The sequence below is a fragment of the Kaistia sp. UC242_56 genome (assembly GCF_044452255.1).
Classification (GTDB): Bacteria; Pseudomonadota; Alphaproteobacteria; order Rhizobiales; family Kaistiaceae; genus Kaistia; species Kaistia defluvii_A.
In genome coordinates this window covers 982682-1093542 of sequence record NZ_JBIOAN010000002.1, presented here as the reverse complement: position 1 = coordinate 1093542, position 110861 = coordinate 982682, and the positions used below count along the sequence as shown (strand labels likewise).

General features: G+C 64.4%; 121 protein-coding genes and 2 tRNA genes (2 of these 123 running past the window's edge). 45 read left to right on the top strand and 78 right to left on the bottom strand.

The annotated features are described in order from the left end of the window. Positions 1-1249: the 5' end (the start) of a hypothetical protein gene (locus tag ACHMWQ_RS07925; RefSeq protein ID WP_396307032.1), read on the bottom strand. Its footprint begins 8726 nt before the window's first position; only the first 1249 of its 9975 coding nucleotides appear in the window; it begins with the start codon at positions 1247-1249; the stop codon falls past the left edge of the window. A 356-nt stretch (positions 1250-1605) separates the two neighbouring features. On the opposite strand from ACHMWQ_RS07925, the gene ACHMWQ_RS07920 reads away from it, so the two are divergent. Then, positions 1606-1953: a RidA family protein gene (locus tag ACHMWQ_RS07920; RefSeq protein ID WP_354552177.1), complete on the top strand. Its 348-nt coding sequence runs from the start codon at positions 1606-1608 to the stop codon at positions 1951-1953. A gap of 117 nt (positions 1954-2070) precedes the next feature. Next, the gene (locus ACHMWQ_RS07915; RefSeq protein ID WP_396307031.1) at positions 2071-2457 is read left to right on the top strand and encodes a hypothetical protein; all 387 of its coding nucleotides are present in this window, start codon (positions 2071-2073) and stop codon (positions 2455-2457) included. Between the two features lie 214 nt (positions 2458-2671). On the opposite strand, the gene ACHMWQ_RS07910 is transcribed toward ACHMWQ_RS07915, so the two are convergent. After that, positions 2672-3577: a tetratricopeptide repeat protein gene (locus ACHMWQ_RS07910; RefSeq protein ID WP_396307030.1), complete on the bottom strand. Its 906-nt coding sequence runs from the start codon at positions 3575-3577 to the stop codon at positions 2672-2674. Positions 3578-4276: 699 nt separating this feature from the next. Here ACHMWQ_RS07910 and ACHMWQ_RS07905 point away from each other — a divergent pair. Further along, positions 4277-6631 (top strand): glycosyltransferase family 2 protein, encoded by a 2355-nt coding sequence (locus tag ACHMWQ_RS07905; protein WP_396307029.1) that lies wholly within the window; start codon positions 4277-4279, stop codon positions 6629-6631. Between the two features lie 179 nt (positions 6632-6810). Beyond that, positions 6811-11628 carry an autotransporter domain-containing protein gene (locus tag ACHMWQ_RS07900; RefSeq protein WP_396307028.1) on the top strand — a complete coding sequence of 1606 codons (4818 nt, stop codon included), beginning with the start codon at positions 6811-6813 and terminating at the stop codon, positions 11626-11628. Positions 11629-11748: 120 nt separating this feature from the next. Here the strand turns inward: ACHMWQ_RS07900 and ACHMWQ_RS07895 are convergent, their stop codons facing one another. Beyond that, a complete protein-coding gene (locus tag ACHMWQ_RS07895) occupies positions 11749-12894 on the bottom strand; it encodes an alpha/beta hydrolase family esterase (RefSeq protein ID WP_396307027.1) in 1146 nt (381 codons plus the stop codon). A gap of 226 nt (positions 12895-13120) precedes the next feature. Between ACHMWQ_RS07895 and ACHMWQ_RS07890 the strand changes: the two genes are divergently transcribed. From ACHMWQ_RS07890 to ACHMWQ_RS07880, 3 genes are all read left to right on the top strand, one after another. Continuing rightward, a complete protein-coding gene (locus ACHMWQ_RS07890) occupies positions 13121-13633 on the top strand; it encodes a ferritin-like domain-containing protein (protein ID WP_396307026.1) in 513 nt (170 codons plus the stop codon). 57 nt (positions 13634-13690) lie between these two features. Next, on the top strand, positions 13691-13948 hold the full coding sequence (locus tag ACHMWQ_RS07885) for a hypothetical protein (protein WP_396307025.1): 258 nt from the start codon (positions 13691-13693) through the stop codon (positions 13946-13948). Between the two features lie 248 nt (positions 13949-14196). Next, positions 14197-15051: a sensor histidine kinase gene (locus tag ACHMWQ_RS07880; RefSeq protein WP_396307024.1), complete on the top strand. Its 855-nt coding sequence runs from the start codon at positions 14197-14199 to the stop codon at positions 15049-15051. Between the two features lie 98 nt (positions 15052-15149). Here ACHMWQ_RS07880 and ACHMWQ_RS07875 read toward each other — a convergent pair whose 3' ends face one another. Further along, a complete protein-coding gene (locus ACHMWQ_RS07875; protein ID WP_396307023.1) occupies positions 15150-15935 on the bottom strand; it encodes a hypothetical protein in 786 nt (261 codons plus the stop codon). 553 nt (positions 15936-16488) lie between these two features. Between ACHMWQ_RS07875 and ACHMWQ_RS07870 the strand changes: the two genes are divergently transcribed. Next, on the top strand, positions 16489-16704 hold the full coding sequence (locus tag ACHMWQ_RS07870) for a hypothetical protein (RefSeq protein ID WP_396307022.1): 216 nt from the start codon (positions 16489-16491) through the stop codon (positions 16702-16704). Between the two features lie 46 nt (positions 16705-16750). Here ACHMWQ_RS07870 and ACHMWQ_RS07865 read toward each other — a convergent pair whose 3' ends face one another. Then, the gene (locus ACHMWQ_RS07865; protein ID WP_396307021.1) at positions 16751-16924 is read right to left on the bottom strand and encodes a hypothetical protein; all 174 of its coding nucleotides are present in this window, start codon (positions 16922-16924) and stop codon (positions 16751-16753) included. Between the two features lie 745 nt (positions 16925-17669). Here ACHMWQ_RS07865 and ACHMWQ_RS07860 point away from each other — a divergent pair. Further along, positions 17670-17921 carry a helix-turn-helix domain-containing protein gene (locus tag ACHMWQ_RS07860; RefSeq protein WP_396307020.1) on the top strand — a complete coding sequence of 84 codons (252 nt, stop codon included), beginning with the start codon at positions 17670-17672 and terminating at the stop codon, positions 17919-17921. Here the strand turns inward: ACHMWQ_RS07860 and ACHMWQ_RS07855 are convergent. Continuing rightward, on the bottom strand, positions 17872-18174 hold the full coding sequence (locus ACHMWQ_RS07855) for a DUF982 domain-containing protein (RefSeq protein WP_396307019.1): 303 nt from the start codon (positions 18172-18174) through the stop codon (positions 17872-17874). The genes ACHMWQ_RS07860 and ACHMWQ_RS07855 overlap by 50 nt on opposite strands. Before the next feature lie 261 nt (positions 18175-18435). Here ACHMWQ_RS07855 and ACHMWQ_RS07850 point away from each other — a divergent pair, with 261 nt between their 5' ends. Next, positions 18436-18627, top strand: a complete 192-nt coding sequence (locus ACHMWQ_RS07850) for a hypothetical protein (protein ID WP_396307018.1) — start codon at positions 18436-18438, stop codon at positions 18625-18627. Positions 18628-18695: 68 nt separating this feature from the next. Further along, a complete protein-coding gene (locus ACHMWQ_RS07845) occupies positions 18696-19121 on the top strand; it encodes a type II toxin-antitoxin system PemK/MazF family toxin (RefSeq protein WP_396307017.1) in 426 nt (141 codons plus the stop codon). A gap of 190 nt (positions 19122-19311) precedes the next feature. Here the strand turns inward: ACHMWQ_RS07845 and ACHMWQ_RS07840 are convergent, their stop codons facing one another. The 20 genes from ACHMWQ_RS07840 to ACHMWQ_RS07745 all read right to left on the bottom strand — a co-directional run bounded on the left by ACHMWQ_RS07840 (position 19312) and on the right by ACHMWQ_RS07745 (position 36725). After that, on the bottom strand, positions 19312-19749 hold the full coding sequence (locus tag ACHMWQ_RS07840; protein ID WP_396307016.1) for a hypothetical protein: 438 nt from the start codon (positions 19747-19749) through the stop codon (positions 19312-19314). After that, complete coding sequence (locus ACHMWQ_RS07835) at positions 19746-20072, bottom strand: hypothetical protein (protein WP_396307015.1); 327 nt, start codon at positions 20070-20072, stop codon at positions 19746-19748. The genes ACHMWQ_RS07840 and ACHMWQ_RS07835 overlap by 4 nt, the downstream gene beginning before the upstream one ends. 123 nt (positions 20073-20195) lie before the next feature. Next, complete coding sequence (locus ACHMWQ_RS07830; protein ID WP_396307014.1) at positions 20196-20456, bottom strand: hypothetical protein; 261 nt, start codon at positions 20454-20456, stop codon at positions 20196-20198. A 67-nt stretch (positions 20457-20523) separates the two neighbouring features. After that, a complete protein-coding gene (locus ACHMWQ_RS07825; protein ID WP_396307013.1) occupies positions 20524-21336 on the bottom strand; it encodes a glycoside hydrolase family 108 protein in 813 nt (270 codons plus the stop codon). A 70-nt stretch (positions 21337-21406) separates the two neighbouring features. Next, entirely contained in the window at positions 21407-21880 is a 474-nt protein-coding gene (locus ACHMWQ_RS07820; protein ID WP_396307012.1) for a hypothetical protein, read from the bottom strand. 2 nt (positions 21881-21882) lie between these two features. Next, the gene (locus ACHMWQ_RS07815) at positions 21883-22386 is read right to left on the bottom strand and encodes a hypothetical protein (RefSeq protein ID WP_396307011.1); all 504 of its coding nucleotides are present in this window, start codon (positions 22384-22386) and stop codon (positions 21883-21885) included. Further along, entirely contained in the window at positions 22383-26003 is a 3621-nt protein-coding gene (locus ACHMWQ_RS07810) for a beta strand repeat-containing protein (protein ID WP_396307010.1), read from the bottom strand. Before ACHMWQ_RS07810 ends, ACHMWQ_RS07815 begins: the two co-directional genes overlap by 4 nt. Beyond that, positions 26000-26380: a hypothetical protein gene (locus tag ACHMWQ_RS07805; protein WP_396307009.1), complete on the bottom strand. Its 381-nt coding sequence runs from the start codon at positions 26378-26380 to the stop codon at positions 26000-26002. Before ACHMWQ_RS07805 ends, ACHMWQ_RS07810 begins: the two co-directional genes overlap by 4 nt. Positions 26381-26395: 15 nt before the next feature. Beyond that, the gene (locus tag ACHMWQ_RS07800) at positions 26396-26791 is read right to left on the bottom strand and encodes a hypothetical protein (RefSeq protein ID WP_396307008.1); all 396 of its coding nucleotides are present in this window, start codon (positions 26789-26791) and stop codon (positions 26396-26398) included. Further along, entirely contained in the window at positions 26791-27162 is a 372-nt protein-coding gene (locus ACHMWQ_RS07795; RefSeq protein ID WP_396307007.1) for a hypothetical protein, read from the bottom strand. Before ACHMWQ_RS07795 ends, ACHMWQ_RS07800 begins: the two co-directional genes overlap by 1 nt. A gap of 3 nt (positions 27163-27165) precedes the next feature. After that, complete coding sequence (locus tag ACHMWQ_RS07790) at positions 27166-28101, bottom strand: hypothetical protein (protein ID WP_396307006.1); 936 nt, start codon at positions 28099-28101, stop codon at positions 27166-27168. Continuing rightward, positions 28101-30716, bottom strand: coding sequence for a phage tail protein (locus tag ACHMWQ_RS07785; RefSeq protein WP_396307005.1), 2616 nt, complete (start codon positions 30714-30716; stop codon positions 28101-28103). Before ACHMWQ_RS07785 ends, ACHMWQ_RS07790 begins: the two co-directional genes overlap by 1 nt. Position 30717: 1 nt before the next feature. Next, positions 30718-31134, bottom strand: a complete 417-nt coding sequence (locus ACHMWQ_RS07780; RefSeq protein ID WP_396307004.1) for a DUF6950 family protein — start codon at positions 31132-31134, stop codon at positions 30718-30720. Beyond that, on the bottom strand, positions 31131-31763 hold the full coding sequence (locus tag ACHMWQ_RS07775; RefSeq protein ID WP_396307003.1) for a hypothetical protein: 633 nt from the start codon (positions 31761-31763) through the stop codon (positions 31131-31133). The genes ACHMWQ_RS07780 and ACHMWQ_RS07775 overlap by 4 nt, the downstream gene beginning before the upstream one ends. Then, positions 31763-32389, bottom strand: a complete 627-nt coding sequence (locus ACHMWQ_RS07770; RefSeq protein ID WP_396307002.1) for a hypothetical protein — start codon at positions 32387-32389, stop codon at positions 31763-31765. Before ACHMWQ_RS07770 ends, ACHMWQ_RS07775 begins: the two co-directional genes overlap by 1 nt. Beyond that, a complete protein-coding gene (locus ACHMWQ_RS07765; RefSeq protein ID WP_396307001.1) occupies positions 32389-34752 on the bottom strand; it encodes a phage tail tape-measure protein in 2364 nt (787 codons plus the stop codon). Before ACHMWQ_RS07765 ends, ACHMWQ_RS07770 begins: the two co-directional genes overlap by 1 nt. Position 34753: 1 nt before the next feature. Further along, a complete protein-coding gene (locus tag ACHMWQ_RS07760) occupies positions 34754-35011 on the bottom strand; it encodes a hypothetical protein (RefSeq protein WP_396307000.1) in 258 nt (85 codons plus the stop codon). Positions 35012-35112: 101 nt separating this feature from the next. Further along, positions 35113-35487: a hypothetical protein gene (locus ACHMWQ_RS07755; protein ID WP_396306999.1), complete on the bottom strand. Its 375-nt coding sequence runs from the start codon at positions 35485-35487 to the stop codon at positions 35113-35115. A 27-nt stretch (positions 35488-35514) separates the two neighbouring features. Continuing rightward, positions 35515-36252, bottom strand: coding sequence for a hypothetical protein (locus ACHMWQ_RS07750; RefSeq protein ID WP_396306998.1), 738 nt, complete (start codon positions 36250-36252; stop codon positions 35515-35517). 53 nt (positions 36253-36305) lie between these two features. After that, a complete protein-coding gene (locus tag ACHMWQ_RS07745) occupies positions 36306-36725 on the bottom strand; it encodes a DUF4128 domain-containing protein (RefSeq protein WP_396306997.1) in 420 nt (139 codons plus the stop codon). 17 nt (positions 36726-36742) lie between these two features. Here ACHMWQ_RS07745 and ACHMWQ_RS07740 point away from each other — a divergent pair, with 17 nt between their 5' ends. Further along, positions 36743-36949, top strand: coding sequence for a hypothetical protein (locus ACHMWQ_RS07740; protein WP_396306996.1), 207 nt, complete (start codon positions 36743-36745; stop codon positions 36947-36949). On the opposite strand, the gene ACHMWQ_RS07735 is transcribed toward ACHMWQ_RS07740, so the two are convergent. Genes ACHMWQ_RS07735 through ACHMWQ_RS07685 form a run of 11 tightly spaced genes read right to left on the bottom strand, consistent with a single transcriptional unit; the run spans position 36927 to position 45598 of the window. Beyond that, a complete protein-coding gene (locus ACHMWQ_RS07735) occupies positions 36927-37373 on the bottom strand; it encodes an HK97 gp10 family phage protein (RefSeq protein WP_396306995.1) in 447 nt (148 codons plus the stop codon). The two genes, ACHMWQ_RS07740 and ACHMWQ_RS07735, sit on opposite strands and share 23 nt — an antisense overlap. Beyond that, positions 37373-38431 (bottom strand): phage minor head protein, encoded by a 1059-nt coding sequence (locus tag ACHMWQ_RS07730; protein ID WP_396306994.1) that lies wholly within the window; start codon positions 38429-38431, stop codon positions 37373-37375. The genes ACHMWQ_RS07735 and ACHMWQ_RS07730 overlap by 1 nt, the downstream gene beginning before the upstream one ends. Before the next feature lie 3 nt (positions 38432-38434). Beyond that, positions 38435-38803: a hypothetical protein gene (locus ACHMWQ_RS07725; protein WP_396306993.1), complete on the bottom strand. Its 369-nt coding sequence runs from the start codon at positions 38801-38803 to the stop codon at positions 38435-38437. Continuing rightward, a complete protein-coding gene (locus tag ACHMWQ_RS07720; RefSeq protein WP_396306992.1) occupies positions 38800-39282 on the bottom strand; it encodes a DnaT-like ssDNA-binding protein in 483 nt (160 codons plus the stop codon). Before ACHMWQ_RS07720 ends, ACHMWQ_RS07725 begins: the two co-directional genes overlap by 4 nt. A gap of 2 nt (positions 39283-39284) precedes the next feature. Further along, complete coding sequence (locus ACHMWQ_RS07715; protein WP_396306991.1) at positions 39285-39608, bottom strand: hypothetical protein; 324 nt, start codon at positions 39606-39608, stop codon at positions 39285-39287. 57 nt (positions 39609-39665) lie between these two features. Further along, complete coding sequence (locus ACHMWQ_RS07710) at positions 39666-40712, bottom strand: major capsid protein (RefSeq protein WP_396306990.1); 1047 nt, start codon at positions 40710-40712, stop codon at positions 39666-39668. A gap of 11 nt (positions 40713-40723) precedes the next feature. Next, positions 40724-41176, bottom strand: coding sequence for a hypothetical protein (locus ACHMWQ_RS07705; protein WP_396306989.1), 453 nt, complete (start codon positions 41174-41176; stop codon positions 40724-40726). Between the two features lie 4 nt (positions 41177-41180). After that, the gene (locus tag ACHMWQ_RS07700) at positions 41181-42314 is read right to left on the bottom strand and encodes a hypothetical protein (RefSeq protein WP_396306988.1); all 1134 of its coding nucleotides are present in this window, start codon (positions 42312-42314) and stop codon (positions 41181-41183) included. Between the two features lie 14 nt (positions 42315-42328). Then, positions 42329-43699, bottom strand: coding sequence for an anti-CBASS protein Acb1 family protein (locus ACHMWQ_RS07695; RefSeq protein WP_396306987.1), 1371 nt, complete (start codon positions 43697-43699; stop codon positions 42329-42331). Beyond that, a complete protein-coding gene (gene terL / locus ACHMWQ_RS07690; RefSeq protein ID WP_396306986.1) occupies positions 43696-45231 on the bottom strand; it encodes a phage terminase large subunit in 1536 nt (511 codons plus the stop codon). The genes ACHMWQ_RS07695 and terL overlap by 4 nt, the downstream gene beginning before the upstream one ends. Continuing rightward, positions 45152-45598 (bottom strand): terminase, encoded by a 447-nt coding sequence (locus ACHMWQ_RS07685; protein ID WP_396306985.1) that lies wholly within the window; start codon positions 45596-45598, stop codon positions 45152-45154. The genes terL and ACHMWQ_RS07685 overlap by 80 nt, the downstream gene beginning before the upstream one ends. Between ACHMWQ_RS07685 and ACHMWQ_RS07680 the strand changes: the two genes are divergently transcribed. Together ACHMWQ_RS07680 and ACHMWQ_RS07675 are read left to right on the top strand one after the other, a co-directional pair. Beyond that, positions 45597-46031, top strand: a complete 435-nt coding sequence (locus tag ACHMWQ_RS07680; RefSeq protein ID WP_396306984.1) for a hypothetical protein — start codon at positions 45597-45599, stop codon at positions 46029-46031. The two genes, ACHMWQ_RS07685 and ACHMWQ_RS07680, sit on opposite strands and share 2 nt — an antisense overlap. Positions 46032-46098: 67 nt before the next feature. Beyond that, the gene (locus tag ACHMWQ_RS07675; protein ID WP_396306983.1) at positions 46099-46326 is read left to right on the top strand and encodes a hypothetical protein; all 228 of its coding nucleotides are present in this window, start codon (positions 46099-46101) and stop codon (positions 46324-46326) included. A gap of 467 nt (positions 46327-46793) precedes the next feature. Here the strand turns inward: ACHMWQ_RS07675 and ACHMWQ_RS07670 are convergent, their stop codons facing one another. Genes ACHMWQ_RS07670 through ACHMWQ_RS07625 form a run of 10 tightly spaced genes read right to left on the bottom strand, consistent with a single transcriptional unit; the run spans position 46794 to position 53136 of the window. After that, positions 46794-47408 (bottom strand): DUF6362 family protein, encoded by a 615-nt coding sequence (locus tag ACHMWQ_RS07670; protein ID WP_396306982.1) that lies wholly within the window; start codon positions 47406-47408, stop codon positions 46794-46796. After that, the gene (locus ACHMWQ_RS07665) at positions 47405-47818 is read right to left on the bottom strand and encodes a hypothetical protein (RefSeq protein WP_396306981.1); all 414 of its coding nucleotides are present in this window, start codon (positions 47816-47818) and stop codon (positions 47405-47407) included. Before ACHMWQ_RS07665 ends, ACHMWQ_RS07670 begins: the two co-directional genes overlap by 4 nt. Then, positions 47819-48019: a hypothetical protein gene (locus ACHMWQ_RS07660; protein WP_396306980.1), complete on the bottom strand. Its 201-nt coding sequence runs from the start codon at positions 48017-48019 to the stop codon at positions 47819-47821. After that, positions 48016-49404 carry a replicative DNA helicase gene (locus ACHMWQ_RS07655; RefSeq protein WP_396306979.1) on the bottom strand — a complete coding sequence of 463 codons (1389 nt, stop codon included), beginning with the start codon at positions 49402-49404 and terminating at the stop codon, positions 48016-48018. The genes ACHMWQ_RS07660 and ACHMWQ_RS07655 overlap by 4 nt, the downstream gene beginning before the upstream one ends. Next, on the bottom strand, positions 49401-50039 hold the full coding sequence (locus tag ACHMWQ_RS07650; protein WP_396306978.1) for a hypothetical protein: 639 nt from the start codon (positions 50037-50039) through the stop codon (positions 49401-49403). The genes ACHMWQ_RS07655 and ACHMWQ_RS07650 overlap by 4 nt, the downstream gene beginning before the upstream one ends. Then, on the bottom strand, positions 50036-50839 hold the full coding sequence (locus tag ACHMWQ_RS07645; RefSeq protein ID WP_396306977.1) for a Rha family transcriptional regulator: 804 nt from the start codon (positions 50837-50839) through the stop codon (positions 50036-50038). Before ACHMWQ_RS07645 ends, ACHMWQ_RS07650 begins: the two co-directional genes overlap by 4 nt. A gap of 2 nt (positions 50840-50841) precedes the next feature. Beyond that, a complete protein-coding gene (locus ACHMWQ_RS07640; RefSeq protein WP_396306976.1) occupies positions 50842-51543 on the bottom strand; it encodes a hypothetical protein in 702 nt (233 codons plus the stop codon). Beyond that, positions 51540-52112 carry an MT-A70 family methyltransferase gene (locus ACHMWQ_RS07635; protein ID WP_396306975.1) on the bottom strand — a complete coding sequence of 191 codons (573 nt, stop codon included), beginning with the start codon at positions 52110-52112 and terminating at the stop codon, positions 51540-51542. The genes ACHMWQ_RS07640 and ACHMWQ_RS07635 overlap by 4 nt, the downstream gene beginning before the upstream one ends. Continuing rightward, entirely contained in the window at positions 52109-52663 is a 555-nt protein-coding gene (locus ACHMWQ_RS07630) for a hypothetical protein (RefSeq protein ID WP_396306974.1), read from the bottom strand. The genes ACHMWQ_RS07635 and ACHMWQ_RS07630 overlap by 4 nt, the downstream gene beginning before the upstream one ends. Continuing rightward, complete coding sequence (locus tag ACHMWQ_RS07625; RefSeq protein ID WP_396306973.1) at positions 52660-53136, bottom strand: hypothetical protein; 477 nt, start codon at positions 53134-53136, stop codon at positions 52660-52662. The genes ACHMWQ_RS07630 and ACHMWQ_RS07625 overlap by 4 nt, the downstream gene beginning before the upstream one ends. 81 nt (positions 53137-53217) lie before the next feature. Here ACHMWQ_RS07625 and ACHMWQ_RS07620 point away from each other — a divergent pair, with 81 nt between their 5' ends. Beyond that, positions 53218-53472 carry a hypothetical protein gene (locus ACHMWQ_RS07620; protein WP_396306972.1) on the top strand — a complete coding sequence of 85 codons (255 nt, stop codon included), beginning with the start codon at positions 53218-53220 and terminating at the stop codon, positions 53470-53472. 7 nt (positions 53473-53479) lie between these two features. Here the strand turns inward: ACHMWQ_RS07620 and ACHMWQ_RS07615 are convergent, their stop codons facing one another. After that, positions 53480-53704, bottom strand: a complete 225-nt coding sequence (locus tag ACHMWQ_RS07615) for a hypothetical protein (RefSeq protein WP_396306971.1) — start codon at positions 53702-53704, stop codon at positions 53480-53482. 66 nt (positions 53705-53770) lie between these two features. On the opposite strand from ACHMWQ_RS07615, the gene ACHMWQ_RS07610 reads away from it, so the two are divergent. Further along, entirely contained in the window at positions 53771-54541 is a 771-nt protein-coding gene (locus tag ACHMWQ_RS07610) for a S24 family peptidase (RefSeq protein WP_396306970.1), read from the top strand. A gap of 10 nt (positions 54542-54551) precedes the next feature. Then, the gene (locus tag ACHMWQ_RS07605; RefSeq protein WP_396306969.1) at positions 54552-54812 is read left to right on the top strand and encodes a hypothetical protein; all 261 of its coding nucleotides are present in this window, start codon (positions 54552-54554) and stop codon (positions 54810-54812) included. 11 nt (positions 54813-54823) lie between these two features. On the opposite strand, the gene ACHMWQ_RS07600 is transcribed toward ACHMWQ_RS07605, so the two are convergent. From ACHMWQ_RS07600 to ACHMWQ_RS07590, 3 genes are all read right to left on the bottom strand, one after another. Continuing rightward, on the bottom strand, positions 54824-55870 hold the full coding sequence (locus ACHMWQ_RS07600; RefSeq protein WP_396306968.1) for a hypothetical protein: 1047 nt from the start codon (positions 55868-55870) through the stop codon (positions 54824-54826). A gap of 69 nt (positions 55871-55939) precedes the next feature. Next, positions 55940-57238 carry a porin gene (locus ACHMWQ_RS07595; protein ID WP_396306967.1) on the bottom strand — a complete coding sequence of 433 codons (1299 nt, stop codon included), beginning with the start codon at positions 57236-57238 and terminating at the stop codon, positions 55940-55942. Between the two features lie 678 nt (positions 57239-57916). Further along, positions 57917-58684: a DNA-methyltransferase gene (locus ACHMWQ_RS07590; RefSeq protein ID WP_396306966.1), complete on the bottom strand. Its 768-nt coding sequence runs from the start codon at positions 58682-58684 to the stop codon at positions 57917-57919. A gap of 450 nt (positions 58685-59134) precedes the next feature. On the opposite strand from ACHMWQ_RS07590, the gene ACHMWQ_RS07585 reads away from it, so the two are divergent. The 16 genes from ACHMWQ_RS07585 (at position 59135) to ACHMWQ_RS07510 (ending at position 66975) form a co-directional block, all read left to right on the top strand. Further along, on the top strand, positions 59135-59536 hold the full coding sequence (locus ACHMWQ_RS07585) for a hypothetical protein (RefSeq protein ID WP_396306965.1): 402 nt from the start codon (positions 59135-59137) through the stop codon (positions 59534-59536). After that, the gene (locus tag ACHMWQ_RS07580) at positions 59536-59754 is read left to right on the top strand and encodes a hypothetical protein (protein ID WP_396306964.1); all 219 of its coding nucleotides are present in this window, start codon (positions 59536-59538) and stop codon (positions 59752-59754) included. The genes ACHMWQ_RS07585 and ACHMWQ_RS07580 overlap by 1 nt, the downstream gene beginning before the upstream one ends. Next, positions 59754-60098, top strand: coding sequence for a hypothetical protein (locus ACHMWQ_RS07575; protein WP_396306963.1), 345 nt, complete (start codon positions 59754-59756; stop codon positions 60096-60098). Before ACHMWQ_RS07580 ends, ACHMWQ_RS07575 begins: the two co-directional genes overlap by 1 nt. Beyond that, the gene (locus ACHMWQ_RS07570; protein ID WP_396306962.1) at positions 60098-60244 is read left to right on the top strand and encodes a hypothetical protein; all 147 of its coding nucleotides are present in this window, start codon (positions 60098-60100) and stop codon (positions 60242-60244) included. Before ACHMWQ_RS07575 ends, ACHMWQ_RS07570 begins: the two co-directional genes overlap by 1 nt. Then, complete coding sequence (locus ACHMWQ_RS07565; RefSeq protein ID WP_396306961.1) at positions 60244-60645, top strand: hypothetical protein; 402 nt, start codon at positions 60244-60246, stop codon at positions 60643-60645. Before ACHMWQ_RS07570 ends, ACHMWQ_RS07565 begins: the two co-directional genes overlap by 1 nt. Further along, complete coding sequence (locus ACHMWQ_RS07560; protein ID WP_396306960.1) at positions 60642-60791, top strand: hypothetical protein; 150 nt, start codon at positions 60642-60644, stop codon at positions 60789-60791. The genes ACHMWQ_RS07565 and ACHMWQ_RS07560 overlap by 4 nt, the downstream gene beginning before the upstream one ends. A gap of 16 nt (positions 60792-60807) precedes the next feature. Continuing rightward, the gene (locus ACHMWQ_RS07555; protein WP_396306959.1) at positions 60808-61749 is read left to right on the top strand and encodes a PD-(D/E)XK nuclease-like domain-containing protein; all 942 of its coding nucleotides are present in this window, start codon (positions 60808-60810) and stop codon (positions 61747-61749) included. After that, a complete protein-coding gene (locus ACHMWQ_RS07550) occupies positions 61746-62798 on the top strand; it encodes a recombinase RecT (RefSeq protein WP_396306958.1) in 1053 nt (350 codons plus the stop codon). The genes ACHMWQ_RS07555 and ACHMWQ_RS07550 overlap by 4 nt, the downstream gene beginning before the upstream one ends. Beyond that, on the top strand, positions 62795-63259 hold the full coding sequence (locus ACHMWQ_RS07545) for a hypothetical protein (RefSeq protein WP_396306957.1): 465 nt from the start codon (positions 62795-62797) through the stop codon (positions 63257-63259). The genes ACHMWQ_RS07550 and ACHMWQ_RS07545 overlap by 4 nt, the downstream gene beginning before the upstream one ends. Further along, complete coding sequence (locus tag ACHMWQ_RS07540) at positions 63256-63507, top strand: hypothetical protein (protein WP_396306956.1); 252 nt, start codon at positions 63256-63258, stop codon at positions 63505-63507. Before ACHMWQ_RS07545 ends, ACHMWQ_RS07540 begins: the two co-directional genes overlap by 4 nt. Continuing rightward, positions 63504-63836 (top strand): hypothetical protein, encoded by a 333-nt coding sequence (locus tag ACHMWQ_RS07535; RefSeq protein ID WP_396306955.1) that lies wholly within the window; start codon positions 63504-63506, stop codon positions 63834-63836. The genes ACHMWQ_RS07540 and ACHMWQ_RS07535 overlap by 4 nt, the downstream gene beginning before the upstream one ends. After that, positions 63833-64327: a hypothetical protein gene (locus tag ACHMWQ_RS07530; RefSeq protein WP_396306954.1), complete on the top strand. Its 495-nt coding sequence runs from the start codon at positions 63833-63835 to the stop codon at positions 64325-64327. The genes ACHMWQ_RS07535 and ACHMWQ_RS07530 overlap by 4 nt, the downstream gene beginning before the upstream one ends. After that, entirely contained in the window at positions 64324-64632 is a 309-nt protein-coding gene (locus ACHMWQ_RS07525) for a hypothetical protein (RefSeq protein WP_396306953.1), read from the top strand. The genes ACHMWQ_RS07530 and ACHMWQ_RS07525 overlap by 4 nt, the downstream gene beginning before the upstream one ends. Positions 64633-64866: 234 nt before the next feature. After that, positions 64867-65169, top strand: a complete 303-nt coding sequence (locus ACHMWQ_RS07520; RefSeq protein ID WP_396306952.1) for a hypothetical protein — start codon at positions 64867-64869, stop codon at positions 65167-65169. Positions 65170-65421: 252 nt separating this feature from the next. After that, on the top strand, positions 65422-65652 hold the full coding sequence (locus ACHMWQ_RS07515; protein WP_396306951.1) for a hypothetical protein: 231 nt from the start codon (positions 65422-65424) through the stop codon (positions 65650-65652). Positions 65653-65898: 246 nt separating this feature from the next. Further along, positions 65899-66975 (top strand): tyrosine-type recombinase/integrase, encoded by a 1077-nt coding sequence (locus ACHMWQ_RS07510; protein WP_396306950.1) that lies wholly within the window; start codon positions 65899-65901, stop codon positions 66973-66975. Between the two features lie 65 nt (positions 66976-67040). Here ACHMWQ_RS07510 and ACHMWQ_RS07505 read toward each other — a convergent pair. From ACHMWQ_RS07505 to ACHMWQ_RS07465, 9 genes are all read right to left on the bottom strand, one after another. Continuing rightward, a tRNA-Phe gene (locus ACHMWQ_RS07505) sits at positions 67041-67116 on the bottom strand. A gap of 173 nt (positions 67117-67289) precedes the next feature. Continuing rightward, positions 67290-67505, bottom strand: a complete 216-nt coding sequence (gene yacG, locus ACHMWQ_RS07500; RefSeq protein WP_396306949.1) for a DNA gyrase inhibitor YacG — start codon at positions 67503-67505, stop codon at positions 67290-67292. Positions 67506-67520: 15 nt separating this feature from the next. Beyond that, entirely contained in the window at positions 67521-68144 is a 624-nt protein-coding gene (locus ACHMWQ_RS07495; RefSeq protein ID WP_354552043.1) for a Maf-like protein, read from the bottom strand. A gap of 114 nt (positions 68145-68258) precedes the next feature. Then, on the bottom strand, positions 68259-68738 hold the full coding sequence (locus ACHMWQ_RS07490) for a low molecular weight phosphatase family protein (RefSeq protein ID WP_396306948.1): 480 nt from the start codon (positions 68736-68738) through the stop codon (positions 68259-68261). A gap of 3 nt (positions 68739-68741) precedes the next feature. Continuing rightward, the gene (locus tag ACHMWQ_RS07485) at positions 68742-69233 is read right to left on the bottom strand and encodes a UPF0262 family protein (RefSeq protein WP_354552042.1); all 492 of its coding nucleotides are present in this window, start codon (positions 69231-69233) and stop codon (positions 68742-68744) included. A 38-nt stretch (positions 69234-69271) separates the two neighbouring features. After that, a complete protein-coding gene (gene hisD / locus ACHMWQ_RS07480; protein ID WP_354552041.1) occupies positions 69272-70564 on the bottom strand; it encodes a histidinol dehydrogenase in 1293 nt (430 codons plus the stop codon). Positions 70565-70673: 109 nt separating this feature from the next. After that, complete coding sequence (locus tag ACHMWQ_RS07475; protein WP_354552039.1) at positions 70674-71129, bottom strand: DUF2948 family protein; 456 nt, start codon at positions 71127-71129, stop codon at positions 70674-70676. A gap of 109 nt (positions 71130-71238) precedes the next feature. Further along, the gene (gene murA / locus ACHMWQ_RS07470) at positions 71239-72528 is read right to left on the bottom strand and encodes a UDP-N-acetylglucosamine 1-carboxyvinyltransferase (RefSeq protein WP_354552037.1); all 1290 of its coding nucleotides are present in this window, start codon (positions 72526-72528) and stop codon (positions 71239-71241) included. 150 nt (positions 72529-72678) lie between these two features. Continuing rightward, on the bottom strand, positions 72679-72921 hold the full coding sequence (locus ACHMWQ_RS07465) for a hypothetical protein (protein ID WP_354552036.1): 243 nt from the start codon (positions 72919-72921) through the stop codon (positions 72679-72681). Between the two features lie 689 nt (positions 72922-73610). Between ACHMWQ_RS07465 and ACHMWQ_RS07460 the strand changes: the two genes are divergently transcribed. Continuing rightward, positions 73611-73685: transfer RNA gene (locus ACHMWQ_RS07460), tRNA-Thr, on the top strand. An 80-nt stretch (positions 73686-73765) separates the two neighbouring features. Next, a complete protein-coding gene (locus tag ACHMWQ_RS07455; RefSeq protein ID WP_396306947.1) occupies positions 73766-75391 on the top strand; it encodes a hypothetical protein in 1626 nt (541 codons plus the stop codon). Between the two features lie 367 nt (positions 75392-75758). Here the strand turns inward: ACHMWQ_RS07455 and ACHMWQ_RS07450 are convergent, their stop codons facing one another. The 4 genes from ACHMWQ_RS07450 to ACHMWQ_RS07435 all read right to left on the bottom strand — a co-directional run bounded on the left by ACHMWQ_RS07450 (position 75759) and on the right by ACHMWQ_RS07435 (position 79430). Beyond that, positions 75759-77057: a hypothetical protein gene (locus ACHMWQ_RS07450; RefSeq protein WP_396306946.1), complete on the bottom strand. Its 1299-nt coding sequence runs from the start codon at positions 77055-77057 to the stop codon at positions 75759-75761. 899 nt (positions 77058-77956) lie between these two features. Beyond that, complete coding sequence (locus ACHMWQ_RS07445) at positions 77957-78154, bottom strand: hypothetical protein (RefSeq protein ID WP_396306945.1); 198 nt, start codon at positions 78152-78154, stop codon at positions 77957-77959. A gap of 166 nt (positions 78155-78320) precedes the next feature. Next, the gene (locus tag ACHMWQ_RS07440) at positions 78321-78635 is read right to left on the bottom strand and encodes a Rha family transcriptional regulator (protein WP_396306944.1); all 315 of its coding nucleotides are present in this window, start codon (positions 78633-78635) and stop codon (positions 78321-78323) included. Positions 78636-78755: 120 nt separating this feature from the next. Then, positions 78756-79430: a recombinase family protein gene (locus ACHMWQ_RS07435; RefSeq protein WP_396306943.1), complete on the bottom strand. Its 675-nt coding sequence runs from the start codon at positions 79428-79430 to the stop codon at positions 78756-78758. Between the two features lie 1062 nt (positions 79431-80492). On the opposite strand from ACHMWQ_RS07435, the gene ACHMWQ_RS07430 reads away from it, so the two are divergent. Then, the gene (locus ACHMWQ_RS07430; protein WP_396306942.1) at positions 80493-83207 is read left to right on the top strand and encodes an ATP-binding protein; all 2715 of its coding nucleotides are present in this window, start codon (positions 80493-80495) and stop codon (positions 83205-83207) included. Then, positions 83204-83647: a hypothetical protein gene (locus ACHMWQ_RS07425; RefSeq protein ID WP_396306941.1), complete on the top strand. Its 444-nt coding sequence runs from the start codon at positions 83204-83206 to the stop codon at positions 83645-83647. The genes ACHMWQ_RS07430 and ACHMWQ_RS07425 overlap by 4 nt, the downstream gene beginning before the upstream one ends. 449 nt (positions 83648-84096) lie before the next feature. On the opposite strand, the gene ACHMWQ_RS07420 is transcribed toward ACHMWQ_RS07425, so the two are convergent. Then, positions 84097-84537: a hypothetical protein gene (locus ACHMWQ_RS07420; RefSeq protein ID WP_354551981.1), complete on the bottom strand. Its 441-nt coding sequence runs from the start codon at positions 84535-84537 to the stop codon at positions 84097-84099. A gap of 130 nt (positions 84538-84667) precedes the next feature. On the opposite strand from ACHMWQ_RS07420, the gene ACHMWQ_RS07415 reads away from it, so the two are divergent. Then, positions 84668-84943, top strand: a complete 276-nt coding sequence (locus tag ACHMWQ_RS07415) for a hypothetical protein (protein ID WP_396306940.1) — start codon at positions 84668-84670, stop codon at positions 84941-84943. A gap of 98 nt (positions 84944-85041) precedes the next feature. After that, entirely contained in the window at positions 85042-86637 is a 1596-nt protein-coding gene (locus ACHMWQ_RS07410) for an arylsulfatase (RefSeq protein WP_396309412.1), read from the top strand. Positions 86638-86709: 72 nt separating this feature from the next. Here the strand turns inward: ACHMWQ_RS07410 and ACHMWQ_RS07405 are convergent, their stop codons facing one another. The 7 genes from ACHMWQ_RS07405 to ACHMWQ_RS07375 all read right to left on the bottom strand — a co-directional run bounded on the left by ACHMWQ_RS07405 (position 86710) and on the right by ACHMWQ_RS07375 (position 94631). Next, positions 86710-87663, bottom strand: coding sequence for a nucleoside hydrolase (locus ACHMWQ_RS07405; protein ID WP_354551978.1), 954 nt, complete (start codon positions 87661-87663; stop codon positions 86710-86712). 10 nt (positions 87664-87673) lie between these two features. After that, entirely contained in the window at positions 87674-88687 is a 1014-nt protein-coding gene (locus ACHMWQ_RS07400; protein ID WP_396306939.1) for a nucleoside hydrolase, read from the bottom strand. Positions 88688-88698: 11 nt separating this feature from the next. Further along, positions 88699-89694 (bottom strand): ABC transporter permease, encoded by a 996-nt coding sequence (locus ACHMWQ_RS07395; RefSeq protein ID WP_396306938.1) that lies wholly within the window; start codon positions 89692-89694, stop codon positions 88699-88701. Next, on the bottom strand, positions 89682-90725 hold the full coding sequence (locus tag ACHMWQ_RS07390) for an ABC transporter permease (protein WP_354551973.1): 1044 nt from the start codon (positions 90723-90725) through the stop codon (positions 89682-89684). Before ACHMWQ_RS07390 ends, ACHMWQ_RS07395 begins: the two co-directional genes overlap by 13 nt. Then, positions 90725-92263 carry an ABC transporter ATP-binding protein gene (locus tag ACHMWQ_RS07385; RefSeq protein ID WP_354551971.1) on the bottom strand — a complete coding sequence of 513 codons (1539 nt, stop codon included), beginning with the start codon at positions 92261-92263 and terminating at the stop codon, positions 90725-90727. The genes ACHMWQ_RS07390 and ACHMWQ_RS07385 overlap by 1 nt, the downstream gene beginning before the upstream one ends. A gap of 219 nt (positions 92264-92482) precedes the next feature. Then, positions 92483-93496: a BMP family protein gene (locus tag ACHMWQ_RS07380; protein ID WP_396306937.1), complete on the bottom strand. Its 1014-nt coding sequence runs from the start codon at positions 93494-93496 to the stop codon at positions 92483-92485. A 379-nt stretch (positions 93497-93875) separates the two neighbouring features. Continuing rightward, positions 93876-94631: a hypothetical protein gene (locus tag ACHMWQ_RS07375; protein WP_396306936.1), complete on the bottom strand. Its 756-nt coding sequence runs from the start codon at positions 94629-94631 to the stop codon at positions 93876-93878. Positions 94632-95011: 380 nt separating this feature from the next. Here ACHMWQ_RS07375 and ACHMWQ_RS07370 point away from each other — a divergent pair, with 380 nt between their 5' ends. The 3 genes from ACHMWQ_RS07370 (at position 95012) to ACHMWQ_RS07360 (ending at position 97773) form a co-directional block, all read left to right on the top strand. Next, on the top strand, positions 95012-95794 hold the full coding sequence (locus ACHMWQ_RS07370) for an outer membrane protein (RefSeq protein ID WP_396306935.1): 783 nt from the start codon (positions 95012-95014) through the stop codon (positions 95792-95794). A 42-nt stretch (positions 95795-95836) separates the two neighbouring features. Beyond that, positions 95837-96361 (top strand): DUF992 domain-containing protein, encoded by a 525-nt coding sequence (locus tag ACHMWQ_RS07365; protein ID WP_396306934.1) that lies wholly within the window; start codon positions 95837-95839, stop codon positions 96359-96361. Between the two features lie 329 nt (positions 96362-96690). Beyond that, positions 96691-97773 carry an alpha/beta hydrolase gene (locus ACHMWQ_RS07360; RefSeq protein ID WP_396306933.1) on the top strand — a complete coding sequence of 361 codons (1083 nt, stop codon included), beginning with the start codon at positions 96691-96693 and terminating at the stop codon, positions 97771-97773. Between the two features lie 390 nt (positions 97774-98163). On the opposite strand, the gene ACHMWQ_RS07355 is transcribed toward ACHMWQ_RS07360, so the two are convergent. The 3 genes from ACHMWQ_RS07355 to ACHMWQ_RS07345 form a co-directional block, all read right to left on the bottom strand. After that, a complete protein-coding gene (locus tag ACHMWQ_RS07355) occupies positions 98164-101253 on the bottom strand; it encodes an efflux RND transporter permease subunit (protein WP_396306932.1) in 3090 nt (1029 codons plus the stop codon). Beyond that, the gene (locus ACHMWQ_RS07350; RefSeq protein ID WP_396306931.1) at positions 101250-102332 is read right to left on the bottom strand and encodes an efflux RND transporter periplasmic adaptor subunit; all 1083 of its coding nucleotides are present in this window, start codon (positions 102330-102332) and stop codon (positions 101250-101252) included. Before ACHMWQ_RS07350 ends, ACHMWQ_RS07355 begins: the two co-directional genes overlap by 4 nt. A 359-nt stretch (positions 102333-102691) precedes the next feature. After that, positions 102692-103768, bottom strand: a complete 1077-nt coding sequence (locus ACHMWQ_RS07345; RefSeq protein ID WP_396306930.1) for a helix-turn-helix domain-containing protein — start codon at positions 103766-103768, stop codon at positions 102692-102694. Between the two features lie 174 nt (positions 103769-103942). On the opposite strand from ACHMWQ_RS07345, the gene ACHMWQ_RS07340 reads away from it, so the two are divergent. From ACHMWQ_RS07340 to gltS, 3 genes are read left to right on the top strand one after another with little or no spacing between them, the layout of a single operon-like run. Further along, a complete protein-coding gene (locus tag ACHMWQ_RS07340; RefSeq protein ID WP_396306929.1) occupies positions 103943-104992 on the top strand; it encodes a patatin-like phospholipase family protein in 1050 nt (349 codons plus the stop codon). A gap of 3 nt (positions 104993-104995) precedes the next feature. Next, positions 104996-106438 (top strand): GntP family permease, encoded by a 1443-nt coding sequence (locus ACHMWQ_RS07335; protein ID WP_396306928.1) that lies wholly within the window; start codon positions 104996-104998, stop codon positions 106436-106438. Positions 106439-106498: 60 nt separating this feature from the next. Beyond that, positions 106499-107704, top strand: coding sequence for a sodium/glutamate symporter (gene gltS, locus ACHMWQ_RS07330; RefSeq protein ID WP_396306927.1), 1206 nt, complete (start codon positions 106499-106501; stop codon positions 107702-107704). Positions 107705-107758: 54 nt separating this feature from the next. Here gltS and ACHMWQ_RS07325 read toward each other — a convergent pair whose 3' ends face one another. The 3 genes from ACHMWQ_RS07325 to ACHMWQ_RS07315 all read right to left on the bottom strand — a co-directional run. Further along, positions 107759-109240: an alpha/beta hydrolase gene (locus tag ACHMWQ_RS07325; RefSeq protein WP_396306926.1), complete on the bottom strand. Its 1482-nt coding sequence runs from the start codon at positions 109238-109240 to the stop codon at positions 107759-107761. Positions 109241-109406: 166 nt separating this feature from the next. Beyond that, the gene (gene arcA / locus ACHMWQ_RS07320; RefSeq protein ID WP_396306925.1) at positions 109407-110651 is read right to left on the bottom strand and encodes an arginine deiminase; all 1245 of its coding nucleotides are present in this window, start codon (positions 110649-110651) and stop codon (positions 109407-109409) included. Positions 110652-110670: 19 nt separating this feature from the next. Further along, on the bottom strand, positions 110671-110861 hold the end of the coding sequence (locus tag ACHMWQ_RS07315; protein ID WP_354551946.1) for a basic amino acid/polyamine antiporter. The gene runs 1243 nt beyond the window's last position; the window shows 191 of its 1434 coding nt (coding positions 1244-1434); its start codon lies off the right edge, out of view; it ends in the stop codon at positions 110671-110673.

Below are 110861 nucleotides of genomic sequence, written 5' to 3'. Positions count from 1 at the left end.
CATCGGCAAGGCCCGTGGCATAGCCATAGCCACCGAGGCTGCCGCTGCCGCCGGACGCGAACAGGCCGAAATTGGAACCGCCATCGCCGCCGCCGCCGCCGATCGACTGAGCGAGGATGCCCTGGGAATTGTTGCCCGTCGTGGTGATCGAGCCGCCATTCACGACGAACACGACACCGCCATTTCCGCCATTGCCGCCATCGCCACCCGACGACGCAAACAGGCCGAAGCCGCCGGCGCTGCCGCCACCGCCGCCGCCGATCGACTGCGCGACGATGCCGTGGGAATAGATTCCGGACGTGGTGATCGAGGTGCCGGCGCTGGTCGTGACATTGGCGTTGCCGCCGCTGCCGGCCGCGCTGCCGCCGCCGGGATTGAAGACGAGACCGCCGCCGCCGCCGCCGTTGCCACCACCGCCGCCTTGGCTGACCGCCGCGATGCCGACCGAATAATCGCCGGTGGTGATAACGCTGCCGCCCGTGAAATTGACCGTCGCGACGCCGCCGCTGCCGCCGAGGCCGCCATCGCCGGCGTCACCGGAAATGCCGTAAGCGCCGCCACCATTGCCACCGCTGCCCGCCATGCTGGTCGCGACGATGCCGGCCGCGTGCTCCGCGCTGGTCGAGACTTTGCCGCTCGCATTGACCGTGGCGTTGCCGCCATCCGCGCCGTCGCCGCCATCGCCACCGTCGGAGAAGACATAGCCATTGCTGCCATTGCCGCCGCGGCTGCCATTCGACTGGGCGACGACGCCCGGCTGGCCGCTCGTATTGCCGCCGACCACGCCGTTAGAAGCATTCGCACCCGGCTGATAGTTGACGACGAGGGTCGGGCCGGAGTTTCCGGTCGGGCCGCTCGCCGCCTTCACCGGCGGGGCGATGCAGTTGGCGCCGGCGCAGGTCTCGGCCTTGGCGGGATCTTCGCCGCTGGCGGGCACGGCCGGCGTAATCGTGCAATCGGCCTCCGCGCCCTCGGCCGGAGCGGCGCAGGTGTAGTGTTCGACGGCAGCCGGATCACTGGGGGTGGATCCGGTGCCGGTGAGCGAGACCTGCGAAAGGTTCGACGTCAGGGAATTGACGTTCAGCGTCAGGACGCTCGGCGCCGTATAGACGGCCGAGCCGCTATTGGCGTCGCCGGTGCAGTTCATCACATTGCCGGTCGCGCCGACACAGGCGGCATCGGCCGGATCGCTGCCCGTTGCGATCGCAAACAGCGCCAGGATTCCTGAAACCAGGAGGGCGGCGAGCATCGGCTGAATGGGCCTGATCCGACGGCGGCCTCCGACAACACGTGCCTGCGCCGTTGCTACCCGCGAGCAAATTCCGAACATGTATCGGCTCCCCAGCCTTCGCACCGAAGAGCACGAATTGCTCCGCATACATCTATAGGGTTACCGAAACGTAATGTTCCTAAAGGTAAGCTCTGAAAGCGTTTTCGAAATAGTGTTGCGAAAGCGCAGCATTTTGCGGCAAGAAATCTCACCCTGGGTTGCGCGCCTAGTCACCCCACCCATTGCGAGTGGTGCCGAAGGCCATCTCGGACTAACAAGGAGCACCGCCCCGTTGGACGCGAGGGGGGCAAGCCGAGACAAAAGGAGAGCTGCTCGTGGAGATTTTCAGACTGGAGCCGGCGGCGCGCTGGTGCGAGGCGGCGACGCATGACGGCGTGGTGCATGTTGCCGGACAGGTCGGGCCGGCCGGCGCCGACATCGTCACCCAGACACGCGGCGCGCTGGCCGAGATGGACCGCGTGCTGGCGCTTTGCGGAACCGACAAGTCGCGCCTGCTTTCGGTCACCATCTGGCTTGCCGACATCGCCGACTTCGCCGCCATGAATTCCGTCTGGGATACCTGGGTCGACCCGGACAACACGCCGGCGCGCGCGACAGGCGGCATTCCGCTCGCCGATCCCGACTATCTCATCGAGATCACGGCGGTCGCCGCGCTGCCCTGAGGCAAGCGAAATCGCCTTCAGCTTCCGGGTTGCGGCGATCACCATTACGTTACGGAACAAAGTATCGACTCTCGGCAAAAGCTGAGCGATGCTGCCGGAAACGGGAGGCTGATCATCATGCGCATTGCAATCCTGGCGCTGCTCGGGCTGCTCGCGGGCTGCACGAGCACGCCCACGTCCACCGCGCCGTCCATGGCCACGGCGTCCGCCCCGGCGGGCCCCAGCGCCAGGCTCAACCGGGCATATGCCGCCTGCCAGGCGGCATATGAGAGGAGCGCCACGCCGACGCGGACGAGCCGGGCCCAGTGCCTGAACGCCGCCGAGAACCGCTATGCCGGGGAGTTCCCGGATCGCGAGGCTCTGAGCCAGCAGCAAGGCCTGCGCCTAGCCCTGGCCAAGCGGGTCGATAGCGGCCAAATGACCCAGGACGCCGCAAACGCTGCCTACACCCGAGAGCTGACCAAGATCCAGGCCGCTTCCGACGCGCGCCGTGCCGCGGGCTGAGCCGGCTGGCATCCCCATCCGTGCATCTCTTGGTCAGAAGGCGGTTCGGGCTCGGCACCCTGCCCTCTCTCGCGGCAAGGCCATCGAGGGGGTAGAGCGGCGACGTCCATCGCGCTCGCTCGCGAAAATGGGTGAGCGAACGGGCTGCATCCGCTGATAGAACGACGCAGAAAGGCCGGCGAAGCTGCTTCGCAGTGCTGTTCCGGAAGCGGTTTCAGTTCGCGGCCGTGGCCGGCTTCGGCTGCGCGCCGTCCAGGGCCGTCAGGCGCTGCATCACCCATTCCGGCGCGCCGGGATTGGCAACGGCCAGCTTGTAGTAGCGGACCGCCTCCTTCTTGTTCCAGCGCTTGAGGCCCTTGCCGGTCTCGAGCGCCAGGCCGTAGCTCGCCTGGGCGAGATGATTGCCCTGGTCTGCCGACGCCTTGTAATATTTGGCGGCGGTCGCGTCGTTCTGGATGACGCCGGTGCCCTTCTCATAGAGCTGGCCGAGCTTGAACTGGCTCCAGGCATTGCCCTGATCGGCCGCCTTCTTGTACCAGGCGACCGCAGTCGGATAGCTCGGCGGCACGCCTGCGCCGGTCGCGTACTTGTCGCCCAGCGTGTATTGCGCCCATGAATTGCCGAGTTCGGCGGCCCTGCGGTAGTTCTTCAGCGCGTCGGCCGGGCTGGCCGCCATGCCGATGCCCTCCGCCTGGAAACGCGCCAGATTGTACAGGGCCCAGTTGTTGCCCTTGGCGGCCGATTTCTTGTAGAGCGCCAGCGCCTTGGCAACATCCTTCGGCACACCGGTGCCGTTTTCGTAAAGGGAGCCCAGGCTGTTCTGCGCCCAGTCATTGCCCTGGCCGGCGGCCTTGGCATACCAGATCGCGGCCTGCTTCGGGTTCGGGGCGACGCCCTGGCCGTTCTCGTACATCTTGCCGACATTGACCTGACCCCAGGGGTCATTGGCGTCCGCCGCCTTGCGATAGAGCGCCATGGCGCGCTCGTAATTCAGCGCGGCGAGCGCCTTGTCGCCCTCGTCGTTCGGCCCGGCATGGGCGCAAGCGAGGGATCCGGCCAGCCAAAGACCGCCGACCAGAGCTCGTAGCGCCGATCGGCCGCGCAATAAATGATAGCCCATGCTTTGAACCCAACCCCTTTGCGCAGATCGGGTCCCCGGCCATCGGGCCGAACCACGATCTCGTCATGCCGCCCCATTCGGAGACCACAACGAATGCTGGAGCCCCCGGATCGCGACATTGGTAGCCGCTGCGTCGCCGGGCGACAAGACGGGCCATGTAGAACCAATCAACGAAAACCGTGACATTCCCGCCACAGATTCCCGTCACGTAAACCGCAGCCGTTGCGCCGCTGCGTCGCCCCGTGTAACGGAGGGAAAGGGTCTGACGAATCCAGTTATGTCGTTGATTTTTTGTTCTTTAATACGAAACTTACTTCGGTTGACGTAACGACAACGCCTTGAGCTAGCCGGGGGGCTGCCAAAAATGCAGGATGGATTAGGTGGGCAGCCCGCATCATGGGCTGAGGGATTTCTGCGTGGCTCGGGGCCTCGGCAGACCATCGAAGCAAAACCCTCCTCTTCGCCCCTCTCCCCCTGTATTGTATTACAGAACAACTTTTCGACCGATCCTTCTAATCTTGGAGTTGCGCCCGTCGGCCGTCGCAACCTGCCGCTGGGCATGATCGGCCATCCGCCTCCATTCGAATCCGGCAACACCGCGTCTCGCTAAACCACGCGAGATGCCACGCGGCGCCTTCAGGCGTCCCGGACGAGCCCCGGCTCATCCCTCGTTGCAAATCCGGATCGAACCAAGCCTGCATGCCTGTTCTGCGCCTCCCCTTCTCGAGATCCTCGACCCGCGCCGCCTCGCGCGAGCCCTTTCTCGTGCTGTTCTTCCTGTTCTGCTCGCTCGCCTCGGTCGGTGCGCTGGCCGTGTTCCTCTATGTCCTGGACGACATGCATCTCGGCGACCGGCTGCTCTATTGCGGGCTGCTGCTCGGCCTCATCTATTGCTGCCTTTCCTACCAGCTGAGCCGCTATGGCGCGGCCCGGCGCGCGCAGCAGCACCGCGCCTTCGCCGAGGCCGAGGTTGCCTATCTGCTGGAGAATCGCGCACCGCGTGTCGCCGTGCTGATCCCGACCTATCGGGAAGAGCGGCGCGTCATCATCATGACGATGCTTTCGGCAGCGCTCGCCCGCTATTCCAATCGGCGCATCGTCCTGCTCGTCGATGATCCGCCGGGCGATCCCGACTCGGTCGAGCTGACGCTTTCGGCGGTCGACGAAGTCTGGGACATGCTCGACAAGCCGATGCAGGCGCTGCGGATGGAAGCCGCCGCGTGGGAGCGTCGCGCCAAGGCCGGGCCGACCGACTTTGCCGCCGAGGCTGGCCGGCTGAAGCGATGCTACGACCACGCCGCCTACTGGCTGGAAAATCTGGCTCGCACGCTGCAGGCCGGGATCTCGCCGGCCTTCGGCCATGTCGACCGCTTCTTCATCGACCGGATCGTGCTTGATCTCGCCCGGCATTATCGCGCGGAGGCCGGCCGCGTGGCGGAAGGCGGCCTGAGCAAGGCTGGGATCGCGCGCGAATATCGCGTCCTCGCCGATCTGTTCTGCACCGAGATCAGCAGCTTCCAGCGCAAGACCTTCGAGAACCTGTCGCACGCGCCGAACAAGGCGATGAACCTCAACGCCTATATCGGGCTGATGGGCGGCAGCTACGTCGCCCGGCCGACGCAGCGCGGCGCCCTGATCGAGGCGATCGATGCGAGCGCCGCCGATGCGATCGCCATTCCCGGCGCCGACTATGTGCTGACGCTCGACGCCGACAGCGTCATCCTCAACGACTACATGCTGCAGCTCGTCCATCTGCTGAACGGCAATCCGACGCTTGGCGTCGCCCAGACCCCGTACCTCACCTTTCCCAAGGGAACTTCGCCGGTCGAGCGGATCGCGGGTGCCACGACGGACATCCAGTACCTGATCCATCAGGGCGCAACCTTCTTCAACGCCTCCTACTGGGTCGGCGCCAACGCCCTCATCCGTTTCACCGCGCTGGAGCAGATTGCTCGCCAGCAGGTCGAGGGCGGCAAGAGCTGCAAGGTCTTCATCCAGGACGAAACGGTCATCGAGGATACCGGCTCGACCATCGACCTGCTGCAGGCCGGCTGGTCGGTGCACAATCACTTCTCGCCCATGGCCTATAGCGCCACGCCGGCCGATTTCGGCGCGCTGGCGATCCAGCGCAAGCGCTGGAGCAATGGCGGGCTGATCATCTTCCCGATGCTGCTCCGCCAATATCTCGGCAATCCCGGGCGGCTTCGGCGCCTGCCGGAACTGATGCTGCGGACCAATTATCTGCTGTCGCCGCTGATCGGCAATGTCGCGGTCTTCATCCTGATGATCTGGGCGGGATCCGACGGCCGCGCGCTGGTCTGGACGCCGCTGGTGATGATCCCCTATTTCCTGCTCTATGGCAGCGACCTGAGGCGGCTCGGCTATCGCTTCCGCGACCTGTTCGCGGTCTGTGCGCTTAACCTGATGCTGCTGCCGGTGAGCTTCGCCGGCATCGCCGCCTCCATCCGTCAGATCATCACGGGCAAGAAGGGCAGCTTCTCGCGCACCCCGAAGGTCGCCGACCGCACGTTCATCCCGCCCTACTGCTTCCTGTTCAACGGCTTCATGCTGCTGCTGATGCTGCGCTATGTCGCCGAGGGCCTGCTGGCCGGCCAGTATCTCGGCGCCATCGTTCCAGCGCTCAATGTCTCGCTTTACGGCTACGGGCTGCATCGCTTCATCGGCTTCGGCAATGGCTTTGCGGATCTGGCCCTCGCGGCGCGGTCCTGGGTCGCGGCCGCGCTCAAGCCGGTCTTCGCCACCCGCGACATGGCCGGCAATGGGCTTCGCCTGCTGAACCAGAGGCCGGCGCGCGCCATGGGAGCCGCCGGGCTGTTCGGACTCATCCTGCTCGCGCCGATGAACCTGACGCCGACGCTTTCGCCGGAAGATTTCATCGGCGGCGCCATCGCCAGCCAGCCGAGCAGCGCGGCGACCGCCGCCGCACCGATGAAGCCGAGCCTTCATCCAGTCGCCCGCGCATCCGTCGCCGAGTTGGACGCGGCGCGCGCCGCGCTTTCGAGCCTATTGCGAGGGACCGCCAATGGCCCTTGAGCAACTGGACGCTCGTACGCTGCGACGTTCGCCTGGCCGGACCGCGATCCAAGATTCCAGCCGGGCGCCACGCGCTTCCGGCCCAGACAGAAGAATTCATCCGGACTGGAGCGCCGCGAAGTCGCGGGGCGAGTTCGGAAGCAGCCGATCAAACAAAGCATTCAGAGCCGGGGGACAAAGTGTCTAAATCAGAAAGCGTAGGGGGCCTCGGCCACCGCCAGCAGAACCGCCCTGTTGTTTCGCCGGGAGAGACGGGCGACGCTCGGCCTTCAGCCTGGCGCAGCGCCCTGTTCGGCAGCGCGGCCACGGGCGCGATGATCCTGGCCATGGGCGCTCCGGCCTGGGGTGCCTGCGTCAACAACGGCACCACGCTCAATTGCAGCGGCAATCTGTCCAGCGGCATCGACATCGCCGAGACGGACAGCATCGACACGCTCAATGTCTCGAGCGTCACCGGCGATATCGCACCGGCCGAAGGCACGTCCGGCATCCGCTTTCTTTCGAACGGTGCGGTCACCATCGAAAGCAACATCGGCGCACACGCCATTCATGCAACGGGCGACGGTGCCGACGGCATCAAGGCGCAGAGCTATGAGGATGGCGACGAGAATATCGGCGACATCGCGATCCACCATACCGGCGCTGTGAAGTCCGACGACGGCTTTGGCGTCTGGGCTGAGACCGATGGTGCCATTACGCTGACCACCAACGGCGCGATCGAGGCCGGCAAGGATGCCATCAACCTGCATGGCACCATGGGCGGCGCGATCACCATCGACGTCACCAGCGACCTGACTTCGACCGGCGGCGCCGGCATCGCGGCTTCGACCAATGGCGGCATCAGCGAAGTCAGCGTCGGTGACATCAACGCCGCGACGGACGGCATCGCGCTGCAGAGCTTCGAGACCGGCACTGTCTCGGTCGACCATACCGGCGACATCGATGCGCTGGGCGGCCATGGCATCTACGCTTCGGGCAACAGCACCGTTTTGTCGACGAGCGAAGGTGAGATCCGCGCTTTTTCGGACGGCATCCATCTGGAAGGCCATGGTTATGGCGACCCGATGATCCTGACGCATGCGGGTTCGATAACCACCGACGAAGGCTATGGCGTCTATACGGATGCCATCGTGACCGTCAATGTCGACGTCGACGGCGCGATCGACGCCGGCGGCACGGGCATCTATGCCCGGTCTAGCCAAGGCACGACCACCGTCAACCATGAAGGCGGTTCGCTGATCGCCCGCGAGGGTGACGGCATCGTCGCCAAGTCGCCGAACTCAACCGTTCTGGTCACCAACAGCGGTACCCTGCAAGCCAAGGGCTTCGGCATCTATGCGGAAAGCGGCTCCGGCTCGGTTACCGTCAGCCAGACTGGCTCGCTCGAGTCCTACGAAGGCCAGGGCATCTATGCGACCTCTGGCGCTGGCAATGTCGAGGTCAGTGCGACAGGCACTGTGACCGCTAAGCTTGGCGGTGTAACCGCCACGTCGGGAGGCGGCTCCGCCAAGGTCACCCAGACCGGCGCGATCACCTCCTATGAAGGCAAGGGCGTCGTGGTGACGTCCGGCTCCAGTTCGGCGACGCTGGAAGGATCGGGCGCGATCACCAGCAAGGGCGACGCGATCACCGTTTCGAGCAGCACCCTTGCGACGGTCAATCATACGTCCGGCGCGATCGAATCCACCAACGGCTCCGGCATCAAGGTCAGCGGGAGCGGTGGCACCGCCTCGGTCACCAATAGCGGCAAGATCACGGCTTACCAGGACGGCATCCGCTCGGAAGCGACCTACAGCAACACGATCAACCAGACCGGCGCCATCACGGCTTCGAACGGCGCCGGCATCTGGGCAACCTCCAGCGGCGGCAGCGTTTCCGTTACCTCGTCGGGCAATATCGAGAGCAAGACCACCGGCATCCACGCCAAGAGCGACAGCAGCGACGTCATCGTTGCGCAGACCGGCACGGTCACCTCGAATGCCGGCAAGGGCATCGACACCTATACGCCGAACGGCTCGATCACCATCGGCACCGGCGCCGTTGTCTCCAAGCTTGATGGCATCACGGCGACCAATCTGAGCGGCCAGGCGATCGGCATCACCAGCGCCGGCGTCACCTCGTATGATGGGGCCGGCATCCTGGCTTCGTCGGCGACGGGTTCGATTACCATCACCAATAGCGGCGCCGTGACGGCGCAGCTGGAAGGCATCAAGGCCACCAACCTCGGCAACGGCACTGTCTCGATCACCCAGAACGGCGGCCTGACCTCCTATTCCAAGACCGGCATCACCGCCTGGTCGTCGACCGGCGCGATCAATGTCACCGGCGAAGGCGACATCACCGCGGAACTCGACGGCATCAAGGTCGGTAATGAGGGCTACGGCACGATCACGATCGACCGGTCCGGCGTCATCACGGCCTACAAGGGCAGCGCGATCCTCGCCTCGTCGACCGATGCCGAAATCTCAGTCAAGAACACCGGCGTGATCACGGCCGAACTCGACGGTATCGTCGCGACCAATATCGGCGCCAACACGGTCAGCGTCACCCAGAACGGCAACCTGACGGCCTATAAGGGCACCGGCATCGTCGCTTCCTCGGCATCGGGCGAAGTCGCGGTTTCCAACACCGGCACGCTGGTCGCGGATCTCGACGGCATCGTCGCCACCAACAAGGGCGACACCGCCGTCAGCGTCTATCAGGACGGGGACCTCACCGCCAACAAGGGCACGGGCATCGTCGCCACCTCGACGACCGGTAAAGTCTCGGTCACCAGCATCGGCCAGTTGATCGCCGATCTCGATGGCATCGTCGCCTCCAATGTCGGCATGCAGGGCGTCACGGTCGATGCCGGCGGCGTTACCGCCAACAAGGGGACCGGCATCATCGCCGAATCCTCGCTGGGTTCCGTGACCGTGCGCGGCACCGGCAACATCCTGGCCGATCTCGACGGCATCCTCGCCAAGAACGAGGGCGCAGCCGCCATCAACGTCACGCGGAACGGTAACATCACCGCCAGCAATGGCAGCGGCATCGTCGCCGTGTCGGCGCTGGGCGCCATCACCGTCATCAGCGACGGCACCATCCTGGCCAAGACGGACGGCATCTATGCCGGCAATCTCAGCGACCAGGGCACCATCTCGGTCGACCACACCGGCGACATCACCACCACGAATGGCAGCGGCATTCGCGTCGAAACCGCCAATGCCGACATCGACATCACCACCAACGGCGATATCGATGCGGCCCAGGACGGTATTCGCCTGACCAGCTATGGCGACCAGGACGTCACGATCGATGGGGGCTCGGTGAAGGGCGGCGAAGGCTTCGCCGGCGTCAACTTCGACGGCGGACATCTGAACTCGCTGACCAACAACCTGGGCGGCGAGATCCTCAGCGCCGACGGCATCAACGGCCTCGCCATCTCGGCGCGGGACAGCGACACCACGATCGTCAACAACGGCACGATCACCGGCAATGTCGTCCTCAGCGACTGGGCGAACAGCTTCCTCAATGGCGAGGACGGCACGTTCAACATGGGCGACACCATCCATCTCGGCGCCGGCAACACGCTGACCAACAACGGCATCGCCACGATCGGCGGCGACGCCATCGCAACGACCGCGCTCACCGGCTCGTTCGTCAACGGTTCGACCGGCACACTTCGGATCGACATCGATCTGGAGAACTCGACGGCCGACCAGCTTCAGGTCAGCGAGAGCGCCCAGATGGCCGGTTCGCTCGGCCTGCATCTGACATCGATGGGAGAATTCGGCCAGACCTTCACGGTCGTCACGGCCGAAAGCATCACCACCAATGGCCTGTCGGTCTCCAATCCGCTGGTCAACTACACGATCCAGTCTTCTGGCAGCGACCATCTCGACCTGACGGTCGCCGGTTACGATTACCTGACCCAGGGCCTGAGCCCGAACGGCACGGCGATCGGCGGCTATCTCAACAGCGCGATCGGCAACTCGCCATCGCTCGATCCGATCGGCCTGGCGCTGCTGAACCTCGCCTCGCTGGACGAAGTCAACGATGCCTACAACCAGCTCTCGCCGGATACCTATCTGAACGAGCAGATGACGGCGATCTATGACTCGCTCGGCTTCGCCACCAGCATGCTGAGCTGCAAGGTCCGCGACGGCGCCTATGCCTTCAACGCCGAGGGCGAATGCGCCTGGGGCCGGATCGGCTACAGCACGTTCGACCGCGAGACGACGGCGGAAAATGCCGGCTTCGACCGAAATACGTGGGAACTGGCTGGCGGCGCGCAATATGCGCTCAAGGATGACTACCGCATCGGCTTCGCCGTCGCGGCAGGCACCTCGAAGGCGACCGGCGTCGATGGCGCGACCAGCGACGGCAAGCGGATCGAGGGCGGTCTCGTCGTGAAGTACGTCCCCGGCCCGCTCACGCTGGCAGCCGGCGTTTCGGGCAGCTATGGCTGGTACGATACCGAGCGTTCGGTCAATTTCGGCGACTTCAACAACGACCTGACCGGCAAGCCGGAGGCCGGCTCGCTCAACGCCCGCCTGCGCGCCTCCTATGACTTCGGCAACGAGTCGATCTACATCCGTCCGCAGATCGAAGGCAACGCCACCTATCTCTACCAGGCGGCCTTCACCGAAGAAGGCGGCATCGCCGCCGTCTCCGTCGACAGCGGCTCGCGCACCGTGTTCAGCGTCGCGCCGGAAGTGGAAGTGGGCGGCCAGGTCATCACGGCCGGCGGCACGATGATCCGGCCCTACGTCAAGGGCGGCGTCACCGTCTTCTCGAACGACAGCTTCGACCTCAACGCCCGCTTCGCCGCGGACACGTCGGGGACGAACGACTTCACCGTCACCAGCAGCACCGACCGGCTGCTGTGGAACACCTCGGTGGGCGTCGACATGCTGTTCGAGAACGGCAACACCGTGCGCGCCTTCTATGACGGCAATTTCGGCCAGACCTCGACCGAAAACGCCTTCGGCCTGAAGGCCAGCCACAACTTCTGATCCCGACCCGGCCAAGCCCGGATCCGCGAAACGAAAAGGCCCCGCAGCAGACGCTGCGGGGCCCTTTTTTTATCCAAAACACTACTACCGGCTCGGCAGCGGTGCCGACGTCCGTGCGCGTTACTTCATGAGGCCGGCGGATCTCAGCGCGGCTTCGATGATCTCGCCGACCTTTCCCGGGGCCGCGTCCACGCCCGCCGAAGCGCGCTCGCCGACGTGGGCGGGCTCCGGCATGGCGTCGCTGCGAACATATTCGTCGCCCGATACGGCGCCGGTCGGCTGTTCCGCCGGCCGTGCCCGGACGCCGCCCGTCAGGCCCCAACCTTCCGCGATCTCATGCGTCGAGCCGATGCCGACATCCAGCATATAGGGACCGGGATTGCCGTAGGCGGCCGGGCCGGTCGAGGCGAGCGGCGTGCCGTGGCCCATCCCTTCGATCCGGTGCAGCGTGATCTTCACTTCCCCGTCGCGGCCCGACCATTCGCTCGTTGTGCGGCTGCCGAGCGTCCGCCTGGCCGAGGGGCTGCGCTCGAGCGCATGCACCTCGAGCCACTGATCGACGATGGCGTCCGCATTGGTGGCATGAACCGTATTGTCCGCCGTGCCCTGCCAGATCGAAATCTTCGGCCAGGGCCCGCCATGCGAGGAGGCGCTTCGAAGGCCGCCCTGAAGTTGGCCCTGGGACGGCAGGGCATGGCCCCGCATCCTGTCAAAGGCTTCGGGAACACTTTGGGCAACGCCGTGCGCGAGCCCCGCGATGATGGCGCCGCCGGCAAAGACTTCGGGATAGGTGGCGAGCATCGTCGCAGCCATGGCGCCGCCCGCCGACAGCCCGGTGACGAAGACGCGGCGCGGGTCGATCGCATGCGCGCGGCTCATCGCCTCGATCATCCCGCGAATGGAGGCAGCCTCGCCCCGGCCCCGCTGCGTGTGTTCCGGCAGAAACCAGTTGAAGCAGAGATTGGGATTGTTGGCGCGCTGCTGCTCCGGGAAGAGCAGAAAGAACCCCTGTTCCTCGGCGAGCGTGGACCAGCCGGATCCGTGGTCATAGCCATCGGCCGTCTGCGTGCAGCCATGCAGTACGACGACGAGCGCCGCGTCGCGAGCCGGCCGCGACGGGATGAAGGCCTTGGCGTCGAGATGGCCGGGATTGGAACCGCTGAGGCGGAACGGCACGAGACGCGACGGGCCGCTGCGGGACTGCGGGGCCGCGGCGCGGGCTTTCATCGCGGCGAGCCGCGCGAGGGTATCGGAGAGGGGCCGCATCAGGTTTCCATCCGCGCTGGAACATTGGGACCAGATAATGGGAACTCATGTTGCGCTGCACAACGGCCGAAATCGAGGCGAACGGAACGGATTCGCCTCTGAGAGGGTTGTAAGGGCAAGTCACCGCACAATGCCGCAATTGCGACCAAGGACCGTCCCGCACGGGTCTGATGGGTCCCAGAGCTATGGGTGACGACCCAATCATCCCCTTTCCCAGGAGGCCATCATGGGCATTTTTTCCAAAGACATCGAAACGCTTGACGACCTGTTCGTTCACCAGCTCCAGGACATCTATTACGCCGAAAAGCAGATTCTGAAGGCGCTGCCGAAGATGATCGAAAAGGCGACGGCGCCCGAGCTGAAGAGCGGCCTCACCGCCCACCTTGCCGAGACACAGGGCCATATCGAGCGCGTCGAGCAGGTCTTCGAAATGCACGGCGCCACCGCCAAGGCGGTCGATTGCCCGGCGATCGACGGCATCCTCAAGGAAGCCGACGAGGTTGCCGGCGACGTCGCCGACAAGCAGGTGCTCGACGCTGCCATCATCGCCTCCGGCCAGGCGGTCGAGCATTACGAGATGACCCGCTACGGCACGCTGATCGCCTGGGCTCGCCAGCTGGGCCGCGATGATTGCGCAGCCGTGCTGCAGGAAAATCTCGACGAGGAGAAGGCTGCCGACAAGAAGCTTACCAAGCTCGCCGAGGGCGCGATCAACGCCCACGCCGCCGCTGCCGAGTAATCCTCCGCGAAGGCCGATGGCGACGCCATCGGCCTTCCAGCCCCTGGAGTCCACGACATGACAGACCTGCGCCGCCTGGGTGAATTCTCAGGCATGGATACAGCTCCCGGGGATGGCCAGCTGGTGATCGGACGAAGCGGGAATGGCGAGGAATATCTGATGCGCTGGCGAAGCCCGACGCGCATCCTGAAAGAGGACGGGCCGGACGATCAGAAGCCGGCCTATTGGGCGCGCTGGCACGGCGATGACAAGGTCGAGCCCAAGGAGTGGGCACTGACCGAGCTCACCATGGAGGACGTGCTGGACTGGGCCTAGCGCTTGCGGCGCCATCTCCGGCGAGATGCTTAGCGGGCCCAGCCCGACCCGCGAGACGCTGCGGCGCCGGCGGCCTTGCGCATTCCATGAGATGGGCGCTTCATCCCGACCATGAAATCCTTCCGGAATACCGCGGACGCACAATTGCTGGCCCAGGCGATCGTCAACACGATTCCTGAACCGTTTCTCGTTCTCGACGCGGATTTTTCCGTGCTCCGGCCAGTCGATCTTTCTATCAGACCTTCGGGGTGAGCCCCGATAGCACGCTGGGTTCGATCCTTTTCGATCTCGGCAGCGGCCAGTGGGATATTCCTGCACTCCGCGAGCTTCTTGGGACGATGGCCCCCTCCAAGACAACGCTTGATGGGTTCGAGGTCCGGCATGATTTCCCGGGCCTTGGCGAACGGGTCATGATCCTGAACGCCAGGACGATCGTCTATGATGACGGGGCGACCTCGACGATCCTGCTGACCTGCCGCTACGTAACCAACAGCCGGCTTATCGAGGCGCAGAGGGCGGAGCTGCTGGACAAGGCCGAGGACCTGCTCCGCCAGAAGGACATCCTGCTGCACGAGATGGAGCATCGGGTCGCCAACAGCCTGCAGATCATCGCCAGCATCCTGATGCTGAAGGCCCGGGCCGTCACTTCGGAGGAAACCCGGCATCACCTGCAAGATGCGCGTCAGCGCGTCCTGTCCTTGGCCGCCGTGCAGTCGCTGCATGCCTCAGAGGGCATCGACCGCATCGAGTTCAGCACCTATCTGGAAAAGCTCTGCTCCAGCCTGGGCGCCTCGATGTTCGGCGAAGGCCAATCGATCGAGATCCGGGTGATCGCCCAGGCGGGCTCGGTGGAGTCGGCCCGCGCCGTCAGCCTGGGCCTGATCGTGACCGAACCGGTGATCAACGCCATCAAATACGCCTTCCCAGCCGATAGCGAAGGCTCCGTCGTCCTGGTCACCTATGAAATCAACGGACCGGACCGGAAGCTGGTCGTTTCCGACAATGGCGTCGGCAAGCCGTCAGGCGGCCCGCCGAAGAAGGTGGACTCGGGACCATCATCGTCAAGGCTCTGGTGGACCAGCTCGGCGTGCAGACGGAACTGACCAGTAGCCATTACGGCGTGACCGTCTCGATCACGCGGGCCACCTTCGCATCCCACGTGCCGATCGCCGTCTGACGCAGACATTGCGGCACCTGCAATTTAGGCGAGCGGAACGCTCCGGCCTTCCTGAATCAGTCTGGCGATCGGCGACCCGGGAGGGGCGCGATCGATGAGCCGCTTCGAATACTCGTTCCACAGATGGACCACACGGGTCCGCGGTGTCGCGAAGTTCTCGATCGTCAGGTCGGGTTCGATCAGGAGGTCGGCATAGATCTTGGGCAGGCCGTAGAAGATGTCGGGAGCCGAAGCCCGATCGGCCACCCCGTGCCTCTGTGCAAAGTGGGTCAGCGCGAGCGGGCCGCTCGTCCCCCAAGGCATGTCGGCCAGGGCGACAGCCGCGCCCAGACGGGCGCGAAGTTTGTACCATCGGCGCTGCCGCCGCCCCAGCCAGGGCGGTACAAAGGCCTTTTGCGCGCCGATCTTCCGCATGTCGGCCAACAAGGGTGAATCGCTGGGCAAGCGAAGAACCGCGTTGCAGATGTAGTTTTGGTCCTCGAAGCCCATGATGTATTCGGCCTCTTCAATTGGCCGGATGCAATAGCAATCGCAGTCAACATAGATGCCCTGCTCGGCAGCCTGGATTTCATATCGGAATAGATTGGCCGTCATGGAGTAACTGCCGGACGGCCGGTGCACCGCGACGCGAGACGGAGGCAGCAGATTGGCAGCGTCGACCAGTTCTATGCCTGCAGGAGCATCGGATGGCGCCGTGTAGACATGAAGCTTCACCCGGTGTCCGGCCTTAACAAAGGAATGAAGGCAGGCGATGGCGATCGGACCCAGCCGTGGCCCGATCCAGAAGGCGTTGATGACAGGCAGTTGCATGACGTGCGACTCGACTTAGCGGCGTGCCGCCACATGGTTGAAGCAGTCACATCGTGCCCCTCCAAATTGCAAACGTCGAGCCTCAATCGGCGGGGTTCGTGCGCTTCTCTGGCGCACGGCGTGGCTTCTCCGTCAGCCCGCGCCGAAGCTGGAACGCAACACTGGAACGATGGCCAAAAGCCAATAAGATCAAAGATTTTGAAAAGTAATGGTGCCCGGAGGCGGATTCGAACCACCGACACGCGGATTTTCAATCGCCTGCTATCGCAACGAATTCAATGCCTTGGTCTTCCGTTGCGCGTCTACAGGCGATAAAATATCAATGACTTAGCTGCGATTTGTCTACAGCATACTGCCCCGGCTCATGTCCTACCGTCGCCTGCGCATACCCCTCGCTGCCTGGATCTTCGTATCGGCTCTATGGGCTGTGCTGCTCTGGAACATAGGCGGGAACGTCTTGGCGCTAGTCAGGTGGATGGCGGGGTGGTGAGGCGATCCATAGACCCCACAGCGCAAATCTGTCAGATTCAACTGGAGCGATAGGAGCGCAACGATGCTGCAGCCATTTCGACCTGACGGGACGCCGAAGCCGAAGCTGGATATCACCATGGACCGAGACCTGCGCCCCGGCATCGGCTATTGCACGATGGCCGATGGCTCCGAGGTCAAGATCCTCGTGCCGGACCAGACACCACCGCGTGGCGCGGTGAGCGTCAGGCTCTCAATTCATGATTACGGTAGCCTTATGGGTGCTGCTGCTAGGCAATAGCCCGGCCCCGTCCGAAGACAGGGCCGGGCTGATGATGGCGGTGGGTTTAACGCTCCGTGCTTCTCAGGCTCGCCTCAGTCAGGCGCCGTGCCCGATCAAGCTGAGAGCGGTCCCAAGCCATAAAGACAGGGCCACTCATCTTGATGTCGTACTGGGCCGCCTCGCGATAGGCTTCCAACTCGTCACGCTCTGACTGCGACAGCGCATCCATGCGGGCCATTTCAAATGCTCCTTCGTGGCTCACACCGAAGCGTGAGCGATAGGATCGACGCGGGACCGGTCTGGCGGCCTTTCATTCGAAGACACTTGCCAGTCCCCCGTGGCATAGCCGGCGGGGACCAGACCTGACTTTCGACGGCCACCATCCGGAGGCGCCGCCGCGTCGCCCGCATTCTACCCCATGCCGAATCGCGTGTGAATCCCTGCTTGACGGGATAGCGATGGCAGCGCGAGAACGTCCGGATGGGCGGAGTCATTCGAATTGGAACAGTCGGGGAATTTCTGGACGACGGCACGGGTCTCAGCATCCACTGCCTGGATTGCCCCCGGCACGTTGAGATCGACCTTAAGCCGATCGCCGAGAGGTTCGGCCGTGACTACCGTATTGTCGGGCCAGACACGCCATTCCGCCGTTCCCTGCGATGCTCCGTCTGCGGAAGCCGCAACATGCAGATGACGGTTATCGCCCCGGGCACGCGTGGGCCAGGGATCTCTCGGGACTAGAGCCCGGCGCTGACCTCGGCCGCAAGCTGGATCATTGCCCACCACATCACGCATGACACCGCTAGGGCGCCAACCCACCCGATTGCACGCATGGCTCAATCCCCCGTCATATGACGTAACGTAATATTGCTGACGTGAGAGAGTCAAACGCGGCCGCCGCTCGGAACGAACGAGGGGCGGGAATGGTTGGGAATATACAACGGCCCATCGCAGTCCCGTGCAGAGCCGGCCGAGGAAATATCATGAACATCGAATATGGTCCGGATGCCGATGAGGATCTTCCGGAGGAAGTGTTGGCCGTGATTGAAAGCGGCGCCATGCCGCTAGCCGCTGTGCGCCATTGGAAGCAGTTGAGCGTCGAGCAGCTGGCGGGCCGGTCAGGCGTCAGCGTGGCGGCCATCAAGGGCGCTGAGGCAGGCCGCCCACTCTCACCGGAAGCTCAGGTCAACCTCGCCTGGGTCCTCGGCGTCGGCGCGGATCTGTTCCACGACTAGGACGGACCTCCTCCGGGGCGAGGATGCCGGCCTCCTGAGCTGCGGCGTGAAATGAGTTTCGCGCCACGGAGACCTCGCCATCATCCTGCCAAGCCTCGAGGCAAGCCAACCGCGCCGCGCTGTGCAGGTCGGTATTGGCGAATTCGTCCGGCCAATGCTTCAGCAGAATTTCTGCCGCGCGCACGACATCTCCCACAACTTGTGTTGTGCCTGCGGTTATCCAGACGTGAACCGGTTTGAATTCGTCGCCCATGTGACCCAACATAGAGCGACGGCGATGACTCGGTAGCTTAAGGACGCTCCAGCGCCTGGGATTTGGGGGATGGACATGCCACACAGGGTCACAAAATTGGAAACGATGGCGAAGGCGCTAGCGGAGTTTGCGCGGGAGGCGACCGAGATGAACGAGCACCAGCTCGCCAGTCTTCTAATAGAAGCCATGGCGGAAGCCGAGCGGAGGGCCCGCGGCATTGCGGCAACTCTTCCTACAGCGGACACTCCGTAGGGGACACAAATGCCGGCAGGCCGCCAAGACGACATCACAATCCGATTGGCGGTCGCCGGGCTTGATCCGGAAAGCGTCGAGCCAGCAGAGATGGAAGCCCTGCTGCATGAGGCCATCACAGTCATAGAAACGCTGCGCACCCTGGTGGGCATCAAGATGGAAGTGTTGCTTGAGGATATCGAGCCTGAGGGGAATGCGTAGACTGCCTGTACGGCAGCTCCAGTCTGGTTGTATAGATTTGATTCTCTACCATCGAATCAGGGTCTCAATTGCCGCTCCAGTACCATCCTGGCCAAGGCCACGTCGTCATCTGTGACTTCAACGTTGGCTTCATAGAGCCCGAGATGGTCAAGAGGCGCCCCGCTATTATCATGTGTCCCGCGATGAAGACGAGGCCGGGTCTATGCACTGTAGTAGCGCTGTCCACCACACCCCCGACCTACCCTATGCCCTACCACAGCGAGATAACGCTGCCCTTTGCTCTGCCGCCTCCATATGATGCCGGCTCGCATTGGGTGAAGGCAGATATGATAAATACAGTCGGATTCCGCCGGTTGAATTTGTTCAGTCTTGGCAAGGACATGAACGGCAAACGCCGTTATATGAACACCTATATTGGCGACGACCTGCTCAGGGAAGTGCAGCGCTGCATGCTGCGCGCTGTCGGTCTCGCATCCTTGACAAAGTCACTCTGATACCTATTCTAATTGCGTCAGCCGCTCTCCGAAAGGATCGGCATTAAGTCCCTGCCAAGGGCCACCATACAGCCGAGCGAAGGCAAGCTCTTGTATGGTGCTGAAGTCGGCCCCGCTTCGGCGGGGCCTTGCCATTTCTAGGGCATCAACACCGACCCCGATCTCTCCCTCACCGGCGCTTTTTTGTGCCTCATCGTCTCCCCGGTGCGACAATCCTGAACGGCACGTCAATCACCTTCTTAAGCGGCCAGATGCGATGCAGCGGGTTGCAGTAGTCGAGGATGATCACCCGATAGCGCGCCGGGCCTGGCGAGGCCGTCTCTGGCACCCGGATTGGCTGGACATAGGCATCCTTGCCGACAGGGCCTGAGAGCGGTCGGGACTGCGTACCGAGGTCGAAGCGAACCGTCTTGCCGTCGAAGATGATGCGCTGCGTGTCGCGCGGGCATAGGCGGTATCTACGGAATTCATAGGCGATGTTCAGGATGCCGCCGGGCTCGACATCGGGCGGCCGCGCCTCGGCAAGCAGGCTGTCCGTGGCCGGGTTTCGATCGCCGACCCACAGAGCCAGCAGCGCAGACCCCACGCCCACGAGCACCAGAACCGACATGCGCAACGTCGTCATCATCGCGGCGGGCTCCCACTATGGCCGAACCAGGCGATCACCTGCATGATCTTCTCCGCAAACAGCAGCGTTCCGAAGAACACGCCGAGCATGGTGATGATCACCCAGCGGACAAACTTGCCGACGGTCATCACGGATTGAGAGAGCTTGATCGCCTGGATCAGCTGCTGGCTGCCTTCAGGCCCAAGGCGGGCGATCTGGCGAATGACGTCCACTTCCTCGGGCCGGAGCTCGTCCAGGAAATCCCGGGTCTCTTTCGGGAGGTCTGCGTATTTCTCGGATGGCAGCTGCTGGAAGTGGTCATTGGGGTTGAATGCATCGGTCACTGCTTGCCCTTCCAGCCACAAGCCATCGCTCCATAGCGATTGTGCTTCAGGATCTGCTCCGCAGTGCCATCGCTCAGGCTGTCGGAAACAGAGGGGCGGATCGGGGATGCGACGTCGCAGAACTCACCCTTTGGGGTCGTCCCGCATCCAGCCATCAAGCTCGCGCCGACGAACACCGGCACCCATACGATCAACTTCGTCATCGCTGGCCTTCCTCTTCGATATGGCTTTGAGGCGGCCGGCGGTCTGTGTGGCGCGTTCCTGCGCCCTGCCCATGGCCATGAGTTTGAGAACGACGGCGCCGATGGCGACGGCGATTGCCAGCGCGGCGGCGCAATAGCGGCCGACGCGAGAGGCGAGGAACCATGCCCATATCGCGGTCATGTCACCTCACCATTGCCTGGAGGGTGTGGAGACGGGAGATGGACGGGCTCGAACGGTTGGGGCTTGTTCATACCGGCGCTCCACTGCGGAGGGCGCGGAGTTGGCTGCGAGCGACGAGCGCGATGCCGGCGACCGAGAGCAGAACGCCAACGACCGTCAGGCCAGTGAAGGCGTAGTCGATCAGCTTGTTGCCGGCGCCGGCCAGGGGAGCGAGTTTGTCGGTCGTAGCCGAGACGGTCGTAGTGGCCACACCGATGGTCGCCATGATCGAGCCCTTGCCGCCGCTCGTGGCCGTGGCCTTCGTGTCCGCCGGCAAGGCCTTTGCGGTGCCGGTTGCCGTCACGGGCGTGAGAACTGAGGAGCCACGCGACATCTTGATCGCGCCCGCCCTCACCTCGGCCACGCGCCGCGCCCAGCCCTTGCCGAAGGTCGACCAAGTCTTGAGCTTTTTCAGGAAGGCCAGCCGCTCATCGCAGTAGAGGTTGATCAGCGTTGGCTGCTGGCGGTTCATGATCGCTTCGATCGTGCGCTCGCCGATCACGCCATCCGGGTTGACGCCAAGCGCTCGCTGCAAAGTCTTCGCCGCCTGGGCCGGGCCGGAGTTCACCGCAAAGTCCAAGACGGCATAGTCGATGCCGGCCGGCAGGTCGTCGAACCGGATCGAGCGCGCGTACTGCGCTTCAAGGATGCGCGTTGCCTCGGCCAGCGACAGTGCCTTCACCTCGTTCGGCGTCGCCGGCCGCCCGAGCCCCCGATGCGCGCCGAGCGTCGCCGCGGTAATCCCGTACTTGGTCGCGCCACCCGGATCCTTCGGATGGTTCACATAGCCGCCCTCGCTGCCGAAGATGAGCGTCAGGCATTCGTCGAGGTTATCGCGCATGGGTTCGCGCCCGCGCTGAGATGCACGTCATGTCTTGTCTCCGGTGATGTGAGGAGGTTAGGAGCTGGCGCTACGGCGCCATGATCACTTCAGGGTCGGCGCCGATCACGTCGAGGAGTGCCAGAGCATCGGGATCGTCGAAGAAGACGGAATCGGAGATCCGGCTGTACCACCGGGCGAACAGCACGCCACTGGAGGAAAGCGCAGCGAAGGCCGCATCCATCAAGCCCGCCTCGATCAAGCGCTGCTCGACGACGGCTTTCAGCACCTGGCGGCGAGGCGCTGGCGGCTCGTCCTCCAGGATCCACGTGGGCACGCCCGCAATCAGTTCCACGCCGTCGGCCCCTGTCGAAATCGGCCTCTTCCCAGAGGGGATTTCCGCCGGGCCGATGGCGGCGATACGGTAGCCGTCGCCTTGCCAGCCCGCTTGCGGCGGTGAAAGCTGGCCGACCCCTGGCAGCTCAATCCGCCCAGCGGTGACTGGGAAAACCGAGACGACAGCCTCGATATCGCCCGTGCAAATCAGCGCAAGTTCCGGTGTCATAGCTATTCCCATGCGTAAAGCTGGAGTTCAGCGAAGACCATCTGCGCAGTGCCCGAGGGCAACCCGGCAGCCCATACGTGGGCCCACGCCGTGGTCAGATCGCTGCTGTCGATCGTCTTAGGGTTGGCGGCGTATGTATTGGCGAAGAAGCTGGTCGTGCCGAGCAGTGTGCCGTCCGTCGCGGACGTCGGCGAAGCGCCATTCTTTGCGTAAAGGGATAGGGTGATGTTGGAGCCGGCAGCGCCGGAGCGGTAGCCCAGATTATTGGACCCATAGGTCACAACTCTGCCGATAACGCGGGGTGCGGCCAGCGTCTTGCCAACATACCCGGACGCGGCGGCTGACGGCGAGACTGCCGATACGGACGACGCCTGGTTGGTGTTACCGTCGAAGGCCGAAGCCAGCCCCCCGCCGGCGGTCATAGTGCCGATGTTGGTCCCGCTGGTGCGGTCAATGAGGACCAGCTGCTTGGAATGCCCCATGAAGGGCGGGGGGCAAAAGATCATTGGAGCGCCTGCACAATCAGGAGGGACCCACCATTAGCCACGGAACAGTGGCACCGAAACTTGTGCCCGCTGGTCGTCGTGAAGGCGTCGCCCGAGACCTTGGTCCACCCTGACGTGGTGATTGCGCCAGCCGACGCGCCGTTGGTTATGTCGAGCAGATAAGCGCCAGTCACCGAACCTGGAGCGAGCGTGTGAGCGCCGTTGTTCTGGTAGTGCTGCAGCATTCGGTCGCCGGGATCCGGCGTTACGGTACCAGACGAAACCACTCCAGCCGTTCCAAGCGCCTTGGAGGCCACATTCGCTCCGCCCGTAATTGTCTGGTCCTCGACGCTCAGTTGCGCAGCGTCGAGGGCCGAGACCATCTGGGCTTTCGTCAGATCCGCAGGTGCAGCACTGGAGCCGGTGTTGTTGCCCTTGAAGGTGTTGGCCGGCATCGCCGCAAGATTGAGCGTCACATCGCCAGAGAGCGCCCCGCCGCCCGAAAGACCCGTGCCGGCGATGACCTGCCGGCTGGAGCTGACATAGACGCCGGAGCCGAAATACAGCACCCAATTGATCGCCGTAGTGCCCAGCGTGCCGCCGGCGTCCGCCGTGCAGTAATAGGCGAAGTCGCCCTGCGTTGTCCCGGTCTGGACCCAGACATTGGCGCTTGGAACCTCCGACCAGTTGTCCATGTCGGCCGCGCGCGCCCATGCGCCCGAGGCGACGACATAGATACCGTTCTGTGCCGCCGTAGTCTGGTTCTTGACCAAGACGCGGTCGCCCGCAACGCAAGAGACCCCGTCGATGGTCTGTGCGCCGGACAGCGTGATGTTGGCGGTGGTAGCCGCCTTGACCGGAGCCTTCGGCGACAAGCCGGCAGCCATGCTGTCGACATACTGCTTGCTGGCCGCGTGCATCGCACTGGTGGGATCTGCGTGCAGCGTCAGGAAGTTTGTCAGTGTGCCACCGCCCAGCGACAGCGCACCGAGCGTGACCAGCATCGCAGCGGTGTTGGCGTCATCGAGGAGTGTCAGCGCGGCCGCGGAGACCGTGATGGTGGACAGCGACTGCAGCGAGGCGTGGTAGGCCTGCACGTTCGTGCCGATGACCAGCCCCAGCGTAGTCTGGCCCGCCGCCTGGTTGGCGTCGTCGATCAGCGACAGGCCAAACGTCGACGGGACTGTGCTCGCCTTGAGCAGCTTGCCGGACGTTCCATTGAACAGGACAAGCGCCCCATCCGTCGCCGAAGCAGGTCCGACGACGTCGCCGGCGCCGAGGCCGTCCGAACCCTTGTTGCCCGTTCGGGTGAAGCTGAGAACGAGCGGCGCGCCATTGGTGAAAGCGCCGGCGCCGCCGACTGGCGTGACGGGGACCTTTCGATATCCGGTGCCATCGATGACGGAACCCGTGACAATGAACTCGGCAAAGGACGCAATGTCCGTGCCGTGCTGGACGAAGATCGAGCCGCGATTGGCGGTGTTGGTGCTGTCGTCGAAGCTGTCGAGCCATGCGGTGACGTCAGAACCGGTGGCACCCTCATTGTCGATGAACAGAGTGGTGACCGAGCCGAGCGTCGCATTGTTGAAGGCGACGACACCAGGGCCGGGATCGGCGTCCGTCGTTGTTGTCGAGAAGGCAAAGCGCCGGCCCGGCAGGAAGCCGTCGAGGCCAGCCGGGATTTCGAAATTGAGCACGGCCGCCGCTGGTGTGCCGGAATTTGTGACGGTGGCGGGCTCATCGGCCGCCACCGACACAACGGTTCCGACAGCGACGGTCGCCGCGGTGCCCGGGTCCCCCTGGTCTCCCTTGTCGCCAATGCGCTCGGCACAGAACATGACTGCATCGCCATTGGCGAACGGATTGGCAGACGAGCTGCCGAGCACACTGATCGACAGGTTGCGATAGCCAGTTGGCGAAGCAAGAGCGCTCACAGATGCCAGCAGCCACTTGGTCGGGTCCGACGTCTTGAAGATCCGGACCAGCGCCTTGGTCGGGTTCGTCGATGCCCCGAGCGTGCCAAGCACACTGGTCCAATCGGTGCCGTCAGATGCCGTGAGATCAAGACGCAGCGTAGCGGCGATGTTCTGGGTGGCATTGCTGAGGCGCATGAACCCGTTGCCCGGGTCCGCATCCGTCGTTGTCGTCGAGAACACATAGGGGATCGAGATTGCGCCACCGGCCGAGCCGATATTGCCCGAAAGAGCGGCGCCGAGGCCGAAGCTGGCGCCATTGGCCCAGGTGCCGCCGGAGGCGACATGCACCAGACTCAGCTTGCGATAGCCCGTGCCGTCAACAACCGATCCCGTGACGATGAACGAGGCCCATGCCGTCGGCGTCGTGATGCCGCGAAACGTCAGGATGCTCCGGCTGGTTGAGGAGGTGTCGTCCAGCGCATCCAGCCAGGCCGCGATCGACGCCCCGCCCGCTTCGAGATTGTCGACATAGGCGGCGGTGACGGAACTGATCGTCGCATTGTTGAACCGGAAAGTCCCCGCGCCCGGGTCTGCGTCGGCGGTCGTCGTCGAATAGGCCATGGCGAGGCCGACGATGGAGCCGTTGGCACCGACGTCGCCCTTGTCACCCTTGGCCGTGAAGCCCAGCACGCAGGCGGCGTTGTTGGCCAGAGTGCCGCCGGACGCGACGAACGCGACGGGAACCGTCACCCATGCGCCGTTGTCGGTGATCGAGCCGGCCACATCGTACTCGACGAAGTTCGCCTGGTTCGAGCTGTCGGCCACCTTGATCCTGCCCTTCAGGGCAGAGGTGCTGTCGTCCCAGCTCGCAATCTCGGCCGCGATGTTCGAGGCGTTGCCGTCTGTCTCCGAGATGAAGAGAAGGGTCGCGCTCGCAGGCGTGGCGTTGTTGACCTTGACCTTGCCCGCAGAGGGATCGCTCGAGGTCGTTGCCGTCGACCAGGCATAGGGGAAGCCCGTCGCCGCACCGGCGGAGCCCTTGTCGCCCGAGACCGTCGCGACCATCGAGATAGCATCGCCATCCACGAAGGGCGAAGCCGAGGATGCGCCGATTACGCTGACCGAAATATTGCGGTAGCCTGCCGGCGTCGCCTGCGAGGTCGCCTGGAAGGTCAGCCACTTCGACGGGTCGGCGGTCTTGAATACCCTGATCAGGCTCTTTACCGACGACGACGACAGCGTGAGCTGATCAAGCAGCGTCGCCACGCTGACACCGCTGGCGTCGGCCAGATCGGCACGGATGATGGTCGCGGCGTTCTGCGTTGCATTATCGAGCCGCAGCTGGCCGGTGCCAGGGTCGGAATCGCTCGTGGTGGCGGAGAACACATAGCCGACCGTCAGTGCGCCGGAGACCTGCAAGCCAGCCTCGATCGCTGCGATGATGGCAGCAAGCTGCGCATTGGCGACAACGGTCGTCGACCAGGCGGCGCCCGTCCGGAGAATGAGATAGTCGGCCGATGCCGAAACCGTCGCGCCCGGCCAGCCATCGGCAAGCACAAGGTTGAGGTTGTCCGTGACGCCGTCGATCACCGCCACGGTGCCGTTAATGACGAGCGTGTCGCCTGCCTTCACCTGCGACAGCGCCGCGGCTCCAACCAGCGCGACGGCAGTTGAGCCGGCCGTGACAGAGAGCGTGCCGGCGCGGTAGTAGCTGTCGATCATCGGGAAGGCTCCAATTCGAGCAGGGCGGCATCAATGGCGGCGGGGGTCGGAGCGATGCGGATCGCGGCCTGGGCGCGCTGGCGCTTCACCTCGATCTCGATCCGGTCGGAATTGGCCTCGGCCACCTTGGCGAGGACTTCCTTGGCGAGATCCAGCAGGGAGACGCCAAGCGAGGCGCTCTCTGCCTCCAGCAGCGGCGTCAGGTCGGCATCACCCCCTGAGACCAGGAGCAGCATGGCCTCCTGCGCCTTGGCCGATCGCAGCGCGGCAATAGCCGGCGGCGTCTCATCGGCGATCTTCTCGGCGACAAGCGCATCCAGGCGCGCTAGGGCGCTCGCCCGGAGCGGCTCCAGGTTCTTCGTCAGGCGGATTTTCAAGGCGGATGGCTCCGGCTAGGTGGCCGTGATCTCGGCCGACCAGGGCATGTACGGGAACTGGTCGAAGACGATCCAATAGGTCGCCGGCATCTCGGCGGTCAGATCGAGCAGGCCGTCCTCGACCGTCACGGACTGGTCATCGATCTGCACGACGCATGGCACCGGCAGACCCGTGATCTTGACCTTGCTGCGCTTGTCGGCGGGGATCTCGGTGCGGTTGATGGCGATCGGCGCGACGGGTTGAGCGACCAACTGACCATCCAAGGCGTAGTGCCCCACAAAGGGTGCGTTGTCCGGAACCTCGACGAACAGGATGCTGCGGGAGCGGAGATCTTCTAGCTCTTCCGGTGTCGCAGCACTCAGCAGCTGGCCGATCAGCCTGCCATCCTCATCATGATAAAAGAGCTTCATCAGGTGATCTCATTGTCGAAGACGCTGTAGGAGAACGACGCGCCGGCGGTGCTGTTGTTGATCGTGAAGTAGTTCCGCCCTCGGTAATACGTCACCTCGAACCCCCGCCCCGGGCCCCGGACGCCATCCGTGCCGTAGAACATGTCGACGAAGATCAGCGGCAGGCCAAGGAACGTCTTTGGCAAAGGGATGTTGGTGGCGCCGGTGGGCCGGTTCATAGCGAGGCCAGAAAGCAGCGGCCGGAGCCGCTTGGTCGTGCTGTCAAACACGAGACCTTCGGGAGGCGCGGTGTCGACATCAAAGCCGGGCTTGGAAAACTGGATGACGAAGCTTGAGCCGCGCTTGCCCAGGTGTCCGCGTTTGGTTGGCATGGATCAATCCGACGGAGCAGGGACATCAAGGACGATGATAGAGACGTTGCCCCAGGCTTCGTTGCCCCATCGGCGGATCCAGACCTCTCCCGCTCCCGGCGACGGTGAGGTGATGAAGCCCGACATCGGATAGGCACCGCCATATGTGTTCACCTCCTTGTCGGACGGAAGCGTGTACAGCTGATCATTCGCTGCAGCGTTGAACGTCCCGAAAAAGAAGATGATCGGATAGTAGCCCTTCCAGGTGTACGTAAAATTGAGCACCGTATAGACGTTGGCGGTTGGGCTGTCCGCCACCCCCTTGCGGCTGGATGCCGGCGCATAGGTTGCGTTCACGACAGCGTAGGTGTCATCCGAACTAAAGGCCATCTGTGCCTTGGAGCAGGTTCGAACATCGAACCCAGGACGCGAAACGTAGAGCCCGTAGTCGGAGCCGCGCTTGCCCATCATCATCCGCGCCAGCGGGTGCGGGTCATTGCCGATGATGCCGAGATCCCGCGCCGGGATCTTGAAGACGACGGCAGTGATGTAGTAGCCGCCGCGGAACTGCCCGGACTGGGCATAGACAACGACCCGGTTGTTGAACGCCTCATAGGTGAGCGACCCGGCGCCAGGTGCATTCGGGCCTACGTCGATGCGCCAGTTTATGACCTGGCCGTTCGTTCCGGAAATGAAGATTTTGACGCACGGCACAAAGGGCAGCGCCGGGAAATTGATGGTGACGGGATGCGGCGTCGTCGGGTTCTGGTTTGCGGCCACCTGCTGCGACCGGTAGCTGGCAACGGCGTGTATGTTGCCAGCAAACGGCCAAGCCGTATCGAGATCGATGTTCTCCCTGCCTAGGTTCGGGTCGGAGGCATCGAAGCCCGGCTTCGAAATGCGGGCGCGGTAGTCGCCAGGCGTCAGAGCGCCTGCGAAGAGGCGGCGTGTGGCGACCATCAGGGCTCCGTGAAGATGAGGCTGTCATTGCTGAGGTCGAGCTGCACGACGCTATTGGACGACTGCAGCTTCATCTTCTGCGCGACCAGCCCGCCTCCCTGGACCGAGAACGGGATGACACCGGTCGTAGCGTCGCCGATGACGAACTGGTCCGCCTTGATGAAGCAGCGCGCCACCCCGTCGACGATCTCCAGTATGAAGCCGGCGTCGCGCCAGCTGGGCGTCCCGACGGTTCCAACGTTGAGGTAGATCTGGAATCGGGCGGTGACCCCGACCGGCGCAGAGACCGCCTCAAACTTGACGAAGCCACTGGCGGTCCCCTGCTCTGCGATCGCCTGCACGGCCGTGACGGTTTCCGCCAGAGCACTGTCGCCATCGGCGCGGGCCGTTGCTTCGCTCAAGATCGCGGCCTGGTTTGCGTCGCTCGACGCCGCAAGCGCGAGGATGTCCGAGGCCAGCGCTGCGTCGCCCTCGATATAGGCTTCCGTGATCCGCATCACCGCGGCGGAGATGTTGCCGCTGAAGGCCGCCACGCTCTGCCGTATCGATTGCCGCTGGAGAAAGCCCTGCCCAGCCTCTTCCGCTGCCGTCAGCGCCGCCTGCTCAACCAGATCCCGCAGTCGGTCTTGTAGGGCCTGCAGCGAGCCCTGCGCGTCATTGGTGATCAGCGCCAGTTCGTACTTCTGCTGCGCCGTCAGCCCTTCGTCGATGTCCGGCGTCAGGACATTGAGCCATCCCGACCAGGAGGTGTCGCGCGGCGAGCCGGGTCTATAGCGACCGCGGGCCTGATACTGGGTCCGGCCGAGGATGTTCTGCGAGATCAGGATCGAGCCCGCATCGTATCGGTCGGTCTCGCTCTGCAGGATGACCGTGCCGTCGACAGCCAGCCGGATCTCGAACTGCACGCCGTCGACGTCGTCGACATTCGGGTCCCATGCCAGCCGGATGCCGGCGCGCTGGCCGCCCGCGTCACCGGCAATGGTCACCGGCGTCGCCGACCAGTCGATGATGATCTGCGAGGCAGGCGGCAGGTTGAGCGTCGGCGCGATGACGATCGGCGTCAGGGCGCCAGGGTTGTAGTCGCTCGGATCGACTTCGGTCAGCGTCCAGCCGCTGTTCAGGGTCGGGAGATCCTGCACGGCATCAATCCGCCAGAGCTTGTTCGTATAGCGGTTCCGGTCGCTCGACCAGGACACGAAGTCGTTCGGCTCGAAGATCGAGCAGTAGGACGGCATGGGCAGGTTGTGACGGCGGAACCGGCGCGATTCATCCCGCGCCGACTTCATCAGCCGCTGCACCTGCGTCCCCGAGAAGACGAGCGCATAGTCGACATCAACTGCCTGCCGGCGCCCGCCATCGTCCGCCTCGAGCGTCAGCGAGTAGAGCGGTGGCGCATCCTTCTGCACCCAGCCCTCGCCGGGCTCGATATACTTCGCCGTGACAGCGTTGACGGCCTGGTCGAGCGACGGGAACGGCTCCAGCGACTGCTTGTCCGAGGTCAGGATATCGGCATCGGTGAAGGCGAAGACCGCGGAGCCGGCAGCGCCGACATGGGGCTTGTAGACCCCGCCGACCTCAGCGAGACGACCGTTGCAGGCCTTCATCAGTTCCGACAGAACGTCGGACGGGAATGCGTCGAGCGTGATCTCGCCGGCGGCGCGAAACTGCTTCTCCGTTCCCGAGCCGATGGCGGCAACCAGCTGGTCGCACTCATTCGCCGCCGCGGTCCAGACCGACAGCGGAAGCTGAGCGGCCGAGACCGTCTGGGCGCCGAAGAACCATTTGCCATCGAAGCGCAGGCCACGAACGATGTTGTAGGCATGGACGATCGGATTGTCGGAAGAGCCCGTCCAGGTCGCCGGATCGGTCCAGCGCTGGGCACCATCGCCGCCGGCCGAACTGTCCGCGCGCCAGTCATAGAGCGGGATGCCGTCCACGACGAACTTGTACTGCGGCAGGCCCGACCAGAGCTTGTCGTTGAGCCGCGCCGTCATGACGACATAGGCGACGCCTTTGCCGACCCGCGTGTTGAGATAAGGGTGCGCCGAGCCTGCGAACTTCTCGACCATCAGGCTGTCGGCAGCGGTCTGGCGACCATCGTAGAAGCGCACCATCAGGTGGTTCTTGTTGTCATTGCGATATTCAGGGATCGCGATGCCGATGCCGCCAGGCGTGGCGTTCGGGTCCCAGGTCACCTTTTCGCCGCCAACCCAGATCTCGGCCAGGCCCTGCACCGGCAGGTCCGAAAGCGCGATGACCATCGACAGATAGGCGTTCGGCGTATTGTCGATCTCGCCCCAGGTGCCGGCATAGACCAGCTTCCCACCGGTCATGGCGCGGCCGAGGATGAAACTGCGCGGCACGGCGCCGCCGCTCTGCAGCTTGCCGGACATGCCCCCGACGCCCTGCTGCGGCTTTTTGCCGAACAGGGTCTGCGACAGGTAGGACAAGCCCAGCCCGACAGCGAGATTGATGCCGGCAGCGACGACGGTCGCGAGCGTGCCGGTCAGGCCAATGAAGCCGGCAATCGCGGCGCCGATCGGCAGGGCCTGGGCAGGCTCAATCGCGCCGGCGAGAAGCGCCAGCGCGACAAGAATCGCAGCGATGAATTGCATGTCAGGGAACCCGGAACGCTTTGGTCACCATGGACCGATCGACACTGCCCAAGCCATCCGGCCGCAGCACGGTGACGCGCGGGCCGCCATAGATGCCGAGCGACCAGCCCTCGGCCGTCTCGATCGCTGCGATGTCGCCGACGGCGGCGCGCACCGGGTGGATCTCTTCGAAGAAGCTCGCGGCCACAGCGGGCAGGTCCTGGAAGCCGGCGCGTCGGATCGCCTTCATGGCGCCGACTGCATCGTCATAGCCACCGCGGAAGCCGAAGCCGAGATCGAGCCCGGTCATCGCCTTGACGCAGTCGGCAACGAACAGGGCGCAATCGCGCTCGCCCCATTGGAACGGCTCGCGCCGGCTCGTCTCGATCGCCTCATGCAGGGCGGGCCGCCAATCATCGCGACGCTGGATCGGGTTCATCGTTGACCAGCCTTTTCCTGCTTCTTGCCCCAGAACAGCGTCCACTCACCGGCAACGCCGGTATCGCGATAGAAGTCGTCATCCGCCTTGCGCAGGATCTGGCTCTCATGCGAGGCGACGTCGGGGTTCTTGCGGCGCAGTTCCTGCGTGGTCGACGTGCAGGAGAACGTCACGGTGGAAGCGCCGCCCTCGGCCGCCGTCTCGATCGGCGCCGTGTCCACCTGGCCGAGGAAGCGGCAGCGCGCCGGCGCCACCTGCGCCATCGTCACCGGGTCGAGATAGACGCGGTGGATCTCGATCGGCGCATTGCGCGCGTCATAGGTCCGGACGGCCTCCTGGACGCTGTCGTCGATAGCCGCCAGCACCACCTCGACCTCGCGCACCGAGATGTCGGAGATCAGCGGGATCTCGCCAACGCTGATCAGCGCATCGCCGAGAAACGACCGCGCCTCTGTCGCGCCGGTGCGCGGGTTGACGACATTGAAGGCGCCGGGTCCGGCGTCCATCCAGAAGCCCAGCGAGACCGGGTTGCCGGTCAGCCGGTTCTTGACCGTCAGGGACACCAGCGTGCGAGCAACGACAGTGCCTGCCTGGATCACGGCCAGTTCGGCAGAATCGACGTCACGCATCAGACCACCTGCACGGCTTGCAGGGAGATTGAACCAATGACGCCATCGCCATTGCCATCAAAGGACCCGGGAACCAGCCGCATCTCAGCCGCCGGCCGTTTCAGGGCGACATCAGCATTCGTCGCTGCACCCGCGCGTAGGTTCGGCACGACCTCGAATTCCGGGGTCACGCCGCTCCCGTTCGCCACAGCCGAAGCAGCTGCGATCCGGTGCAGAGCCCGACGGGCGGAACCGAAGTCGAACGACAGATAGTCGCCACGCGACAGCACATAGCCGGCAGGAAGCCCCTTCAGCGACAGGCTGCGGCCATCGGCGCCGAGGCTGTGAATCTTGACCGCGCTGGCACCGAGCAGCACGCCGTCAGGATCGAGCTTCGGATAGGGGCGCATCCGGTCCCAGGCATAGAAGCTGCCACGAGACCCGCCCACCTGGTCGATCAGGGTTTCGATGTCGAGCAACTGGTCGAGCGTGAGCGTCGAGCACTGCGCCTCCATCGTCCAGAGCGGTGAGCGCAGGTCAGCGACCCGGATCGTGCCGTCGGCCTGGCCGGATGTCTCCTGTCCATAGCTCAGCGCGAACTTGCCGCTTGTGATGACGAGTGCGGCCATCAGGTCCGTATTCGCCATCAGCCGCGCCCCTGGAACTGCCCGCGGACCTGCGCCTTGGTGACCAGGCCGGGGATCTGCTCCTTCAGCGCGCGGTCCCGGCGGTCGAGTTCGGCCTTGAGCTGTGAAATGGTGTCTTTGTCGGCATTGCCCTGGACCGTGATGGTCGTTACTGGCGCGAAGCTGATGACGTTCGAACCGCCGCCCCGTCCGGTGCTCTCGACACCGAGGCGGCCGCCCGGCAGGCGCCGGAGCGGCATCACAGCTTCGGGGCCAGCCTCGCCCATCAGGCCCATCCCCTTTGCCATCGGGAACACGGTCGGCGTGTTGACCACCCCACCATTGGCGAAGGCCGTGACCCGACCGCCGGCGAATGCCGCGCCGTTTGCGAACATGCCACCTGTCCCGCCGATCGACATGAAGCCGCCGCCACCTCCACCAATCACGCCGGCGAGGTTGCCCCAAAGGCTGGCGAACAGTTGGTCGGTCGCCATGTCGACGAGCTTCTGGCTGATACGATCGAGAGCGTTCAGCGCGGCATCAGCCAGTGAGGACCAAAGCCCCTTCCCGTCAGCGATGCCGGATCGGATGTCCTGGAAGAAACCCTGGAACGTCCCTTTTGCGAAATCGTAGGCATCGCGCAGCTTGCTGGTCTCGACCTCGAGAGAGGCCATGGCGGCGGCCTTCTCCTTCAGGACAGAGATCTGGGCCGGATCAAGCGTCAGCCCGGCCTGGGTGGCCCGGTTCAGCAGCTCCTGCTCATAGCGAAGCCGCGCGGTCGCATCCGCCGATAGGCCAATGCCAGCCTGTTCCGCGCGAAGCGACGCGATCCTGGCATCGGCATCCCGGACGATGTCCTCAAACCGCTCGCCGTCGGTCTTGCCGCCTCGGGCCTTCTTCTTGGTCTTCTCGTCAACCGCCGTGAGCCCGGCGGCTAGTTCCTTGAGCTTTGCCGTCGCGGCCGATGCCCCCTTCGCGATGCCCGCGCCGAAGTCTCCGATCGTATCCCGGGACATGATCTGGTCGATGCTGGACTTGTGCGCAGCGTTGGCGGATGCAAGTCGATCAGCAGCGGGGTTTGCCAGACGATCGAGCTGCAGGCTGCTGCCGACCTTCGCGACGTCGACACCCGGGATGGCATTGATCTTGTTGATCAGCCAGTCGATGCTCGCGCCGGCGCCAGAGATGAGCTTGTTGATGCCGTCGATGGCCAGATTCACGCCGCCGACGACGGCCGCGCCCATGATGTCGCCGAAGTTGCCCCAGATGAACTTCAGGTCCTCATAGGCGGCCGTGAACGAGTTCAGGACGTAGTTGGCGGCTGTCTTGGCCACGCCGACGATGTCGACGCCGAAGATCTGGGTCAGCTCGTCGCGGAAGATGTTCGCGGCGGCAACGGCGGCCACCAGGCCGAGGATCAGCGCCGCGGCCGGGTTGGCGGCCGCCATGGCAGCAGCCGCAACAGTCGCGGTTACGGCGAGGCGCGCCATGAGGGCGATCAACTGGACGACGCCGGCAACCATCGCCGGGCCGTACAGAAGCGCGAGGCCGGCGGCGGCAGCGACGGCGTAAGGCGCGATCGGCTGGATTGCCGCCGCCAGCGTGCGCAGGACCGTCGAGCCCAGCTTGGCCCAGTCGACCATCTGCAAGCCGGCGGCCGCCAGAGCAGTCAGAGAGATCACGGCCAGATTGATCGGCGAGAACACCGATGCAAACCCGGCCGCCAGACCATGCAGCGGGCGCTCCATGGTGGAGATCACGGCCGCGAGCTGCGTGCCCTGCTGCAGGCCGATCTGCATAGCGCCCATGCCCGCCTGAGCAGAGACGGCAATGTCCTGGAACTGGGCGGCGATGTTGGCGGTGTTCAGATTCGACGCCGCCTTCACATTGGAGTTGGCGGCGACTGCGTGGCCGCTCAGCGCCTTGGTGGCCTTTGCCGCCGCGGCCGCCTCACTGGTGAGGGCCCTTTCCAGGACTTCGGCCGATCCGGCAGCGCTAACCGCAGCGGCCCCTTCCCTGGTGATGGCAGTTGCTGCCTGCGTAACGGCGGCGTCCAGCTTTCCGAACGTGACAGAGACGTTGGCGCCGGTCACGATCATCTGCTGGAGCTGGCCGGTAGCTCGACCCGTGGTCGCACCTAGATTGACGACCCGGCTCTCTGCCGTCGACACGCCCTTCCCCATTCCGAGAACAGCCGTCTCCACGCCCCTAACGGCCTGCTCTATGGAGGCAAGTGAAGCCTCTAGTCGAGCAAACGCGGCCTTCAGTACCCCGGATGCGCCTTCGGCCTTCTTTGCAGCATTCGTGAGGTCGTTGAGATCGTTGGCGCCCTTCTGAACGCCGGAGCTGTCCACGGCAAGGCCGAGTGTCGCAACATTGGCCATGTCATATCCCCTTAGGCGACCGCTCTGCGGCCTCTGCCCGTTCCTTGGCCACCGCGGCGAGGTAGGCATCGTCCATGGATCGGATGATTCGGATCTCTTCGCGCCTCAGGATGTCGCCGGTGAGCGTCATCCAGTGCGCCATCTCCGTCATGGAGAGCGGCTCGGCGCCATTGAGACCCGCCGAGAGCCCGGCCCGCATGCTCCAAAACCAGTCGAAGAGGTAGGAGAAGTCCGGGTCCAGAGGATCGGGCTCTTCCACCGGCAGTCCGAACCGGGCCAGCCGTTGCCGGCGCGTCTCGCCGCTGTCATCCGCGAAGTTCAGCCGAACATGCGCCTCAACGTGCGAGACGAGCAGCGGCCCTAGTTCGCGAAAAAAGCGGCTTCATCTCCGAGCGCCGTGTCGATCTGCTTCGCCAGCCAACCGACCTCGAGGAGCTTGACGACGTTCACTTTCGTGAGCGGCGGGTTCTTGAGCTCGCCGAGGGACAGGCCGTCGTCCCACTTCCATCCGACGATAGCCGCCGCGAGAAGGTCGACCGTATTGTCCTCGATCTTCTCGGCCGTCATCGAGTTCCGGCCACCCCGGAGGGCCTTGTTCTTGATAGCCCGTTCGACGACCTTGACCCGATCGTCCTCGAGGCTGACGCATTCGATCTGGAGACCGATCGGCTCGCCCGACGCCGGGTGCTTGATGTCGATGGTGATCGTGCTCGGCTGGATTGCCAGGATATCCATGCTGTTCTCCGAGAGGGGGTCGTGCGCTTAGGTGACGTTGGCCGTGGCGGCGGAGGTCGCCGTGGCATTGCCGGCGCCGTTCGTGCCGGTGACCGCGACGGAGATCGCCTTCGTGGCGTCCCCTGCGACCAGCGTGTAGGTCGCGTTCGTGGCGCCCGAGATGTTCGTCCCGTCGCGCTTCCACTGGTAGGCGAAGGCCGGGTTGCCAGACCACACGCCGGGGATGGCCGTCAGGGTCTCGCCCTGTGTGAGCACGCCGGCGATGGAAGGCTTCAGGCTGTTGGCAGGTGCGACGAGCGAGGTCGGGTCGACGACGATTTCGGTCTGGACCAGACCGAGCGTGAAGACCTCGAGGATGAAATCCTCGTTCCGACCATTGGGCCGCGTGGGGCCAGTGACGAGGCCGCGATTGTAATAGACCGTGTTGGTCGAGTTCGCGTCCGGGGCGTCGGCGTCCTCGAACTTGACGGCATAGAGCAGCTTCGTCTTGCCGGCGGCGCGGAGCGCTACCTGGCCGGGGTCCGTCGGGTTGCGCGCGCACTCGATCGTCGGGTCGCCCGCGTTCGAGATGCCCTTCTGCTTCTGGGTGACCTCGGTGGCCAGCTCGTCATAGCTGACGATGTTGGTGTTCGTGCCGGACTCGCCGACGGCACCGACATTGCTCACCTCGACATAGGTCAGCGCCGCGAACTGGCTCTGGTTGAGGGTAGATGGCTGGGGCGTCGTGCAGATGAAGACCTTCCGGCCCTTGTTGGTATTCGCCATGGCGGGATCTCCTTGGATCGTAGTGGCGGGTGGATGGGCCGGCTGGCCGGTGGCTATGCGAAGACTTCGTAGGCGACGGTCACCGGCACCTGCCAGTGCGTGTCGTCGGCGAGCGCCGGCCCGACGTCTGGCGCCTTGGTGACTCGGGTCGTGATGCCGCCCGACCGCATCGGCATGTCAGGCTGGAAGTGCGCTGCCACCTTGCCGGCGATTTCCGTGGCCGCTGAGGCACCTGCGTTGAGCGGGGTGAAGACATCCACCTGCAGCAGCCCGATCCGCTGGTGAGGCTCCGCTGAGCCGAGGAACAGGCGCCGGTTGGTGTTCGGGAGATGCGAGGCCCGGAGATAGCTGGCTGGCTTCGGGTTCAGCGAGACGTTGGGCCACGCCACCGGCAGGGCCGGCGAATGCACGAAGGCAGCGAGCCGCGCGAACAGTGCCTGCTCGATGTTGCCCTCTACCGTGGCCACAACCATGCTGATAGATTCCTCGTATGAAGCCGCTCAGCGACAATCAGGCCCATGATCTTCTGACCGAGGCGCGCCGCGCGCTGGGCAATGCCCCCGGTTCAACCGTTCGCGCCGACACAGCCCTAAAGGCCGCGCGCCAGGCGCTATCCGGCCTCGCCCTCGCCTTGCTGGTCGCGTCCGAAAGCGGATCCGACCAGGTGCCGGGCGTCACAGGCCCAGACGGCTCTTAAGCTCGGCCGCCTTGCCGTCCACGATCTCCGGCCACTGCTGTGCTGCGGTTCTGACGAATGCGTCTGGCGTCTGCCCGCGCGCGCCGTATTCGCGATGCGCTGCATAGGCGGCCGTGTAGCCGAGATAGATCGTGTCGCCGAGTTCGGAGCCGGCGATCACCGCCTCGATCACGCCAGCGTCATAGGAATAGGTCTGCCCTTTCACCGGCACCTTCTTCGGGTCGATGAGCGGCATGGCAGAGGTCGAGGCCATCAGGGAAGATCGGAGCATGCCGGTGGCGACGCGCATGCGACCGCCTGCGTTCCGGGTGGTCTGCACCCGGGCAGCAAGCTCCTGCACGCTGGCCTTGAACACGGCCTCCTCGGCGCCCTTCACCTTCCTCACCCAATCGGCGACCTGGGTCGCGAATGTGAGGTTGGCCATCACGCAGCCTCGGCTTTGAACCGCTCCACGACTGAGGCGAAATAGTCGATGTCATAGCTCACGACGCACCGGCAGCCGCTGATCTCGGAGATCGGGGCACGAGGGTCGCAGGGGAACCGGAGCACGGCGCCCGACGGCGACTGAAACACACCCTCCATCGGGACCTTCTTGCCGTTCAGCGCCCGATGCGTGTGGCGCACCCGGTTGTCACCGGCCGACCGCCAGATCTTCGTGACGTCCTCGACGCGGATCTTGCCCGCCTCGATCTGCTGCCGAATGGCGTCGTCCCGCCCCTTGCTCAGGGCCATCATGGTCTCGGTGCGGGCGAGGAATTCGCCGCGCAGTTCGAGCAGCCGGTCGCTGTAGCGCCCCACGATGCGGGTGATCATCTCGGCGTCCAGCGGCTTGCCCGATTTGATCGCCCCCAGGATCGTCCGATCGAAGCGCTTGTCACGGCGCTCGCGCCCGAGATAGGCGCGCAACTGCGCCGGGTCGCCCGACACCAGTTCCTGCCTGGCGTTGGCGACATACCGCTCCTGCGCCGACGTGATGCCGATGATCCCGCCCTCGCGCCGCCCGGTGACGCGGTTGACGCGGCCGACGACGTTCAAGGCGGTTGCGCGCGGGTTCTGCCCCTCTGCCAAGCCCTCGCTGAGAGCGAGCCGGATGGCAACACGCTGATCATCCAAGATGGCCGTAATCAAGGCGGAGGAATGCTCGCGGAGCCAGGTTTCGGCCTCCAGGTTGCGAACGCCGAACCGGAAGACGACCCTACCCCCTTGCGGATCGCGGACCTTCGGCATGCTCCCGACCGTCGCCATGCCGCCCGAGTTGTAGGCGTCGGCCAGCCGCAGCTCGAGCTTGGAAAATGCGGCCGCGTCCAATTGCAGGGCCTGCAGCGCGCCCTCGATATCGCCGCGCTCCAGCCGTTCGACGACGATCTTGAGCACGACGGTGTTCACGATGTCGGCGATGGCCTCCATGAACGCCGCGCGCACGGCATCTTCCTGGGTGGCCAGCAGGCCTTCGATGAGATCTCGATCGGAACGACGAGCCATCGGCTATCCCGCACACCACGCCTTCCACGCGACCGGAACGCCGGCGGCGGGAATGGGCGTGAGGTTGGTGATGGACCGTGCGGCACCGTCGATCACGAGCTTGTCCGTCAGCACCGGCGTGATCTCGGGGACGGCGAACATCACCATGTCCCCGGTTTCGACAATGAGCACACCATTCTCGTACCGCTGATGCTCTCGGGTGACGGTGGCCTTCAGATCATAGGTCGTCTGGGTCGGCGCGCCCGGCTCCCATGGCGTGGCTGGATCCGGGGCGCCCGGGGTGACGCGGACGAGTTGGACCACGCCCTGCTGGAACTCTCCCAGCAGTTCGGTCGCCACACCCCGCATCTGCTCGTAGAAGCCGTCGGTCATCCGATGCTCCACAGGCCAATATTCGCCGGCTCGGGGGTGAGTAGCGGCGCCAGCAGGCCGTCGATGACCGAGGAGACCGGGCCGATCGAACTGCCGTCCAGACCCGCGCCCGGATCGAAAAACTCACGTTCGATGCCCTCGACCTTCTGACGCTTCACCCGCTTGGATGGATCGACGACGATGGAGAGGGAGCCGGGGCTCCGGGCCTCGATGAGCGCGGCCTCATAGCTGGCCTGCTCAACTCGGAGGGGGACCAGGTCAGAAGCGATGCTCTGGCAGAACGCCATTGCGCCACTCCGGGGCCATGCCCGCTCCTGTTGCACACCGGCCGTAGGGACGCCGGAGAACCGCGCGCCATAGAGCCCATCGATGTAGGCGCTACCGCGTTGGCGGAGGGCAGCAAGGCCGGCCGTCGGCACCGTCTGCCCGGCTTCCTCGGCGTAGGCCTGGAAGTCCTCGTCGGTCCCGTAACCGGCCATGCTCAGCCCTGCTTGTTCGCGTCGACGTAGGCCTTCTTGTCCTCGTCGCTGAGGCCGTTGAAGGCATCGGCATCCGCCTTGGTCAAGCCGGCGACCAGCACCTCATCGCCGTCGACGATGTTGAACTTGCCGCCGCCGTGGTGGACCGCCTTCAGGTCTTGGGGTTCCGCCGGGTTGGTCACGAGGGTCTTGCCCTTGCCGCCCGACGAGATGACCTCATAGCGGCCAGCCCAGCCGGTCGGCTCCTGGTCCAGATCGATTTCCGTCCCGATCTCGATTTCGCCCTTGGCGCCGAAGATGCCGCCCTTGGTGATCTTGATGCGCATGCCGCGCTCCTGTTCTCTTGAGGGAGGATGGCCCCGCCAAGCGGCGAGGCCGTCGGCTCAGACGTCGGTGGAGTAGAAGACGCCAGACTTGCCGTTGTAGTCGGCGCGGATTTCCAGACCGAGGGCGCCCATCACCATGAACTGGTAGTTGTCCGTGGGGTTGAGGCGGGTCTTGGCCGTGGTGTTGGTGGCCATGCCGATCAGCGGGCGGATATACTCGCTCGACGGCACGAAGCCGAAGAACTGGTTGCCCGAGAGCTCGAACGTCTGCTCGATCTTGTTGATGCGGCGATTGGCCTGCAGCGCATCGCGCAGCGAGCCGATCTTGAAGCCGGCCGTGCCCGAATAGGGCCGGTCGAAGTTCCGCATGATCTCCGGCGACACGTAGAGGTTGACCTTCTTGGACACCAGGTTCGCATCCAGCATGGCGCCGAACGTGTTGTTGAAGAAGTCCTCGATGGCCGCCGACGTGGTGGCCGTCGCATCCAGATCGATATTGGCGCCGCCGGTCGGGCCCAGGTTGATGACCTTGGACAGCGGGTTCGTCTTGATGCCGTAGCCCGTGTAGCCCTGGAAGACGATGGTGGAATCGCCGTTCAGCACATACTGAGCCTGATCGCGAGCGAGCTTGGCAGTCGCTGCTTCCTGGTCGTCCGACAGCGCGTCGAAGTTCTCGGACTGCAGCGTATTCCATTCGCGCCATTCGCGGCCGTAGCCATCAGCGAAGATCGGGATCGGCACGCCACGATAGTCATAGACCACCTTGTCGACCGGCACCGGCACCTGACCGGACATCGAACGGATGACCGGGCTGTTGATGTCGGAAGCCACGCGCGTCATGGCCACGAGCTTGCCGATATTGATCGGCTTCGCCAGCGGCATGAGGTCGTTCATATAGGTCGACCCCTCGTCGTTGCGCATGACCCGTCGGGTGATGCCGTCGAGCTCCATCCACGCATCGCGCGGCAGGATCGAGGATGCGTTCTGCACCTCGCACAGGGTTTCTTCGGTCCGGTGGAACCACTCGCGGTTCGCCACCAGTTCGTTCCACCACTCCGCGTGAGGCTTGGAGTTGGCGACGAGCTGTTCGTCAAAATAGCGCATTGCCTGTCTCCTTAAGCGGCGGCGAGCTGGTTGCGGGCCACGCGGACGCGCACAAGCTGGTCCGAACCGGACGAGTTGCTGTAGGTCTCTTCGGCGATCGCGATGACCCGCTGGCCCGTGGTCGCGACAGCGAACTTGCCGCTCGCAGCCGTGGTGAGCTGGGTGACGCCGCGGACAACATTCGTGCCGGTGGCGATGCGAACGTTGAAGAACTGGTCGTCAATCAGTTCCATGCCGATGATGCGGTCATTGGCGGGCCAGGCATCATCCACGCCCTTGAGCGCGAGATAGTTGTCCTGGGCGACGTAGACCTTGGTCAGCGCGTTGGCGCCGGCCTGGGCGAAGTTCGCGCCGGATTCGATCAGAGCGGTGCCCGGCAGGATGGCCGCGGTGCAGACGCGCTCCTGCACCTGCGGGGTGGCCTCCGTGAATGGGCCGGCATAGATCTTGTTGAAGCGAGCCATTCGCTTAGCCCTCCGCCTTCGGCAGCTTGAAGCCGCCCTTGTCACCACCGGCCGGCTTGAAGGCCCCGTTCAGCGGGGTCGCGCGGGCCGGCTCGGCCTTCTCGGCCAGCTTGCGCAGTGTGTTCAGCGGCGTGGCCTTGGCGGTCTCCTCGTCGAGAAGGTTCGCCTTGACGACCTTGGCCACGAGACCCGCCTGCTCGGCGTCGTCCTTGGCTTTCTGGTTGGCGACCATCTCGGCATGCGAGTCGGTGAGCGGCTTCACGGCCGCAGCCACCGCATTGCCGATCGCCGTTGCCAGCGCTTCGGGCTTCATCGCTTCCGAGAGGGTCTTCACCTCATCGGAAAGCGCCTTGAACTGCTCGTCGGTGACGGGCATGGCAGTCTCCTTCGTGTTGGTAGAGGGTGCCCGCTCGGAGAGGCCCACGGCCTCCATGATCGCGGCCTTCATGCGCTCCCAGGTGCCGATGGAATCTCGGCGCTTGAGGGCTTCGACGAGCCGGGTTCCGGCCCAGTCAATCTCGCGGTCAGCGTCCTCCGTGAGGGAGGAGTTGATGACCTCGATTTCTTCCTGCTCGCCCTTGGCGTTCACCAGCATGCCGACGCCCTGCGCGGGGGTGGCAGCGCCTTCCTGATCAAGCAGGATGGCGTCATGGTCGAACTCGATCTCGCGAGCGCTGTGCTTGTAGGGGACATCGCCATTGGCAGCGTCGAGCAGGCAGTAGAGCCCGGTCGAGGTGTGAACCGGCTCGCCCTTGTCGATCGCTGCCAGCACCGCCTTGCCGCCTTCGGAGCGGTTGGCGATCTCGACGTCGATGACCTTGTCGAGCAGGACGCGGCCGTTCTCGCGGCGGACGTTCTCGTTCCAGGCGCCGATCCAGCCGATATTGATGCCTTCGGGGTCTCGGGCGGACACGAACTTGCCGTTGATCGTCGGATGGCCCAGCGGCGCCGGCGTGCGGTTCAGGCCTCCGAAGCTCTTCTCGATCTCGTCGGCCGGATACATGATGTCGTTCATGACGACGCCATCGGGCAGGGTCGCGCTCGGCACGATCACGACATCGCGGCCGTTGCGCTTTTCCTTGCGCACGGCAGCAGTGTTCGCGACCGAGCGGATATTCACTCGGACCGTCTTGGACACGGGAATCTCTCCGATCAGGCGGTGGGTTGGCGCTCGGGCGTCTGGGCCGCGCTCTCGTCCTCGTCGGACGTTTCATCGCGGAACTTGTCCGTCTCGCTCAGCGGCTCATAGTCGGCCGCCGCGCGGATCTCCTCGGGCGTGAACACCCACTCGCCGCTCGACTGCATCTTGCTGTTCACGTCGGCCATCTTGACCGTGCGGTCGATCTTCTCGGCCATCGAGGTTTCGGTGAGGTCGGTCCAGTCGAGGAACCAGTCCTTCTCGGGGATGATGCCGAAGCGCTCCAGACGGTTGACCAGCATCATGATGTTCGGGATCACCTGGCCGGCGCGCCGAGACATGTTGGTCTGAGACCATTCTGAAGCGTCTTCGGTGCTAGCGCGTTCGCCCGTCTGCATCCCCACGAGGATCTTGGTCGGCAACCTCATGGAGGCGGCGAAGGACTGGAGCGCGATCCCGAAGAAGTGCTCCGGCGACGGCAGGGTGATGCCCAGCGTCTTCGCCTGGATACCCTGGATCATGAGCAGCTGATCGAACCCTTGCTGCCAGTCCGAAACCTGTTCATTCATGCGGTCGGCGATTTCGGATTCGGGAACGCCCATGGCCTTCGCCATCGAGCGGATGTCGGCCTCCTTGTCGACCTCGAGCACCGGGGCGGACTTGGCGTTCTTCCAGAACCCCTCGCCGCCGGCGCCCTTGATCTTCTCCATGTCGATCAGGTCGTTGTAGCCAGGCTCCAGTGAGGAACGTCCGTGGATAGTGCCGTCACGCGACCAGATCACGACCCGGTCCGGATGGACGTTGAAGGTGCGCGGGTTGGTGGTCTGGCCGACCGCCGCCTCGTTGAACTGGAACATCTTGGGCTGGCCGTAGCCGGGGGACGTCTCGTCGTTATCCCACTCGGAGACGGCGAGTTGGCCTTCCCATGCGGGAACAAGCTCCACGATGCCGAGCAGCCCGCCGCCGACCCGATCAACGGGCTCCATGAACCGCTTGCCATCGGCGAGGCGCAGGATGACGCCAGCATAGGCGCCGACCATGCCCCGGCGATCGGCCTCGGCGAGATGCATCCAGACGCGCAGTTCGTCGAACCGCTGCCGCACCTCCCGCTCGAGCGTCGTTTCCTTCTTGACGCTGCCTTCGCTGCCGTCGCGCTCCGCCTCAAGGAGGAAGGGCGCATCCTGCCAGGTCTTGTCGATCGTCTTCGTCACAGCCGCATGGGCGATGCCGTTGCGGAGGTACATCTTGTAGAGGTGGTCGAACGTCAGATCCGGCGGATAGCCGAAGTCCTTGTAATGGTCGTGCTTGCTGCTGGGGAAGAACCCCGGGAACATGCGCTCGAGGCTTCGCTCGGCTCGGTTCGCGACGAGGCGCAGAACACTCATGGTCTATGCCTCTTCATCAGGAACATTGCGACGGATGGCGGCGTGTTGAGCGCGAGCTCGTTCAGTGCATCGGCGAAAGCGTCGACTTGGTCGTCAAAGACCGCGTTGGGGAACGAGCTCACCTCGTCCAGGAAGGCCTCATTCCATCGCGCTCGGATCAGCTTGACGTTGCCCGCCTCCGCCTGGGCAGACGCGGGCTTGGCGCGCGTGGCCTTGTCGCCCGTCACCGGCTCGACCGTGACGCCGTAGCCGGCCAGCAGCTTCACCTTGGTGGCAGCGTCGGCCTTACCGGCTGCGCCTGGATCCTGCGGCATCCTGATCAGGACGTCGGTGCCGTCCTGGGATGCCGTGTTCTTCAGGTTCTTCTCGACGTCGCCCGGCGACCAACGATCGCGCACGACATCCTCGATGTAGAAGACGCCGTTGAGGTGCGCCATCTTCAGACCAACGGTCCAGTCGGGCTGTTTGCCCGCCTTCTGCGTAGATGCAGCGAAGTCCCAAGCCCGGCAGCGGCGCGCTCCAGCCGGGACAGCATCGACAATCTCGAAGTCGCCCCGTTGGAACATGCCGCCGGAGCGTGGCGCGGGCCGCTGCTGGAACTGGCCGGCCACGGCATAGGAGCCCATCGGCACCTTGTCGCGATCGACCACAGAGCGAGGGAACCGCTCAGGGAAGAGCAGCTCGCCCTCATAGGTGCGCGGATCCTCGAACCCGATGGACGTCTTGCACCGGCGGTCCGGCTCGAACTCCATCGGCAGCATCAGATGCTCGTAGCCGAGCCCCAGCTTTTGGATCTGGCCGGAGACGTCGTCCTCGTGCAGCCTTTGCATGATGACAATGATGGCCGAGGTTTTCGGGTCGTTCAGACGGGTCGGCACGGACTCTCGGAAGATGCGGGTCGTGTTCAGCCGCTCGGCCTCACTCTCGGCCGTCTCCGTCGAGTGCGGATCGTCGATGATGACGCGATCGCCGCGGCCGCCAGTCAGCGATGCAAACGGAACGCCCTCGCGAAACCCGGTCTTGGTGTTGGCGAACGATGCCTCACCAGCCCTGACGAGCTCGACCTCGGGCCAGAGCGAGCGATACCACTCCGACTGTACCAGGTCGCGCATGCGGCGGCTGTCGCGCTTGACGTACTTCTCTGTGTAGCTGCTGGTCAGGTAGCGGAGCGATGGGCGCTCCATCGGCCCCCATTCCCATGCCGGCCACAGAACCGAGGTCAGCAGCGATTTCATGGTGCCAGGGGGCACGTTGATCAGCAGGCGATTGATCCGGCCGTCGGTGACCGCCTGCAGGTGACTGCAAATGGCATCCAGATGCCAGCCGTGGATGTATTCTGAGCTGGGCTCGACGACATGCCAGGCCTCGCGGATGAAGCCCGCCAGCGACTGACATCGGGCCCGGATGGCCTCTGCATCCCGTTGGACCCGTTCGCGCTCCCTGGCCGCCTCTCTACGTCTCCGCTCCGCCCGTATCTCCGCCAGTGTCGGCAAGCGGGCCGAGGATGGCCTCAAGGCGGTCGAGGTCGTCATCCGTCACCCTGGTTAGATCGTAGGAGCCGATGGAGCCGGAGTGCTTGTGCTTCTCGACGATGAGGCCGAACAGCTTCGCCTTGCCCATGGTGGCCGAGACAGCGGCACCGGTCTGCTTCTCGGTAAGCGCCAGTGCACGGGCCTCTTCCAGCTCGGCGGCGAGGGTTTCGACGGTCACCTCGACGCGCTTGGCGCTCCGGCCCTGCAGTTCTTCCACCCGCTTCCGGATGTTTTCATTTGCTTTCATGCGCGTGGCATTGCCGCGATTGGGCGAGTAGCCGGCCTGTGCATAGGCCTCATCCGCCGTCTTGCCCTTGGCAAGAGCTTGGGCGAATGCTTCATGACGCGGGTTGGGGAGCACAGACATGACAGAAGGCGAAACCCTTGAAGAGTGGCGGGCCCAGATAAGCCGCCGAGCAGAGGCCCTTGAGAGTGCCGCCGTCGATGCGGGAGCTCAGGCCATGAAAGCGCTTTTGCTCATCAATGGCGGAGCGAGCGTAGCAATCCTCGGATTTCTTGCCTCAACGATTTCGGACTCAACTACGCCGCACAAGGCTAGGCTCACCTATGCCTTTGTTCACTCTCTGGCGTGGTTCGGCGGCGGCGCTGGCCTGGCTGTTGGCGCGTCCTGCCTGGCCTACCTGTGCAACTCCTTCTACGCCCGAGGTCTCATCGACCTTTCCAGCAAGTGGGACTGGCGAATGGGGCGCTACACGAACTGGGCAGCTATCGGCTTCGGGCTGGCTTCGCTCGCAGCGTTTTGGGCAGGCCTCTGGTCGATATATCAAACCTACCTCTAGCCTATGCATCGCCGACTTGTCCTTGACCGACGCTTAGGTGAAGCTTTCATGACATGGGGAGGGCGGCATGGCTAAAGACGGCAAAGGGATGGCGTGGTCCGACTTCAACGATATGTCGGTCAAGGACGGCAAGCTCTTCTGGGATGGCAAGGAGGTTGCCACCAAACAGATCGTTTCGTTACGTTGGATCGAACTGATCTTGGCTACGGTGGTCGCAATATCGGCGCTTGTGACAGCGGTCTGGCCCATCGCTCTTCAGTTCGGCTGGTTCGGCATCAAAGCAGCCGGTGCGTGAGCATCAACCTATCTGGTTGCGGCGGGCGGATTCGAACCGCCGTCCTCCAGGGTATGAACCTGGCGAGCTACCGGGCTGCTCCACGCCGACTTAAAAATGATTGCAGCCCCATCCTCGAGGGGTGCTAGATTGCCGTGCCGGCAGATCCCGGCCGCTCTGGGAAGCGGATGTAAACGCCCCCAGCAGTATCCTCCGCCGGGTTCAAAGACTGCGGGGGGACCGGCCGGGCATCGTCGGCTCTTTCGTGCTAGATCGTCTCTGCCGGCAGATGCTGGCCACTCCGGGCAAGTCAGCGGAAAGACCCCCGGCAGTATCCCTCGCAGTGGTTGAAACACGCGGGGAGATTGGTCAGGCCGTTCTCCCTGGCGGGGCCCGCAAAAGTCCCGCCGGGAGATCGGCATTATCTCGAATTGGTGGCCGGGAGGGCGAACCTCACCGGCCGGCGCCCCTAGCGGGGGCTTGAACGATCACGTCGCAGGCTGCTCATACCGAGCGAGAATCTTGCGGCGCCGCTCTGCTTGCTTCTCCGACCAGGCCATGTCGCGGGCCTCGGGAACATCGATCGGCCTGGCGTCGTCGCCCATGAAGGATCGTGGCGACGCAGAAATCGACAGGCTATCGATTTGCCCCCCCTCTATGCCCTCATGTTGTGCCACCCGTCCATAGTCGGGATACCGCAAGTTTATGCTTGCCTTACAGAGACTTAGCGCAACCCGCTCATGGATAAGGTCAGTCAGGCGATATGCCGACCTGCGAGCGATGCGGTTTTTGCGGCACCAGCCGGCGAATGAGCGCTTTCCCGCCTCGCAGGATGCCCGAGCCCAGACGATCTGGCGAGCCTTGTCCTCGTCGACGAGAGCGTTGATCCATGCCAGCGCTTCCTCGGCCCGCGAGATGGCGGCCGCGCCTGGGATGTAGCGCACCTGCACCTGGCCATAGCCATAGGCGTCGTTCCGATCTTGGGCGAAGACCGGCCAGAGGCTCTTGATGCGGCCGGGCCCGACGCGCTCGACGAGGATGTGCGCCTGCGTGTCGGCGGCCTCGACCAGGCGTTCGCGAACGAGCAATGCGGTCCAGCTCATAGCAGGCTCCCTTGTTGTTCTGGGGTCAGGGCGTCGCGCAGAGCCATGACGAGGAGGATGTAGATCCGGCTGCGCTTGGAGAACCGGCGGCCGGTCATGGCCTGGCGGCGGATCTCGGCAAGTTCGATCGCGGCTATTGCGTTCATGAACTCGCCGGCGCGCGCATCCGCCCATTCGGGGAAGTCGAGCACGATGTCGGAGACGGCGAGGATGGTCTCGGACCAGAGCTCGGCCGTGTTGTTGCGCGACCAGAGGATGGCCTTGAGGACGAACAGGAGATGGCCGTCGCCATGCTTCAGCACGATGCGGCGCATTACCTGCCGGGCGTGCGTCTGCCGTGGCCGCCGCCGCTTGCGATACGGGACGATCTTGATGCCGAGCTGATCGCAGAGGCGGTCGATCTTCGACAATCAGCGCTTCCCCAGCTTCCCGATCCTATGGGCGATCTCGATTCCGGCCTTGAGCTTGGCGGCGGCGGCCCGATCGACCGCCCCGGCACGGTTCCGGCTGTTGGCATAGTCCCGCGCGATCCGGGCACAGTCGGCGATCGCCTGCTTTCTGGCCGCGTCCATGGCGGCGTGAATCGTCTCGGAGCTGGTCGTGACCTTCACAGCATGGTCCCCTGCTCGTGCCAGTCCTCGGTCAAGGAGGAGAAACGGGTGAACCTGGCCTCGCGCTTGATGTTCCGGCGGATGCCGCCCTCGGCGAACCGGGCCTTGAGGCCGACCAGTTCCGCCTTGCCCTTCACATGCTCGCGTCGGGCCTCGATCTCATCCTTGCGCGCGCCGGTCCGGGCGTTGGAGAGCATGTGGTCGATCCATTGCTCCTCGACATAGAGGGCGATCAGGCCGTCAAGGTTCTCGAGCGCGCCGGCGCCGCCGTAGGCATCGCCACGAACCGGGCGCGGGTTGTCCCTGCCCTGCCCGTCGCTGTTCCTCTGCATCAGCAGGATGCCGGCGTTCTCCGTCTCCTGCATGAGCGCCTTCAGGTCGCCGTAGACTTGGTTGACGCCCTCGGCCAGCATAGTGCGGCGGTCGGTGAAGCTGACGCGCTTGGCGTGGTCGATGATGACCAGCCCGCGCCCGTGCTTCCGATTGAAGGCCCGGACCCACATGGAGATCTCGGCCGTGGTCGGGCGCCCCATCTTGCGGACCTCGAACGGCTTGCCGCGCATGGCATTCAGGACGGTGATGACCGAGCCGACCTCGTTGTCGGTGGCGCGGCCCTTGCGGAGATCGTTGGACTGGACCGAGGCGCGCTGCGAGGCGATCTGCTTGTAAACCTCCTCCGGCTTCTGATCGCCGGACAGGAACAGGACGGGATAGCCGGCCTCCATGGCGTGATAGGCCTGCTGGAGCGCGAAGCTGGTCTTGCCGCCGCCGGAGTCAGCCAGAAGGCCCACCAGCCAGCCGAACTCCAGATCGTCGCCCAGCACCTGCTGCGCCTCGCCGATGAACCAGGGGATGGCCTCGCTCTTCTGGCGCTGATGCGCGAGGCTGACTTCCTCGATTGCCCGGACCGCGGCATCGCCTTCGTCAGCCGGCCGGCCCTTGCCGATCGCCTCGGCGAACTGCTTCTCGCACTCGGTGATCAGGTCTTCGGTCTTCGAGCCAGGCTGGGACAGTGAGGCCCATTCGTGGATCCGCTCGGCGGCGAGCACCAGGCCGCGGCGCACAGCCGCATCTTTCACGGCGGTCGCGAGATCCACGATGGCATAGGGCATCGGGAACTCGGCGAAGAGCCGCACGACATACCGCATGCCGGAGAGATCTCCGACCTGCAGGTCATCGGAGACGGCGCCCTTCATGGTAACCGGGTTCGCGACCTGGCCCGCGCCGATCATGTCGCCGATGACCTTGAACAGATGGCGGTGCACCGGCTCGAAAAAGTCATCGGCCGTCAGGAAGGACGACACCCGGTCGAAGCACGCGTTTTGGGACAGGATCGAGCCGATGACGTGCTGTTCGGCCTCGAGGTTCTGCGGCAGGCCGTTCACGCTGCGACCCTCCGGGTGGCCAGCATTTTGCGGACATCCATCGAGTTCCCGTGCTGGATGGCCGCGTAGACGGCGATGCCGACGGAATCGGACTGGTCGCTGTTCTTGATGATGAACCCGTAGCGGAGGCCTAGATCAGCAGCCCATTTGCGCACCTCGCGCTTGGCCCAGCCGTTCTTCTCCTTCTCCGGCGTGCCGCGCGGCGCATAGGCCCGGCCGATGCAGAGCATCCGCCATTTCGCAACGTTCACCAGGACAGCGCGGATCTTGAAACGGTGTAGCATGACAAGGGCGCCGCCGGACATCGCCGGCAGGACGAGCATGGTGTGGGGATTGGACGCCAGTTCCTCGACGGTGCGGCTGGCGAACATGCCATCGCTGATGACCTTCTTGCGCTTCGGCAGCGCCCGCAGGGGCTCTTCCACGCCGGCGAGGTCGACCCGGATGCCTCGGGCGCGGAACCCGGTCAGCAACTCGTAGAGATGGTCCGATAGCGCGCGGACGTTGTCGTCGTAATCCTCCCCTCGACAGGTGAAGGAGCCACAGGTGATCCGCGGCGCCCGGCCCTCGCCCATCTCTTCGATGAGCGTCCAGCCGGTATTGGCGGATGAGAGATCCAGGCCGAGAAAGTTCATGCTGCCGTGCCTCCGACAAGCTGCAGCTGCGGCGACAGGATGCGCGCGAGCGCCGTCAGGCCCTTCGCCGTCACCCGGACCTGCGTGGCGATCTTCTCCGTGCCGTCGGCGCGGTAGATGCCGGTCTCCTTGTGGACCAACAGGCCGGCGATGAGCTTCGGCTGGTAGGCCAGATCATGGCCGGCGCCAGGACGCCGGTACGTCCAGCCGTTGTTCCGGAGATAGGCCCAGAGCGCCTTCTCGCTGACCTGGATCGTCTTGGCCGTGTCGCGAACGCAGAGCGAGCCGTCGCGGGCCGAGATCCGGTCGAGCGCGCCGCCGATCTCGCGATTGGTGGATTCGAGCTGGACGTTGTGAGCCTGGAGCTTTTCGACTCGCTCGGAATACGAGAGCAGCAGGCCGCGCAGCTGAGCCGGGTCACCCAGGACCGACATCGGGTCGATCGGCCGCGCGCGGAGCTCGTCCTCCATTGTTTTGAAGGCGCGGATGTAGGAGCGCTTCCACTTCAGAGCCTTCGTGCCGGTGAAGCCCATGGCCAGAAGCTCGAAGCCCTCCCGGTCCATATCGAACGCTCGGTAGGTCTGGCCGTTCTGTGGTTCGAGGTAGGGGGTGTCCACAAAATTGTGGAGACCCAGATCGGGGTCCTGCTCGATTAGGTTTCGGATATCGCGGAGCACCGCATCGTGGCGCTTGTCGAAGAAGGCAGCCACATCCCGGCTGTTGGCGAAGACCTCACCGCCACGTGCGAAGACGATCGGGTTACGCTGGGCCTCGAAGGGCAGCATGTCGGGGTTCTGCATGGTCAGCCCTCCAACACGCGGCCGGCGACCTGCCGATCGTCGGGCCAGTCCTCGCCGAACGGCGCTTCGTCCTCGATGTCGGCCTGATCGCCCTCGACCTCATCGGCGTCGAGCACTTCCGTCTCGCTCTCCTCCTCCGCCTGCATGTCCAAGACCAGTCGGCGTTCCTCGGCGCCCTGGTAGTGCCCCTTGATCCACTGCTGGCCGGCTGCCGTGGACTGGTCATGGGGATTGTCGGCAGCCTCGCCCAGGCGCCCGGCGCGCAGGCCGTCCTCGAATGCCTTCTCGTCGATCGGCGCGAGCGTGGTCGCCGTCTGGAACAGATCCAGCTGGGACTTCTGGATGCCGACGCCGAGGATGTTCAGGTAGCGCAGCAGTTCCTGCATCTCGGCGGTGAATTCCTCCGCCTTGCCGGACTTCAGGATCTTCAGCGCGCGCTTGGCGGCCGGCAGGTTGATCCCCTTCCCTTCGGCCTTGGAGAGCGCCGCGCGCGCCGTGCCCTGGGCGGAGGATGCCTCCTCCTGCGCGCGCCGGATCTGGGAAAGCTGGACCGCAACGATCGCCTCGGGGGGGATAGTGGTCTGGTTATGCTCTTTCGGAGTCGAGACGGCAGACATCGGGGGCGTCCTTTCGTGGATGGATGCAAGGCGGGTTTCGATGCGACGGCGGTCGCGGAGGTAGGCTTCGGAGCGGTTGGCGATCATGCGGCCTCGCCGACGTCGAACTTTCCGGTCTCATGGCCCCACGAGGTCCAGCCTGGGCGCGTCTGCCGGCTGAAGAGATCGGCGCGGCGGGCGCCGGCCATCAGCTTCTCGGCCTCGGCATAGGCTTCGTCGGGCTTGCGGGAGTGCTCACGGATCGGGCCTTCGATCACGGTCCGAACAGAGCGGCATGTGGACGGGTCACCGTTGGTGGCCAGCAAGAACGGCTCGGAGGCGCAGCGCAGGCGATAACCCGTGCCGAAGGCGAGTTTGCCGTGGACCGTGCGCTTCACCCAGACGCCGGACGTGACGAACTTGAAGCCCCATGCCGCGCAGATTTCGATCTGCTGCGGCAGCATCGGGTGCGTGGCCCAGAGCCAGAGCATGCAGTCCTTCGCCGCCAGATGGCCGACGGGCATGGCCGCGATGTCGGCCAGCGCCATCGTCTGGTAGTGGCCCTCGGGGCTCTTGTGCTTCTTGCCGGCGTCAGACCAGGTGTCGAAGCGCCAAGGCGGATCGGCCATGATCAGGTCGTAACCGAACATCGGCATGTCGCCGAAAATCCAGCTCACAGCAGCGCCCCCGTCAGGGCCGAGCGCTTGCGCAGGGCGTTGAACTTCTCGCCGTCATCCTCTGTCGGCGCGGCCGAGCCCGTCTGAGAGAAGCGTTCGGAGCACGCGGCGCAGAACCACCGGCGAGCGCCGGGCTCGATCGGGTTCGCGCAGACCAGTTGCTCCGGAGCCGACTTGTGGTCTTGGCCCGGCAAGAACTGGCGGCACTTGAAAGGCCCCACGGCGAGGAATGTCTCCGGGGCTAAGCCGGGGGGCACGTACTCGACCACCAGCTTGACCGGCGGCAGGAACGGGACGTCGTCGGTGACGATCGACGGCGCGGCCACCTTGGCCCGCTTCTTCGACTGTCCCGGCGTGTGCAGCTTCCGCGGGTTGCCGGAGGCGATGCCCTCGCGCCGCATCTTGCCGATGAGGGAATATCGGGACAGGGAGAGGCCGAACTCGCGGTTCATGGTCTCCGCCATGACGGCCGTCGTGTCCCCTGTCTGGGACAACTCGCGCAGCCGATCGATCATCGCCGCGGTCCATGCGTTCTTGTTGTGGTCTTTCACGGCTTCACCCCTTCGATTGCGTGGTCGAGAGCAGTTCCGAGCGAGGCCATCTGGGTCATGGCCTCGAGCACCTTGGCTCGCAGCGCCCGCGCCTCAGCGACATCTATGCGGCCGTCGGAGAGGGCGTCGGAAAGCGCCACCTCGACCTGAGAGCCGCCGGCCAGAACGCCGGACAGGTGGCCGAACCAGTTAGCCGTGTTCTGCGCGGTCGGGACCGGGACGAGCAGATGTCCCGAAAGCTCCGCCAGAAGACGCGTGACGATCGGCTCGCCGGCGTCCTTCTCGAGATCCGCGATGACGTCAATCGGGGCGAACACCTCTTCCTGCCGGGCGCCATAGCGGGACAGGAGCGATTCCGTGCCCCGGGTGATCCCCTGGCAGCGGCGCGGTCCGCCGGCGGCGCTGATCAGATCGCGCGCCGAGCCCTTCAGCCGCTCGTAGGTCTCATTCGAGAAGAGGCGAGCTATGGTCATGAAAGTCAGGCCCCGTTGTTTTCATGGACGCAGGACAGCGCCGCGCGCAATTTCCCGGTCGGACTGGATGGGGAGATTTGGATGGACGCTGCCGAAATCGACGCGCGCATAGACGTGCTGGACCGAGCAATCGCTGAGCTGCTGGCGCGGATGCCGCCGCTCGAGCGCGACACGCTGTTCGATCGCCTGCGCACGGAGTTCGATGGGAACGAGCGCGCCGCCGAGGCAGTCGAGCGCCTTGTCGAGGACTCGTCCGAAACCTCGGGGCACCCGATCGACACCGCGATCCGGCAACTCCGCCGGCGGCATGAGGCAGAGCGGCGCCTTAGGGCGTGAGCGGGCGTCACGCTGCGGCCTCGGCCGAGACCGGGGCGGCCAGCGCCTCCTCGATCCGCATCAGCGTTCGAAGATTGATGGAGCCGCCCGATCGAAGGCGCGCCACCAATTTCCCGTCGTTGACGGCCAATCGTCCGAACGTGCTTTCAGCAATCTTGTGCTGGCCGCAGTGGTTCTCAATCCGGGTCAAGAGTTCTTGGGTGCTGGTCATATGCTGAACGATAATGGGCAATTGCCCATTCGTCAATGGGCAATAACCCACGTGACCATGTCGCGATCGATGGGCATGATCCCATCTATGAGCGAAGTATGGAAAGACCGGCTGCTAGCCCTCATTGAGGCCCGCAAGACCAATATGAAGGCGGCGTCGGTTGGCGCGGGCCTGGGAGAGACATTCGCGCGCGATGTCCTCAAGCGCGATCGAAAGCCGTCCATGGAGCATCTGGACAAGTTGGCCCGATTTCTCGGAAGTTCGGCTTCCGAGTTGATGCAGGACCCGGCAGGCGAGCATAAACGCGTCCCTTTGGGTGAAGAGTTTGATCCCGACCCGTCGTTCGACGACCACCCGACGATCGGCTCCGAGACCGGCCGGCGCGGCATTCCCGATGACGGCATTGCCCAGATCGATGTGACGGGCGGCATGGGCGGCGGCGGCGTTTCGATCGTCAACCCCGGCGTGCCTGGCAAACACGGCATGACCTTTGCCGCCGAGCACATCCGGGACTACTGGCGGCTTCCCGTCGAGGTGCTGATGGCGCTGGGCCTGCGCGCCGGGGACATCGCTATCATCCCCGTGCAGGGCGATTCCATGACATCTACGCTAACCGAGGGCGATTTCGTTTTCGTCGATACCCGCCACCGCCTACCCTCGCCGGACGGCATCTACGCGCTTACAGATGAATTCGGCGGCGTTGTCGTCAAGCGGTTGGAGATTGCATCCGGCCCGCGCGACGAGGACGTCATGATCCGCATCATTTCGGACAACCCGAAGCACGCCCCGAAAGAGCGCCCCCTCTCCGACATCAATATCATGGGGCGGGTCGTGAGACGGTTTGGGGTCGTCGGATAGGAGCTTGCTCATGGCTGAGCCCACCACCATCCACGTCGTGGTTGCCTTCACGAAGACTGACGACGAGATCGCCGCCGAGCCGCCGCAGCAGATGCCGACGGCCGGCCAGGCGACGCAGCGGGCGAAGATCCTGGCGACCAAGCACGCCGGCGCGATAGCCTGGTCGCGCACGCTGGATCCGGACACCGGTGACTATAGCGATCCGGAGGTGCTAGTGCGGGTGGGGATGATCCCCGACTGGTTCGACGAAACGGGGGATGCGGGCGGATAGGCCCGGGGCGGCTATTCGCGCTTGCGGCTGTCCATATTCTGGACGTGATCTGGTAATCCCGCCGCCTTTGCAACAGCGCGCCACCGGCGCGAGAACGTGAAGCGGTCAAACGGCCGGCCGTCCTCTCTGACGACCACCGGGCCCCTCTTGTCCTCGATCAGCTCGAGACACTGGGCGACCAACGGGTGCGTCGAGAGATCAATTCCCGCGAGCACCGGCATGTCGAATGTCAGGCCACCTGTCCAGCGCTGCCGCTGGAACACAATGTCGTCAGGGCCCGGCCCATCGTCGGGCTGGATGGGAACCCACTCTCCAATGACCTCGGACTGCCGGAGCCCTAGCTCGAACTGGCACGCCTGCGCCAACGCCATCCTGACGTCGCCGATCGATAGGGCACAGTCGACGAACCTCTCGGCGTTTTCGGCCGACATCGGCTCGCGGCGGACGGGCTTCATATCGAAGTCCGGGCTCATCGCGAGGTCGAGAAGACGGGAACATTCCGCTATCGATCGCTCAGCGCCGAACCTGAAGAGAATCCTGAGCATCTGAAGGCCGGATGAGGCTCGCCGCCGCCGAGGTTCCTGGTCGCCTTCTTCAGGCTGACCGAGCTCTGCATACCAGTCCGACAAGCGGCCATGATCGACATCAACAAGGCGCACATCACCATAGGGCGCAAGGAGCTTCAGCCAGCGTAGATAAGTGGATCTCGTGCTCAGCCGAACCGCGTGGAATGGCGAGTCGTCTGCTCGCTGATATTCCTCGGCAAGCGCGCCAAGTGTTCCCGGCACGGGAGCCCGGTGTACGGCCTCCCCCGAACCCCACGCGACGACCTTAGCTTGCCATTCCCGGCATTCCCGAGCAATGCGGTCGAAGTCCGCCGGGTCATCCCAATCCGGATGCAGGCGGACATTCTTTGGGCGGAACCCTGCCGCTATTGCTGCCGGCGGCGCACTCCAAAAGACGTATGGGCCCTTCCCGCTTGGACGCTGGATCTTGAGCCCTGGAGCATCCAGTTCGAGCTTCTGCCCAGAGACGGTAACGGTGGCGAACTTCTTCATTGGGAAACTCAAAACAAAAAAGCCCGGCTGATTGCTCAGCCGGGCCTTCGATAACTGACCTAAGTCAGATTACCAGGAGCGCTTCAGGAACAGGTTGAAGGTCCAACCGCTGCCGTCAACGTCCGAGTCCGGGATGTTGTCGTAATCGGTCTTGACGTCCGTGTAGAACACGTCGCCAACCAGGTCGAGGCCCTTGACCGGGGTGTAGGCGGTCGTGAAGCCAACGCGCCAGGCGTCAACGTTGTAGTTGTCGAGGTTGTCAGAGCCGCTGAAGTTGGCATAGCCACCCGAGAGCGACGACCAGACCTGCGGCGTCCAAACGTGCTTGTACGAAGCCAGGGCCGACCAGCTGGTGCCGGTAGCAGTAGCAGCGTCCACGCTAGCGACCGGGCCGATGAAGCCGGCAACCGACGTACCGCCGGCGAGACCGGTGTACGAGTTAGCGTTGTCGCCGTAAGCAGCCGACACGAAGAAGCGATCGCCAGCCGAGAAGTTATCAAGAGCGATCTCGAGACCGCCGCCGACTGCCCAACCGTCCTTAGCATCGTAGGTGAACGGGTTGCCCTGCGAGCCATCGCCACCACCGAGGCTGGCAGCCTGATGCGTCCAAGCACCGGCCAGCTTGGCCGAGAAGATGCCCGAAGCGTAGGTCACTGCAGCGACGATATCCGGGATGTTGTCCTGGCCGCCCTGGTAGTAATCGCCAGCAAGCGGGTTCAGCGGGTCGTTGTCGCTGACGAAGCCGTTGATCTGACCGAAAGCGTTACGATCACGAGCGTCTTCAACCGAGATCGCCAGACCGAAGCCGTTGACGGCATAGGTCAGCTGGATGTGATCGGTGGTCGAGTCCGAACCGAACATGCCGGTATCGTTGTAGCCGCGACCGAAGTCGAACAGCGAGGTGAAGTAACCAGCCTTGAGCGGTCCGAGCTCGAGGTAGGCGCTGTCGACGTAAGCAGAGTTCGTCGAAGCGTTGATGTAGTCGGTGACGTCGCCTTCGCCGCGGACGTTGCCGGTCTTGGCGCGCATGTCGATGAAGCCGGTCAGGTTACCGTATTCGGTGACCGACGAAGCCGTCGCCTGGATCGAAACTTCCGTGTAGAAGTTGCCCCAGTTGCTGTTCGGGTAAACGCCGTTGAAGTTGCCACCGATTTCGCCCGAACGATCGCCGAACGACGTACCGAACTTGACGTAGCCGCCGATCTTGATGCACGTGTCCGTGCCCGGCGAGTAGAAGAAGCCGGCGCCGAAAGCGTCGCAGACCTTCACGTAGTCAACCGGCTCGGCGACCGTGAGATCCGCCGCCTGAGCGCCACCAGCCATCAGCATGGCTGCTGCAGAGCCGAGGAGAAGGGTCTTAAAGTTCATATCCTGACCTCCAAAAAGGTAAAACCAGGAGACTATGTCATTCTTCTCGTCGCCTCAGAGTAGACCCCGCAGGATCACCCCTTCTCTTCAGCTCGTACGAAGTCAGTCCTAATCCCCGTTCAGCTGAACCCACCTATTGGCCCCCACCCCAGGGTGGCCGGCGGTTCCAGCCGGAATCTCATCTCGCGATTCCTGTAGTGACTATTACCCAAGGCCTGTTCACGCGCTATGACAGAAATGCAACACCGGTCGCCAAGCAGCGGTCGGCGCCGTTAACCTCTGATTAACGATGTCCGGAAACCGCCGTGGACATGCCTCTCGCTCTCCTCTACCGGCCGCACTTCTGCCGAACAGTTGCTGGGCCCGATCGATTAGATTCTGGCGGAATCCCGAGACTCCGACCTCTACTTGGCCAGACATGATCGCGCGGATTTAGACTTCCCGCCGAAGAGATGAGCGCGTTGCGCGAGAGGCCAACAATTCTTGGGTTGACCGGTTGTTTTCGCGAAGATTTTCCGCTTGGGGGCTTTTCAGCCTGTTGAGGCTATGCCGAGAGCCATGATTCCGGGCTGTGTCGTCGCGCCGGGCGGGCCAGCCCCTGCTCGATCTCGAACCATCAGCACCCCGCTCGACCGATCATCGGCGAATCGAGACCCGCCCCGATGGACCGTCCTCGTCCTATGCTGCGGTTGAGGGGATGGGGGTTGAGGCGAAGAAGAGATCAGACGCCAGCCGATCTTTGATGACCCCAACGAACTCGGCGCTGCCTTCGATCAGGATTGACTGCATGCCACGCTGCGCTGCGACTGCTCCGGTTGTGCCCGAGCCAGCGAACGGGTCAAGAACCGTGCCGCCCGGCGGACAGGCATAGCGGAGCAACGGTTCAACGATGCCGATCGGCTTCTGAGTAGGATGGAGCGCTCGGCCATGCTCTGACCGGACCCGCATGACACTGCGCATCAGGCGCGGGCCGCCAGCCTCGGTGGCGTAGGAGACCCGCCCGCGGGCGCCAAACGTGTTCTGCGGCGTGGCGGCCCGGTGCACCACCTTCGGCTCCGCGTCATAGGTGAACTGCGGGGCCTTGTAGACCTCGGACCAGAGAGCGTCGTCGCGGTACCATTGCGTGGCGATCTCGTGAACGCGGCGGAAACGATCGCTCGCGAACCCAGAGCCATTGTGCTTTTCCCAGATGACGTCCTGAGCCAGCTTCCAGCCGGTGAACTCTGCCGACTTCTCGATGAACAGCCGCTGTGAGCCGAAGCACCACATGCTCCCAGTGCGCTTGAGCACGCGCCGGACCGCCGCCGGCCATCCTGCAGGCCAGCGATCCCATTCGAGCGAGGTCTCGCCGTATGGCGGGTCGGTGACAATGCAGTCCACGCTCTCGTCCGCGAGGCCGGCCAACGCCACCATGCAGTCGGCGTGGATGATCTGATGGGCTGCCATCTCCGGCTCCTATGCGGTTGAGGATGGACTCGCGCTCGCGGGGCTAAACCTCTGAGTCTGAGCCACTGATAGATCCTTGAATTTCTTCTTCATGACGATTGGTGAGGGAGGGTTCGGGCCAAAGAGCCCCCTACCCCCATGAGCCAGAGCCCATGGAAGTCTGGAGATCCTTTGGCCTGTCCTGACGACCGGAGCCGGGATGGGACATAAGCCAGAGCGTCCTCTCGGAACGCCCGTCCTCAGTTTTCTCAGCCGCACCGTAGGACTTTCGAGCCCCGCACGATCCGCCCTCGCTGAGTGAGCCCCGTCGATTCGGTCGACACGGCAAAGGCGGCGGATGGTCGATGGGTAACAGACCATCGCTCGGTGGGCAATAGCCCATTTTATTGTTGACACGATGGGCAATCGCCCATTATGGTTCGGTCATCAACACCGGTGAGGGCATCCACCATGACGACCCCGCTTTACATGCTGATCTGCGAGAACGACGAGACCCCGCGGCTTTGTGCCGGCCAGTCGATCGAGGGCTCCGAGCAGGATGGAATGACGACCGCGCGCCGCGCCGCCGAGGTGATCTTCCGCGGCCAGCACAACGGCGACCGGGTCTCCCGTGTTGTCCGGTTCGACCTCTCGGACCTCTCGACGCTCGACGTCACCCGCGAGGTTGCTGAGCACGTTCAGACCCGGCTCGGACCGTATCTGCGGAACGAGCGCGACCGGTACGAGCTGGCGATCGAGTTCGTCCAGACCGCCCTCGGCGTGACGCTCGACGGCGACCGCTGGATCCCGGATGCCGTCGCCGGCGACTGGACCCGCCCCTATGGCGCCGAAAGCCCGCGGGTGGCCGCGTGATGGCCGCCTCCCGCAAGCGCCAGGTCGAGTTCATGCGCTCGTTCGGCGACACCGCGCTGATCGATGCCGTGGCCGCGATGATCCGCCGGTATGACGCGGATTGGCTCACCGACGCGCAGCTTTCCGAGGTCGTGGCCCAGCAGGTTTCCGACGCCCGCTGGAGCGCCCGCAACACCCGCCGCAACCGGCGCCTCTCCTCCGAACAGAAGGCCGCGTGATGGTCAAGCACAAGCATACGCCGGGGCCTTGGGAATTCCGTGACGGTGCCATCCTTGTCGATGGTGAGTATCTCCCAGTCATCGGCGTTCAAATCCCGATGACAGTTGGAGAGCGGCGTCTAAAGGCGATTGCCAACGCCCGTCTGATCGCGGCGGCGCCGGATCTGCTGAATGCCCTGCAGGAGGGCCGCCGCGCTATTGGCGACCACTCCGCCCCCTACGATTGCTACGCGACAGGGCCCGTGACCGGCGACGCTTACCGCGACTTGGTGCAATGCCCGGCCTGCTCTTTCATCGCTCTCTACGATGCCGCCATCGCCAAGGCCACCGGGGAGGCCGCGTGATGGACGCCACCCGCGATTTCATCAGTGCCATCCACGCCAGCAACCGCGCCGACTTTGTGGCTCTCGCCGCTGTCGCCGTCAGCGCCGGTGTCCTGATCTACATCGCCAGGCTGGCGGTCGTCGGTCTGCATGGAGGTGCCCTGTGATGGCCCTCCCCGGCACCAACACCCTGCTCGCCGCGCTCTGCCGCGACGTCCTGATGCCGTTTGATGCGCTCGTGAAGCGGGTCAAGCCGCCGGTCGGGGAAACCGGCGATGTCAGCGCCGACGCCTATCTGGCCCGGATCTTCGCGACGATGTGCGCCATGGAAGGTTGCCCCGGCGATAGGGCGCGGCAGGCACGGCACATCGACCGGGCGATCGACGTCGTCGAGGGCTGGATCGAGGCATCGCACCAGCAGGAGCAGCGAGGGTTCATCACCTTGGCCGACAAGCGCAGCCACGCGCTGATGCTCGGCCGGCTGCAGGCCTGGCGCGACGAACTTCGGGCAACCGATCTCGATCTCGCCGGTCAGGACATCATCGAAGGTCGGAGGGCAACGGCATGACGCTCTCGCAAGGCGACATCGCCCTCTACATCGTCGGCGGGCTCGCCGTCTTCACCCTGATCGTGATGGCCGTCTTCGAATGGCTCTGCCACGAGCCGGACGACGACGCCTCCGAATTCACCGCGCACTGGCGCGACGACCGCTAACCGCACCGAGGCAACCATGTTGGTTCAAGCCATCCCGGCGCCCGACGGCGTCATCACGTCCAAGGGCTGCTATGTCGACCTCGACATCGAGCGCTACCACGGCCAGTGCACCGATGGCCCGAGCATCAGCTCGAGCGGCCTGCGCACGATCTTCATCGACAGCCCCGCGCACTACTGGAGCTCGTCGGCACTGAACCCCAGCCGCGTGCCCTTCAAACCGACCGAGCCCATGGTTTTCGGGAAGGCCGCCCATCACCTGCTCCTGGGTGAGAGCGATTTCGGACGGCTCTTCGTGGTTCGCCCGACAAAGGCCCCGGACGGTCGGGATTGGAACGGCAACAATGCCTCGTGCCGAGAATGGTTGGCGGCTCAGGCCGAAGCCGGTCTGACGGTACTGACGGCTGGCCAAATCGAGGCCATCCGAGGCATGCACGCCTCACTGCAGTCGCATCCGCTTATCGCCGGCGGGATCCTCGACGGCGCAATCGAACACAGCATGCTCTGGCAGGACGAGGAAACAGGCATTTGGCTCAAAGCCCGGCCGGACGCGATCCCGACCGCCTCAGGCGACTTTGCTGACCTGAAGACGGCCGAGAGCGTCGCGCCCGAGGATCTTTCCCGCGCCGTCTCCGACCGTCGGCTCGACATGCAGGCCGCCCTCGTGAAGTGGGGCGCCAAGGCCGTGCTCGGCATCGACATGAACGATTTCGCGCTCGTCTTCGTGGAGAAGGCCCCGCCGCACTGCGTCGAGGTCCGGGTCATCCGCCAAGACCACATCGAGGAAGCCGAGGGCGACCTACGCGCCGCTCTCCGCCTGTTCGCCAAGTGCCTCAAGAACAACTCGTGGCCGGGCCCGGGCGGTTCGCTTTCCGACCTCGCTCCCATCGGCCTTTCCGACTTCGCCCGCCGCCGCGCCGCCGATCGCCGGGCCTTCATTCAGCAGGAGATTGCAGCTTGAGCCAGGTCGCCACCACCGAGGCGCGCGAAGCGCCCACCTCCTACAAGACGGTCCCGCTCGCGGCGATCGGCGGCGGCGGCATGCTCGCCCCGACCACCTTCGGCGAGGTCGTGTCATTCGCCGAGCTCATGTCGCGCTCGCAGCACGCCATCCCGAAGCACCTGCGCGGGAACCCGGGCGCCTGCATGGCGATCACGATGCAGGCTCTGCGCTGGGAAATGGACCCGTTCGCGGTCGCGGCCAAGGCCTACAGCGTCAACGACATGATCGCCTACGAGGCCCAACTGATCGCCGCCGTGGTGCACACCCGCGCTCCTATCCGTCGCCGGCCAGACTATGCGTTCACCGGATCCGGCCCCGACCTCCGCTGCACCGTCAGCTGCGAGATGCAGGACGGCTCGACCAAGGTCTATGAGAGCCCCCGCCAGGGCGATATCAAGACGAAGAATTCGCCCCTATGGCAGACGGACCCGCAGCAGCAACTCGGCTACTACAGCATCCGCTCCTGGGCGCGCCGGCACACGCCGGAGGTGCTGCTGGGAGTCTATGCGCCCGACGAGCTCGACGAGAACCGCGGCCCCGACCAGGCGAAGGATGTGACGCCGCGCCCGTCGATGGCCGATCGCCTGCCCGGCGCGCGCCAGGCAGAGACGGGGTTCTCCGCGGCTAACGTCGATGCTGAGATCGCCTCGGCTACCCAGCCGGCGGCGACTGCCCCGGCGCTCGCCGATGATCAAACCGAACCCGCCGAGCTGATGCCCCCCGTAGGCTCGGCTGGCGACGAAGAGAGGTCGGCCGAATCCCTCCCGGTCGGCCTCTCTTCCGACGATCGCGAGGCTCTTCGCCTCTATGTCGACGAACTGAACGGCGAACTGCACGACTATGCAGTCGAAGAAGTCCGCACCCGGTTCTGGAAGGGCAAGGGGCTCGAGAAGGGCTCGGTTCTGGCCCTCGCCGCCGGCTCCATCACCGACGCGCACCGCAAGCGGGTGACCGGCGAAATCTCCATCGACGAATGCGACAAGCGCTGCCGGGATGCCCTCCGATGACCGCTTTCAAGATCCCCCGCCCTGCCACGGCCTTCGCCAATGCACCGGCGAGCGGCGCCAAACGCAAGCGCGTAACGGACGACACGCACCTGCGCTGGCTGCGCACCCTACCGAGCGTCATCGACGGCAAGCGACCCGTCGAGGCCGCTCACATCCGGTTCGCCGATCCGGCCTACGGGAAGCGCGAGACCGGCAAAGGCGAGAAGCCCGACGACCGCTGGGCCCTGCCCCTGTCGCCGGATCTCCATCGCGAGCAGCACGCCGGCAACGAGCGCCTCTTCTGGGCCAAGTACGGCATCGATCCCTGCAAGGTCGCGGCGGCGCTCTATGGCGTCTCCGGCGATGACGAGCAGGCCGAGCTGATCATCCGCACGGCCCAGGAAACGGCCCGTCAATTGGTCGCCCGCTCCCCCTCCGAGCCTCTGAATGCTCGCACCCAGGGTGTGGAGGTGGGGCGATGAACGTGAAGCTGACCGAAGTGCAGCGTGAGCTCTTGAGCCGCCTTGAAGACATAGACTCCAGTGCATCCACCCATTGGATCCGGCATTGGCGCGGGCGCGTTGTCCCCGGCGCGCAAGCAAGGCGGGCACTGCATCGTCTTGCGAAACTCGGGCTGGTCCTCCCTCAAACATCTAGGGCGGGGCTGACCTTTTGGTGGCGCCTGACCGATGCCGGCCGCGCCGCCCTCAACCCCACAGGTGAAGCATGAGCCGCATCGAGGACGGCGGGGCGGTGGAGGCTGGGCTGGTGGAACGCATCAAGGAGCTAGAGCGGCACTGCGTTCGCCTCGGACAGGGAGGTGCCGAGCGATACTGGGAGGGAAGGTATCGCGACGAAGCAGCAGACAACACCGCCCTTCGCGCCGAGATCACCCGCCTGCGCGCGGAGAACGCCGGGATGCGGGAGGCGCTGGAGGCGGCAGAAACGCTCTATCAGGTAGGCCTTCTCAATACGCCGAACGCGGAGATCGACAGAGTTCATGCGCTTCGACGCGCCGCCCTCTCCAAGGCCTCCCAAGCGGAAGGACAGACCCGATGACAACCCGCGAAGATATCCTGTCGCTGGCCGTTGACGCGATGGAGGACGCCGCATCAGGCATGCGCTACGTCCGCGAGAATTACGGCGATCTCTCAGGAGTTGGCTTCGATCGCGTTCAGGAAAAATACCTGAACGTCATCAGCAAGCTCCGCGCCGCCCCCACGCCTCCCGCAGCCGAAGCGCCAGGGCAGGAGCCGGTGGCGGATGGTTGGTGCACTCGTTGCGGATGCGGCAACGACGCTCGCGGCTACGGCCATCTGGAAAGTTGTTCAACCTCCGCCCCTCCCACCTATGCAGACGCCGAGGCGAAGGGGTTGGAGAAAGCCGCCCATGTAGCTCTTGATGAGAACTATGCGGCGATCGCAGCAGGGCAAGCAGCCAAGACCGAGGGGCAGAAATACAGGGCCATCGGTCGATCTGAAGCCGCCATTCGCATCGGCGACCACATCCGCTCTCTCGCCTCTCCCGCGCCGAAGGGAGAGGGCCAATGAACGAGCAACCCCGAATGGCCCAGGCTACGGTGCGAGAAGTGCTGCTCGCCTGTTTACCGCCCGGCGTCCCGCCTTCGTTCAAGAGCATCGACCACGCCTCTTTCGTCGGGCGCGGGCGCTCACGGACCATCACGGGCAACCTGACCATGTTTGATGGTGAACCGGCTGTCGTCGACCTGACGCCATGGGCGTTCGGGTGGTCCCATCGGTTCACGTCACTCCCGGGTGGTGATGTCAGTTTCGAGGAGGGCCAATGGACCCGCGTTCCTGCGCTCGCCTCTCCCGCGCCGAAGGGAGAGACGTGATGGGCCTGTGGGTCGAAATTCTGTGTGACAAGCGCATCCCGTGGTCCGTGGAAGAGTTAAAGGCCGGACGGATAAAGCCCCGCTGCGATTCAGACGCCGGCCATAACCCGTCAGGCTACACAGTTGGCGAGGCTCGCGCCGAAGCACGAGAACGCGGATGGGCCGTCGGCCCTAGGCGCAAAGCGTGCTGCCCTGCGTGCCAGAACCCGCCCGCCGTCACCCCGGAGCACCCCCATGACTAGCGCGAAAGAGCGAGCCGTAGAGGCTGGGGCGCGGGCGGCTTCTCCTTACGCTTTCAACGATGCGTTCTGGCTGGCCAAGGGCGCGCCTGACCACCATCAGAAGCACGCACAGGCGAATGCGCTGAGGCACGCCGAGGCCGTCCTCTGCGCCGCCTCCCCGATCATGGCTGACGAAGTTATGGATGCTGCAGCAGCTTATCTTCGAGACACGTACGGAGCCTCATACGGGCTCGATCATCCGGTAGATCGAGAGCGTATCCGCGCCCGTATCCAGCAGATGGCGGAGGCGCTGTGATGCCGAGCGCAAGCCCCGAACTACAGGACCGCATCGAAGCCCGGTTTGGCAGCATCGATACACACGGTCCCGAGAAGTTTCTCAAGGAGGCAGGCTACACCCTCTCTCGGCGATGGGAGTGGTCCAAGCCCGGCATAACGAGCCTCGGACAAATGAGCCGCGATGAATTCGAGTGCTTGATGTTCCTCATGCATGAGTGGGACTACGCTGGCCTGCTCCCCGCCCCGCCGGCTGTGGCAAAGGAGTAAGAGGATGAGATGGAATACAAAGGTAGTATCCGCGCTCCTGGCCACGGCGATACTCGCAGCTGAGTATGCCTGCATCAGCTTCATCATGTGGGACTGGGGCTGGCTATTCAGCGAGCCCGAGCGGCGGCTCATGTTCGTCTGGATGACAGCCCTAGCCATCTACTTCGGCTGGCTATTCGTGTGGCTGCCTGGCGATCGAGCCAAAGCCGCCGGCATTCCGGTCAGGGAGGGGTAGAGATGGGGACCTCGCTCCGGAAGACACTCGACCGGCCGGCCCGGCGCCTGCTGACAGCCATGGAGGCCGCCGCGTACTGCGGGGCGCCGTCCATCGTCAAATGGCGCGTGTCATGCCCTGTCCGGCCGATCTCGCTCTATGCTGGGCGAGACGGCTATCGGTATGACGTTACCGATCTTGACCAGTGGATCGAGCGCATGAAAGGCTCGCGCCCTTCTGCGGAAGATTGGCTGGCGAGGTTGGGCAATGGTGGTGATCAGATTGAAAGGCGTTAAGGCCTACCAGCACCCCGTCAGCGGCATCTGGTACTACTACCACCGAAAGACTGGTATCCGGCTTCTCTCCGAGCCCGGCACGACAGCGTTCAAAGACGAGCTCGACCGGGCCGAGGCCACGCTAAAGCCGGAGCCTACCCTGAAGACTGGCACCCTCGGTCACCTCATGAAGGCATACCGTGCCAGCCACTACTTCAGGGATCTGAAGCCGCGCACCCGATCGGACTACGACGGGGTCATCAACTACCTTTCCAGGCTCGACGATATGGATCTGTCGGAGATCGACGGTCCGTTCATCGTCGGGCTCAGGGACAAGGTTTATACCGACCGGAAACGGCGTTTCGCCAACTATTGCCTGTCCGTTCTTTCGGTGGTCCTGGAATACGGGATCGAGAAAGGAGAGGTGAAGGGCAACGCGGTGAAGGGCACCAAGCGCATTCGCCGGCGGTCCGATGCGCCCAAGGTCAACAGGGCTTGGGCGCGGGCTGAGCGGGATGCCGTTATGAGCGCGGCGCCATTGCAGCTTCTGCTGCCGATCGCCATTGCCCGATGGACCGGAATGCGGCAGGGAGACATCCTGAAAATGCCGCCGACCGCATATGACGGTCATTCGATCCGCCTCATCACCAGTAAGGCCGGCGTGCAGATTAGCGTGCCCGTTGCAGGGCCTCTGAAGGCGATTATCGATGCCGCCTTGGGGGCCAGTACCGGGCCGACGCCGATCACGCTTTGCGCCAACTCCCGCGGGAAGCCGTGGACGGAATCAGGCTTCAGGGCGAGCTTCTTCAAGATGATCGGAGCGCTGGAGGTCGCCGGCAAGGTTGGCGAAGGACTGACCTTCCATGGCCTCCGGCACTCGGTGGCGACGGAGCTCAGGGAAGCCGGTTTCGACTCGCGCACAATCGCCGACATGCTCGGCCAAAAGACGGCGTCGATGGCCGACCACTACTCCAGCGAAGCGGACCTGTCGTCGAAGCTGAAGGGCGTCGTCCGGAAGATGGAAAAGCGGAACAGCGTGCGAACAAAAACGTCTACAAACGGCGGATGATTTTGTCTACACGCCGGCATGGTGCTGGCCGCGCTGAAAATACACCAATGATTTCAATGTGATAATGGTGCCCGGAGGCGGATTCGAACCACCGACACGCGGATTTTCAATCCGCTGCTCTACCAACTGAGCTATCCGGGCGCCGGCGACTGGAGCCGCAAGGGCGTCTCAATCGCGAAGACAGGTGCCTTATAGGCGACGGTCCCAGGCGTGTCCAGAGGCCGGAGAACGAAGAATGCAGCCTGTGAACAACTCGAATTGCGGATCCGAAAGCGGCCTGGCGCGGGCCGTCCCGGGCGTCGGAAGGCCCCCGCTCAATCGTCTTCGCCGTTGCCGGCGTCGCGCTCCACCACGGGAATGGCATAGGCGCCCGACAGCCAGCGATGCAGGTCGACATCCTTGCAGCGCTTGGAACAGAACGGATAGAAGGCGCGGACGGTGTCCTTGCTGCAATTGGCGCAGCGGCGCGGCGCACGCAGCGGCAGGATCTCCGCGACCTTGGGAGCGGCGGGCTTCTTGGGTGCTGTCATGAATCTGTCCTTAACTCAGGCCGGCCCGAGCCAGCCCTTGCGGACGGGAAAACCCTCCCCGTCCAGCATCGCGATCGTCTCGTAAAGCGGCAGGCCGACCACGGAGGTGTAGGAGCCGACCAGCTTGACGACGAAGGTGCCGGCAAGGCCCTGGATCGCATAGCCGCCGGCCTTGTCGCGCCATTCGCCGGACCCAAGATAGGTATCGATTTCCTGCCGGCCAAGGCGCTTGAAGCGCACCTTGCTCTCGACCAGGCGCTGGCGGACGGATCCCTTCGGCGTCAGCAGGCAGACCGCCGTGTAGACACGGTGCGACCGGCCCGACAGGAGGCGGATGCATTCCGCCGCCTGGTCGTGAAACTCCGCCTTGGGCAGGATGCGCCGGCCCACCGCCACCACGGTATCGGCGGCCAGGATATAGGCATCGGCGAATTCGGGCGTGCGCGCCGCCATGGCGCGGGCTGCGTCCGCCTTGCTGCGCGCCAGCCGCTTGGCCAGGCTGCGCGGCAGTTCGTTCTTCAGCGGAGTCTCGTCGACCGAGGTGGGCAGGAGACTGTCCGGTTCCAACCCTGCCTGGGCGAGTAGCTGCAGCCGTCGCGGGCTGCCCGATGCAAGCAGGAGTTTGGCAGTGCCTGTCATTCTTCCGTCCGGTCGATTGTCGGGTGGCGCCACGGGGATCGCCCGTGGCGGAGCGGCGGGACCGTAGCCGAATTGCCGAGGCAAGGAAACAGATCGTGACAGACCGCGTGCCCCCTATCCGCTCGGCAGCGGAACCCAGCCGAAGCGGTCCTTGATGCGGCGGCGCAGCTGGTCGCGTACATCGCGGTAGGCGTCAAGGATCTGCTCGCGCGTGCCATCGACCAGGGTCGGGTCGGGCGTCGGCCAGTATTCGACCGTCACCGCCATGGTGCGCGTCAGCTCCAGCGCGCGGTGATGCGCCTGCGGCGAGAGAGTGACGACAAGATCGAAATTCGTATCCTCGAGTTCCTCGATCGTGTGCGGCCTGTGCCGGCCGAGATCGAGGCCGCTCTCCTCCATCACCGCGGTGACGAAGGGATCGGGCTCGCCCTTGCGCACGCCGGCGGAAGCGACGTAAAGGCGCGGAAACAGCTGCGTCGCGATCGCTGCGGCAATGGGCGAGCGGATGGCGTTCATGCCGCACATGAACAGGACGGAGGCCGGTGGCCGCTGATCGCGGGGCTGGAACACGCCCGGAGCATCGGCTGCTTCCAAGGCTCAGCCTTTCCAGTGCAGCGCGCAGACCAGCGTGAACAGCCGCCGCGCCGTCTCGAAATCGACCAGGATCTTGCCGGCCAGACGCTGCATCAGCAGATGCGAGCCGTCGTCATGCACGCCGCGCCGGCCCATGTCGATCGTCTCGATCTGGCTCGGCGTCGCGGTACGGATGGCGGCGTAGTAGCTGTCGCAGATCAGGAAATAGTCGCGCACGATCTTGCGCAGCGGCGTCAGCGACAGGGCGTGCAGGATCAGCGGCGCATCCTGCTCGTCGCGCACGTCGAACACCAGCCGGTTCTCGCGGATGGCGAGATGCAGCCGGTAGGCGCCGGCCGGATAGTCCGGCAGCGTGAAGCGATTATCCTCGACCAGATCGTAGATTGCGATCTGGCGCTCGTGGTCAACATCGGCCGAGGCCCGGCCCAGCGTCGCTCCGTCGAGGGCGACGGCAACGAGCTTGCCGGCGATCTCGGATTCGGAAGCGCTGGCCATGTCGGGTTCCGCTTTCATCGATCGGCGGCTCGATCCTGCTACAGATTGAGCCGGATCGCCACCGATCGCGCATGCGCGCCAAGGCCCTCGGCCTCGGCCAGCGCGATGGCGGCCGGGCCGAGAACGCGGAGCTGCTCCGGCCCCGTGCGCAGGATCGACGTCCGCTTCATGAAATCGAGCACCGAAAGGCCCGACGAGAAGCGGGCCGAACGCGCCGTCGGCAGCACGTGGTTGGAGCCGCCGACATAATCGCCGATCACTTCCGGCGTCGTGCGGCCGACGAAGATCGCGCCGGCATTGCGCACCTTCCGGACCAGCGGCTCGGGATCGGCGACCGCGATCTCCAAATGCTCCGGCGCCATGCGGTCCGACAGCGGCACGGCGTCGTCCAGCGAGGCGACCACAATGACGGCGCCGAAATCGCGCCAGCTCGCCGCCGCGGTTTCTCCGCGCGGCAGGGTCTTCAGCTGCCGCTCGACCGCGAGTTCGACGGCATCGGCGAGCTTCGGATCGTCGGTCATCAGGATCGACTGCGCGGCCGTGTCATGCTCGGCCTGCGCCAGCAGGTCGGCGGCGATCCAGTCGGGATCATTGTCGCCATCGGCGATCACAAGCACTTCCGACGGGCCGGCGATCATGTCGATGCCGACCGTGCCGAACACCTGCCGCTTGGCGGCTGCGACATAGGCATTGCCGGGACCGACGATCTTGTAGACCGGCTGGATCGTGTCCGTGCCATAGGCGAGCGCCGCCACGGCCTGCGCGCCGCCGATTCGATAGAGCTCGTCGACGCCGGCCAGGCGTGCCGCCACCAGCACCAGCGGGTTGATGACGCCATCCGGCGTCGGCACGACCATCACCAGGCGATCGACCCCGGCGACCTTCGCCGGCACGGCGTTCATCAGCACGGAGCTCGGATAGGAGGCGGTGCCGCCCGGCACATAGAGGCCGACCGCCTCGATCGCCGTCCAGCGCGAGCCGAGCTCGACGCCGAGCGCATCGGTATAGCGGTCATCGACCGGCTTCTGGCGGGCGTGGTGCGACTGGATGCGGTCGCGCGCCAGCACGAGGGCGGCGCGGGTGCGGTCATCGACGCGCTTGTCCGCCGCCTCGAACTCTGCTTCCGAGACGCGCAGCGCATCGGCGGTCAGCTCGAGCCGGTCGAAGCGGGCCGTATAATCGAGCACGGCGGCATCGCCGCGCGCGCGGACATCGGCGAGGATGCCGCGCACCGTGGCGTCGACATCTTCCGACACCTCGCGCTTGGCGGCGAGCAGCGCGCGGAAGCGCGTTTCGAAATCGGGATCGGTTTGGGACAGGCGAATGGCCAAGACGTCGGCTCCTCAGATGCGCGCGACGTCTCTAGCGCGGTTCGGGCGGGCGGGAAAGGCCGCAAGCGCGTTCCGGGTCTTGCGCAGCCTCCAGGGCCGCGCAATCCACTCAGGCGGACTGTTCGTCCAGGCGGTGCTCGGGGCAGCACTGGGTCGACCAGGCCGGGCCGAGATCGCGAACCGCCGCCTCGATGCACTCGACGTCGAGCGCAATGGCGCCGCCGCCTGCGAAGATCAAGGTGATGGTGCCGGCCGGCTCTTCCTTGCCCTCGAAGGCGATGGCGAGAAGATCGAGCACGGCGTCGGGCCGGCTGCGGTCGATGCCGGTCGAGCGGACGGCGAGCACGCGATCGAAATGAAAGCCCGAACGACGGCGCTCCCAGTTCTTCTTGCGGGCGTTGCCCTCGGGCTGCTTTTCCCAGACGAACCGATTGATGACGCCGGCAAAACGCTTCTCCTTCGGAATGAAGGCGATGTCGCCAACCTTCAGAACGGCGTCCTGAACATGCGCAGACACGACGGCGAGGTCTTCTGCGTCAAACGCGGCGAGTTTAAGCTGATCCATGAGCACACCTGTCGGCCTGTTTACTTGAACCGACAGGTAGGGTCTGTGTGATCGGACCGCAACAGGGCAATTGCACCGCGCGGCCCGTCAGCGGAGCTTTTGATCGATCTCAGCCGGAAATCCGCTCGATCGTAGCGCCGCACCGCGAGAGCTTATCTTCCAGCCGCTCGAAGCCGCGATCGAGGTGATAGACGCGATTGACGATCGTCTCGCCCTCGGCGACGAGACCGGCGATCACCAGCGACACCGAGGCGCGCAGATCGGTCGCCATCACCGGCGCTCCCTTCAGCCGCGGCACGCCGACCACGGTCGCCTTCTGGCCGTCGAGATGGATCTCGGCGCCGAACCGGGCCAGTTCCTGCACGTGCATGAAGCGATTCTCGAAGATCGTCTCGCGAATCACCGAGGTGCCCTCGGCCCGCGTCACCAGCGCCATCAGCTGCGCCTGCAGATCGGTCGGGAAGCCGGGGAACGGCTCGGTCGAAATGTTGACCGGCTGCAGATCGGCGCCATTGCGATAGACGCGCAGGCCCTCATTGGTCTCGGTGATCTCGGCACCGACCTCGCGCAGGATCTCCAGCGGACGCATCAGCGTATCGGCCCGCGCGCCTTCCAGCAGCACGTCGCCGCCGGTCATCGTCACGGCCATGGCATAGGTTCCGGCCTCGATGCGGTCGGGCATCACCGAATGGCGCGCGCCGTTCAGGCGGCTGACGCCCTCGACGCGGATGGTCGAGGTGCCGGCGCCATGGATCTTGGCGCCCATCTTGATCAGGCATTCGGCGAGATCGACCACTTCCGGCTCGCGCGCCGCGTTCTCGATTGTAGTCTCGCCCTTGGCCAGCGTTGCCGCCATCAGCGTCACATGCGTCGCGCCGACCGTCACCTTCGGGAAGACCACGCGGGCGCCCTTCAGGCCGTTCGGGGCGCGGGCGATGACATAGCCACCCTCGATGTCGATTTCGGCGCCCATGGTCTGCAGCGCCTCGAGGAACAGGTCGACAGGCCGCGTGCCGATGGCGCAGCCGCCGGGCAGCGACACTTTCGCAAAGCCCTCGCGCGCCAGCAGCGGGCCGATGACCCAGAAGCTCGCGCGCATGGCCGAGACCAGTTCATAGGGCGCGGTGGTGTCGACGATGGTGCGGGCGGTCAGATGCACCGTCTCGCCGGAAAGCTCGGCCTCGCCGAGGCGCTTGCCTGATACCGTCATGTCGACGCCGTGATTGCCGAGGATGCGCTTCAGCTGCGCCACGTCGGCGAGGCGCGGCAGGTTGGCCAGCGTCAACGTCTCGTCGGTGAGCAGGCTCGCGATCATCAGCGGCAGAGCGGCGTTCTTGGCGCCGGAGATCGGGATCGTGCCGTTGAGACGCGCGCCACCGACGATGCGGATTCTATCCATGAGAAGCCAAGCCTTTCCGAAGCGAAGGTGTCGAGCGGCGGCCCTGCATGAAATCGTGCCCCACCCCGAATGGTCTGTCGCTCTAATGCAGGAATGAGGCCGATACAAGGAAAAGCCGGCTATGGCATCGCGCGAGCCGGCCCGATCGCCCTATTCGCTGTCGCGCGCGGCCCTGGCGGCCGCTTTGCGGCGGGAAAGGTTGGTCCGCAGCGCCGCCGCGAGCCGTTCCTCGCGCGCCTTGGCGGCGCGGGCGACCGAGGCCTGGTGGGCCGAAAGCGCAGGCGCCTCGCCGGCGGAATCGGCTGCCTCGCCCGGCGCAGGCGCAGCGGCCGGGTCGTGCAACGGAGAATCCGCCACGGGCGGTATCGTCTCATCGGCAGGTTTGCGGGTCATGCCACTCGGTCCCGAATTCGAACAGTTGAACAAGTCGCCAGCGAAACGGCGGCGTGCTGGTTTCTATAGGCCAACCGTCACGCCGCGCACAAAGTCATTTGCACGGGCGTCGGTCGCGGACGATCGGGTCGGATACTCGTGTCCCGCCTTGCATCGCTGCTGGCCGCTGTATGCAGGGGACCGTGGCCGCGCGCCGCACCCGCCGGGTCCGGGTGCGGCTATCTTGCCGCCTTCGCTTGGGCCGGCGTGCCGCTGAGCCGGCCTGCTCCTGCGCCGGCCATCTCCCTGGTGCGACCTCGCTATGCCTTCCCACCATCCGCCATGCGCGGCCTGAGCCATCCGCCTGGCCCGACTTCAGCGGTTCGCCGTGCCACCTTCCGCACTTCCGCGACGCCCAGCCCCGCCCGGAGCCTCGCGCTGGACCATGCCATGGCGGCCTTCCCGCCCCTGCCCCCGGTACCGAACCCAAATGGCTGGCTCCGAGCCCGACCGCGCTCCGCTTTTTGCTTTTGCCGCCGGATCTTGGACGGGCCGCCTGTGGATGACTTTGTCTTTCACAGGCCTTTTCGGCTGTAATCGGCCGGATTATGCGTTTCCGGCGAGAAAGACCGGGAACTGTGCCGGCAGGCGCTTGATCCCACCGCCTCGCTGTGGCAATAGACCGCCGTCCGGGAAATTCACCGGCCGGCGCTGCAGTAGCTCAGTGGTAGAGCACACCATTGGTAATGGTGAGGTCGAGAGTTCAATCCTCTCTTGCAGCACCACTCATCCCCCTTGATTTTGCTGAAGTTCTTGCCCCACAAGGGGTTCGGCCGTTCCCACTTGGACACAGGAACGGTACACAATGGTGCTTCAGATGGCCCGCCCGTGGCGTGATCCCGACTCCGGAATTTTCTATCTCCGCAAGCGTGTCCCGCGCGCCCTGCTGCCTCAGGTGAAGGGCACGACCGCGATGCTGCCGGTGGGCGATGAGCATATCGCCGTGCGGGTCGGAGACATCACCAAGGCTTCTCTGCGCACGCGGGAACCGGCCGAGGCAAAGGCTCGCTACACGGCCGCATCCGCAGCGCTGGACGCCCATCTCCAAGCCGTGGCGGCCGGTCCTGTGCGCCTCAATCGGCGTCAGGTGACGGCCATCGCGGGGACGGTCTATCGGGACAATCTGGACGCCTTGAGCAACGAGCCGGGAGAGCGCGGCATCTGGGCGCATGTCCTCAGGCTCCACGCCGAGGCGCGCGCGGCTGGCAAGTTGGAGCAATGGGTCGGACCACAGGTCGACGAGGAGCTGGCGAAGCTCCACATTGTCGCCCATCCCGACTCCAGGGCGGCGCTCATCGAAGAGGTCGACCGCGCCCTTGTGCAGCGCGGCGAGTTGATGATGCGGTTCAGCGAGGGGGATTTCCGTCCTGATCCGGATGAGGCGCGCTTCCCGGACACCGACGCCGCCCTCGCGCCCTTGCGGTCACCGCCGCCTGCGGCCCGAGCGGTCGCCACCGCGAAGCCCGGCCTCGGCATCCTGAAAGTCTGGGCGAAGTACAAGGAGACCATCTCCCCCGCCTCCTCCACAGTCCGGAGATGGGAGCCGGCCATTAAGGCCTTCGACTCCTTCATCGACGGTCGGGGCATGGAGACGGTTACAGCCGGCGATGCCATCATGTTCGCGGACCATCGGATTGCTGCGGGCATCTCGCCGGTTTCCGCCAACAAGGTCGATCTCGCAGCCGTCAAGCGCATGTTCAGCTTCGCCCACAAGCGCACCCTGATACCCGCCAATCCACTCGCGGGCCTCAGGAGCGAGCGTAGGGGCACGGAGGAAGAGCGAGAGCGGGAAGGACGGGACTTCCATCCGCCCGAATACCGGATGATCCTCAACACCGCGCGGGCTATCCACGCTGCGCCGGGAGGCCGTGGCGCTGCGTTGCTGAACACCATTCGATGGGTGCCGTGGATCTGCGCCTATTCCGGAGTGCGGCCGGGCGAGGCGATCCAGTTGCGGAAGAAGGATTTCGGGACCGAGGACGGCATACCCTTCTTCCACGTCCGGGGCAGCGCAGGCACTGTGAAGACCGGTCAGGGTCGCTTGACGCCCGTCCATCGGTGCCTTGTCGCCGAGGGTCTTCTAGACTTCGTGCGAAGCGCGCCGGATGGGCACCTCTTCATCGCTCCCAAGGGCGAAGATGCCGATGCCGTCAGGCGTGCCATCGACACGGCACGGGGACGGCTGGGGGAATGGGTCCGCGAGATCGGCGTGAGCGACCCCGAGATATCCCCAAACCATGCATGGCGGCACACTTTCAAGACCTTCGCCCTCGACGTGGGGATGCCCGAGAAGATTGCAGACGCCATCTGCGGGCACGCTCAGGCCACGCAGGGCCGCAAGTATGGTCGGGTTTCGCTGGCAACGAAGGCGGCTGCGCTGGAGGCCTTCCCCGAATACGTGCTGAAGGCTCCCGCAGGTGCCGCTTCTTAGCAGTCCCTCAGGTAGATTGAAGTGGGCTCAGATCCCCCGCAAGGCCTGCGCAGCACCGCATCAGCGGGACCGTCTGGGAAGGTGACAGGAGACTCGTGGAGAGCCGTTCCCTGTTCCGCGCTGGGTCTGATGCGACGGATGCCTTGATGCCACCCGGCGGGCTTCTCTGGAGTCCCAAGGGCATCCCGCAGGCTCCATCCCGGCGACACCACGAGCGGCCCTGATCATCGCTTCACGCTGATGCAATGATCTCCTCCGCCACGCCGAAGCGCGTACACCCCGGCATGGGCATTCCCTTTCGCATCTCGGTCTTTCCGAGGGCATGAGGCCTTACGGGTCTTATAGGTGGAAGGAGAGGAGGTGATGGTCAGCTCATCATGGCCACGGGAATGCCCGCTGGGGTGAACTCCCGAGAGACCACCTCCATCATCGTCCTCCCCTTTTCAGCCCTTGATCGCGGGAGGAGAAGACCATCATGCAGACCGAGGGCCACCATCCCCTTGGCCTTCATCTCCTCCAGCACACGGACGAGGATCTCGCTCTCCCGGTACATGAGCGTCAGGCCGAGACCGACGCCAAGGCATGGCCGGAGCGCGGGATGCTTCTGGAGGATGGCATCCTTGGTGCGCTTGACGGTCCAGCCAGCAGGCAGGATGGCCGAGGCATCGCATCCCTCAGCAGCCTTGGTCAGTTCTACAGGCCATTTCGAGCGGTGGAAGTCGTCCATGAGCAGGCAGTTCACGGCCATCTTCACAGCTCTGCGGTGCCCCTCCAGGCCGGGGATGGCGTAGAGGTCTCCCTCCGGAGCAACAACTCCGACCGAGGCATAGGCGAGACGCGGGAACATGGAGGCGAAGTCGAGATTGGTGACCGTCTCGCCGTCGATCCGTATTCCCCGCCGCCGGTCCTTCCGGAGGTTCTGCCAGAAGCCACCGAACAGCCGCCCGTTGCGGTCGAACCGAGGTGCACCGTCATCGCCCGCGAGCGTGAAATAGCGCGCCATGGAGCGGCTGCGCGGGTCCACGAGGCCGAGACCGTCGTCCACGAAGGTGATGTCAGCCTCGCCGAGGAAGGTATTCAGTCCACGCACAGCGTCACGGATGGCAATGGTCTCGGCCGTATCGTCGTAGCCGACCAGCTCCCGAGAAACGACCAACCCGTCACTGACTCGAAGGTGCTCCTTCCGGCTGGCGATGACCACCGCCTCCCCCGCCTGACGGCCGAAATCTGCCGGCGTGATCCCAGCTTCTTTGACCGCCCGCGCGAACGACTCTGTAGGGGCCAGAGATGACGCCACACCGCGTTGCGGAGAGTTCCGCCACTGCGCCAGCCCGAGTTCGTCGAGGCCGTGCAGGAGCGTCCGGAAGGGCTTGCCGAGGGCGGGATTGTCATAGCGTGTTCGGCCGTTCCTTCCGTTGCCGGTGAGGATTGCCAGCCGTCCCGTTTGCGGCGGCATCAGGACCGCATGGGCGAGGTTCGCAACGGTCACCTCCACGGCGGACAGATGGTGGCGCTGGTCGGTTTCCCGGCGCTTGCGGGTACGGGTTCCAACGGCCTGTTCACGCTGGTCGATGGCGGCAGTGATCTCGGCCACGAGCTTGCGCAGCGTCGGGCCTTCCGCGCTCCGCCAGTCGTCAAACCAGCGGTGGTGTTCGTGTGTGGTCATGGGGTGTCCTGTGGTGAAGAAGAGGAAGACCGCGAGGGCTTCAACGAGAACAGCTACGGGGGAACGCACGCGCGAGCACAATCCAAAACTGGACGGTGCGTGGCTCCTAGGGTGGGTGGAAATCCCCTCGCGTGCTCCTAGGGTGGCCCCTAATCGCTCGGCCAATCCGGTCCCCAGATGCCCTCAGCAAGCGCCTCGCTGTCAGCGCCCGCAAACTCCTGGAGCGGACCGGCCATCGGCTTAGGCGGCATGACCAGCTTCAGAAGCCCGCCCTAGCCATAGGGGCGAGCCTCTCCCTTCAAGGGGGGAATTTCCCCACTTCCGAACGACGTGCCGCTCGTCAGAACCAAGCGACAAGAGGACCGAGCCAGCCAGTCGCGCAACTCCTTGGCTTGCGGCCGGGTCGACGACATGAGCAAAAGGTTCACGCCCTTGCGGATTAAGAATGTGGCCTTGCCGAGGGTCGCCCGGTTCTCCGCCCCACTAACGCAAATTGCGAGAGTGCTCCCGTTGAGCGAGATCTGCTCCTCGCGGGGAACGCCAGCCCGCCCGAGCTTGTTAGCCGCGCCGCCGAGCGTGGAGTAGCCGAGCGCGCCCGGACGACATCGACCGCATGGAGAAAGTTCGCCGTGCTCCGGGTGGTCCACTGCGCGGACGGTGTTGGACTGGAAGGTCTTGCCGGTGAGGCACGGAAACGAAAGCAGACAAGCTTTTGGCTAGGGCAGGTGGGAAGATGGCCCTCCCCTGCGGCGTCGAGATCTGGGTGCGGTCATAGTTTATGACCCTACACCGCCCTTCAGCGTGATGCGCCCGTCTGTGGGAGCCCCCCCACCGGAAAGCTAAGGTAGCATTTTGCTACGCTAGAAGTTCCATCGACGAGCCGCCTCGTCTGCCTCGCATCACCCCGACACGAACCCGTAGAACTCCCGCTGATCCTCACGAGCGACAGCCCAACTATCCACGTTGAAACCATGCCAGCCCCCATGTCCCCAGATCACGCGGCCGATGCCGGGCACCGAGAGATAGAGCCCGTTGGGCAGGCCGTAGCTCGTGAAGGAGACGGCAATGGCAAGGTGAGATATCTTGATGGCGAACATGGTCATTCCGTGGTTTGGGTGATTGCCGTCCGGTCGACCGTGACAACTTCGGCCTACGACCAAGATGAACCACGGACACGCCCCGCATAGCTACGTGGCTAGATGACCCGCCGGGGAGATATTCATTGCAGGCGAACTTGGGCTTAGATTTGTCGGTGAAGATGATCTATCCACGGGTGGATACATTACATGGCTCATCATCTTCTCGCACCCTCGTCCGAGACGTGGCCCGTCTCGCGGATGACCGACTGGCGCGCCCGGAGCATGGCCTCCATGCGGTGAAGGCGTCGATGTAGGCTTGCTTGAACTGCCGCGCCCTGGCTCCGGTGAAGCCCATGACGAGCATCGTGAAGCCGTTCCTCGTCATATTTGCCGAGCGGTAGGTCTGGCCGTTCTGCGGGTGGACATAGAGGTTGGCCGAAAATTCGGCTGACCCAAACCGCGGCCACGGATCCGAAGGCAACTTTTGCCGCTTTGCCATTCTCTCCAAAATTGTAGGCAATGGTAAGAGCCGTAGAGCACGAGCATAACGCAAAATCGCGCTGTGCTGCGAGTGCAGACGACCGCAGGGCCTCCTCAAAATTGAGGACACCCTAAGCGACTATAGCCGCGCCATCACGTTCAGCACGCTCCGCGCCGTCCAGCGTCCCCCGCGAGGAGTCGCGATGTGCGCCTCGTTGAGGGCCTTGGCGAGCCCGTTGGCGCTGGTCACGCCGCGTTCCCGCAGCGCAGCTATGGTCCCCGCCAGACCATCCGCGCGGGCCTGTGCGCCCTGCCGAAGCGCCGCCGCAGCCGCGTCATTGCCGAGCCCACGGAGATGGCTCGCGCCATTCGGATTGCCGAGCTTCACGCCCCGCGCCTTGGCAGCCGCAAGGGCCTCCTTCGTGCGCTGCGAGATGGCCTCGCGCTCCTTCTGGGCGACCATCGCCATGATGCCCACGGTGAACTTGTCGGCGTGTGGCATGTCGCAAGCGGTGAACTCAACGCCCGCCTTCTGAAGCCCGAGGAGAAAGTGAGCGTCACGCGAGAGGCGGTCGAGCTTGGCGATGAGGAGCGTGGCCCCGGTCAGCCTCGCGTGCTCCATAGCCTTCGCCAGTTCGGGCCGGTCATCCCTCTTGCCGCTCTCCACCTCGGTGTAGGAGGCGAGGAGCTTGGCATCAGCGCCCTTGCCCCCGACGAAGGCAGCAACCGCAGCCTCCTGCGCCTCCAGCCCAAGGCCACTCTTTCCCTGCTTGGCGGTACTGACGCGAAAGTAAGCGACGTAGTGGCGGCACATGGCGGGCTCCGGCTGATGTCTATGCACAATCCTTTAACGAACGTTATAGGATTGTGCAAGATCCACCAACTCCTCCGCCACCTCCGTCTCCAGCAGCATGACTGAAAGCTAGCAGTTACCCTCGAGGCCGTGAGGGCCGTAGCCTCAAGTCGACAGTGCCCGGCCGACCAAACAGCTGTGCCCTGCAAGATCTGCCTTGGGGGCACGGGGGATAGCGGCTCAAGGCCCGGTGAGCGCGACTACGCAGATTTCTATGACGAAAGCAATGGGCCTCTCACGTCCCTCCACCGGAGCCATGAACATTGAACAGCCACCAGAGCGCAGGCGAGCCAAGCGCCGATGAAGGGCACGCCAGCGAGCAGAAAGCATCTCACCTCTAGCCCCGTCGCACGGCTTTGGAATGCAGCACGAATATTGTTGCGTGCTGGCAAAGACTTGGGCTGACAACCAACCTTCGAGGATCCACATAAACGACACACCAAAGGTGAATGATCGCTCAACGGTTTGAGCCAGTAAATCAATAGGGAGCAACGGCTCACCCAGCCCCCCCGGTCGGGCGCTATGGCTATTTAGCGAGGCGAAATAAACCGCAGCCGCTCACTTTCTCGCCGCCCGCAGTTGCCCAGACCTTCGCGACGGGGAACCCAAACACCACCATCGCGGGAAAACCTAGCATCTTGCACGACGCGCTGCTTAAAGTCACTGCGTGAGTGATTCTGGTCGCCATGGAATGGCATCGTCAGCTCACATATTTTTCTTTGCGGGGGCTGATCGATGATCCGAGAAATTTCAGGCGCGTACGTCTATGAACGTGCTCTAGCGGCAACCCGAACCGCACCGTACACGTCGATCAACCTTCCGCACGTTGTTGAGACCCTCAGTGAGGCGTTGCAACTCGTACACTCAAACGGTTTCTTTGAGGAATATACTAGACACGGTGCCGAGCACTCCCTCGCACTTATCAAGTCGCTCGACTGGCTGATACCCGAAGAGCAAAGATCACTTCTCTCAGACGGAGATTACCTTTTCATACTTCTATCGTGCCTACTGCATGATCTGGGCATGCTGACTACCACAGATGAATTTATTAAGCGGAACGTTGACGAAATGAACCGCTTCACGGCCCGCCTCCAGGGTGAACCAGGGGGAAAAGAATTTCTGGCATCCATACCTAACGATTTTCGCTATCGTGACGAATTGATCTATGAAGAGTTCATTCGACACAATCACCCACGAAGAATTGCTGCAGCAATACTAGATTCTCCTGATCACTCTATTGGTGATATTTCGAGGATAGCCAACGTACTTCGTCCACTATTCACAGGCCTAAAAGGCAAGGCCCTTTCTGATTTAGCCCTGATTTGTGAAAGCCACCACAGTTCCGACCTCCATGACTTAGCCAAGTATCCGGTACGATCCGTGCACGGACAGGCAGAGCAAGCCCAAATAAACGTCCACGCGCTCTCAATATTGCTTCGTTCTGCCGACATACTCCAGATTGGCACTGGCCGCACACCGTCGGTGTCATTCTCGCTCGTGAATCCGTCAAATCCCATCTCTTACCTCCACTGGACGAAAGAGATGGGAGTTAATCGAGTTACGGGGGAAATAAACCGGTCCACAGACCCAACCATTCCAAATCAGTATCGTGTGCTGCTGTTCGGTTTCTTTGACGAAGCGGAGCCATTCTTCGCATTGATGAACCACGTTCGGTATGCGACTGCTGAATTGCGCCGGTGTGCGAACTGGTCCGCATTGGCCGCAAGTACCAGCAACAGCTTCCGATTTCGCTGGTCGGAGATCGACACGACCGACGTCGAAGCTCACGGCTTTGAACGCGATCAGTTTTCTTTTCAGATCGACAGAGAGAAGATCCTAAACCTCCTCATCGGTCATACGCTCTATAACGACACACGCGTTGTACTTCGGGAACTGGTACAGAATTCCATTGATGCCGTGCGCCTTCAGGATCATCAACACCACACCGCGAATGGGCACGTACATGCCTCGATCGATTCCGAAAACCGAAAGCTAACGGTGACGGATAACGGCACCGGCATGACGGCGGATACTATCACGCGCCACCTCCTAACGGTCGGCTCATCATTCTACAGTAGCGAGGAATTTGGAAGGTCATACCCAGACTTCGCACCAATTTCGCGCTTCGGCATCGGAATACTCACGTCCTTTATGGTTGCTGATGAAATCGAAATCCTCACGAGCCACCCTAGTGACGATGTTGCAAGGCGTATCAGCATCAACGGCCCGTCAGGGACGTATCTCATAAAGCTGGTAGATAAAAAGACGCTTGCGACAACATTCAACGGAGCAAATCATGGCACGTCCATCACACTGACTATCCGAGCCAATTCCAGGCAGATCCGACTAGTCCCAGAATTAAAATACTGGTTCGGATTCCCGGGATGCCGATTGACCGCCAGCGAGCAATCACAAGGCGAAACTTCAATCGGACACAGCCACCCGTTCGATATGCTCCAAGAAGGACTGAAGCGTTATTTTGATCAAGATAGCGCTTCATCGAAGTATTTCACGTACGAAGTAATAAAAGGCGACGAGCCAGGACTCTTTCAAGCCGCCTATATAGTTAGGACATCAAAATATTCAGGCCGCCAGTTCATCGTTAGAGCTAGCGAGATGAGCCGACGAACGTCAGAACTCTCCGATGTTGCGACGCGTGCAGGGATATTTCTCCAGGGCGTGAGGGTCGAGTCAGGCAGTGCTGGCTTTAGGGGAGACGGTCCGTTGGCAATCGTCAATGGCATTGGACGTGGAGTTCCGCGAACAAACGTGGCCCGCTCGGGTATCGAGCAAGGAGACGCCCAGAGACGCTTCTTTTCGGCGATTTACGGATTGTATATTAAGTTCGCGCGTGAAAGGACGCGGGAAAGCCAAGGCGGCACCATCGCTTCTATCACTCGGGATGGGCGAAATGCGTTCTACGCCTATAGGCAGTTTGACATGAGCCAAGCGGCCGACCCCGAACTACTCCAGGCAGCTCTTGACGGCGAGAAGGCAATCGTTATTGAGGAGGGTGGGAAACGCCGACTTGCTAGTCGGGAAGAGTTCATAACGAACGAACTATTTGTAACTGTTGATTCCCCGTTCTTTCGAAACGCGGAAGCATTAATCGAAAAACTGCCTCACTCAAAGTCTCTAAATGACATAATCAAGGCCCTAGAGCTTGCAGATGCTCCACTTCCTGAGGGAGTATTGCTGTGCGCCCCCTCTTTGCATCTTGATAGTCGGGAAATGGAGACGCTGACTATTGAAAACCTGGGCTTTTCACGCTCACCGCAGCAGCTTGTGGTTACTTGGAGACGGATAGCGGAAGCTTCAGACGAAGAAATGCTTCTGCGGTACTTCACTAATCGTCAGCAAGCAATCGCTAACTATCCAGTGATTCTTGCGCCCAAGTCTGCGATTACTAAATCCGATGCATGGCACCCTGACACTTTGCTCATCACAGATTACTGCGTCATCGTTCACCCCGACTCTGTGATTGCTGACAACCTTAAGACTTATTTTGTTGCCCCTGACAGTGAAACAACCCTCACAAAAGCAGAACGGCAGGCTGTAACGCTCAGCATCGTTGAGATGCTAACTCAAGACCGGTATCATTCTGGCCGATCCGTGGACGATCTAGCGAGAGAGTATGCTCAACGTCATTCCGGCGTCTCGGCTGACGTCATTCGCAGTGCGCTCTTGCCATTCCAAAACCTTACGAGGGTGCTCGTGAGCGAGGACGAGCGGGAATGAACATTGCGCCACTGACCGCCCTTCTGTCTGAGAACATCACTTGGTACGGAGATCGGGGCAAACGTTACAAAGCTCTCTCTGGGTGGTGCCGTGGAGCTATCTGGCTGTTCGCCACCTCTGGGGTTCTGTCCATGAGCGTAGGAGGGGCCACCACAGCCACTGTGCTTTGCGCCATAGCAGCAGGCGCGGCCATCGGCCTCGACCGGACGTTCAGCCTAACGCGAAACTGGCTAGAATTCAGCGTAACAGAAATCGAGTTACGGGCTGCACTTGCAAAGATGAATTTCCTCCTTGATGCAGGTGCCGAGACGGCCGCATTGCTGACCGTATTTGACAATGCAATTAAGGCTATCGAGTCCGAGACCCTTGGCTGGAAGGGCGATGTGAGTGGCGGCCTGGAGGATCTACGGTCGGCAAGTCGGGCACTGCGGAGCGAATGATGACATCGGCAGCCTCTCGAGCCACCGACCTGCTTCGCGGCCCAGTTCCTCGAAGCATCCCACGGCATAGAGCAGGAGGACGACGGACCTAGGCGACAAGCAATCAATGCCTCAGAATTGCGCTTGCCAGCCGACCACAGGGCTTGTACACACGAGGCAGAAGTCGGCCGGAAAAGACGAGCAAAATCAACAACTAGGGCGACGAGGACGGGACTTCAATCCTCTCTTGCAGCACCACCTCATCCCCCCAAAACTAAATAAACAGACTCCCACAATTCAGCCGTTTGCGCCTTGATGGCTTATGCGCTTCGCCGTTCAGCGTGCCGCATTCGCCACGAAATGCGGGTCGCGCGGATAAAAACAGCGAACGCCACGGCCGGGCATATCCTCCCCCCGGCGTACGACGCGCGCACGATCGGTCCTCTCCGACCCGCCAGGGGAACCGGGCATCAGAAGGTGAGCGGGGCGGATCTTTTGGTGGCGCTCAGGGTGCCCTGGAGCACCGCGCAGCGATTGGCCAGCGTCTCGCCCAACTCGAAGGGCTTTGCGTTGAGCATGAACGGAACATGCGCGCCCGGCGGGACCGCGACCGAGCCTTTCCGGACATTGCCGCTGAAGTCTATCTTGTACTCGACGAAGAAGTTTTCAGCCGCGTCGAGCGATACGGTGACGACCGCTCCGACCGTCGGAGAGATGATCACGTCGCCGCCGATCGGGTGCGCGGCGCCCGGCCCGCCGACAACGAGATCCGAGCTCTTGTGGGAAAAATGCGCGCCGAGGAACTGGGTTGTTCCGAAGGCCGGGTCGCTCGGGCGCAGCGAGTAGCTGATCAGTAGCAACTCGCCATGCAGTTGATACGCCAGCAACGGGGTGTCGATGGGAGATGCCATGGTTTCGCTCTATCCGGCAAGAACTGGGCTGATCGTCTGCGGCGATCAAAGCCCATTGCCAACGATCGGACAAGATCTCTATTCGATCCGATCGAAGCTCTGGCTTCTTGTCTAGATCCCACAGCGGGACATGGACTTCGGCAAAGCCGACTTTATCACCGACTCCTTTACGTCATGTCGATCGCCAGCCCGTCCTGCAACCGCTTGCCGGCGGCCCGCAGCGCGGCTGGTTGCCTTCGGCATGACACGGGCAACGCCGGAAAAATTCATCACACGTTACTTTACGTCATCAGAAAATATTGATGCAATAACAGCGCCGGTTTTCTGGCTTCCAGCATTCATTTTTCAGAACAGTTTCCGCCTTCAGGATCCTAATCGCAAAAAATTGCATGGGAGGCTTTCATGAAATTGCTCACCAAATTTGCAACCGCGTCTTTCTTCGTTTCGGCCGCGCTCTGTTCCGGCATCGCCTCAGCGCAGGAAAAGCCGAACATCCTCTTCATTATGGGCGACGATATCGGCTGGATGCAGCCGAGCATCTATCACGGCGGACTGGCCGTGGGCGAAACGCCCAATATCGACCGGATCGGCAAGGAAGGCGCCAAGTTCATGGGCTATTATGCCGAGCAGAGCTGCACGGCCGGCCGCAACGCCTTCTTTACCGGAATGCATCCGCTGCGCACCGGCATGATCCCGCCGCAGCTTCCCGGCAGCCCCAGCTATCTGCGCCCGGGCACGCCGGCTCTGGCCAAGTTCCTGCATGACCTCGGCTACAACACCGGCGAATTCGGCAAGAACCATCTGGGCGATCACACCGACGCCTTGCCGACGGCGCATGGCTTCCAGGAATTCTGGGGCTATCTCTACCATCTCGACGCCATGCAGGGCGTGAGCTTCCCGGACATCAACAAGAGCCCGACCACGCAGGGGATCGCACCGCCCTGCAGGAACACGCCGGTTCCTGGCCTCTCGGATCCCCCCGGTGCCGTGGATCCGCTGACCACCACCTGCCTGATGCCGCCCCGCCCCATCATCGCCTGCAAGTCCTCCGATGGCACGGCGGCGAACCAGAGCTGCATCGACGAAGGCCCGCTGACGCTTGACCGGTCGCGCGGGGTGGACGAGGAGATCTCGAGCAAGGTCGTCGACTACCTCGACCGCAACGACCCGAAGAAGACCGGCAAGCCGTTCTTCGTCTGGTATAACCCGGCCCGCATGCACATCACGACGATGCTTTCGCCCAAGTATGAGGCGATGCTCGGCGAACAGGGCGGCAAGGACTGGGGCATCAACGAAGTCGGCATGAAGCAGCTCGACGACAATATCGGCGTCGTCCTGCAGAAGCTTGAAGCCATGGGCGCGCTGGACAACACCATCGTCGCCTTCACCACCGACAATGGCGCCGAGGTGATCACCTATCCCGACGGCGGCACGACGCCATTCAAGGGCGGCAAGCTGACGACGTGGGAAGGCGGCATGCGCGTGCCGATGCTGGTTCGCTGGCCGGGCCATATCCAGCCGGGAACGGTGCTGAACCAGATGTTCGCCTCGCTCGACTGGCTGCCGACGCTGGTCGATATTGCCGGCGGCCCGAAGGGCAACGAACTGAAGGCGCAGATCGAGGCCGGGACCTATCCGGGCATCGTCAAGACGACGCTCGATGGCGTCAACCAGCGCGACTATCTTGAAGGCAAGGGTCCGTCGGCGCGCGATACGTTCTTCTACTATGCCGGCGCCAAGCCCTCGGCGGTTCGCTACAAGAACTGGAAGTTCTACTACACCATGGCCGGGACCTGCCCGACCTGCGGCCTGACCGGCGACGTGACCTATGGCTGGACCCAGATCGTCAATGTCGGGCGCGACCCGTTCGAGATCTCGGCGATGGACGATTCGAAGACCATCCTCGGCATGGGCGGCGCGCTGGCGGCGCCGAGCACGGCCTATATCTATGACTGGAACATCCTGCCCATCGGCCAGCAGCTCTGGCTGAAGGAACTGCAGTCCTACCAGACCTTCCCGCCGATGCAGGATCCGGCGAGCTACAATCTCGACCAGGTGCTGGCGCAGCTGAAGAAGGCTCCCGCCACACCAAGCCAGTAGAAGTCTGGCCCAAAAAGAACATCCCGGGACCAGCCCGGGATGTTTTCGTTCATGCGTGGCGCGAGGCGGGGATCAGTCGCGCAGCAGGCTGTAGAGCAGCTCGAAGAAGCGGTCGGAGTCGACCTCCTCGCAGACCTGGGCGTTCGGCGGCAGGCCGCGCTCGTTCCAATAGTCCGCGACCGTGGCACCGAAGGTATAGGTGCCGGTCAGGTCGACGCCGATATGGGCCGGGCGCGTCTTCACCAGGGTCGGGTCGATGATCAGCGCCAGCGCGAGCGGGTCGTGCAGCGCGCCGCCGACGCCCATCGAATTGCGATGCAGCTTCTCGTAGAACTTCAGCCAGTCGAGCACGACGCGGCCAAGCTCCGTGTCGATCTTCTCGAACTCGCGATATTGCGGCTCCTCGACCAGCACCTTCATGGTGACGTCGAGGCCGACCATGGTGATCGGCACGCCGCTATCGAGCACGATCTTCAGCGCTTCCGGATCGCAGAAGGCGTTGAATTCGGTCGGCGTGATGTATTCGCTCTTGCGCCAGAAGACACCGCCCATCCAGGTGATGTCCTTGATCTTCGAAAGAAGCTCCGGATATTTCAGGACGAACAGGCCGAGATTGCAGAGCGGGCCGGTCGCGACGATACGCAGAGGCTCGTCCTGCTCGCGCAGCGTCTTGGCGATGAAGTCGACCGCATGCATCGGCTCGACCTTCTTGGTCGCCTGCGGCAGGTAGGGCGAGCCTTCCAGGCCGCTCGGGCCGTCGGCAGTGCCGAGCACCAGCGGACGGGCCAGCGGACGCACGCAGCCGGCCGCGACCGGCACGTCCTGCGCGCCAATGAATTCCAGGATGCGCAGCGTGTTGGAGACGGTCTTTTCCGGCTCCGCATTGCCGCAGGTGACGGTGACGCCGAGAAGGTCGATCGCCTTCGAGCGATGCGCCATCACCAGCGCGATGGCGTCGTCATGGCCGGGATCGCAATCGAGCAGGATCGGCGTCGGGCGGATGCTGTTGAGGTCGGTCGTGGTCATGTGGATGCCCTTACGCCTTGGCCGTCTGGTAGCGGACGATCGTTTCCTTGAAGAGCTTCATGAAACGGCGGCCGTCGATGTCGGTGCAGATGCGGGTCGTCTTCGGTCCGCCGCCGGGAAGCAGCTGGCGACCGCGATAGGCGACCGTCTGGCCGCGCGCCACGCGACCGTCGAGCACGATGTCGCAGAACAGCGGCTCGGTCATGGTGCAGAGCGTCGGATCGAAGGCGAGGGCGACCGTGATGATGTCGTCCATCGGGAAGCCGACGAGATCGAAGAACTCGCGCCAGATGTCGATATAGATCGGGAAACTGTCCTGCAGCATCTGCAGCACGGGATGGTCGCCGGCGTCCTTGAGGTCGGCCAGGTCATCGCGGGTTAGCATCGAGGCGGCGGCGCGGTTGTCCTCGCAGACGTCGAGCGGCACCAGGATCGTGTCGACGCCCTGGTTGAGCACGACGCGGGCCGCTTCCGGGTCGGCCCAGATATTGTATTCCGACAGCGGCGTGATGTTGCCGGGGGTGATGAAGTTGCCGCCGAGCAGGACCATACGCTTCAGCGCCTTGGCGAGCGCCGGCTCCTGCAGGAAGGCCATGGCGGCGTTGGTCATCGGACCGGTGACGACCAGCGTGATCTCGCCCGGATTGGCCAACGCCTTGTCGATGATGAAATCGACGGCGTGCTTGTCGATCACCTTCAGCGTCGGGGTCGGCGCCGGCGGGTTGAACTTCTTCAGCCGGTCGCCGAAGCGCGCGACGAGGCGCTTCTCGAAATGCACCGGCGCCTGCATGTCTTCCTTGGAATTGCCGACGATCGGGCGCCAGGCGCCCTTGGCGACCGGCACGTTGCCCTTGCCGGCGAGCGCCAGCGTGTTGAGCACGACGTTGGTGACCTGGTCGATGGGGCCGGCGGCCCCGGTGCAGGTGGTGACGCCTTCGAGCTTCATCGACGGCGAGATCGCCGCGAAAAGCACCGCAAGAATATCGTCGCCCGCGGAGTCGACGTCGAGAATGATGCGTTCCATTTTATCCCCTGTCACGGCTTGGAAGCGTCCGTGGCGGCAGCTGGTTGGATGGTGTTGGACTTGACGGAAAGGGCGCGGCCCATGCTGGCCAGCGTCTCCTGGATGACGCGCGGACGCGACCGGTAGGAGAGCGCGAAGAGCGCGATCAGCGCGACCAGATAGGGCACGGCGAGCACGAGATAGGACGAGATGCCCAGTGTCTGCAGGCGCAGCGAGAGCGCGTCGGAGAAACCGAACAGCAGGCAGCCGAGCAGGATCTTCAGCGGGTCGCCATTCGAGAAGATCAGGATCGCCACCGCCATGAAACCGCGGCCGGACGACATGTTCTCCGTGAACATCGTCGTGTAGCCGAGCGCCAGATGCGCGCCGGCGAGGCCTGCCAGCAGGCCGCAGAGCAGCGACGAGACATAGCGGATGCGGGTGATCGAGATGCCGAGGGCTTCGGCGGCTTCCGGCTTCTCGCCGACGACGCGGATATAGAGGCCGAGCCGGGTGCGGTTGTAAAACAGGATCAGCACCGGCACGAGCAGGAAGGCGGCATAAACCAGCGGCGTGTAGCCGGAGATGATCTGGCCGAACCAGCCGAAATCCTTGACATTGGGCAGCCGCAGCGCCGGCAGGCCGACCAGGCCGTGGCCGAAGATCGAGCCGCGCGTGCCGAAGATCGCCTTCATCAGCGAGACGGTGAGCCCGCCCGCCAGGATGTTGAGCGCCAGGCCGACGACGACCTCGTTTGCCTTGAAGCTGACGACCAGCAGCGCAAAGATCAGCGCCAGCGTCAGCGCGGCAGCGACGCCGCAGAGCACGCCCAGCCAGGGCGAGCCGGTGGCGATGGTGCCGATCACGGCGAAGAAGGCGCCGACCAGCATCTGGCCCTCGAGGCCGATGTTGAAGATGCCGGCCTTGGTGGTGAAGGAGCCGCCCAGCGCGACCAGCAGAATCGGCGCCGTCGTGCGGATCGTCGCGACGACCAGCGAGATGTTGAGGAGGCGTTCTAGAATTTCCATCGACGCTCTCCCGCGGTCGAATCCGATGCCTTGCGGCGGATGGTGATCTGGGCCGAGACGGCGAGAATGATCAGCGCCTGGATGACGGTGATGATCTCGCGCGAGGCGGTGGTATCGACTTCCAGCAGCAGCGAGCCGCTGCGCAGCGCGCCGAAGAACAGCGCCGTGAAGATGGTGCCGATCGGGTTGCCGTTGGCGAGCAGCGCCGCGATGACGCCATCGAAGCCGAAGCCGGGCGCAAAGCCCTCCATGAAGCGGTGGTGCACGCCGAGCGCCTCGACGCCGCCGGCCAGGCCGCCGACCGCGCCCGAGGCGATCAGCACCAGGAAGGTCTGCTTCTTGATGTCGATGCCGCCATATTCGGCGAATTTCGGGTTGGCGCCCATCTCGCTGACGGCATAGCCGCGCGCGGTACGGGTGAAGAACAGATAGACGCCGACCGCCAGCACGAGGCCGATGATGAGGCCCCAGTTCAGTCGCGAGAACGAGAACAGCTCGGGCAGGTAGGCGCTTTCGAAGATCGGCGGCGTCTCGGACTGGCCGCCGGAGCGCTTGAACCAGTTGATGGTCAGGTAGGAGGTGAACAGGATCGCGACATAATTGGCGAGGATGGTCGAGACCACCTCGTTGGTCTTGTAGCGAGCCCGGAAGAAGGCGGGGATCGCGATCCAGGCCATGCCGGCGATCACCGCCGCGGCCATGGCGAGCAGCAGGTGCAGCGCCGGCGGCAGGTTGAACGAGAAGCCGACCCAGGTGGCCCAGAAGCCGCCCATGAAGAGCTGGCCCTCGATGCCGATGTTGAACAGGCCGCCGCGGAACGAGATGCAGGCGGCGATGCCGCAGATCAGGATCGGCGTCGTCTGCAGCAGCGTGCCGGCAATCCGCTCCGGGCTGCCGAAGGCGCCGTTCAGCAGGGTGACGAAGACGCGGACCGGGCTCTCATCGACGGTGAGGATGACGAGGGCGCCGAGGCCGAGGGCGAACAGGATGGCCAGCCCCTGGCCGAAGAGACTATCGAAGCGGTCCGACATCAAGCGGCCCCCACGGTGTTGGAATGCGTCTCGGGAACGACGCCGGCCATCAGCATGCCGATTTCTTCCTCATCGACCCGGTCGCCCGGGATCTCGCCCATGATGGTGCCGCCGAACATGACCAGGATGCGGTCGGCGAGGCGGATCAGTTCGTCGAGCTGGACGGAAATCAGCAGGATCGCCTTGCCGGCGTCGCGCTGGCGCATGATCTCGCCGTGAATGGCCTCCTGCGCGCCGATATCGACGCCGCGCGTCGGCTGGTCGATCAGCAGGCAATCGGCGCTGCCGGTGAATTCGCGCGCCAGCACGATCTTCTGGATATTGCCGCCCGAAAGGCTCTTGGCGGTCGATTCCGGGCCGCGCGCGCGGATGTCGAAGCGCTTGATCAGCGCCTGGGTCTGCTCGAGCAGGTAGGAGCGGTTGATGATGCCATGCTTGGACCACGGGCTCTGGTCCTGGCGCCCCATCAGCAGGTTCATCGAGATCGAGGCGTTGCGGTCGACGCCGCGCACCAGCCGGTCGCCGGGCACATGGCCGACGCCGGCGGCGCGGATCTCGCGCGCCGAGGCTCCGGTGATGGTACGGCCGTTGAGCTGGATCGAGCCATGGCTGGAGGGGCGCAGGCCGGACAGCACCTCAGCAAGCTCGGTCTGGCCGTTGCCCGCCACGCCGGCAATGCCGACGATCTCGCCCGCGCGGACGCCGAAGGAGACACCGCGCAGCGCCGGCAAGCGGCGATCGTCGCGCGCCCAGAGATCCTCGACCTCGAGCACGGTCTTGCCGACGCTGGCCACCCGCGGCAGGCGATCGAACGACACGAGGCGGCCGACCATCAGCTGGACGAGATCGGACTTGGTCAGTTCCGCCGTCGGGCGCGTGGCGACATTCTTGCCGAGCCGCAGCACCGAGACGTTGTCGGAAACTTCCATCACCTCTTCCAGGTGATGCGAGATGAAGATGACCGTCATGCCCTGGGCGACGAAGCCGCGCAGCGTCTGGAACAGCTCGCGGCTTTCCTGCGGCGTCAGCACGGCGGTCGGCTCGTCGAGGATGATGATGCGCGCGCCGCGCGCCAGCACCTTCAGGATCTCGATGCGCTGCTCGATGCCGACCGACAGCAGGCCAACGCGTTCGGTCGGATCGACCTGAAGGCCGAACTGCTTGGAAAGCTCGGCCGTGCGCTTGATCTGGGCGGCATGGTCGATCAGACCGCCCTTGCGGATCTCCATGCCGAGGAAGACGTTTTCGGCCACCGTCAGCGACGGCACCAGCTTGAAGTGCTGGTGAACCATGCCGATGCCGGCGGCGATCGCCGCGGCCGGATTGGGAAGCGACTTCTTCTCGCCATCGATCCAGATCTCGCCCTCGTCCGGCTGCAGCAGCCCGAACAGGACGTTCATCAGCGTGGTCTTGCCGGCTCCGTTCTCGCCGATGATTGCGTGGATCTTGCCGCTTTCGACGGCGAGGTTCACGTCCTCATTCGCGACAAAGGCGCCGAACCTCTTGGTGATCGATTTCAGCTCGATGGCTAAGGGCATGGTGGAGTGTCCTCGGGACAAATTCTCGCGTCCGCGCCTTCACCCGAAGGTCGGGCGGCGCGACACGGCGACTGGGCCCCGGCATGGTAATCACGGCGCGGGACCGGCACAGGCCTTATGGCACATGCAAGCTCCCTCACCGCAACCCCTTGCCGAAACCGCAGGCCGGCTTCGGCCCTCCCTTCGCAAAGGGAGGGCGATGGCAGTGGAAGACGCCGTTTACTGCGTCGTCGTGGCGACCTTGATCTTGCCCGAAGCGATGTCGGCCTTCAGGGCTTCCAGCTTCTCCTTGACGTCGGCCGGGATCTTGTCGGCGACGCCGGGGCAGAGCAGCAGCTCGACACCGCCGGACTTGACGTCCGCCGTGTGGACGCTGCCGGGCTCGAGCGTCTTGCCATCGACGAGGTCCTTGACCAGGTCGTAGACGGCCACGTTGGCGTTCTTCAGCATCGAAGCCATGACATGGCCCGGTGCGACGTCGCACTGGTTGACGTCGACGCCGATCGAGTACTTGCCGGCTGCGGCGCTCGCCTGAAGCACGCCCTCGCCCGTCGGGCCGGCGACGTTGTAGACGATGTCCGAACCCTGGCCGTACAGCGCCATCGTCAGCTCGCTGCCCTTGGCCGGATCATCGAAGGTGCCGGCGAAGACGGCGTCGAGGCGCACGTCCGGAGCGGCGGTCTTGGCGCCCTGCTCGTAGCCGACCATGAAGTCGCGGATAACCGGGATATCGCGGCCGCCGACGAAGCCGATGGCCTTGCCGTCGCCGAGACCCTCGATCTCGCTGCCCTTCTCGGCCATCATCGCGGCCAGCGCGCCGGCCAGGAACGAGCCCTGGTTCTGGGCGAAGTTCGCATAGATGATCTGCTTGGAATCCAGCACGCCGTCGATGAAGACGAACTTGGTGTTCGGATAAGCGGCGGCAGCCTTCTGAAGCGCGTCGACGAGCTCCCAGCCCATGACGAAGACGACGTCGTACTCGCCGCCCTTGGCGAGGTTGTTGAACTGCTCTTCATAGTCGAGGGCGCGGTTGCCCGTGTCGACCAGCTTGACCTTCACACCGAGGTCCTTCTCGGCCTTCTTCAGGCCCTCGACGATGGCAACGCCAAAGCCCTGGGAGAAGTAGCCGGAGATCGCCGCGACGGAGACGTCCTTGGCGAGCGCGGCCTGGCTGGCGAGCGCGATGACGGAGGCGCCGCACAGCGCGACGAGACGACGAGACCAACTGGACATGATGAAACCGACCTCTGGAGCTGAAAACAGGTGTTCGTTGTCGACACCCACCCTCGACATCTGACGAGCCCGACAGTTTCCCCTGCACCGGTCACTCGAATATCGTTGATGGCCATATGAGATTGCGGGGAACGCAGGATGCTGTCAATGCGGAAATGCGCGCCAAAATCTGCCCGATATATCGTGAGGGATAGATCGACTGGCTAATTAACAAGATTCAGGTGGCGGCCTCCAACTTGGATGACCACCAACAATTATTCCGGCCGGGTGCGAAGCCAGCCCGCCGCTGCCCGGCCGGGACAGGCCACCATCCCCGGCCTCTGAGCGCAAGAAGAATGCCGGTTACGCTCCAAGGCGGAGCGCGCCGTGCAGCCCGCCGTCACGAGGGGGCGAGTGCGCCGATCGCGGCGCGGATCGGATCGAGCGAAGGACGGATGACGCCTTCCGTGGGCGCGGCCAGCTCCAGGATCATGAAAATGCCGCCGGCGACGGCCACCGAACAGAGGAACAGCGCGGCCAGCGCCGTGGCGTTGCGCGGCGCAAACAGGCCGAAGCTCGCGAAGAGGATCGCCAGCCAGAAGATCAGCAGCACTAGGAACGGCACCGGCACGGCGCTCTTGTCGTTCTCGATCAGCAGCCAGCGCGCTTCGGAAATGCTGCTGATGAGCTCCAGCGCCTGCTCCTGGATATGGCGTTGGCGATCGTCGGCCGGACGCAGGTCCACGACCCGGTCGCTGATCGTCTCCAGCATGGCCAGCGTCTGCATGCCCATCTCGTCGCGAGCGACGCCGGTGCCCAGTTCGCCGATCTTGGCCTGCGCATAGGTGCGGAGCGACTCCCGGATCGGATCGGCCTCCGGCCCATAGCGGACCAGCGAGCGGTTGAGCCGGACCATGTCGACGGCGAGATTGCCGATCGCGTGGGTTCGGGCGGAGAAGGAGGTGCTGGCAGTCGAGATCAGCAGCCCGATGACGAGCGCGGAAAGCGTGCCCACGACGGCCATGGAAACGGAAACGGCGGTTCGGGTCTCGGGGCTGAGGTGATGAGCGGGCAGAAGGCGAGCCCCCGTGAGGCCGAGCAGCGCGCCACCGAAAATGGCGAGGAAGGCGGCGATGCCGGTGGTGATCGACGTCATGCCCGCCCCTCTACCCTAGAGCGCGCGATCCGCGCCGGGTTCGCCCTTGTAGGGCCTGCGGCATCGCGACGGGCCCGGTTTCGACGGCCTGGGGCCCTCGCAGCAACTCCGAACCCTTCCAAGCGAGGCTGGCTTCTCTGCAACGGTCTCATGAAATCCTGCTGTATTTCGTCGAAGCTTCCCGAACGGCATGCGGCGCATCTTCAAAAGACAGGCCATTGTCCTGTAAGGTCAAGCGGCTTCGTTCGCGCACGAGAATCATTCGAGCCGGGACGATGCTGTGGGGATGCGTAAACAGGACAGGAATGGACCCGCGAGCCCCGCCTCGCGCACGGAGTGTCCGTTCGACCTGCTGCCGCAAAGAATGGAGACGAGGGGAAATGAGAGCATCCTGCCTGCATGTCCCGCTTCTGCTTGCGGCCATGGCAGCTCCAGCGGCCGCGGCCGATCTGGCGCCGCAGCCGGTGGAAAATGTCGCCCCTGCGGAAGCCTGGCGTTTCCAGGCCACCCTCTATGGCTGGGCCGCCGGCGTCAGCGGCGATGTCGGCGTTCTGGGGCTGCCGCCCAAGAGCATCGACATCACGCCATGGGACGCCCTCGAGAACCTCCAGGGTGCGGTGATGGGGTCCTTCCTGGCCGAGTATGGCAACTGGATGATCCTGACCGACCTGATGTGGGTCAAGGTCGGCAGCGATGGCCCGATCGGCAGCAATGGCGGCCAGATCGACTTCGTGCAGAAGCAGCTGACGGCCTCGGGGCTGGTCGGCTACCGGCTGCCCCTCGACATACCCAATCTGCAGCTGAGCGCGACGGCGGGCTTCCGCTATCAGCATCTCAATGTCGACCTCGATTTCGATGCCGCCGATCCGCGATTTTCCTTCGATGTGGACCGGACCAAGCAATGGATCGACCCCACCGTCGGCCTGAGCCTGCATTATGATTTCAACGACCGCTGGTTCCTGAACGCGCTCGGCGATATCGGCGGCTTCGACGTTGGCTCCAACCTCACCGCACAGGGTTTCGCCGCTGTCGGCTACAACTGGACCAAGACGATCTCGACCGCACTCGGTTACCGTGTAATCTACACGGACTACGAGAAGGACGGATTCGTCTACGACACCACCCAGCAGGGCGTCTTCACCAGCCTCGGCGTGCATTTCTAGACAGATTTGATCCGCCAAACCGATTTCAGGAAGGGTTCAATCATGTTCTTCGTATCCCGGAATATGCCGGCAGCTTCACGCATGCGGACCGCGGCGCTCGGCGCCGGCTTCGCCGTCGCGGCATCGCTGCTGATGGCCTCCGGCGCCATGGCGCAGTCCGCGACCAAGGTCGGCACGCTGAAATGCGATGTTTCCGGAGGTGTTGGCCTGATCCTGGTCGAAAAGCAGACCATGACCTGCCAGTTCGTCCCCGCTCAGAACGCCGGCCCCACCAACAACTACACCGGCAAGATCGAAACCTTCGGCGTCGCGCTGGGCGGTGTCGAGCAGGGCCACCTGATCTGGGGCGTGATCACCCAGACGAACAATGCGCCCGCGGTCGGCGCCTTGGCCGGCAAGTATGTCGGCGCCAGCGCCGACGCGGCCTTCGGTCCTGGCCTCGGCGCCAATGTTCTCGTCGGCGGCTCGGGCGATGCGTTCGCGCTGCAGCCGATCTCGGTCGAAGGTGAAATCGGCATCAACATCGCCGCCGGCGTGACGCAGCTGACGCTCGTTTCCGCCCCCTGATACGGCCAAACGCTTGGTTGATACGGCGCGCGACAGGGTCGCGCGCCGTTTTGCTTGTGACGCCGGCCGGGGCGATGGCGACCTCGGGCCTCGCGATCGGTAGAAGTCCGAAAGCACGTGACATGAAGCGGCCCCGTGTGGCCCGGTCGACGCTTCACCGAGACAGACGAGCCGTGTAACAGTAGCGTCAGGATGCCGGAATAGAGTGCTGGCGGATCCGGGATGCTTGCGGGGGCTCTGTGTCGTCAGTTGCGTGTTTTCTTTCCAGGGCCGTCCTGCTCCTCGGACTGACACTGAGCCTTGCCGCCTGCGCATCGCGACCCCAAGGGGTGCTGGCGCCCGTCAAGGCCAATACCGCCGCGGCGCAGAAGGTCGACCTGCTGGTGGCCACCACCCGCGCGCCGGCGGCAGAGCCCGGCGTCTATTTCAACGGCGAGCGCGGGCCGGATCTCTCGCTCAGCAATATCGTCGTCTCGATCCCCGACCAGCGCCCGGTCGGCAGCATCCAGTGGCCGAGCCGCGTGCCAGGCGACCCGTCGCGCGATTTCGTCACCACCAAGGTGACGCCAATGCAGCCGGACCAGGCCAAGGCCTGGTTCAAGCGCACCGCCGGCAAGCCGAAGCGGGTGCTGATCTTCGTGCATGGCTTCAACACGCAATTCGCCGACAGCGTCTTCCGCTTCGCGCAGATCGTGCATGACACCGATGCCAATGTCGCGCCGATCCTGTTCTCGTGGCCGTCGCGCGGCAGCGTCTTCGACTATAATTACGACCGCGAAAGCGCCAATTATTCCCGCAGCGAACTGGCCTCGGTCATCCTCGCCGCCGCCAACAGCCCGGCTGTTTCCGACGTCACGATCATGGCCCATTCGATGGGCGGCTGGCTTGCCGTCGAGTCGCTGCGCCAGATCGCGTTGCAGCAGGGGCGCGTGCCCGCCAAGGTCTCGAACCTCATCCTCGCCTCGCCGGATCTCGACATCGACGTCTTCCGCAAGCAGGTGCTGGAGATGGGCCCCAAGCGCCCGCACATAACCCTGTTCGTATCGCAGAACGACCGGGCGCTGCGCCTGTCGCGCCTGCTTTCCGGCCGGATGACGCGGCTCGGCGCCGTCGACATTACGCGCGAACCCTACCTGTCGCAGATGGAATCGGCGACCAACATCACCGTGCTCGATTTGACGGCGCTGCAGAATGGCGACCGGCTCAACCACAGCAAGTTCGCCACCAGCCCGGAGGTCGTGCAGCTGATGGGCGACCGCCTGATCCAGGGTCAATCGGTGACGGATTCGGCTCTCGGCAGCGCGGGCGGCCTCGGCGCCACGACCCTGGGCGCCGGCCAGGTACTCGGTTCTGCCGCGGGCGCCGTCCTGACGGCCCCGATCCTGATCTTCGAGAGCGCCGGGCGGAAATAGGCGTTCTAAGCAGGAGGCGCTCGCACCGGCGCAACGCTCCTGACGGGCGTCCGGGCACACCCTATTTCACCTCTCGCTGAGAAGTCCTTCACGCAACCAATTTGAAAAGCGAGCCCCGCTCATCGGGCGTCATCCCAGCGAAGGCCGGGATCCAGACGCGCAGCACTGGGGTGGCGAGGCTGGCCACCACACTTGCATTGGCTCGTGTCTATGGGCCCCGGCTCCGCCGGGGCGACGAGCCTTCGTGGAAGCTTCCTGCATGGCTGCGCTAGCAGGGCGCCACACATCCCCGAGCAGGATGGAGACGATACAATTTCCGACGGGAGCCCCCCAAAACGCAAAAGGCCGCGGAATACCGCGGCCTCCTGCAATTCGTCGTCCTGACGGGCGTCAGGCGGCCGTGACAGCCGGCGTCGCGGCGACGGGGGGCTTCGGCGCCGGCTCGCCTTCCTTGCCGCGATAGAAGGTCACGTACAGCGTCGGCAGGAACACCAGCGTCAGCAGGGTTGCCACCAGCAGGCCGCCCATGATGGCGAAGGCCATCGGGCCCCAGAAGATCGTCGCCGCGATCGGGATCATGCCGAGGACGGTCGAGATCGCCGTCAGCATGATCGGCCGGAAACGCGAGACCGTTGCTTCCAGCACCGCATCCCAGATCGACAGGCCGCGCGCCCGTTCCGCCTCGATCTGCTCGATCAGGATCACCGCATTCTTGGCGATCAGGCCGAGCAGCGAGAGAATGCCGAGGATGGCGACGAAGCCGAGCGGCCTGTTGAACAGGAACAGGGCGCCGACCACGCCGATCAGGCCCATCGGCACGACGCAGAGCACGATGAACAGCCGGCCAAAACTCTGCAACTGCGCCATCAGGAACGAGACCATCAGGAACAGCATGATCGGCACGACCGCCATCACGGATTGCAGCGACTGCGCGCTCTCCTCGACGACACCGCCGACGGCGATGTTGTAGCCGGGCGGCAAGGTGGCCTGCAGCGCCTCGACGGAATCCGTCAGCTCGGCCACGACCGCCTCGGGCGACCCGCCCGGGCGAACATCCGACTGCACGGTCAGCGTGGGGACGCGGTCCCGGCGCCAGATCAGCGGATATTCCTGCCCGTAATCGAACGTAGCGAACTGGCTGAGCGGCACCGTGCGGCCGTTCGGCAGCGGCACCTGCAGCGTCTGCAAATTGGCGAGCGAGACACGCTGCTCGTCGGTAGCGCGCGCGATGACATCGACGAGGTAGATGTCGTCGCGAACCTGGGTGACCGTGGTTCCGGTCACCACCGCGTTCAGCGCGGAAGCCAGCGCCTGCGAGCTGAGCCCGAGCAGGCGCGCCTGGTCCTGGTCGATCTTGACGCGCACCATGCGCGCCGGCTCCATCCAGTCGAAGTTGACACGCTTGGTGTCGGGATTGGCCGAGACGATCTGGGCGAGGCGCATCGAGATATCGCGCACCTGGTCGACGTCCGGGCCGCTGACGCGATACTGCACCGGCCAGCCGACCGGGGGGCCGAGCTCGAGCGGGGCGACGCGCGAAACCGAGTCCGGGAACTGTTCCGCGAGCTTGGTCTCGAGACGCTCTTCCAGCCGCAGCCGCGCGTCGACGTCCTTGGCGATGACCACCGCCTGAGCGAAGAACTCGTTCGGCAGCTCGACATTGAGCGGCAGGTAGAAGCGGATGGCGCCACGGCCGATATAAGTGCTCCAGCGCTCGACGTCCGGGTCGTCCTTCATGATGGCGTCGAACCGGGCCGAGACGTCGCCGCTCTGATAGATCGACGTGTTCTGCGGCAGGCGCAGGTCGACCATCAGTTCGGTGCGGTCGGATGCCGGGAAGAACTGCCGCGGCACGTGAGGCAGCAGCAGAAGCGCGCCGACGAAGCAGGCGAGCGTCAGGCCGATCGTGATCCAGCGCATCCGCATCGCGGTGAGCAGGATCGAGCGGAAGACCCGCACGATGATGCTGACCTTGTTGGGATCGGGCTTGTCCTTCGGCGCCTTGAGCAGGACAGCGCCGATCAGCGGCGAGAAGATCACCGCGCCGAGCCAGGACACGACCAGCGCGATGCCGACGACGGCGAAAATCGAGAAGGTGTATTCGCCGGCGGAGGAACGCGCGAAGCCGATCGGCACGAAGCCGGCAGCGGTGACCAGCGTTCCGGTCAGCATGGCAAGGGCCAGCGTGCGGAACGTGTTCGCCGCCGCATCCTCCTTGGTCTCGCCGGCCGCCAGCCTCGATGTCATCGAGTCGACGGTCGTCATCGCGTCATCGACCAGCAGGCTGAGCGCGATGATCAGCGCGCCGAGCGAAATGCGCTGCAGGTCGATGCCGACGATGTTCATGACGGCGAACACCATGGCGAGCGAAATCGGGATCGCCAGCGCCACCACCGTGCCGGCACGGATGCCGAGGCTGACAAAACTCACCACCGCGATGATGGCGATCGCCTGCCAGAGCGAGGTGGTGAAATCGCCGATCGCCTCGTCGACGACGACGGCCTGGTCAGCCACCAGCGACGGCTGGACGCCGAGCGGCAGGTTTGTCGTGATCTCGGCCATCACGGTGCGGATGTTCTTGCCGAGCGCCAGGATATCGCCGCCATCGCGCATGGCGATGCCGAGGCCGATCGCCGGCTTGCCGTCGACGCGGAACTGCGGCTGCGGCGGGCTGGCATAGCCGCGCCGGACTTCGGCGATGTCGCGCAGGCGGATGAGCCGCCCATTCGAGACGACGTTGAGATCGAGCAGGTCCTGCTCGTTCTGGAAGGCGCCGGAAACGCGCAGCGAAATTCGCTCCTCGCCCGTCTCGAGCACGCCAGCGGGGCTGACGACGTTCTGCGCCCGCAGCGCATTCAGAAGCGCCTGACGGTCGATGCCCATGCCCGCGAGCTGCTTGGTCGAGAATTCGACGTAGATCTTCTCGTCCTGCGCGCCGATGATCTCGATCTGCGAGACATCCGGCACCTGCAGCAGGCGGGAGCGGGCCGCCTCGACATAGTCGCGCAGTTCGCGATGCGAGAAGCCATCGGCGGTAAAGCCGTAGATGATGCCGAAGGTGTCGCCGAAGCTGTCATTGAAGAACGGGCCGAGCACGCCGGAGGGCAAGGTCTGGCGGATGTCGCCAATGCCCTTGCGCACCTCGTACCAGACGTCGGGGACCTCGGCGGAGGTCACTTCCTGGCGCAGATTGACGAACAACGTCGTGCTGCCGGCGCTGGTCGACGAGCGGACGTCGTCGACCTCGGGGATTTCCTGGATCTTGCGTTCGAGCCGCTCGGTGACCTGGTTGAGCGTGTCCTCGATCGTCGCGCCGGGCCAGACCGCATGCACGATCATCGTCTTGATGGTGATCGGCGGGTCTTCGTTGCGGCCAAGGCTGATGAAGGAGGCGATGCCCGCCACCATCACCGCGATCATCCAGTAGACGATGAAGGAGCGATGGTTGAGCGACCAGGCAGAGAGGTTGAAGCCGCTCATTTGGCGGCCCCGAGCAGACGGACCTTCTGGCCCGGATGAAGCGCCTGGACGCCGGCCGTGACGACGATGTCTCCCGTATCGATGCCGCTGGAGACAATCACGGTCGCCGGATCGTGCCGGACGATCTCGATATTGCGCAGCGAAACGGTCGAGGCGACGGGGTCGACCACCCACACGGCCGGGTTCTGCTCGGCGGTCGTCAGCGCGCTCGCGGGAAGTGAAATCACGGGCACGGAATCCATAACCATGGTGCCGGTCACCGTCGAACCGAGGCGGAGGCCGGCGGGCGGGTTGTCGAGACCGACGCGGACGGGGAAATTACGGGTCTGCGCATTGGCCTGGGGCGCGATTTCGCGGACGCGGCCGACGGCCGAGACGGTGGGATCGTCGGTGAGGCGGACGCTGACCACCGGATCGCTCGGCGCCGTGCGCAGCATCTGGGCCGGCACGTCGAAGACGGCGTCGCGGCCATCCTGGCGCGCAAGCTGGACGATCATCTGCCCGGCCTGGACCACTTCGCCGGGCTCGGCGCCGCGAGCGGTGATCGTGCCGGAAACGTCGGCCTTCAGCTCGGTGAAGGCGACGCGATCACTGGCGATCTCGAGCTGGGCTTCGGTATTGTCGACCTGCGCCTGCGCGGTCTGCAGCGCCTGCTGCGCCTGGTCGAAATTCGCGCGGGTGGTGAAGCCGTTGCGGAGCAGATGCTCCTGGCGGCCAAAGGCGTTGCGCGCCTGGACCAGCTGGGCCTCGGCGGCGACGTTCGCCGCCTGCGCCGAGCGCAGCGCGTTCAGCTCGTTGACGGGATCCAGCCGGGCCAGAACCTGGCCGGCCTCGACACGGTCGCCGACATTCACCGGCCGCTCGATCATCCGGCCGCCGATGCGGAAGGCCATCGCGGCTTCGTTCTGCGCCTCGATCTGGCCGGTGAGGACCACCTTCTCGCCGGCCTTCTCGCGCGTGGCGATGACGGTTCTGACGGGACGAATTTCCGGAGCCTGGGTTTCGGCTTCCCTCTGGCAGGCCGCCAGAACGGGGGCCGCGACAAACAGGACAGCGGCGACGCGCATCAAGCCACGCACGCTCTTCCGACGATCGGCCGGTTTCGTCACGAGATACCCCCAAACCAAAAATGCCCGGGGATCCTGGCTCGGGCGAAATCGCACCTCGCAGCCACGCTTCACCCCGGAACCGACACGCCATCTGGCGCAAGATAAACTCTTGTCTGGAACGAGACCCGGAAGCAGTCAAGAGCGGAGCTCGACCTGCCACCGAGGCCCCTACCGGACCGCTCGCAGCCAGACACACGCGGCGGAACCTAGCGGCTCCGACCGGCAAAGGCATGAGCCCCGCGTCCCGGCCCTGTGCCGCGCATCCCAAACACCATCCCGATGGATGCAGCGCAACAGAGCGAACGGTTCACGCCGCCCAACGCTGTGACTTAGGCGCGGAGCCGCCGGAGCAGCTCGCCGAAATCCGTGCTCGCATCGCCGCTGCCGCTCATCCGCCGGATGGCGGACGCAATCGGCGCGCCGACGGCGGCGGCAAGGCGCGCTTCGCTGGGGCTGTGGCCGAATTCCTGCTTGAAGGCGCGGCTGAATCCCGACGCATCGCTGAAGCCCAGGCCCTCGGCGATCTGGATGATCGGGGTCTTGTTGGCGGGATCGGACAGGGCGGCATGGGCGGCCAGCAGGCGCTGCCGATGGACATAGCGAGCCACGCCGCCGAAGGGCTCGAACATCCGGTAGAGCCTGGAACGCGACACGCCGAGCGCCTGGCCGAGCTTGTCCGGCCCAAAGGTGACCGAGCGCAGGTTCTGCCCGACGATCACCCGCGCCCGCTCCATCAAGGTGGCGACGATCGCGTCCTGGGCGATCTCGATCCGGTCCAGCGACGGGCGGACGCAGGCTGCGATCATGGCGCGCGTCGCCTCGACCACGTTGGGCAGATCCTCGACCGCCACATCGGGCAATCGCTTTTCGAGACTGAGGAAATAGTCGCCAAGCAGGGCGCCGATCCCCCGATCCGCCACCGTATCGATCGCATGGTCGATGCCGCCCAGATTGCCGCCGAAGAGTTCCCGCGGCGCATAAAGCGTCAGCACGCTGGTATCCTTGGCGACGCCGTCGAAGGGCCTGCCCAGCGAGCGGAAGAAGAGCTGCCGGGGCTCGCCCGGACTGCCCGGCAAGGACGGCCCCGTGCCGTCATTCACCAGCACAAAGCACCAATGGTCGAGCGGGTTTTTCTTGACGTGCTGCCAGACGCGCGTCTGCCCGTCGGCCGGCAGGCGGGCCCGCGTCAGAGCGAAGCCGCCGACATCCCAGACGCGCTGTTCGGCGTCGAATCCGCCGTCGCGGTCGCCGGCAAGATCGAGATCGATGACCGGCGACATCAGGGCGCGCCACGCCTCGAACTGGCTGCGGACAGGCAGGGAACGGGTGCTGAAATTGAACGGCTCGATCCGCGTTGCGGGAGCTTCCAGGGGGACCGCCGACAGCGGTTCGGGAGCACTCTTCATCGCAGCCGTCGTTTCCGGGCCATGCGGACACCCCGCCGTTTGGGCTTTTGACTACCATTATAGGTTGCGCATGACAATGTTGTGGGCAATTATCGCAGTGCAGCATTACCCTTGGGGAAAGCGGGACAATTGTTTCCGTGATTTCCGCGTCCAGACCTGTCTCGGCGAGGCCCGATGTCCCGTGCACCGAAAAGCCCGAAGCGCTCCGCTTCCGCCCCTCTTCTGGTCGACCTCGCGCTGCAGGGTGGCGGTTCGCACGGCGCCTTCACCTGGGGCGTGCTGGAGCGCCTGCTCGAGGAACCCTCGCTGAAGATCGACGGCATTTCCGGGACATCGGCGGGTGCGATGAACGCCGCGGTACTGGCGGATGGCTATGCCGCCGGGGGCGCCGAAGGCGCGAAAGCCGCGCTCGAAGCCTTCTGGCGCGCCGTTTCGAAGTCGGCGCGCTTCAGCCCGTTCCAGCGCAGTCCGATCGACGTGCTGCTCGGCCGCTGGTCGCTCGACCATTCGCCCGCCTATGTCGCCGTCGACCTGATGTCGCGCGTCTTCTCGCCTTATGATCTGAACCCGAGCGGCAAGAACCCGCTGCAGGCCCTGCTCGTCGAGAGCATCGACTTCGAGCGGCTGGCGCGCTCGCCGGTCCGCCTGTTCATCACCGCCACCAATGTCTATACCGGGCGCGGCCGCATCTTCCGCAATCCCGAGATCACCGCCGACGTCCTGCTCGCCTCCGCCTGCCTGCCGACCATGTTCCAGGCCGTGGAGATCGACGGCGTCCCCTATTGGGACGGCGGCTATGCCGGCAACCCGACGATCACGCCGCTGGTGCGCGAAAGCGACGCCAGCGACACGATCCTGGTGCAGATCAATCCGCGCGAGAGGCTGGAAACGCCCAAGACGGCGCCAGAGATCATGAACCGTCTCAACGAGATCTCGTTCAACTCGCCGCTGATGAAGGAACTGCGCATGATCGCCCTGCTGCGCCAGGTTGCCGATCCCGGCAATGGCGAAGGCGCGCGCTGGGCCGGCATGCGGACGCACCGGATCATGACCGAGATGATGGTCGATCTCAGCGCCTCGTCGAAGCTGAATGCCGAATGGGCGTTCCTGTCGATGCTGCGCGCCGAAGGACATCGCGCCGCCAGCGCCTTTCTCGACGAGCATGGCGACGATCTCGGCCAGCGCTCGACCGCCGATCTCGACGTGCTGCTCGGGGAGTGCTGAGCGATGGGACTGCTTGGCATCCTTCTCGGCCTCGGCCTGCTGATCTGGCTGGCCTTCCGGGGCTGGAGCATCCTGCTGCTGGCGCCGATCGCCGCCTTGATCGCGGCGCTCTTTTCCGGGGAGCCGTTGCTGGCGCACTGGACACAGACCTTCATGGCGAGCGCCGCACAGTTCCTGGCGCAGTTCTTCCCGATCTTCCTGCTCGGCGCGCTGTTCGGCAAGCTGATGGAAGACAGCGGCTCCGTCACGGCAATCGCCAACACCATGGTCGAAAGGCTTGGCGAGCGGCGGGCGATCCTCGCGGTCGTATTGGCCGGCGCGCTCGTCACCTATGGCGGCGTCAGCCTGTTCGTCGCCTTCTTCGTGCTGGCGCCGATGGCGATCGCGCTGTTCCGGCGCGCCGCCATTCCGCGTCGCCTGATGCCGGCCGCCATCGCGCTCGGCACCTCGACCTTCACCATGTCCGCCCTGCCCGGCACGCCGGCGATCCAGAACGCCATCCCGATGCCGTTCTTCGGCACGACGCCCTTCGCCGCCCCCGGCCTCGGCATCATCGCCTCGGCGATCATGCTCGCCTTCGGCCTCTGGTGGCTCTCGCGCGCAGAGGCCCGGGCCCGCCGCGCGGGCGAGGGTTTTGGCGACATGCCGGAACCGGTGATGGACGAGGCGCTGATCCGCGAGCGGGCGACCGTCGCGCATGAGTTCGACCCGGCCGAGATCCACCATGGCGTTCCGAGCCCGAGCGCGCCGCCGATCTGGATCGCCGCCCTCCCGCTGGTGGTGGTGATCGTCGTCAACCTCGTCATGAGTTTCGTCGTGCTGCCCCGCCTCGACACGGCCTATCTCGCCGAACCGGCCTGGGGCTCCACCTCGATCACCGCGGTCGGCGGCGTCTGGTCGGTGATCGTGGCGCTGACCGCCGCCATCCTGACCCTGCTCGCCGTCAGCGGCCGTCGCCTGCCGACCCTGCGGGCCACCATCGACGCCGGAGCGAATGCGTCGGTCCTGCCGGCCTTCAGCGTCGCCAGCCTGGTCGGCTTCGGCGCCGTCGTCGCCGCCGTGCCGGCCTTCGAGCTGGTGCGCGACTGGGTGCTTTCGATCGATGGCGGCCCGCTGGTCTCGCTGGCGATCGCCACTAACATCCTATCGGCGCTGACCGGCTCGGCTTCCGGCGGCCTCACCATCGCGCTCGACGCGCTGGGCGGCACCTATATGAAGCTCGCCGCCGAACAGGGCATCGACCCGGCCCTGCTGCACCGCGTCGCCGTGATCGGCGCCGGCACGCTCGACAGCCTGCCGCATAACGGCGCGGTGGTGACCTTGCTCGCCGTCTGCGGCTCGACGCATGGCAAAAGCTATTTCGATATCGTCATGGTTGGTATCGTCGGTGCATTAATCGCTCTGGCGGCAGTGATTCTGCTCGGCTCCGCTTTCGGATCCTTCTGATACCCGTCAAAGATCGACCCGGGGGCCCGCGGAGGCTCGGCAGAACAGGTACAGACTGACGTGACGACCGTAGCAGTTCCCGGATTCCTGAGCCTGACGATCGCGATCGTCGTCTTCTTCGTCGGCACGGGCCTCAATCGCTGGATCGCACCGCTGCGGCGCTGGAACATACCGGAGGCGGTGACCGGCGGCCTTCTGGCGGCGCTTGCCACGCTGGTCGCCTATCGGGTTTTCGACACCAGCATCGCCTTCGATCTCGCCGCGCGCGACATGCTGCTGCTTTATTTCTTCACCGGGATCGGCCTCAACGCCCGGTTGGACGACCTGCTCTCCGGCGGCAAACCGCTGCTGGTTCTGCTGGCGCTGACGCTGATCTTCCTGGTCATCCAGAACCTGATCGCCGCCGGCAGCGTCGCGCTGCTCGGCCTTCCGGATGGCATCACCGTGCTGCTCGGCTCGGCCTCGCTGATCGGCGGCCACGGCACGACGATCGCCTGGGCGCCGATGATCGCCAAGCAGTTCGGCCTGCAGAATGCGATGGAAGTCGGCATCGCCGCGGCCACGCTGGGCCTCGTCGTCGCCAGCCTTGTCGGCGGCCCCGTCGCCAAGCTGCTGATCGCCCGTTACCACCTGAGCGGCCCCACCGGCAGCAAGCCGATGGTCGGCCTGCCGAAGAGCGCAGAGCAACCCGGCAAGGACGAGATCAGCCACATCAGCCTGCTGCGCACCATCCTGGTGCTGAACGTCGCGGTGCTGATCGGCTTCACGCTGGACGAGATCTTCACCGAGCTCGGCATCCGCCTGCCGCTCTTCGTCGCCTGCCTGCTGGTGGCAATCGTCCTGACCAACACCATTCCGCGCGTGCTGCCTCAAGTCGCCTGGCCGACGCGAACCCGCGCGCTGGCGCTGATTTCCGACCTGTCGCTGAACATCTTCCTGGCCATGTCGCTGATGAGCATGCAGCTCTGGACGCTGGGCGACCTCGGCCCGTCGCTGGTGCTCGTGCTCGGCATCCAGACGATCGCCGCCGTGCTCTACATGCTGTTCGTCGTCTTCCCGGCCATGGGCGGCAATTACGAAGCGGCGGTTCTTTCGGCCGGCTTCAGCGGCATCAGCCTCGGCGCCACGCCGACGGCGATCGCCAACATGACGGCCGTCACCAAGGTGCATGGCGCGGCGCCGATGGCCTTCATCATCCTGCCGCTGGTCTCGGCGTTCTTCATCGACATCGCCAATGCCTTCGTGATCGGCTTCTTCCTGCGCTGACAGCGCACTATCCCGGGCCGATCGCCGGAGTGAGACGATCGGCCCGTGTCGCCGCTACGGCGGCGACACGGTTCCTTGATCCGGCCTCGGCGGCATCAGAGCCTCGATCCGCTCGACCACGTAGGGAAAGAACGGATTCGACGAAATCCGCATCAGCGTATCCAGACCGACGATCAACGTCCCGCGTTCGCCGCGCGAGGCGATGTCCCCGAGATGAATGCCAAAATCATCCGCAGGGTCGGGATTGGTCCCGTAGAGCCCGTCCTCGACGGGAAACGGCAACGCGACATGCGACAGCGAGTAGATGTCGGGGGGATAGACGAGATTGAGCGCCTGCTTCTGCTGCACCGTCTGGCCGGGCTCCATGACCCGCGCCTCGACCAGATCGCCATCGGGCGCCGCGTTGGTGATCACATCCATCCGGTAGCGGCGCGGCGCCGCCGGCAGGATACGCTCGACCGCCGTCTCAGCGGCCGGGCTCAGCAGCGGCCCGAGATCGGCGTTTCGATTGATGTCGAACAAGACCAGCTCGCTGCCGTTCTCGGGCAGATTCCCATAGAGCATGGACACGACGGCGGGCGCGCTGACGGTAAAATCGACGATCGACTGGAAGGTCAGCACCGGCGCCAGATCGGCGAGCCGGTTGTCGCGAGCGAGCCGGGTAATCCGATCCTGCAGGGCCGCGGTCAACTCGTAGGACTGGCGAGCCGCGTTGACGGGAAACGAATTGTATTTGAACGGATTGAATTCCGGCATCAGACCCAGCCAGGCCGTCTTGGCGAAGGCAGGGAAGATGGACGGTAGACCGGCGAGGCCGGCGAAGCGGGCGAAGCGCGTGACACCGACCATCGGCGAGAACAGCACCAGTTGGTCCGGCCGGGCAAGGGCCGGATTGTCGAGCGCATCCAGCGCATAGAGCAGTGCCAGCGCGCCGCCATTCGAATAGCCAACGAGATGCAGCGGCTTCTCACCGCCGGCCAGTCGCCGCGCCTCGCGCACCGCGAGGCGGGTCGCCGCCAGCCACTGTTCCCAATGAACGGTCGTCAGCCCGGCCGGAACCGTTCCGTGCCCGGGTACGCGCAAGCCAACCGCGACGAAGCCCTTATCCCGGTAGAGCTTCGCGATATGGCGAAGGCTGTAGGGGGAATCGGTCAATCCGTGCAGCAGCACCACCGCGCCGACTGGTGGCCCCTCCGGCGTCAATATGAAGGACCGGTTCCAGTCCGTCTGGAAGTGTGGCGGATAGAGCGGGCTGCCGTCAAAATAGCGATTGGCCCGGAGCTGCTGGGCCGGCTTCAGCTTGTCCGTCACATGGGTCCGAACGTCCTCGAACGCCGCCTGCTCTGCCTTGAGATAATCCTCCCAGGTGGCCCCATCCAGTTGCTTCACCGAGAGTTCATGCGGCGCATGTTTGTGCCAGAGCTGCAAGGGCGGGCCGCGCAGCACATCGACGACCCGGGCGGCGAGCAGCGTCAGCGCGATCACGACAAGGATGACCGTTGCGCGCTTTAGATAGCGCAGAAACCGGCGGGTCATGGAGCGGGATGTCTCCGAGAAAGGCAGCATCGAGATGACGTCCGCATGGCAGCGCGGCAATGCGGGCGGTCCATCTTCAATGAGCGACAATCAAGACCGACGCAACCACGGATCGCAGTGCGCCGACCCGCCGGGACAGAGTGTTTTCCGTTGCCGATAGTCCCGCCTAGTAGTCGACCGCGTCGCGGATGATCGGGCAGGTCATGCAATGGCCGCCGCCCCGGCCGCGGCCGAGTTCGGCGCCGGTGATGGTGACGACCTCGATGCCTTCCTTGCGCAGCAGCGTATTGGTGTAGGTGTTGCGGTCATAGGCGAAGACGACGCCGGGCGAGGCGCAGACGAGGTTGGCGCCGGAATCCCATTGCGTGCGCTCGCGCATATAGGCGTTGCCGCCGGTCTCGACCACGCGCATTTTCTTCAGGCCGAGAGAGTCCCGCACCGTCTCGACGAAAGTACCCTTGTCCTTGGAAAGCTCGAGGCCGCCCTTGCCCTCCGGCCGATACGAAAAGGCCTCGATGCCATTGACGATATCGGGATACAGCAGCACGCAATCGCGGTCGGCGAAGGTGAAGACGGTATCGAGATGCATGGCCGCACGCAGCTTCGGCATGGCGGCGACGATGACACGCTCGGCGGCGCCCTTGTCGAAGAGGGCCTGCGCGACCTGGCTGATCGCCTGGCGCGAGGTGCGCTCGCTCATGCCGATCAGCACATTGCCCTTGCCGATCGGCATGACGTCGCCGCCCTCGAAGGTGGCGAGGCCGTGGTCCTCGGTCGGATCGCCCCACCACACATTCACCTTGCCGGCGAAGTCCGGATGGAATTTGTAGATCGCAGTGGTGAGGATCGGCTCCTCGTGCCGCGCCGGCCAATAGAGCGCGTTCAGCGTCACGCCGCCATAGATCCAGCAGCTGGTGTCACGGGTATAGAGCGTGTTCGGCAGCGGCGGCAGGAGATATTCATTGGCGCCGGCCGCGTCGCGCACGAGCGCCATCATCTCGCCGCCCAGCGTCTCCGGGAATTCCTCGGTCGATAGCCCGCCGATCAGCGTCTCGGCCAACGCGCGCGGCGCCAGTCCTTCGAGATAGGAGCGCACCTCGTCGACGAGGCCGAGACCGACCTGGTTCGGCACGACCTGGTTGTCGAGGATCCATTTCTTCGCCTCGGGAATCGCGACCGTCTCGGCGAGCAGATTGTGCATCTCCAACACTTCGACGCCGCGATCGCGCATCTTGGTCATGAAGTCGAAGTGGTCGCGCTTGGCATTGTCGACCCACAGCACATCGTCGAACAGCAGGTCGTCGCAATTGCTGGGCGTCAGGCGCTGATGCGCGCGGCCGGGGGCGCAGACCAGCACCTTGCGAAGCTGGCCGACTTCCGAATGGACACCGAACGGGGTTTCATTCGCCATGATGTGACTGCCTTTCCATTCAGGGTGTGATGGTGCCGCTCAGCAGGCCGTAGGCGCCGATCAGGCCGGCAACCAGGGTGACGGCGAAGACGATGAGCTCGGTGGAGGTAAACAGCCGCGCGTTCTGCTCGCGGCGGGCCCAGACGTAGAGAATGGTGCCGGGCACGAAGAGGACGGCGACAAGCAGCACATATTTGAGGCCCGCGGCCA

Coding starts and splice junctions, on each gene's coding strand:
- ACHMWQ_RS07915 (WP_396307031.1), top strand. CDS start 2,071: ATGCGCATTGCAATCCTGGCGCTGCTCGGGCTGCTCGCGGGCTGCACG.
- ACHMWQ_RS07910 (WP_396307030.1), bottom strand. CDS start 3,577: ATGGGCTATCATTTATTGCGCGGCCGATCGGCGCTACGAGCTCTGGTC.
- ACHMWQ_RS07905 (WP_396307029.1), top strand. CDS start 4,277: ATGCCTGTTCTGCGCCTCCCCTTCTCGAGATCCTCGACCCGCGCCGCC.
- ACHMWQ_RS07895 (WP_396307027.1), bottom strand. CDS start 12,894: ATGCGGCCCCTCTCCGATACCCTCGCGCGGCTCGCCGCGATGAAAGCC.
- ACHMWQ_RS07890 (WP_396307026.1), top strand. CDS start 13,121: ATGGGCATTTTTTCCAAAGACATCGAAACGCTTGACGACCTGTTCGTT.
- ACHMWQ_RS07885 (WP_396307025.1), top strand. CDS start 13,691: ATGACAGACCTGCGCCGCCTGGGTGAATTCTCAGGCATGGATACAGCT.
- ACHMWQ_RS07875 (WP_396307023.1), bottom strand. CDS start 15,935: ATGCAACTGCCTGTCATCAACGCCTTCTGGATCGGGCCACGGCTGGGT.
- ACHMWQ_RS07870 (WP_396307022.1), top strand. CDS start 16,489: ATGCTGCAGCCATTTCGACCTGACGGGACGCCGAAGCCGAAGCTGGAT.
- ACHMWQ_RS07865 (WP_396307021.1), bottom strand. CDS start 16,924: ATGGCCCGCATGGATGCGCTGTCGCAGTCAGAGCGTGACGAGTTGGAA.
- ACHMWQ_RS07860 (WP_396307020.1), top strand. CDS start 17,670: ATGAACATCGAATATGGTCCGGATGCCGATGAGGATCTTCCGGAGGAA.
- ACHMWQ_RS07855 (WP_396307019.1), bottom strand. CDS start 18,174: ATGGGCGACGAATTCAAACCGGTTCACGTCTGGATAACCGCAGGCACA.
- ACHMWQ_RS07850 (WP_396307018.1), top strand. CDS start 18,436: ATGCCGGCAGGCCGCCAAGACGACATCACAATCCGATTGGCGGTCGCC.
- ACHMWQ_RS07840 (WP_396307016.1), bottom strand. CDS start 19,749: ATGATGACGACGTTGCGCATGTCGGTTCTGGTGCTCGTGGGCGTGGGG.
- ACHMWQ_RS07830 (WP_396307014.1), bottom strand. CDS start 20,456: ATGACCGCGATATGGGCATGGTTCCTCGCCTCTCGCGTCGGCCGCTAT.
- ACHMWQ_RS07825 (WP_396307013.1), bottom strand. CDS start 21,336: ATGCGCGATAACCTCGACGAATGCCTGACGCTCATCTTCGGCAGCGAG.
- ACHMWQ_RS07820 (WP_396307012.1), bottom strand. CDS start 21,880: ATGACACCGGAACTTGCGCTGATTTGCACGGGCGATATCGAGGCTGTC.
- ACHMWQ_RS07815 (WP_396307011.1), bottom strand. CDS start 22,386: ATGATCTTTTGCCCCCCGCCCTTCATGGGGCATTCCAAGCAGCTGGTC.
- ACHMWQ_RS07810 (WP_396307010.1), bottom strand. CDS start 26,003: ATGATCGACAGCTACTACCGCGCCGGCACGCTCTCTGTCACGGCCGGC.
- ACHMWQ_RS07800 (WP_396307008.1), bottom strand. CDS start 26,791: ATGAAGCTCTTTTATCATGATGAGGATGGCAGGCTGATCGGCCAGCTG.
- ACHMWQ_RS07795 (WP_396307007.1), bottom strand. CDS start 27,162: ATGCCAACCAAACGCGGACACCTGGGCAAGCGCGGCTCAAGCTTCGTC.
- ACHMWQ_RS07790 (WP_396307006.1), bottom strand. CDS start 28,101: ATGGTCGCCACACGCCGCCTCTTCGCAGGCGCTCTGACGCCTGGCGAC.
- ACHMWQ_RS07785 (WP_396307005.1), bottom strand. CDS start 30,716: ATGCAATTCATCGCTGCGATTCTTGTCGCGCTGGCGCTTCTCGCCGGC.
- ACHMWQ_RS07780 (WP_396307004.1), bottom strand. CDS start 31,134: ATGAACCCGATCCAGCGTCGCGATGATTGGCGGCCCGCCCTGCATGAG.
- ACHMWQ_RS07775 (WP_396307003.1), bottom strand. CDS start 31,763: ATGCGTGACGTCGATTCTGCCGAACTGGCCGTGATCCAGGCAGGCACT.
- ACHMWQ_RS07770 (WP_396307002.1), bottom strand. CDS start 32,389: ATGGCGAATACGGACCTGATGGCCGCACTCGTCATCACAAGCGGCAAG.
- ACHMWQ_RS07765 (WP_396307001.1), bottom strand. CDS start 34,752: ATGGCCAATGTTGCGACACTCGGCCTTGCCGTGGACAGCTCCGGCGTT.
- ACHMWQ_RS07755 (WP_396306999.1), bottom strand. CDS start 35,487: ATGGATATCCTGGCAATCCAGCCGAGCACGATCACCATCGACATCAAG.
- ACHMWQ_RS07750 (WP_396306998.1), bottom strand. CDS start 36,252: ATGGCGAATACCAACAAGGGCCGGAAGGTCTTCATCTGCACGACGCCC.
- ACHMWQ_RS07745 (WP_396306997.1), bottom strand. CDS start 36,725: ATGGTTGTGGCCACGGTAGAGGGCAACATCGAGCAGGCACTGTTCGCG.
- ACHMWQ_RS07740 (WP_396306996.1), top strand. CDS start 36,743: ATGAAGCCGCTCAGCGACAATCAGGCCCATGATCTTCTGACCGAGGCG.
- ACHMWQ_RS07735 (WP_396306995.1), bottom strand. CDS start 37,373: ATGGCCAACCTCACATTCGCGACCCAGGTCGCCGATTGGGTGAGGAAG.
- ACHMWQ_RS07730 (WP_396306994.1), bottom strand. CDS start 38,431: ATGGCTCGTCGTTCCGATCGAGATCTCATCGAAGGCCTGCTGGCCACC.
- ACHMWQ_RS07725 (WP_396306993.1), bottom strand. CDS start 38,803: ATGACCGACGGCTTCTACGAGCAGATGCGGGGTGTGGCGACCGAACTG.
- ACHMWQ_RS07720 (WP_396306992.1), bottom strand. CDS start 39,282: ATGGCCGGTTACGGGACCGACGAGGACTTCCAGGCCTACGCCGAGGAA.
- ACHMWQ_RS07715 (WP_396306991.1), bottom strand. CDS start 39,608: ATGCGCATCAAGATCACCAAGGGCGGCATCTTCGGCGCCAAGGGCGAA.
- ACHMWQ_RS07710 (WP_396306990.1), bottom strand. CDS start 40,712: ATGCGCTATTTTGACGAACAGCTCGTCGCCAACTCCAAGCCTCACGCG.
- ACHMWQ_RS07705 (WP_396306989.1), bottom strand. CDS start 41,176: ATGGCTCGCTTCAACAAGATCTATGCCGGCCCATTCACGGAGGCCACC.
- ACHMWQ_RS07695 (WP_396306987.1), bottom strand. CDS start 43,699: ATGAGTGTTCTGCGCCTCGTCGCGAACCGAGCCGAGCGAAGCCTCGAG.
- terL (WP_396306986.1), bottom strand. CDS start 45,231: ATGACGACCTCGACCGCCTTGAGGCCATCCTCGGCCCGCTTGCCGACA.
- ACHMWQ_RS07680 (WP_396306984.1), top strand. CDS start 45,597: ATGACAGAAGGCGAAACCCTTGAAGAGTGGCGGGCCCAGATAAGCCGC.
- ACHMWQ_RS07685 (WP_396306985.1), bottom strand. CDS start 45,598: ATGTCTGTGCTCCCCAACCCGCGTCATGAAGCATTCGCCCAAGCTCTT.
- ACHMWQ_RS07675 (WP_396306983.1), top strand. CDS start 46,099: ATGGCTAAAGACGGCAAAGGGATGGCGTGGTCCGACTTCAACGATATG.
- ACHMWQ_RS07670 (WP_396306982.1), bottom strand. CDS start 47,408: ATGAGCTGGACCGCATTGCTCGTTCGCGAACGCCTGGTCGAGGCCGCC.
- ACHMWQ_RS07650 (WP_396306978.1), bottom strand. CDS start 50,039: ATGAACTTTCTCGGCCTGGATCTCTCATCCGCCAATACCGGCTGGACG.
- ACHMWQ_RS07645 (WP_396306977.1), bottom strand. CDS start 50,839: ATGCAGAACCCCGACATGCTGCCCTTCGAGGCCCAGCGTAACCCGATC.
- ACHMWQ_RS07640 (WP_396306976.1), bottom strand. CDS start 51,543: ATGATCGCCAACCGCTCCGAAGCCTACCTCCGCGACCGCCGTCGCATC.
- ACHMWQ_RS07625 (WP_396306973.1), bottom strand. CDS start 53,136: ATGACCATAGCTCGCCTCTTCTCGAATGAGACCTACGAGCGGCTGAAG.
- ACHMWQ_RS07620 (WP_396306972.1), top strand. CDS start 53,218: ATGGACGCTGCCGAAATCGACGCGCGCATAGACGTGCTGGACCGAGCA.
- ACHMWQ_RS07610 (WP_396306970.1), top strand. CDS start 53,771: ATGAGCGAAGTATGGAAAGACCGGCTGCTAGCCCTCATTGAGGCCCGC.
- ACHMWQ_RS07605 (WP_396306969.1), top strand. CDS start 54,552: ATGGCTGAGCCCACCACCATCCACGTCGTGGTTGCCTTCACGAAGACT.
- ACHMWQ_RS07600 (WP_396306968.1), bottom strand. CDS start 55,870: ATGAAGAAGTTCGCCACCGTTACCGTCTCTGGGCAGAAGCTCGAACTG.
- ACHMWQ_RS07595 (WP_396306967.1), bottom strand. CDS start 57,238: ATGAACTTTAAGACCCTTCTCCTCGGCTCTGCAGCAGCCATGCTGATG.
- ACHMWQ_RS07590 (WP_396306966.1), bottom strand. CDS start 58,684: ATGGCAGCCCATCAGATCATCCACGCCGACTGCATGGTGGCGTTGGCC.
- ACHMWQ_RS07585 (WP_396306965.1), top strand. CDS start 59,135: ATGACGACCCCGCTTTACATGCTGATCTGCGAGAACGACGAGACCCCG.
- ACHMWQ_RS07580 (WP_396306964.1), top strand. CDS start 59,536: ATGGCCGCCTCCCGCAAGCGCCAGGTCGAGTTCATGCGCTCGTTCGGC.
- ACHMWQ_RS07575 (WP_396306963.1), top strand. CDS start 59,754: ATGGTCAAGCACAAGCATACGCCGGGGCCTTGGGAATTCCGTGACGGT.
- ACHMWQ_RS07570 (WP_396306962.1), top strand. CDS start 60,098: ATGGACGCCACCCGCGATTTCATCAGTGCCATCCACGCCAGCAACCGC.
- ACHMWQ_RS07565 (WP_396306961.1), top strand. CDS start 60,244: ATGGCCCTCCCCGGCACCAACACCCTGCTCGCCGCGCTCTGCCGCGAC.
- ACHMWQ_RS07560 (WP_396306960.1), top strand. CDS start 60,642: ATGACGCTCTCGCAAGGCGACATCGCCCTCTACATCGTCGGCGGGCTC.
- ACHMWQ_RS07555 (WP_396306959.1), top strand. CDS start 60,808: ATGTTGGTTCAAGCCATCCCGGCGCCCGACGGCGTCATCACGTCCAAG.
- ACHMWQ_RS07545 (WP_396306957.1), top strand. CDS start 62,795: ATGACCGCTTTCAAGATCCCCCGCCCTGCCACGGCCTTCGCCAATGCA.
- ACHMWQ_RS07540 (WP_396306956.1), top strand. CDS start 63,256: ATGAACGTGAAGCTGACCGAAGTGCAGCGTGAGCTCTTGAGCCGCCTT.
- ACHMWQ_RS07535 (WP_396306955.1), top strand. CDS start 63,504: ATGAGCCGCATCGAGGACGGCGGGGCGGTGGAGGCTGGGCTGGTGGAA.
- ACHMWQ_RS07530 (WP_396306954.1), top strand. CDS start 63,833: ATGACAACCCGCGAAGATATCCTGTCGCTGGCCGTTGACGCGATGGAG.
- ACHMWQ_RS07525 (WP_396306953.1), top strand. CDS start 64,324: ATGAACGAGCAACCCCGAATGGCCCAGGCTACGGTGCGAGAAGTGCTG.
- ACHMWQ_RS07520 (WP_396306952.1), top strand. CDS start 64,867: ATGACTAGCGCGAAAGAGCGAGCCGTAGAGGCTGGGGCGCGGGCGGCT.
- ACHMWQ_RS07515 (WP_396306951.1), top strand. CDS start 65,422: ATGAGATGGAATACAAAGGTAGTATCCGCGCTCCTGGCCACGGCGATA.
- ACHMWQ_RS07510 (WP_396306950.1), top strand. CDS start 65,899: ATGGTGGTGATCAGATTGAAAGGCGTTAAGGCCTACCAGCACCCCGTC.
- yacG (WP_396306949.1), bottom strand. CDS start 67,505: ATGACAGCACCCAAGAAGCCCGCCGCTCCCAAGGTCGCGGAGATCCTG.
- ACHMWQ_RS07495 (WP_354552043.1), bottom strand. CDS start 68,144: ATGACAGGCACTGCCAAACTCCTGCTTGCATCGGGCAGCCCGCGACGG.
- ACHMWQ_RS07485 (WP_354552042.1), bottom strand. CDS start 69,233: ATGGCCAGCGCTTCCGAATCCGAGATCGCCGGCAAGCTCGTTGCCGTC.
- ACHMWQ_RS07475 (WP_354552039.1), bottom strand. CDS start 71,129: ATGGATCAGCTTAAACTCGCCGCGTTTGACGCAGAAGACCTCGCCGTC.
- murA (WP_354552037.1), bottom strand. CDS start 72,528: ATGGATAGAATCCGCATCGTCGGTGGCGCGCGTCTCAACGGCACGATC.
- ACHMWQ_RS07465 (WP_354552036.1), bottom strand. CDS start 72,921: ATGACCCGCAAACCTGCCGATGAGACGATACCGCCCGTGGCGGATTCT.
- ACHMWQ_RS07455 (WP_396306947.1), top strand. CDS start 73,766: ATGGTGCTTCAGATGGCCCGCCCGTGGCGTGATCCCGACTCCGGAATT.
- ACHMWQ_RS07450 (WP_396306946.1), bottom strand. CDS start 77,057: ATGACCACACACGAACACCACCGCTGGTTTGACGACTGGCGGAGCGCG.
- ACHMWQ_RS07445 (WP_396306945.1), bottom strand. CDS start 78,154: ATGTTCGCCATCAAGATATCTCACCTTGCCATTGCCGTCTCCTTCACG.
- ACHMWQ_RS07440 (WP_396306944.1), bottom strand. CDS start 78,635: ATGGCAAAGCGGCAAAAGTTGCCTTCGGATCCGTGGCCGCGGTTTGGG.
- ACHMWQ_RS07435 (WP_396306943.1), bottom strand. CDS start 79,430: ATGTGCCGCCACTACGTCGCTTACTTTCGCGTCAGTACCGCCAAGCAG.
- ACHMWQ_RS07430 (WP_396306942.1), top strand. CDS start 80,493: ATGCTGACTACCACAGATGAATTTATTAAGCGGAACGTTGACGAAATG.
- ACHMWQ_RS07425 (WP_396306941.1), top strand. CDS start 83,204: ATGAACATTGCGCCACTGACCGCCCTTCTGTCTGAGAACATCACTTGG.
- ACHMWQ_RS07420 (WP_354551981.1), bottom strand. CDS start 84,537: ATGGCATCTCCCATCGACACCCCGTTGCTGGCGTATCAACTGCATGGC.
- ACHMWQ_RS07415 (WP_396306940.1), top strand. CDS start 84,668: ATGGACTTCGGCAAAGCCGACTTTATCACCGACTCCTTTACGTCATGT.
- ACHMWQ_RS07410 (WP_396309412.1), top strand. CDS start 85,042: ATGGGCGACGATATCGGCTGGATGCAGCCGAGCATCTATCACGGCGGA.
- ACHMWQ_RS07405 (WP_354551978.1), bottom strand. CDS start 87,663: ATGACCACGACCGACCTCAACAGCATCCGCCCGACGCCGATCCTGCTC.
- ACHMWQ_RS07400 (WP_396306939.1), bottom strand. CDS start 88,687: ATGGAACGCATCATTCTCGACGTCGACTCCGCGGGCGACGATATTCTT.
- ACHMWQ_RS07395 (WP_396306938.1), bottom strand. CDS start 89,694: ATGGAAATTCTAGAACGCCTCCTCAACATCTCGCTGGTCGTCGCGACG.
- ACHMWQ_RS07390 (WP_354551973.1), bottom strand. CDS start 90,725: ATGTCGGACCGCTTCGATAGTCTCTTCGGCCAGGGGCTGGCCATCCTG.
- ACHMWQ_RS07385 (WP_354551971.1), bottom strand. CDS start 92,263: ATGCCCTTAGCCATCGAGCTGAAATCGATCACCAAGAGGTTCGGCGCC.
- ACHMWQ_RS07380 (WP_396306937.1), bottom strand. CDS start 93,496: ATGTCCAGTTGGTCTCGTCGTCTCGTCGCGCTGTGCGGCGCCTCCGTC.
- ACHMWQ_RS07375 (WP_396306936.1), bottom strand. CDS start 94,631: ATGACGTCGATCACCACCGGCATCGCCGCCTTCCTCGCCATTTTCGGT.
- ACHMWQ_RS07370 (WP_396306935.1), top strand. CDS start 95,012: ATGAGAGCATCCTGCCTGCATGTCCCGCTTCTGCTTGCGGCCATGGCA.
- ACHMWQ_RS07365 (WP_396306934.1), top strand. CDS start 95,837: ATGTTCTTCGTATCCCGGAATATGCCGGCAGCTTCACGCATGCGGACC.
- ACHMWQ_RS07355 (WP_396306932.1), bottom strand. CDS start 101,253: ATGAGCGGCTTCAACCTCTCTGCCTGGTCGCTCAACCATCGCTCCTTC.
- ACHMWQ_RS07345 (WP_396306930.1), bottom strand. CDS start 103,768: ATGAAGAGTGCTCCCGAACCGCTGTCGGCGGTCCCCCTGGAAGCTCCC.
- ACHMWQ_RS07340 (WP_396306929.1), top strand. CDS start 103,943: ATGTCCCGTGCACCGAAAAGCCCGAAGCGCTCCGCTTCCGCCCCTCTT.
- ACHMWQ_RS07335 (WP_396306928.1), top strand. CDS start 104,996: ATGGGACTGCTTGGCATCCTTCTCGGCCTCGGCCTGCTGATCTGGCTG.
- ACHMWQ_RS07325 (WP_396306926.1), bottom strand. CDS start 109,240: ATGACCCGCCGGTTTCTGCGCTATCTAAAGCGCGCAACGGTCATCCTT.
- arcA (WP_396306925.1), bottom strand. CDS start 110,651: ATGGCGAATGAAACCCCGTTCGGTGTCCATTCGGAAGTCGGCCAGCTT.